The organism is Microbacterium sp. USTB-Y (genome assembly GCF_023703415.1).
Lineage (GTDB): Bacteria > Actinomycetota > Actinomycetes > Actinomycetales > Microbacteriaceae > Microbacterium.
Genome location: NZ_JAGMTU010000001.1, coordinates 112,594 through 225,243, shown reverse-complemented (window position 1 = coordinate 225,243; position 112,650 = coordinate 112,594). Strand labels below are relative to the sequence as shown.

Sequence of the window (112,650 nt, the reverse complement as noted above, 5' to 3'; positions counted from 1 at the left end):
ACGCGCGGGCGCCGGACGAGCCGATTCTATCGCGCCATGCCGCCCCGGCGGATCCGCGCCTCACTCGCGCAGCAGTCCGCGCAGGGTCTGGATCGTGTCGGCCTCGGCGGCCGGCTTGTCGGGGCGGTAGTGCTTCACCCGGGCGAACCGCAGCGCGACGCCGCCGGGGTAGCGGGGCGAGCGCTGCACCCCGTCGATCGCGATCTCGACGACGATCTCGGGGCGCATGAACACGGCGGACGCGGTGCGCCGCGTCTCGTAGCCGGGGAAGGTCTCGGTCTGCCAGCGCAGCAGCTCGTCGGTGAGCCCCTTGAAGGTCTTGCCGACCATGACGAAGCCGCCGGGCTCGCCGAACTCGCCCTCGGGATCCCGGGCGCCCAGGTGCAGGTTCGAGAGCAGGCCGCGCCGCCGGCCGGATCCCCACTCGGCGCCGAGCACGACGAGGTCGTAGGTCAGCACGGGCTTGACCTTCACCCAGCTCTTGCCGCGCCGGCCCGCCGCATAGGCGGATCCGATGGCCTTGACGACGACGCCCTCGTGCCCCGCGGCCAGCGCCTCCCTGGACACGCGCTCCGCCGCCTCGGGATCGGCGGTCACGACCCCGGGCATGCGCCACCCGCCGACCACGCGCTCGAGCTCGACGAGACGCGCGGCGAGCGGCTCATCGATGAGATCGCGACCGTCGACGTGCAGGAGGTCGAAGAACCACGGCCGCAGGGCGAGTTCGCGGGAGGCGTCCGCGCCGAAACGGGACATGGTCTCCTGGAACGGCCGCGGGCCGCCGTCCTCGTCGAGCGCGAGCGTCTCCCCGTCCAGGATGAGGTCGTGCGCGGGCAGGGCGCGCACGATGTCGACGATCTCGGGGAGCCGGTGCGTCACATCGGCGAGGCTGCGCGTGAAGACGCGGACCTCATCGCCGTGCCGGTGCACCTGGATGCGCGCTCCGTCGAGCTTGTACTCGACCGACGCCTCGCCGGTGATCTCCAGTGCCGCGCCCGGAGTCGTGGCGCTCGCCGCGAGCATCGGGAGCACCGGCCGGCCCACCGCGAGCCCCACCGCCTCCAGGTCCTCCGCGGTGCCGGTGAGGGCGATGAGCGCGGTCGCGCCGAGGTCGCCCGAGAGCATCGCGGCCCGTCGGACCGCCGCGGGCGCGCGGTCCGACGCGCGGGCGACCGCATCGAGCAGCACGCCTGCGAGCGCGCCGGTACGGAGCTCGCCGAGCATCGCGCGCGCCAGGAAGTCCCATTCCGTGGCGGTGGCACGGGCGGCGAGCCCTTCGAGCGCGGCGGAGCGCGCGGACGAGGACCCCGAACCGGAGACCGCGGCGAGCTCATCCAGGGCGCGGTCGACGTCGGCGATCGTCAGGGATGCCGCTTCGGCGGGCGCCACCTCGACGGCGGCGATGCCCCGCCAGCCGACGCCGAGCCTGCCCTGCCTCGGCGAGGCGAGCAGCAGGCCGACGAGGGGCGCGAGCTCGTCGGGCTCGGCGCCGCGCAGCAGTCCCGCCAAGACGTCGATCTTGGCCAGGCGCGACGAGGTGGCGGCGGCCCGGCCGACCGCGGCGACGACCTCGCTGAGCTTCATGACGGCATTGTCGCACCGGGGTCGGACATCGTGAGCGCGCTCGTCCGCTCCGCACCGCTCTCAGCGCGAGCGGTCGATGAGCGCGAGCAGGGCACGCCCGTACGCCTCGGACGGATCCGGATGCTCGAAGCGCAGCTGCTCCGGGCCGATCTCGATCTCGACGCGGAACGCGTCGTCGAGTCGCGTGAGCCGTCGGAACGTGCCACGCAGCAGGTCGCGCAGCTGGTCCTCGCGGGGCAGCCAGACCGCCTCCGTGAGCGTCACCGCGTCGAGCGCCCACTCGGTCGTGCCGTTGAACGCGAGGATCATGCCGGTCGGCGTGCGCCGGGCCTCGATCGTCATCGTGCTGACGGTGAAGACGTCGGCCTCGACCTCCAGCTCCACCTCGTCGGGCAGGACGAGCTGGAAGCGGTCGCCCTCGGCCGGGTGCCACACCAGGCCGGCGTCGCGCAGCGCGATCGCGAGTTCACGCGTGATCACGAGACGGGCCTCGGCGCGATTGCGGCGCGGAGACCGGTCGTCCGTCGCGCCGATGTGCTCATCGTCCGAGCGTAGCCGGATGCCCGGGAAGGACGGCCGCGCGCATGTCGGAGGAGTGCGGCAGGCTGGGAGCATGACGCAGCACGGCTCCTCGCCCGAGACGCACGCCGCCGCCCTCGCGGCGCTGCGGTCCCTCGTCGGCCGCCCCGACGCCGAGTTCCACGACGGGCAGTACGCGGCGATCGAGGCGCTGGTCGCCGAGCGGCGGCGGGCGCTGGTGGTGCAGCGCACCGGCTGGGGCAAGTCGGCGGTCTACTTCGTCGCGACGCTGCTGCTGCGGCAGCAGGGCGCTGGGCCCACCGTGCTCGTCTCCCCGCTCCTCGCGCTCATGCGCGACCAGATCGCCGCGGCCGAGCGTGCGGGCGTGCGCGCGGTGGCGATCAACTCCACGAACGCGCACGAGTGGGCCGACGTGCTCGCGCAGCTGGACCGCGACGAGGTCGACGTGCTCCTGGTGTCTCCCGAGCGGCTCAACAACCCGTCGTTCCGCGAAGAGCAGCTGCCCGCGCTCGTGCGCCGCATCGGCATGCTCGTCGTCGACGAGGCGCACTGCATCAGCGACTGGGGGCACGACTTCCGCCCCGACTACCGGCGGTTGCGCGAGCTCATCGCGCGGATGCCCGCCGACGTGCCGGTGCTCGCCACCACCGCGACCGCGAACAGCCGGGTCGTTGCCGACGTCGCCGAGCAGCTCGGCGCCGCGGAGGCGGGAGGCGGATCCGAGGTGCTCACGATCCGGGGCCCGCTCGCCCGCGCCTCCCTCCGGCTCGGGGTGCTGCGCCTGCCCGATGCGCCCAGCCGGCTGGCCTGGCTGCTCAGCCATCTGGACGAGCTGCCCGGATCCGGCATCATCTACGCGCTGACGGTCGCGGCGGCCGTGGACACGGCGCGCCTGCTGCGCGAGCGCGGGCACGAGGTCCGCGCCTACACGGGCCAGACGGATCCGGAGGAGCGCGCCGAGTCGGAGTCGATGCTCAAGCGCAACGAGGTGAAGGCGCTGGTCGCGACGAGTGCGCTGGGGATGGGGTTCGACAAGCCCGATCTCGGGTTCGTGCTGCATCTGGGGGCTCCGTCCTCTCCGGTCGCGTACTACCAGCAGGTGGGCCGCGCCGGGCGCGCGAGCGAGAGCGCGGACGTGCTGCTGCTGCCGGGGGCCGAGGACCGCGACATCTGGCACTACTTCGCGACCGCGTCGATGCCGGATCGGGAGCGGGCGGAGCGGGTCATCGCGGCTCTGGGGGACGCGCCGGTGTCGACCCCCGTCCTCGAGGCGATGGTCGACATCCGCCGCACGCCGCTGGAGCTGCTGCTCAAGGTGCTCGACGTCGACGGTGCGGTGCGCCGGGTGCAGGGCGGCTGGGTCGCGACGGGCGAGCCCTGGGTCTACGACGCCGAGCGGTACGAGCGGATCGCGGCGGAGCGCCGGGCGGAGCAGCAGCACATGGTGGAGTACGAGCAGGGCTCGGGATGCCGCATGGAATTCCTGCAGCGCACGCTCGACGATGACACCGCCGCACCCTGCGGGCGGTGCGACAACTGCGCCGGGGCCTGGTATCCGACCGGCGTCGGCGCCGATGCGAGTGCCGCGGCCTCGGCGTCGCTCGATCGCGTCGGAGTGCCGGTCGAGCCCCGGCGGGCGTGGCCGACCGGCGCCGACCGGCTCGGCGTCCCGGTGAAGGGACGCATCGCCGTGGACGAGCAGGCGGGGGAGGGGCGCGCGCTCGCCCGTCTCACCGACCTCGGCTGGGGCGGTGCGCTGCGCGAGCTCTTCACCGCCGGAGCGCCGGATGCCCCGGTTCCCGATCGGCTGCGCGACGCCTGCGTGCGCGTACTCGCCGGCTGGGGCTGGGCCGAGCGTCCGGTCGCGGTCGTCTCGGTGCCCTCGCACACCCGACCGCTTCTCGTCGGGTCGCTCGCGCGGAGCCTCGCCGAGATCGGCCGGCTGCCGTACCTGGGCGAGCTGGCCACGACCGGAGGAGGGCCGAGCGGCGGGCCCGGCGGCAACAGCGCGTTCCGCCTCGCCGGCGTCTGGGACCGGTTCTCCGCCGATGCCCTCGCCGTCCCGGCCGGGCCGGTGCTGCTCGTGGACGATCAGGCCGACAGCCGCTGGACGCTCACCGTCGCCGCCCGATCCCTCCGTCGTGCCGGAGCGACCGACGTGCTCCCGTTCGTGCTCGCGCTACGGGGCTAAGCCGAGACATCGCCGATCGGGGGCCGCGACGCGCCTCGGGGCGTCGCCCGGGTCTCAGCGTCCGTCGGCGAGCGGGCGCCGCTCCAGGCACAGGATCATCACCGCGGCGGCGAACGCCAGCGGGGCGATCGCCAGGAACAGCGGGGGAAGCGCCTGAGCGTAGGCGTCCGACACCGCGGCGCGCACCGGCGCGGACAGGGAGGCGAGTTCGCCCGGCGACACGGCGGTGAGGGAGACCCCGGATGGGATCGTCGTGCCGTGCGCGCGGATCGACGCGTCCAGCGCGTCCTGGATCCGGGCCGCGAAGGCCAGGCCGATGAGCGAGATCCCGAGGGTCGCGCCGGCCTGGCGGAAGAAGTTGTTGGCCGCGGTGCCCACGCCGATGCTCGCGGCGGGGATCGCGTTCTGCGCGAGCAGGGTCAACAGCAGCACGTTCGTGCCCACTCCGGCGCCGAGGAGCGCGGCCGACAGGGCGAGCACGTGGGGGCCGCCGTGCGGGCCGACCAGCCCGAGCAGGAGCAGGCCCGTCCCCACCGCGCAGGCGCCGCTCGCCGGGATGAGGACGTACCGGCCGGTGCGGGTCACGGCGAATCCGGTCAGCGTGGAGGCGAGCACCGTGCTGACGATCATCGGCAGCAGGAGCAGGCCCGCCTGGAAGGCGGTCAGCCCGAACACCATCTGGAGGAACGACGGCAGATAGGAGAGCACGACGAAGGAGGAGACGCCGCTGGAGAGGGTCCCGGCCAGCGTCGCGAGCACGAAGGTGCGGCTGCGGAACAGCACCGCGGGAAGGACGGGCTGCGCGGCCCGGCGCTCCACGAGCACGAGTCCGAGCACCGCGGCGATCCCCGTGCCCGCCGCACCCCAGACCCCTCCCGGCGCCAGGGACGGCGAGGTCGCGGCGACCAGGGCCGTCGTGGCGACGCAGAGCAGGAGCATCCCCGGGACATCGGGGGTCGCTCTCGCGGACGTGGGCGCGGATGCGGGGATCGCCCGCAGCGACAGCAGGGTCGCGGCCACGGCGAGGGGGATCGTGCCCCCGAACACCCAGCGCCATCCCGGGCCGTCGGTGAGCCAGCCGCCGATGAGCACGCCTCCGGTCGTCGCCACGGCCCACACGGACCCGAAGGCACCGGCGTACTTCGCGCGCTCCCGCGACGGCACCGCGGCGGCCATGATCGTCTGGGTGAGGACCATCACCGCCCCGCCGCCGACGCCCTGGACGAGGCGGGCGGCGATGAGCAGGTCGAGACTCCCCGCGACGGCCCCGCCCAGGGTCCCCAGAGTGAACAGGGCGCTCGCGCCGATCAGGAGGCGCTTGCGGTCCAGGACATCGGAGACGGCGCCGGTGAGCGGCATCGCCAGCGTCGCGGTGAGCACGAAGGCGGCGACGATCCAGCCGATCCTGTCCAGTCCGCCGAGTTCGGCGACGATCGTGGGCAGGGCGGTGTTCAGCACCGTCTGATTGAACGAGACGACCAGCATCGAGGCCATCAGGCTCAGGACGAGCATCCGCACCGAGCGCGTCCCGGAGCGGCCGGGCATGCCGGCCCTCAGCAGGCGGGCCGGCTGAGCACGTCGGAGGACACGCGCTGCTGCTGAAGCTCGCCGAGCGGGCCGGTCATCATCGTACGGTCCTCGACGATCACGTTCCCGCGCAGCAGCGTCATCGTGTTCCAGGCGCGCGTGCGGTAGCCCTCCCAGGCCGTGTAGTCGGCCTCGTGCAGGTCGGCGGCGGCGACGCGCCTGTCGACGTCGACGTCGAGCACGGCGAGGTCGGCGTCGCTGCCCACCGCGATCGCTCCCTTGCGGGGATAGAGTCCGAGGATCTTGGCCGCGTTGGCGGAGGTCAGATCGACGAAGCGGACGAGGTCGAGACCGCGGTCCACGACGCCCTCGGTGTACGCCACGGCCATCCGCATCTCGACGCCGGCGAAACCGCCCGTCGCGTCGAAGATGGTCTTGCCGCGGGTCTTCACGTCGAAGTCGGTGCAGACGCCGTCGGTCGCCAGAGTGCTCAGGGTGCCGTCGATCAGGGCGGGCCACATGCCGTCTCGGTCGTGCTCGTCCTTGAGCGAGGGGTAGGTGTGGTAGATCGCGCCATGCGGTTGGCGGTAGTCCTCCGCCGAGAAGTAGGCGTAGTGCGGAAGGATCTCGCCGTAGATGGGCGCGCCCTCGCCGCGGGCCTGGCGGATCGCCTCGATCCCGGCGTTCGCGCTCACGTGCATGAGGTAGATGGCGGCGCCGACGTGCCGGGCGAGCGTGATCGCGCGCTGGAACGACAGGCGCTCGGAGAGCACGTTGTGCGCGTGGTGCATGTTCTCCAGGCCGATGGCGCCCTGGCGCTGCAGGCGGCGGTACGCGTACATGACGATGTCGTCGTCCTCGGCGTGCACGGCGAGCATAGCCCCGGCCGCCGCGGTCTGCTCCATGATCCCCCACATGGTGCCGAGGTCGGTCTTCTGATGCGGCCGGGTGGGGGTGGTGTTCGTCATCCACACCTTCCAGCTGCCGTGGCCGTTCCGCACCGCATCGGGGATCTGCTCCAGCACGGAGAAGGGCACCTCCGGCTCCTTGAACGTGCCGTGGAACGCGAAGTCGGTGAAGCTGAGCCCGTTCCATTCCGTGGCCTTGCGCCGGAACGAGTCCTCCAGGTCGTCGCCGGGCTGCCAGTGCGCGAAGTCGACGAGGGTGGTCGTGCCGCCGTAGACGGCGCCCTCGCTCACCCGGTCGGAGCCGAAGCACTTGATGCCGCTCTCGGCGGCCGTGGGCAGCACCGAGTTCGTGTGCACGTGCGGGTCGATGCCGCCCGGGACGACGAGCTTGCCGGCGACGTCGATGACGCGGTGCGCGTCGTCGTGCGGCGTGCTCCCGGCGAGCGCGAGTGCGGCGATCCTGCCGTCTGCGATGGCGACGTCCAGGCGCGCGGGGCCGGACGGGGTGACGACGATACCGCCGGTGATGAGGAGGTCGTACATGTCAATCCTCTTTCCGTTCGAAGGGGCAGGTGAGCAGATAGCGCTCGTCGAGGGAGACCTTGACGCCCTTGCGGGCGTTGACGAGCTGGGTGACGGAGACGTCGGCGGCCGCCGAGAGCAGCATCGCCGTGCGCTCCCTGGTCCAGCCGCGGTCGGCGCGGAGGATCGCCATCGTCTCGTCGAGCGCGAGGGTCGCCGCCTCGTCGAGGGTCTCGCCGTCGCCGATGACGACCATCCGCCCCTCCGCGAACACCACGGGGCCGCGGACGGGGCCGGGGCGCACGATGCGCACGGACAGCTCGACCGCGCCCTCCATCTCGACGGCCGTCAGGGAGCACTCGCCGTCGCCCTGGACGGCATGCAGATCGCCGGCGTACAGGAGCCCGCCGTCGACCTGGGCGGTCACGAACAGCGAGGCGCCGGCGATGACGTCGCGGCAGTCCATGTTGCCGCCGTAGCGGCCGACCGTCGAGGAGTTCGGGCTCTCGCCGGCCGGAGCGACGCCGATCTTGCCGATCATGGGGCGGACCGGCACCAGGACGTCGTCGGGGAAACACGCGTGGCCGTCGCGCACCGGAACGACGAGGCCGGCCATCTCCAGCGGCTCGCCGAACCCGCCGCGACCGGGGAGCGTCACCATGCCGCCGCGGTCGGCGAGGCGGATCTCGTGCACGTCGATGCGCAGCAGGTCGCCGGGTCGCACATCGGCGATCGCGACGGGGCCGGTGACCGGGATCGCAGCGCCGCGGAAGTCGGTGGCGGTCTCGAAGGTGCCGTCGGTGAGCAGGCTGCGCGCCTCGAGCAGGAAGCGCTCGCCCTGGCGCACCCGCAGCACGGGCCGCGCCGCGGGGTCGAACTCGGTCCTCGCATGCAGGAAGCCGGCGTGCGGCGCCGTCGCCGTCACCGGTCGCCCGAGGTCGCGTAGACCGGCGTCACCCAGTGCTCCAGGCCCGGCACGCGGCCGCGCACGGCGCGCTGGTACAGCTCCTGCAGCTGCTGCGTGATCGGGCCGGCGCTCGCCCCGTCGCCGATCGGGGTGCGATCGACCGAGGTGACGTGGTTGACCTCTGCCGCACTGCCGCAGACGAAGATCTCGTCGGCGGAGTAGAGCTCGGTGCGGTCGATGGGGCGCAGGTCGACGTCGAGCCCGAGCTGCGTCGCCGCCAGCTGCAGCACGCTGTCGCGGGTGATGCCCTCGAGGATGCTCTCGGTCGACGGGGGAGTGCACAACCGCCCCTGGCGCACGACGAACACGTTGTACCCGGCGCCCTCGGCGACGTGTCCGCTCTCGGTGAGCAGGAGCGCGGCGCCGTAGCCGTTGCGTCGCGCCTCGAGCAGCGCGAGGCGCCCGTTCTGATAGTTCGCGATCGACTTCACACGAGGCGGCATCGCCCGATCGGAGAGGCGCGCCCAGCTGGAGATCTGCACGTCGAGACCGGTCGCCCCGAAATAGTTGCCCATCGGGATCGCGGCCATGTAGACCGTGGACGGACCCGTGTCGTCGGGCTTGCCGTCGGGGGAGTCGACGAACACCTGGGTGCGCATGTGCAGGTTCGCGCGCAGCTCGTTGGCGCGGATGAGTCCGAGCAGCTGCTGCGAGAGCAGGGCGATGTCGGTCGGGCCGTCGATCTCGACGACGCGCATCGAGTCGACGAGCCGGCGCATGTGGTCGGCGACACGGAAGGCGTACAGCTCGCCGTCCTCCTCGCTCCAGTACGCGCGGAAGCCCTCGAACACGCCGACGCCGTACTTGGCCGTGGTGGAGAGCACGTGCAGGCGGGCGTCGGCGTATTCGACGAGCTCGCCGTCGTGCAGCAGGTAGCGGACCGGAGCGGAAGAGGTCGACATCGTCGGGAACCATCCTGTCTGTCTTCATTGAAAGAAGGTTGTCATCACCATAATGAAGATGATGCCGGTGGATGTCAACGTTCGATGAAGACGCGATGGCGCGTCTGAGGCCTGCCGCGGGCGATTCATCGCCTTGTTCTTCTGGAATAGAGAGCCAAGGGGCTTGACGCGGCGGGGGGATCATGTCTTCAATAAAGTGATGATCCGATCGGGTCATCGCGACGATGAGGTCACCACGGGAGTTCTGATGCCGGAACCATCGCAGTCCCCCGCGCTCCGCCGGAGCGCCCGAGACGCCGGGCGGGGCGCATGAGCGCGCCGGGGTTCCCGCAGACGTCCCCGAGCATCCGGGCGGTCCGCTGGAGCAGGCGGGGCAGGCTGCGCCTGAGCGGCCACGCCGGCGTCGTCGCCGTCGCGCTCGCGCTGCTCGTGCTCATCGGCCTGCCCCTGCTCGCGATCCTCGGCGCCTATCCGGCGGACCCGCTGCACCCGGATCCGAACGCCATCGGCATCGGTCCGGGCGCGCAGCACTGGTTCGGCACCGACGGCAACGGCATGGACGTCTTCTCGCGCACGATCGAGGCGGCCAAGCTCGACGTGCCCATCTCGATCGCCGCGACGGTGCTGGCGCTGGTGGTCGGGGTCCCGATCGGGCTGTTCGCGACCTCGGGCCGCGTCGGCGACGCCGTCATGCGCGTCGTGGACGCCTTCGCCGCGCTGCCGATCATCGTGCTCGCGATCGTCGCCATCCAGCTCATGGGCGGCGGGCCCGCGAACGTCATCCTGGCGATCGCGATCGTCGGCGCACCGCGATTCGTCCGGCTGTCGCGGGCCGCGGCGCTCTCGCTGCGCTCCTCGCGCTACGTCGAGGCCGCGGTCGCGATCGGGTGCTCGCCCCTGCGCGTCGCCTTCAACCACGTGTTCCGCAACGCCTACGGCGTCGTGCTCGTGCAGGCCACGCTGACCGCGGCGAACGCGCTCGGCACGATCGCCGCACTGAACTTCCTCGGCGTCGGGGTGAAGCCTCCGACGCCGTCCTGGGGCGCGATGATCAGCGACGGCGCGAGCATGCTGATCCGCGGGCAGTGGTGGGCGGCGGCGTTCCCCACGCTGGCCATGCTGCTCGTGATCGCCTCCTTCAACGTGATCGCCGGTGCGATCGAGAACAGGATCGAGCGAGTGGAGCGGGCGCGATGAGCGAGGGGCTCGAGGTGACCGGCCTGGTCACCGACTTCGAGACGAGGCGCAGCTCGATCCGGGCGCTGCACGGCGTCTCGTTCGAGGTGGGCGAGAGCGAGATCGTCGGGATCGTCGGCGAGTCGGGCTCCGGCAAGTCGACCGTCGTGCGCTCGATCATCAAGCTGCTGATGCCGCCCGGACGAGTGACGGAGGGACACGTCGACTTCTTCGGCCGCTCGCTGCTGGACATGCGCGAGCGCGACCTCAGGGCGATCCGGGGCAAGGAGATCGGCTTCGTCGCACAGAACCCGTTCAGCGCGCTCAACCCCGTGCTCCGCATCGAGCGGCAGTTCCGCAACATCGCGAAGGCGCACGGCGTCGACCGCGGGAATCAGACGCGCGTGCACGCGATCGAGCTGCTCGACGCGACGGGCGTGAAGGATCCGGACCGCGTGATCGACGGCTATGCGCACGAGCTCTCCGGAGGCATGGCGCAGCGCGTCGTCATCGCGATGGCGTTGTTCCTGAACCCGCGTCTCGTGATCGCCGACGAACCGACCACCGCACTCGACCTGACCGTGCAGCGGCAGGTGCTGGACACCCTGACCCGGCTGACCAGCGGCAGCGGCCGGTCGATGCTGATCGTGACGCACGATCTCGGCGTCGTCGCGAACTACTGCGACCGGGTGCTCGTGATGTATCAGGGGCGGCTCGTCGAGCAGGGCCCCGTGTCGCGCGTCTTCGTGACGCCGGAGCACGAGTACACCGCATCGCTGCTGGAATCGGTGGTCCGGCCCGACGCCGCGCCCCCCGGGGGGACGGCGACGATCGCGACCGCGGGCGCGGGAAGGGCGGGGCGCTGACATGGCCCTCATCGAACTGGACGACGTCACGAAGGCGTTCGCGCTTCCGCACGGCGGGACCAAGGTCGCCGTCGATGGGATCACGCTCGCCGTCGAGCGCGGGGAGTGCCTCGGCATCATCGGAGAGTCGGGGTCGGGCAAATCGACCCTCGGCCGGCTGATCCTGCGTCTGCTGGAGGCGGACAGCGGCACCATCCGGCTGGAGGGGCAGGACATCCGGGCGCTCGGAGCGCGAGAGCTGCGCCGCAACCGGCATCGCTGGCAGATCGTGTTCCAAGAGCCGTTCGCCTCGCTGAACCCGCGGCTCACGATCGGCCAGATCGTCGAGGAGCCGCTCATCGTCGCCGGAGGCTACGGATCGCGCGCCGAGCGGCGCCAGCGCGTGATCGACACGCTGGAGGAGGTCGGTCTCTCCGAGGACTTCCTCGACCGGCGCCCGGCGAACCTCTCCGGCGGGCAGCAGCAGCGGGTGGGCATCGCCCGCGCCCTCGTGACGGATCCCTCCCTCGTCGTGCTGGACGAGCCCACGGCCTCGCTCGACCTGACGATCCGGGCCTCGATCCTCCGGATGCTGAACCGACTCCGCGAGGCACGCGGGCTCACCTACGTGTTCATCTCCCACGACATCGAGACGGTGCGTCATTTCTGCTCGCACGTGGTCGTGATGCATCACGGCCGCTTCGTGGAGAGCGGCTCGGCGCAGCAGGTCCTGGACGAGCCGCGCGAGGAGTACACCCGCAACCTCATGGCGGCCGCGATGCCGCCGATCCCGTATCGCGGTCGCGCGGAGGCCGCAGGCGCCACGTCAGGAGCATCATGATCCGCTACATCGTCTCCCGGGTCCTCATCGCCGTCGTGCTGCTGTGGGGCCTGATCACGCTGAGCTTCGGCCTCGTCTCGCTGCTGCCCGGCAACCCCGCGGTCGCGCTCCTCGGCGAATACGCGACGCCGACCGATGTCGCCCGGATCAACGCGCAGCTGGGCCTGGACAAGCCGTTCCTCGAGCGGTACCTCGACTACCTGGTGCGCGTGCTGCACGGCGATCTCGGCACCTCGTTCTTCACCGGGTCCTCGGTCTCGCAGGAGCTGTGGACGCGTCTGCCCAACACCCTGGTCTACCTCGTTCCCGGGCTGCTGCTCGCCCTGACGATCGGGCTCGGACTCGGCGCCCTGGCCGCCTATCGTGCGGGCCGGGCGGCGGACAAGGTCTTCGGCGTCTCGGTCTCCCTCCTCATGGCGATGCCGGAGTTCGTGCTCGCCCTGCTCCTGCTGTTCGTGTTCTACCAGCAGTTGCACATCGCGCCGGCTCCGCTCGGAATGCTCTCGCCGGCCGACCCCACGCCGCCGAAGATCACCGGCCTCGTCCCGATCGACGTCGTGCTCGCCGGTCAGTGGCAGACGGTCGGCTCGATCCTGAGCCGCGCGGCCTTGCCGATCCTCACCCTGGGCCTGTTCTTCGCGGCGCCGTTCGGCAAGACCGTGCGCTCCGGCCTCCTCCAGATCCTGAACTCGCCGCAGATCGAGTTCGCCAAGGCCTGCGGGCTGCGACCGGGGCAGGTCTTCCGGTACGCCCTGACCGATGTGCGCGGAGCCCTGATGACCTACATGGTGCTGCTGTTCGCCGCCTCCCTGAGCGGCGCGGCCATCATCGAGAGCGTCTTCTCCTGGCCGGGCGTCGGCGGATGGTCGCTCGACGGCGTGCTCAAGGGCGACGTGCCCGTGATCCAGGGCTTCGTGCTCATCATGGGCGCCACGAGCCTGCTCGGCTACGTGATCCTCGACACCCTCATCACCCTGATGGATCCGCGCACGCGGCAGCTCTCCGGGGTCTCCCGCCGGACGCGCGACGGTGCGTCCCGCTCCGCGCTCGCTAAGGCCGCCTGAGCAGGGAATTCCCGCGTGGAATCCCTTGACAACGGCCTCTGACTTCAATAAGTTGAAGACATGTTCACTAAAGTGCATGACGGCGGGCTGACCGTTCTCGGCGGGGCCTACCCGCTCGACGACCGGGTCAGCTGGGTGCCTCGTGGATCCACCGGTTTCCAGAGCTCGAACTGCTACCTGCTGTCCGAGGGCGATGAGCATCTGCTCATCGACTCCGGGATGGCCGTGCACAGCGAGGCCGTGCTGGACGACCTGGCCGAACTGCTCGGCGAGGGCGGGGGAGTGTCGATCTTCTTCACCCGGCCCGAGATGGACTGCGTCTCCAACCTCGAGCCGATCTCGCGGCGCTTCGACATCCTGCGCCTCTTCACCGGCGGAGTGATCAACCCCTTCGACGCCTTCGACGACGTGAGCCGCTTCGCGCTGCGCGGACGGCGCCAGCAGATCGACGGCACCCGCACCACCGAGGGTGACGCGCTCGAGCGCTCCATGAGCATCGAGGTCGCCCCGGGGCGCGTGCTCGACGTGCAGTCCCCGCTGCTGCGGCTCCTGCCGACGTTCTGGGGATGGGACGCGAAGACCGGCGCACTGTTCACGTCGGACACCTTCACGCACGGTGTGCTGGACCGTGCGGACGGATACCGCTTCATCGACGACACGGTGCAGGACGACACGACGAGCGACCAGGTCGCCGCTCATCTGTTCGCCAAGTACGAATGGCTGCCGCGGGCCACGAAGCACCCGCTGCGGGACTGGCTCGTCGCGACCTTCGACGACCTGGATCCGGAGATCATCGCACCCTCGCGCGGATCCGTGATCCGCGGCAGGAGCTCGGTCCGCCGCCACCTCGACCTCATGCTGGCCGCGCTGGCCGACGCCGCCTAGGAGAACGCCATGGATCAGACCGAAGAGATCGTCACCGAGACGATGAGCGCGGACTTCCCGCGCGAGATCAAGCCCGGAGTGTTCTGGATGGGCGCCTGCCTGCCGTTCCACCTGGCCGACCGGGTCATCCACGGCCACAACTCCGCGTACGTCGTGCGCGGCGCCGACGCGTCGATCATCATCGACACCGGCAACCCGTCGAGCTGGCCGACCATCTCCGCCAAGCTCGACGAGCTCCTCGGCGACGAGCCGCTCACCTACGTCTTCCCGACCCATCCCGAGCTGCCGCACACCGGGAACCTGCCCCGGCTGGTCGAGAAGTACCCCGACATCACGATCGTCGGAGATCTGCACGACTACCACCTCTTCTACCCGCAGATCGTCGGCAATCTGCACCCGCGCGTCCCCGGGGATGTGATCGACCTCGGCGGAGGGCAGCGGATCCGCATCGTCGAGGCGCTCATCCGCGACCTCCCCAACACCCAGTGGGCGTTCGCCGAGGAGGGCAGGGTGCTCTTCACCGCCGACGGCTTCTGCTACATGCACCGCCCGGACCTCGACGACGAGGATCCGCTGCACCTCCCGGGCGAATGCGCGCTGACGACGGACGAGCTCTCGCAGCCGATCGCTGTCGAGAACGCGGCCTTCTTCACGGGCAGCGCTCTGTACTGGGCACGCTTCAACGACGACGCCGACCGCGTCTACGACCGCGTGCTCCAGTTGGTGGACGACCTCGGCGTCGAGGCCGTCGCACCGACCCACGGCAACGTCATCACCAACGTGCGCGACGTCGAGCCGATCATCCGCGCGGGCCACAAGCAGGCGTACCGGTACTGACCGGTCCGCCCCGCGTCCACCGCCCCTCCACCGGCAGTTCCCTCTACACCCGAAAACCAGAACGGAACGATGCAATGAAGCATTCACGTCTGGCCGCGGTCGGCGCTCTCGCCGCAGCGGCACTCGCCCTCGCCGGCTGCTCCGGCGGCGCCTCCGGTTCCCCGACGCAGTCCAAGGCGGCTCAGCCCGCCAGCGTCGTCGTCGCCGTCGGCGCCCTGCCCGACAGCCTCACCCCGGCGCCCTGGGGCGGGAGCGCGTCGCACGTCGTGCTGAGCGGGCTCGGCTCGCAACTGCTCGCGTACGACAGCGGATCCTCCGACAAGGCCGCCTGCGCGGCATCTCCCACCGAGGTGACCGGCCGCCTGGCCGAGAGCGCCGAGATCAACCCCGACAAGACCGGCGTCATCGTCAAGCTCAAGAAGGTGACCAGCCAGTTCGGGAACACCCTCTCCGCCGAGGACGTCGCGTGGAGCCTGCAGATCGGCATGGTCCGTCAGCCCGTGATGAAGGGCACTCTCAAGAGCAGCGGGTTCAACGTCGACAACCTCACCACGGTCATCGACGACCACACGATCCAGCTGAACACCACTTCGATCACCTCGTACACGCTGGCCTCGCTGCAGAACAACCTCTTCTACATCCATGACAGCGTGGAGGCGAAGAAGCACGTCACACCGGACGACCCGACCGCGAACAACTGGCTGTCCAAGAACCTGGCCGACTACTCGGGCTGGGACCTCGAGGAGTTCACGCCCGGCACCTCGCTCACGCTCAAGGCGGACCCGAAGTGGGAGGGGACACGCGGATCCGTGAAGCGGATCGTCGTCAAGGCGGTCCCCAGCACCGCGACCCGCAGCCAGCTCGTCGAATCGGGTGAGGCTCAGGTCGCCGGATCCTTCGAGTACAGCCAGTACGCGTCGCTCGCCAAGGCCACCGGGGTCGAGGTCTCCGACTGCACCAGCCAGACCCGCGACACCATGATGATGAACACCAAGACGGGCCCGCTGGCGAACGCCGAGGTGCGCCGCGCCATCTCCATGGCGATCGATCGCAAGGCCCTCGTCAAGGGCGCCTATGCGGGCTACGGCGATCCGGCCACCGCGATCTTCCCCGGTGCGGACCCGACCGCGAGCTACACCTTCGACCCGGACGCTGCGAAGAAGGCCCTCGCCGCCGCGGGGTACGCGAACGGATTCGACCTGACGCTGAGCTACAGCGTGACCCGCCCCGGTCCCGTGGCCGAGCGCTCGGCCGTGCTGATCCAGTCGATGCTGGGCAAGGTCGGCGTCAAGGTCGAGCTGCAGAACATCGCGAGCTCGACGGACTTCTCGACGGCGCTCATCGAGGGCCGCTTCCAGGCGGTGCTCTACTCCGAGCCGATCGTGATCGCCGACCCCGCGTTCTACAGCTACGCGTTCTACGCCGGCGACGCGCCGAGCAACAGCACCGGCTGGAAGGACCCGCGATTCGACGAGGCGCGGCTCGCTCTCGCCGGCACGCCGACCACGGACACGGCGGCGCGCACCAAGCTGCTCAACCAGATGGCGGGCTACGTCGACGAGGGCGCTCCGATCCTCTCCCTGGTGCAGACGAAGAACATGCTCGCGCACTCCGCGGGGCTGACCGGGGCGGTCCCGCTCACCAACGGTCAGATCTACTTCAACGCCCTCGGTCGCTGACCGGGAAGACCCCACCAGACCTCGGGGGCCGGCCGGCCCGATCCGGCCGGCTCCCGGGCAGAAAGGACAAGGACATGATCGAGATCTGCGGAAAGCCCGTGCGCGACACGTTCGCCGAGCTGCTGGATCCGACCACGACGGCCCTCGTCGTCATCGACATGCAGAAGGGCGCCGTCTCGAAAGGCGGTGCGATCGCCGACTCGGGGCACGACATGAGCATGATGCCGCGGATCGTGGACCAGTGCGCCAGAGCGATCCGCGCCGCGCGGGCCGCAGGGGTGCCGGTCTTCCACATCTGCGTGGAGAACCTGCCCGACGGTCGCAGTTCGACGCCCGCATGGCTGCGGGCGCTCTACACCGTCGGCCACGGTCGCTCGACCGACCTCGGCCGGCTCAGCGCGAAGGGCGACCCGCTCACCGAGTTCACCGAGTCCTGCGCGCCGGAGGGCGACGAGATCGTCATCCGCAAGCGCCGGCAGAGCGCCTTCGTCGGCACCGAGCTCGCACTGCTGCTGCGCAGCCAGGGCATCGAGTCGGTCGCGATCGTCGGCGTCTCCACGGGGGGCTGCGTCGAGGCGACGCTGCGCGACGCGGGCTCCCATGACTTCTACGCCGTGCTCCTGGACGACGCCGTCGGCGCCTACGACGAGGTCGTGCACGAGGCGGCGCTCACCGTGATGCGCGCTCGGCACGACACCTGCTCGCTGGACGAGGCCATCGCGGTCTGGGAAGGCGCCACCCGCTGACGCGGGGCGAGCGGTCACCGGGATGTCCCTCACGACCATCCACCGTCTCGGCGGGACGATCGAGCTCGACGAGCGGGTCAGCTGGTGCCCTCCCGGCACCCGTTCGACCCAGCCGGTGAACTGCTACCTCATCCGCGGCGAGCACGGCGCGCTGCTCGTCGACACCGGATTGCGCGTGCACGAAGCGGAGATCCTCGAGGGTCTCGGCGCCCTGCTCGCCGATGGCACGCGGCTCTCCGTGCTGCTCACCCGCACCGAGATGGAGTGCTGCCTGAACCTGCCCGCGATCGAGGAGCGGTTCGGCCTCGACGCCGTCTGGTACACGGGCGGGATCACGGTCCCGCGCAGCCGCGCCGAGGCCCGCCGCGTGAGCGTCGAGCCCGGCACCGCGCAGTGGGTGGAGCCCTATCCGGGCCTGCGGATCGAGCTGATCTCGCCGCTGCTGCGGCTGCTGCCCACGCTGTGGGTGCACGAGCCCGCGAGCGGCTGGCTGCTCACCTCGGACGCCTTCACCCACGGGGACGCGGCGGCCGCGGACGGCCTCAGCAAGTTCCGCTGGTTCTCCCTGGCGGACACGCGGCCGATCGCGGAGCACGTGCGGGCCGTCGTCGACGGACGCGCGGTGCGCGCGGTCGGTCCGGGCTACGGACGTCTGTTCGCCGCGGATGAAGTCGCCGCCGCAACCGGGGCCGTGGCCGCGGAGATCGAGAGGAGGGGGATCGCATGAGTGTCGTCTTCGAAAGCGCACGGCCGATCGCCGACGGCGTGCACTGGCTCGGCGGATGCCTGTCGGCCTTCGGGCACGGCGAGGAGGTGCACTATCACGTCAACGCCTACCTCGTGATCGGCCGGCGGCGCACCGCCCTCATCGACACCGGGGATCCCGCGCACCGGGATCTCGTGCTCGCGCAGCTCGACGAGGCGCTCGCGGGGCGCACGCTGGACTACCTCGTGCCGACGCACCCCGAGATCCCGCACGCCGGCAATCTGCCTGCGCTGCTGGAGCGCTATCCGGATGCGCTCGTCGTGGGCGAGACCCGCGACTACCACCTGCACTTCCCGGAGCATGCGCACCGGCTGCGGCCGCGCGCGGCGGGGGAGTCGATCGACCTCGGGGGGCGCGAGCTGGTGCTCCTGCCCGCGCACATCCGGGACCTGGAGAACACGACCTGGGCCTGGGACTCGGGAGCCGGCGTGCTCTTCGTCTCGGACGGGTTCTCGTTCATCCACGACGTCCCCGGTCCCGACGACGAGGACGAGCCGGTGCACCGTCCCGGCCAGTGCCGGCTTCTGTCCGGCGAGATGCCCGAGCCGCCGAGTGTCGCCCAGGCGGCGTACGGCACCGGCCGCGCGCTGTACTGGACCAGGTTCGTCGACGTGAGCGAAGCGTTCGGCGCGATCGAGCGGGTGCTCGACGCCCACCCCACGACGCTCATCGGGCCGGCGCACGGCAACGTCATCGACGACGTGGACGGGATGCTGCGCACGTCGCTCGCTGCGCACCGTGCGGTCTACGCGGGAGGCGGGCTGGGGCAGTGATTCAGAATAGTGAAGATGTGTTTGATTTGATGAAAATCCACACGGATCCGGGCGCGACGAGGCGTCCGGGTCCCGGCGAGGAAGCAGGCGGACGCAATGCGTGATCTCATCGGCTATGGAGAGCACCCGCCGGTCGTCGGCTGGCCCGGCGGAGCGAGGGTCGCGGTCTCCCTGGTCCTCAACTTCGAAGAGGGCGCCGAGAGCTCGATCGAGGCGGGGGACGCACGGGACGAGGACATCTCGATCTTCGGCGGCTGGTCCGCGGATCCGACACGGCGCAGTCTCATGAAGGAGTCCTTCTTCGAATACGGCAGCCGGGTGGGCATCTGGCGTTATCTCGGCCTGTTCCGCGAGTTCGGCGTCCGCTCCACCGTCATGGCCTGCGGGATCGCGCTCGAGCGCAACCCCGAGGCGGCCAGGGCGATCGCCCGCGACGGACACGAGATCTGCGGGCACGGGTACAAGTGGCAGGGCCTGGTGGGGATGAACGCCGAGGAGCAGCGGGCGGAGATCCGCCGCTGCGTCGCGGCGATCGAGCGGACCGCGGGGGTGCGCCCCTCGGGGTGGTACGTGCGCGAGGGCATCACCGAGGAGACCAGGGCCGTGCTCGTGCAGGAGGGATTCCTGTACGACTCGAACTCCTACTCCGACGACCTTCCGTACTACGTCGGCACCGCGGAGGGTCCGCACCTGGTCGTTCCGTACTCCGGGGACACCAATGACGCCCGGTTCTGGGGCACGGGGAGCCTCGGCAGCCCCGACGACTTCTTCTCCGTGCTCCGGGACTCGCTGGACTGCCTGCTGCTCGAGGCCGACGAGGTGCCGCGGATGATGTCGGTCGGCATCCATCTGCGCATCGGGGGGCGCCCGAGCGTCGCGATGGCGGTGCGCCGCTTCCTCGAGTACGCGCAGGCGCGGGAGGGCGTATGGTTCGCCACCCGCGAGGAGATCGCCCGCTGGTGGGCGCAGCACGCCCCCGCCGATGCGGCGGCCGCGCTGGAGGAGGCGAAGCGATGACCCGAGCCCCCGCCGACCTCGGCCGGCTCGTGCACAACGCGCACGAGATCGGCTTCACCGACCTCGCCAAGACCGGGCTGAAGGGGCAGCAGGACCAGGGTCAGGTGTGCACCCTGATCTCCCGCGACCTCAGCGGATCCGACGACCTCAACGTGAGCCTCGGCCGGATCCTGCCCGGCCAGCATCACCTGTGTCACCATCACCCCGACGCATCCGAGTTCTACGTCGTGGTCTCGGGCACGCCCCTTGTGCACCTCGACGGCAGCGAGCACCGCGCGCGGCCCGGCGACGGGATCTACATCCCCCGCGGCACCGTGCACGGGATCACGAACGACACGGGCGAGATCGTCGAGCTCGTGGTCGGGATGAGCAAGCCCGCCGACTGGGAGTTCGTGTCCGACGAATGAACGCGCAGACCCCACGCCGTCCCGAGGTCGGCCTCATCACCGCGGATCCGACCCCGACCCTGCTCGGCCTGCTCGAGGTCGTCGGGATCGGATCCGTCGTCATCGACGCGGAGCAGACCGGCCTCGGGCCCGCGCAGTGCGCCGACGCGGTGCAGCGCCTGCGCGGCAGCGGGGTCGCCGTGGGCGTACGGGTGCCTTCCCTCGACCCCGACAGCCTGCTCTCGTTCGCCAACACCGGCGTCGACGAGCTGGTGCTGCCGCGCGTCCGCTCGACCGCAGAGCTGGAGCGGGCGAACCGGGCGACCCGGTTCCCACCCGAGGGCGACCGGCCGCGACAGGTCTCCCCGGCCTCGGGGTACGGCACCCGGTACACGCACGCGCCCGTGCTCTCGGTGCTGTTCGAGACCGTGGACGCGCTCGACGGCGTGGCCGAGTTCGCCCGGCATCCGCTGTTCCAGGGCGGCTGGATCGGTCCGACCGACCTCCTGGACGACCTGGCCCGATCCGGCCGGGGCGAGGCGGTCGACGCGGCCGTGCAGCGGATCATCGACGTCGTCGCCGGGGCGGGGCATCGCATCGGCATGCCGGCGCCGAGCGCCGCGAGGGCGGGCGAGGTGCACGCCAGAGGAGCGGACCGCGCCGCCGTGTACTGGGAGCGCGAGGTCGCGCTGACGCTGCGCAGCCTCGCCGCGGCAGTGGTGGACGGGTAGACCATGCGGACCGATAGAATGACGCACCTCCGAGCGAACGAAGGACGGCCTGTGGACGGGACGGCAGCAGCGGCGAAGCCGACGACGGACGAAGGACCGGATCGCGACTTCTGGATCTCGCATCTCGGGGCGCAGCTGCGCGAGCAGCGCACAGGCCGCTACACGGTCGAGGAGCTCGCGGAGCGCGCGGGCGTCAGCGCCGGGCTGATCAGCCAGATCGAGCGCGGCATCGGCAATCCGTCGTTCGCGACGCTGCTGCGGCTCGCGAACTCGCTCGATCTTCCGCTTGCGAGCATGTTCGCGGATCCCGATGCCGGCAACGACCACATGGTGGTGCGCCGTGCGGACCGCCGGCGCATCGAGATCCCGTCGCAGGGCATCATCATGGAACTCATCGTGCCCGACTCGGAGCGCAAGCTCGGGGTCGTCAACATGACGATCCCCGCGCACTTCGACGGCGCCAGCGTGCCCCATTCGCACGAGGGCGAGGAATGCGTCATGGTGACGGCCGGGAGTCTCGTGGCGTCCGTCGCCGGACGCGAGGTCGAGCTCGAGGCAGGAGACAGCCTCACCTACGACGCCTCGCTGCCGCACTGGTGGAGCAACCGCACGGACTCCGCGGCCGTGATGCTCGCGATCTCCACGCCGCCGTCGCTCGGCCGGGCGCACTGAGACCGTGAGCGCGCAGAGCCCGCACGACGCGGGCGCCGTTCCCGTGGGCGTCGCACCCGGGCCGTCCCGCCGCCTGGGCGTGCTGGTGCCCTCCTCGAACTCGAATGCCGAGTCGTCGATCCTGCGCATGCTCGCCGCCGAGGACGACGTCTCCGCGCACTTCAGCCGGTTCCGGCTGCCGGCCGACCTCGGCGACCGGATCGACGCGGGCGTCCTCGGCGACGCCCCGGCCCTCCTGGCCGACGCGGAGCCGGATGCCGTGGCCTTCCACGGCACCTCCGGATCCTGGACCGGGTTCGCCGGGGAGCGCTCGCTCTGCGCCCAGCTCGAGACGGTGGTCGGGGCGCCGGCCACGACGGCGACGCTCGCGGTGCGCGCCGCGCTCGCCGAGCTGGGCCTGGAGCGGGTGGGGCTCGTCTTCCCCGGTCCTCGGGCGATCGCCGAGGACATCGTCGTGCAGTATGCGGCCGACGGCATCGGGATGCCGGTGATCTCGGTGCCGGACGTCCAGCTGGCCAATGCCGAGATCGCCCGGGTGGGCGGCGATCGGATCGATGCCCTGATGCGGCCGGCGTTCCGCGACGGCGTCGACGGAGTGGTCTGCATCGGCACCAATCTGCGCTCCGCCTATCGGGTCGCCGCGTTCGAGGCCGAATACGGGATCCCCGTGGTCGACAGTGCGACGGCCACGCTCTGGCACCTGCTCCGCCGAGCCGGTGCGCGCCGCGCGATCGCGGGCTGGGGCGCGCTCCTCGCGTCCTGAGGGCAGCCGCGCTCGCCCGCGGCTCGTCGTAGCTCGGCCCTTCAGGCGGAGGTCGCGGAGGCCCAGGCCGCGGCGATGTCCCGGCGGGTGGCGATCCACGCACCGGCGTCGGCGGCGCGCGAGAGGAAGGCGTCGAGGGCGCCGATGTACGCCGGCCGCCCGATGATGCGCGGGTGCAGTCCCACGCTGAGCACCGAGGGGCCCCGCCGCGGCTCGGTCCCGAGCAGGTCGAGCGCGCCGCACAGGAACGACGAGAAGGCGGCGCCGGTCGGGTACTGCGAGAGCAGCGCCGAGTCGTTGGTGTCTCCGGCGTACGGGATCACCGGAAGCGGGAGGCCGTCCGCGCCCGGATGCGGCAGGTCGTCGTCGAAGCTGTTCGAGTCGTAGTCGAACCCCTCGCCGAGCATCGCGCTGCGTGAGTGCAGCGTCAGGCCGTCGCGCGAGTACCAGGTCGTGGGCCGCACGCCGGTGAGGTCTTCGATGATCCGGCGCGAGCGGTGCATGAGGCCGGCCTCGACCTCGGGGGCGAGCGCCGAGTGCGCGTCCCAGCCGAGGCCGTGGTCCGCGATCTCGTGCCCGTCGCGCACGAGGGCGCGGGCGACGGTCGGGTTCGCCTGCAGAGCGGTGGCGCAGCAGAACGCGGTCGCCCTGGCCTCGTGCCGGCGCAGTGTGCGCAGCACCCGCCAGATCCCGCTGCGGGCGCCGTACTCGAACGCGGACTCCAGATCGAGGTCGCGGCTGCCCGGCAGGGGTCGGTGGCGCAGCCAGTGCGCTCCGAGATCGTCGGCGACGCCGCCCCGGGCGATGCTGCGCTCGGCGCCGTCCTCGATGTTCACCACGAGGGAGACGGCGACGCGGGCGCCCCCGGGCCAGCGCACGTCCGGCGGGTGCTCGCCGTAGCCGCGCAGGTCGCGGGGGAGCGGGAAGGCCGTCATCGATCCTCCTGGTTATAGTGAAGATACTTCGATATGATGAATCTATCCGGCGAGGAGGCCGGCGTCGAGAGGAAGCGGCGATGCGGACGCTGATCCGAGCAGGGGTCGTGGTCCCCGCGACCGGGGGCAGGACCATCGAGGGCGGCGGCGTCGTCATCGAGAACGGCCGGATCCTCGACGTCCTCGGCGCGCGCAGCGCCGCGGAGCCGTTCGCAGGCCGGATCGTCGACGTGCCGGACTGCGCCGTGCTCCCCGGCCTGGTGAACCTGCACGCCCACGGGGTGAGTCCGTCGCCCCTGTTCCCGAGCGGCGCCGCGCCGCTGCCGGAGGAGCGCTGGCGCGGGCATCTCGATCGCCACCTCGCCGCCGGAACGACGACCGTGCTCAGCACGTGCGGGCTCGGGACGATGGACGAGATCCGCGAGGCCGACCGCCGGCACGCCGTCCACGTGCGCGGGGCCACGGCGCACACGCCCGGTGCGCTCGCCGCCGCGCTCGCCGCGGACGGCGCCGGACTCGGATCCGAGCACCGCGCGATGACCGTCGAGCGGATGCTCGAGGACGGAGCGGTCGCGATCGGCGAGCTCGGCGGCGGGCAGACGCTCGGCGGCGGCGGGCAGGACCTCGTGTACCTCCCTGCCGCGATCCGGCGGCGCACCGGTCGCACCGTCACGCAGGAGCAGGCCCGTGCTCTCAAAGAGGCGCTGCTGGGGCGGTTCCTGGAGGAGGGGGCCGGTGACCCCGAGCTGTTCGCGGAGCGCGCCGCCGAGGCCGGACTCGACGACGTCCCGGTGGCGGAGCTGCGCGCCCTGGTGTCCGGCACGGTGATGCCCTCGATCGCGCAGGCCAGGGCCGGGATCCGTGAGGGGGTCGCAGCAGCCGGGCGGCTCGGCGTGCCCGCGCTCGTGCACTCCGCGGCCGCCACGGCGGACCTGCTGCGCGCGCTGCTGGCCGAACCGGGCCGCCACGCGACCGTGATCGCCGGGCACGTCAACCACACCTCCCACACGGTGGAGGAGGCGGTGCGACTCGCCGAGGCCGGCCGCGACGCCGGCTGGTACGGGGAGGCGAGCGTCTTCGATCTGCTCGAGGCGCGGGAGACGGTGCGCACCAGAGAGCACTGGGACGCGCTCCTGGCGGGCAGCGGGCTCGTCGACGTGATCGCCACCGACTACGGGCACGACGGACGGCACGATCCGCTCATCGCCGCGGTGCAGGACGTCATCGACGCCGGGCATCGCACGCTCGCCGAGGCCGTCGAGATGGTCACCTCGGTGCCTGCCGCCCTCGTACCCGGCCTCGTCGAGGGCGGCGCGATGCTGCGCCGCGGAGCGCCGGCCGACGTCGTGATCGCGCGGCGCGCCGATCTGCGCGACGTGGTCGCCGTCCTCGTCGGCGGGGAGGACGTCGTGCGGCACGGACGTCTCCTGCAGGGCACCGCGGCATGACCGGACTCGACCTGCGAGACCTCGCCGTGGTGCGGGATCTGCTGGGCGCAGAGCTCGCGGCGCAGGATGCGGCGGCCGTGGCCGCGGCGATCGATGACCTGCGCGCGGGACTGCCGGCGTTCCGTCGCGATGCGGCACGGCTCCTCACCGAGGAGACGGACCGGTGAGCGAGCCCTGGCGCGACGGCGTCCCGGAGGCGGCGACCGCGCTCGCCGAGGGACGCACCACCAGCGCGCGGCTCGTGGCGGCGGCGATCGAGCGCATCGGCGCGACCGAGGAGCGGGTGCACGCCTGGGCGCACGTCGACGAGAAGGGCGCGCTCGCCGCGGCCAGGGCGAGTGACGAGCGCCGCGAAGCGGGCCGGGCTCGCGGGCCGCTGGACGGGATCCCGATCGGCGTCAAGGACGTGATCGACGTGGCGGGGATGCCGACCCGCGGCGGATCCGCCGTGTTCCGGGATGCGACGCCCGCGGTGCACGACGCCGTCGCCGTCGCGCGCCTGCGCGCAGCGGGCGGCGTGCTGCTCGGCAAGACCGTCACCTATGAGTTCGCCTTCGGGCAGGGCAGCCCGCCCACCCGCAACCCCCGCGACCCGGAGCGCTACGCGGGCGGATCCAGCATCGGCTCCGGCGTCGCCGTCGCGGTCGGTGCGGTGCCCGCGGCGCTCGGCACGGACACCGGCGGGTCGGTGCGCAACCCGGCGTCGATCAACGGCCTGGTCGGTCTCAAGCCGAGTGCCGGACTGGTGTCGCGCATCGGCTCGATGACGGTGAGCGGCACGATGGACGCGATCGGCCCGATCGCCGCGTCGGTGCGCGGCGCGGCGCTCGTGCTCGACGCGATCTCGGAGCCCGCCGTGCTGCGTGAGCGCTTCGGCGGCTCGGTCGCCGGCGCCGCCGGGCGCGTGGTCGCCGGGCGCGTCGGCGTCGATCGCGCGCAGTGGGAGCGCTGGGGCGTGACCGCCGCGGTGCGCGCCCTCGTCGACGAGGCGCTCGCCGTACTGGAGCACGAGGGGATCGAGGTCGTGGAGGTGGACGCCTCCGATCTCGATCTCGCGCTCACCGCCGGCCTGGTCGTATCGCTGTCCGAGGCTGCGGCCCTGCACCGGCTGCGGCTGCGCGCCGCCGCGGGCGACTACCTGCCGGAGACCCGGGTCATGATCGCGTCGGGCGCGCTCCTGCGCACCGACGACGTCGAGCTCGCGCTGCGCCTGCGCCCCGCGCTGCGCGCCCGCATCGAGAAGCTGCTCGCGGCGCGCGGTCTCGACGCGCTGGTCGGTCCGACGCTGCCGGCGGGCGCTCCCCGGCTCGCCTCCATGGCCGCCGAGCTGACCAGCGCAGACGACGCCGAAGGGCTCGGCAGCGCACTGCGGATGCTCTGCGCGGCGAACCTCACCGGCCTGCCCGGGCTCAGCGTCGCCTGCGGGGAGGTCGAAGCCGGCCCGGTCGGCATGCACCTGCTCGGACGCGCTCACGGCGACGCCGTGATCCTCGCCCTCGCCGAGCGCTACGAGCAGGCGGCGCCGTGGCGGGCGAGGGTGCCGCTCGATCCGCGCTGAGGCTCCGCGCCGCACGCGGAGCGGCCGGGACGCGCCTCGAAGCGGGCCGAGTCCCGGCCGCAGGTCAGCGCACCCGGCCGAAGGCGCGGGCCGGGTGCTCCAGGAGCTGCATCACACGGCGCAGGAACGACGCCGCGTAGCCGCCGTCGCACACCCGGTGGTCGAAGACGAGCGAGAGCTGGGCGATCCGGCGGGCCACGACGGCGCCGTCGACGACCCAGGGGCGCTCGATCATCCGGCCGATGCCGAGGATCGCGACGTCGGGGTGGTTGATGATCGCCGCGGACCCGTCGACGCCGAGCCCGCCGTAGTTGTTGAGCGTGAAGGTGGATCCCCGCAGCCGCTCCGGGGGCATGGCGCCGGCGCGCGCGGTCGCGGCGAGCTCGCGCAGCGCGAGGTCGAGCTCGTCGACGCTGAGCTCGTGCGCCCGGGGGATCACCGGAACCATGAGCCCGCGGTCGGTGTCGGCGGCGACGCCGAGGTTCACCCCGGCGAAGGAGATGATCTCGGATGCGTCGTCGCTGAGCCGGGAGCCGAGCAGCGGGTGCTCGGCCAGCGCGATGAGCACGAAACGGGCGACGAGCGCGGTGAGCGACGGCGCGCGGCCGCCCTCGGGGGCCATCGCGGCGCGCAGCGCCCACAGCTCGGTGACGTCGACGTCGACCCAGACGGTCGCCTCGGGGATCTCGGAGCGGCTGCGGGCGAGCTTGGCGCTCACCGCCTTGCGCAGCGGCGACATGCGCTCCCGGGACGCGACCACGAGGCCGTCCAGGCTCTCGCCCGCCGACGGCGCCGCGGATGTCGCCGCGCCCGGGACGGCCCGGGGCGCTGCGGCGCCGCCGGCGTGGAGCGCCTGCAGCGAGACGCCGTCGACGGCCTGATCCACCGCCGCGCGGAGCACGTCGGCCCGGGTCACGGCGCCGTCGGATCCGGTCGCGGCGATGCGGCGCACGTCGACGCCGAGGTCGCGGGCGAGCCGGCGCACGAGGGGGGAGCGCACGGCGACCGGGCCCCGGGGCGGGCGCTCCCCGTCCGTCGGCTCCGCCGGCGCGGGGGTGCGGTCCGCGAGCGGCCGCGGGGCGTCGTCGGCCGCCGGCGCGGGGGGCGTGACGCTCGGGCGGCCCGCGGGGGAGCCGTCGCCGCGCACCGGGCCCGCGGTGCGGCGCGCTCTGCGGCGGCCGGATCCCGCCCGCTCGCTGGTGCCGTAGCCGATGAGCACGTTGCCGGAACCGGATCCGGCCCGCTCCTCGGCGCGATAGGCCTCCTTCTCGACCGAGACCGCTTCGACCGCGACCGCCGCGGACAGGTCGGAGGGGAGGGCGGCGTCGGGGTCGGCGACCTCGAGCACGGGGGCGCCCACGTCGATGGTGCCGCCCGGTTCGCCGTGCAGCGCCGTGACGACGCCGGCGAACGGCGACGGCAGCTCGACGACGCTCTTGGCCGTCTCGACCTCGGCGATCGGCTGGTCGGTGCGGATCGTGTCGCCGACCTGGACCAGCCACTGCACCAGGCCCGCTTCGGTGAGGCCCTCGCCGAGATCCGGGAGGCGGAACACACGCGGCGCGATCGTGGTCATCGTGCACCTCCCGTGGTCTCGTCGTGCGCGTCCTCGTCGAAGTGCAGCGTGTCCAGCGCGTCCAGCACCCGGTCGGCGTCGGGGAGGTACCAGTGCTCGAACTTCGGCGGGGCGAAGGGGGTGTCGAAGCCGGTGACCTTGCGCACGGGCGCCTCGAGGAACTCGAAGCAGCGCTCGAACACCCGGGACTGGATCTCGCTGGCCACGCTCGCGAAGCCCGGTGCCTCGGCGACCACCACGGCGCGGCCCGTCGAGCGCACGGCGGCGGTGATCGTCGCGTCGTCGATCGGGGTGAGGGTGCGCACGTCGACCACCTGCACGCTGCGTCCCTCCGCGGCGGCGATCTCGGCGGCCTCGAGGCAGGTGGCGACCGAGGAGCCGTAGGAGATGAGGGTGACGTCGGCGCCCTCGCGGGCGATGCGGGCGGATCCGATCGCCGTGACGATCGAGGTGTCGACCTCCCCCTTGGTCCAGTAGAGCTTCTTCGGCTCGAGGAAGATCACCGGATCCGGCGAGGCGATCGCCGCGCGCAGCAGCGAGTACGCGTCCTGCGGGGTGGACGGGCAGACGACGGTGAGTCCCGGTGTGTGCGCGTAGTACGCCTCGGAGGAGTCGCAGTGGTGCTCCACGCCGCCGATGCCGCCGCCCGTGGGGATGCGGATGACCATCGGCATCCGCAGTGCGCCGCGGGTGCGGTTGCCGAGCTTGGCGACGTGGCTGACGACCTGCTCGAAGGCGGGCAGCGCGAAGGCGTCGAACTGCATCTCGATCACGGGGCGCATGCCATTCATCGCCATGCCGACGGCGGTGCCGACGATGCCCGACTCCGCGAGCGGGGTGTCGAAGCAGCGGTCCTCGCCGTAGCGCGCGGTCAGGCCGTCGGTGATGCGGAACACGCCGCCGAGGGCGCCGACGTCCTCGCCGAACACGACGACGTCGGGATCGGCCTCGATGGCATCGGCGAGGGCGCGGTTGAGCGCCGCCGCCATCGTCATCGTCTGCACGGTCGGAGCCGCCGGGGTCTGGGGGTGTGCGGCATCCACGCGGACGTCCTCGTGCGCGATGGTCATCGGGTGCCTCCTTCGGAGATGGATCCGGATCGCTCCAGTTCGTCGCGCAGCTGCTGCCACTGCTCCTGCAGCTGCGCAGACCGGGTGCTCCGCACGAAGCGGAACAGGTCCTCGGGGTCGAGGTCGGCGTCGGTGTTGAGCGCCTCGCGGAGCGCCGCGGCGATCGTCTCCGCCCCCTCGGCGAGCTGCTGCTCCCGCGCCTCGTCGAGGAGGCCGCGTGAGGTCAGATGCGTGCGGAGGCGGGTCAGCGGATCCTTCTGCGCCCAGGCCTGCACCTCGGCGCGCTCGCGGTAGCGGGTGTCGTCGTCGGCGTTCGTGTGCGCCTGCATGCGATAGGTGTGCGCCTCGACGAGCGTGGGCCCGCCGCCCGCGCGGGCCTGCTCGACCGCGACGCCCAGGACCGCGAGCAGGGCCGCCACGTCGTTGCCGTCCACGCGCCGGCCCGGCATGCCGTACCCGATCGCCTTGTGCGCGAGCGACGGCGCGGCGGTCTGGCGGGAGAGCGGCACCGAGATCGCGAACTCGTTGTTCTGCACGAAGAACACGACGGGCAGGTGGAAGACCGCGGCGAAGTTCAGCGCCTCGTGGAAGTCGCCCTCGCTCGTGGATCCGTCGCCGCACATCGCCAGCACCACGGTGTCCTCGCCGCGGTGCTTCGCGGCCTGGGCGAAGCCCGCCGCGTGCAGCAGCTGGGTCGCGAGCGGCGTGGTCTGCGGGGCGACCCGGTGGACGCGCGGGTCGTAGCCGGAGTGCCAGTCGCCCTTCAGCAGCACCATGGCGTCGGCGGGGGAGACACCGCGCGCGATCACCGACACGGAGTCGCGGTAGGTCGGGAACAGCCAGTCCTCGTCGCCGAGGATGAGGGAGGCGGCGATCTGGCAGGCCTCCTGGCCGTGCGAAGAGGGGTAGACCGCGAGCCGTCCCTGGCGCACCAGCGCATTGGCCTGGTCGTTGATGCGGCGTCCCTCGACGAGTCCGCGGTAGGCCCGGTCGAGCACGTCGTCCGGGGGCATCGGGTAGTCGTCGTCGACGCGGGCGGCGCCCGTCTCGTCGATGAGCTGCACGGGCTCGTCGCGGGGGAGCAGCTCGCGCGGATCCGCGTCGCGGGTGTGGCTCTGGGCAGGCATGGTGTGCTGCATCGGGTCCGCCTTCCTTGCCGAACGTGATGCCTCCAGTGTGCTTCCGGATGTGCATTCGTCCAATCGATTCCGGCAGAATCTGGACGATTGCATTCTCTTGCCCTGAGAATGAGTCAGAGTGTCACTGATACATCGACCGAGAGGCGTGCGCATGGCGGAGCTGGACGACATCGACCGGGCGATCCTCGACGAGCTGCGCCGAGACGCGCGCGTCTCGATGACGGCGATCGCCGAGACCGTGCACATCTCCCGCGCCGGGGCGCACGCGCGCATCAAGCGCCTCACCGACCTCGGCGTCATCACCGGCTACACGGTGCGCACGGATCCGGTGCTGCTCGGCCACCACGCCTCGGCGTACGTGATGCTGTCGCTCGAGCAGCCGGCGTGGCAGGAGGTGCAGGAGCAGCTGCAGCGGATCCCGGAGGTCGAGCACATGGCGCTCGTGGGAGGGGACTTCGATGTGATCCTGCTCGTGCGCGCGAGCGACGCCCGCGACCTCCGCCGGATCGTGCTCGAGGACATCCAGGCGATCTCCGCGGTGCGCTCCACGCGCACCACCCTGATCTTCGAGGACTTCGGCCGGAGCTGAGGCCCGCGGATCACCGGCCGCGGGTCAGGCGACGAGCCCGCGGGCGCTGCGGTAGGCGGAGGGCGTGGATCCGGTCTCCCGGCGGAAGAACCGGGAGAAGTACGACGGGTCCCCGAAGTCCAGCTCGGCGGCGATCTGCGCGCAGGTGAGCGCGGTGCGGCACAGCAGCCGCTCGGCCTCCAGCAGCACGGCGGCGCGGATGACGGCGCTCGGTGTGCGGCCGAGGTCGGCGGCCACGACCTCGGCGAGGTGGTTGCCGGTGACGTTCAGCCGCCGCGCGCAGTCGGCCACGGTGAGGGTGGCGCGGGGTTCGGCGCGCACGATCCGCAGGAACGCCCGGGCCAGGGTGTGGCGGGGGCGGGCCGGCTCGATGCGCGTGCGCGCGCACATCGTCACGAGCGCCGACAGCAGGTACCGCACGACCTCGTCCCGGTCCTCGGCGTCGCCGTCGAGCTCGTCGCGCAGATCCTCCAGCATCCGGTCGATGCGCCGGGCGGTGGCGGCGTCGGGCACCGTCATCCCGCCGCGGATCGTGCGGGCCGGAAGATCCGCCGCGCTCACCAGGAACTCCTCGCGGAACAGCACGAGCGTGCCGTCCAGCGCCTGTCCGTCCGGGCTCCAGCAGTGCACCTGACCGGGCGCGATGATGTGCAGGGTGCGCGGGGCGACGCGGAACTCCGACGTGTCGATGAGGTGGGCGCCGGATCCCTGCGAGATCCAGATCAGCTCGACGAAGTCGTGCCGGTGCGGCTGCGTCATGTGCGGACCGGGTCCGTCCTCGCGGAATGAGCCCACCAGGGCCGATCCGTGCAGCGTGGTGGCGCGCTCCTCGATGTTGTACTCCGCGAAGGCGCGCGCGGAGGGGGCAGTCGGCGTTGACCTCACGCACCCAGTGGAGGCGGTGCGGGGCGGCCGCGCAAGACGCGCAGCGAGGCGGCGCGCCCGGGGGACAGGATCGTGCGCGCGCGGGCAAGCGGGGTGCCGGAGCGCCGGCGGCGGCGCGGGGGAGCGCCCGTGCAGGAGTGCCAGAGCACCCGTGCTGAGTGCCTGGAGCAGCCCGGATCCGCCGCCCTAGCGTGAGAGCACATTCCGAAGGAGGACAGATGACCGGCACTTACGAGCACCTCATCGTGCGGCACATGGGGGACGTCAGCGACGACCTCGTCAACGAGGGGGCGATCGCCACGGGCGAGCCCCGGCCGGCGCACATCGGCGACGCGTTCGCGCTCATGCGGGCCGAGGACGTGCCCGGGGCGAGGATCCACATGACGTACTCGTGGATCCACCCCACTGACGAGGGCAGCCACTGGGTCAACGAGCACGAGCACGACTACGACGAGGTGCTGGTGTTCCTCGGCAGCGACCCGGAGAACCCGCACGACCTGGGCGGCGAGGCCTACCTGTGGATCGGCGGCGAGAAGTACACGATCGACACCTCCGGCGCGGTCTACATCCCCGCAGGGGTGCGGCACTGCCCGCTCGACTGGGGAACGGTGACCCGGCCGATCCGCTTCAACGCGATCTCGCTGTCCAGCGACGGCAGCTACTCGTCCGACGAGAACGTCCCGCAGGCCTGAGCATCATGGGCGCTTATGACGACCTGTTCATCGTCGACATGAACGTCGTTGCCGACGACATGGTGAACGAGGGGGAGGCGGGCGGCGAGACGCTGCCGCCGAACCTCAGCGTGCCGTACGGCATCATGCGTCAGCTCGACGTGCCGGCCTCGACCGTCTTCGGGGCCTACAGCTGGGTGATGCCGATCGGCGAGGAGACCTTCTGGGTGCACGAGCACGTGCACGACGACTTCGACGAGATCCTCGTGTGGATGGGCAACGACCCGGAGAATCCCGGCGAGCTCGGCGGCGACCTGTACATGACGATCGAGGGGGAGCGCCACCTGGTGTCCACCACCGGCGCCGTCTACATCCCGAAGGGCACCTACCACTGCCCGCTCGGCTTCGAGAGGGTCGACCGGCCGTTCACGTTCATCGCGATCACGCTGAGCCCGGACTACGCCTCGCATCGCCGCGCGGACGAGGACGCGAGGGCCGGCGCCTGACCGCGGGCCGTGCGGCGGATCCAGCTCCGTCGCACGGTGCGCGTCCCCCGGTCGCCGCGTCGCCCGGAAACATCGGCGCCCGCGGCGCCGCACCGCATCAGGCCCGCGATCCGGCCCGAAGGATCGCTTCCGCGCGCTCACCGCCGAGCGCGTCAAGCACCGTTCGAAGGAGACACCGTGTCCGCATCCCCATCCCGCTCCCGTCGCCTCGCCCGCCGTCTCGGGGCCGGCCTCACCGCCGCGGTCGTCGTCGCCGCGCTCGCCGCCTGCTCCTCCCCGGGATCCGGCGCTGGACCCTCCGGCGCCGCCGGATCCGGGACCGGCACGCTGAACCTCGGCCTGGTCGGCAGCGTCAACGACACGCTGTTCCCGTACGTCGCGCAGAGCACCGCGGGCGAGGGCGCGATCTGGCTGAACACCCTCGACACGCTGACCCGCCTCGACGACAAGGGCGTGCTGCAGATGGGGCTCGCGGAGTCGTTCACCCCGAACGCCGACAACACCGTGTGGACCGTCAAGCTGCGCCCGGACGTCGCGCTGCACAGCGGCGCGACCTTCGGCGCAGACGACGTGATCTTCAGCATCAGGAAGATGTTCGAGCTCAAGGACTCGTTCGGCGCGATCACGCAGATCTCGTCCTTCGTGTCGCCGGACGAGGTCAAGAAGATCGACGACCTCACGGTGGAGTTCACGCTCAGCAAGCCGTACGGGATCTTCCCGAGCGCCTGGGCGTACGAGCAGCTCGCCATGATCGGCAAGACCTCGACCGAGAAGAAGGTCGACGGCACCGGGCCGTTCACCGTCGGATCCTTCGAGCCGAACCAGCAGGCGAGCCTGACCCGCTTCGACGACTACTGGGGCGAGAAGCCCGGCTTCGACAAGCTCGAGGTGTACTTCTTCGCCGATCAGCAGGCGATCGTGAACGCGCTGCAGGGCGGCCAGATCGACCTGACCTCGGCGGTGCCGCTGTCGAACGTCGACGCGCTCAAGGCGGCGGGCATCCAGTTCCTGGAGAGCGACAGCGCCACCCATCTCACGCTGGACATGCGCACCGACGTGGCGCCGTTCGACGACCCGCGCGTGCGCCAGGCGCTGCAGCTGATCGTGGACCGCGACGCGGTCGTCGAGACCGCCTACAACGGCTATGCGAAGGTCGGCAACGACGTCGATCTCGCGAGCGGATGCCCGGCCCCCGACCTCCCGCAGCGGAAGCAGGACCTGCAGAAGGCCAAGCAGCTGCTCGCCGAGGCCGGCAAGCCGGACCTGACCGTCGACCTCGTCACGGACGGGGCGTTCCAGGGCATGACCGAGGTCGCCCAGCTCATCAACCAGGACGCGGCGCAGATCGGCGTGACCGTGAACGTCAAGACGATGGACACCGGATCCCTGCTGGACAAGTGGCTGCAGTGGCCGTTCGTCGTCAACCTGGTCGGATCGTCCTACCTGACGAGCATGCCGGGGCACCTGCTCCCGGACGGGCAGGACAACGCCTCGCACTGGAACAACGCCGACTTCGCGAACCTCGCCACCGAGCTGTTCAACACCACCGACGCGAGCGCGCAGTGCGCCGTGATCGCGAAGCTGCAGGCCGTGCAGTACGCGGACTCGCCGTCGATCATCCCCGCCCTGCCGAAGGACCTGACCCCGCACTCCGCCCGGGTCAAGGGCCTGCACACCGACCCCTACGGGCACACGTCGGAGTCTTTCGCCGGCGTCACGGTCACGGACTGAGCAGGACGGGCCGGTGACGACGACCATGAGCACGACCGAGCTGCTGGCGACGCTGCCGGCCCGTCCCCGCCGCCCGCTGGCGTGGGTCGGGCCGGCGGCCGGCAAGCTGGTCCAGGCGGTGGTGACGCTGCTGCTGGTGGCGGTGTGCGTCTTCTTCGCGACGCAGATCATGCCCGGCAACGCCGCCACGGTGCTGCTCGGCACGCACGCCACCCCCGAGCGGGTGCACGCGCTGTCGCAGCAGCTGGGCCTGAACGACCCGGTGCTCGTGCAGTTCAGCCGCTGGTTCGGCGGCGTGCTGCACGGCGACTTCGGCATGTCGCTGGCCGGCGACCGGCCGGTCGTGCAGATCCTCGCCGCGCCGCTCGGCAACAGCCTGTTCCTCGCCGCCGTCGCGGTGGCGATCATCCTGCCGCTGTCGCTGCTGGTCGGCGTGCTCGCCGCCCGGTACCGCGACGGGTGGTTCGACCGCGTCTTCCTCGGCGGATCCATGGTCGCCAACGCGCTGCCCGACTTCATCATCGGCACGCTTCTGGTCTTCCTGTTCGGCACGACCGTGTTCCGGATCCTCCCCGCCGTCTCGATCATCCCGATCGGCTCGCACCCGTGGGATCAGCCCGCCAAGCTCGTGCTCCCGGTGCTCACGCTCGTGATCGGCGGGGTGATGTACCTCGGCCGGCTCGTGCGCGCGGCGGTGATCGACGTGCTCGGCAGCGAGTACGTCGAGATGGCCGAGCTCAAGGGCGTGGGACGCTGGCGGATCCTGCTGGTGCACGCCCTGCCCAATGCGCTCGCGCCCGCGATCCCGGCCGCGAGCCTGGTCGCCGCGTTCACGGTCGGCGGCGTCGTGGTCACCGAGTACGTCTTCAACTACCCGGGGATGGGCGTGCTGCTGCTGCGCTCGATCGGGGCGCGCGACATCCCCATGATCCAGGCGATCGTGCTGATCATCGCCGCGATCTACTTCGTGTTCAACTTCGTCGCGGATCTGGTCCGCGTGGGCGGGAGGGGCTGACATGGCCATCGAGATCCCGATCGCGGCCGCCGCGGCGGAGGCGGCCGCGGCCGTCGTGCCGCAGCGCCGGGCGCGCCGTGGGCCGCGCCTGCTGCGCTCCGGCCAGGTGCGGGCCGGCCTCGTGCTCATCGTGGCCATGCTGCTCGTGGCGCTGCTCGGCCCGCTCGTGGCGCCGAACGATCCGGCGCGCACGATCGCGCGTCCGTTCGCACCGTCCGGCGCCGGCCTCCCGTTCGGCGCGGACTACCTCGGCCGCGACGTGCTCTCGCGGGTGCTCGCCGGCGGTGTGAACCTGGCCTGGATGGCGCCGAGCGCCGCCCTGCTCGCGGTGCTCCTCGGCGCGCTCGTCGGGGTCGGCGCCGCCTACGCGGGCGGCGCGGTCGACGTGGTGCTGATGCGCTTCATGGACGTGCTGCTGGCCTTCCCCGCGCTGCTGTTCACCCTGCTGTTCGTCTCGGTGATCGGGCCGGAGCCGTGGCTGCTGGTCGCGCTCGTCGCGATCGGGCTCACCCCGGGCGTCTCCCGCGTGCTGCGGGGAGCCGCGATCCCGCTCGTCGATCGCGAGTTCGTGCGCTGGTCGCGGGCGACGGGAGTGCCGACCCGGCACATCCTGGCGCGCGAGATCGTGCCCAACCTCGTCTCGCCGCTCATGGTCGAGCTCGGCATGCGCCTGATGTGGGCGGTCGGGATCCTCGCCTCGATGAGCTTCATCGGCTACGGGATCCAGCCGCCGACCCCCGACTGGGGTCTCATGATCAGCGAGAACCGCAACGGGCTCGCAGGCCAGCCGTGGGCGGTCGTCGCGCCCGTGCTCTGCGTGGTGCTGTTCACGGTCGGCGGCAACCTCATCGCCGAAGGCGCCGCCCGCGTCGTGGCGCGCACGGAAGGAGCCGCGCGATGAGCGCACTCGTGGTGCAGGACCTCCGGGTCGAGCTCTCCGACGGCAGTCGTCTCGTCGACGACGCCTCGCTGCGGGTCGAGCCGGGCCGGGTGCTCGGCGTCGTCGGCGAGTCCGGCTCGGGCAAGAGCACGCTCTCGCTTGCCCTGCTCGGGCATGCGCGTCCCGGCGCCCGGATCACGGGCGGCTCGGTGCGGATCGGCGACGTGGACATGCTCGCGCTCGGCGACCGCGAGCGCCGCCGTGCCCGCGGCGGTCTCATCGCCTACGTGCCGCAGGATCCGGCCGCGGCCCTCAACCCGGCGCTGTCACTGCGCACCCAGCTCGAGGAGGCGATCACCGCCGGTGCCGAGGAGCGTCGGGAGCGCATCGCGGAGGTGCTCCGGGCCGTGGACCTGCCCGCCGACGCGGCGTTCCTGAAGCGCCGGCCGGGGCAGCTGTCCGGCGGGCAGAAGCAGCGGGTCGGCATCGCGATGGCGATCGTGGGCCGGCCCGACGTGCTCGTGCTCGACGAGCCGACCACCGGCCTCGACGTCACGACCCAGGCGAAGGTGCTCGCCCTCGTCGCCGAGCTGTGCCGCAGCCGGGACATGGCCGCGGTGTACATCTCGCACGACCTGGCGGTGATCGCCGACGTGGCGGACGAGGTCGCGGTGATGTACGCCGGGCAGGTCGTCGAGACCGGACCCGCGGCGCGGCTCGTGCTCGCGCCGCGGCACCCCTACACCCGCGCCCTGCTCGGGTCGGTGCCGGACAGCCGGGTGCGCCTGCGGCTGCAGGCGATCCCGGGCCGCGCGCCGGCCCCCGCCCCTCCCCGGCAGAGCTGCCGGTTCGCGGATCGCTGCGGCTTCGCGACCGACGCCTGCCGCAGCGCGGCGCCGCGGCTCGTCGCCCTCGACGCCCCCGGCGGGCGCACGGCCGTGCGCTGCCTGCGCGCCGAGGAGCTCGGCGCCGCCGGGACCGTGCGCGTCGCGGCGCCGCGTGCCGAGGCTGCGCCCGGGGATGCCGCGCTGCTGGCCGTACGCGGCCTCACCGCCGCGTACGGGCGCCGCGCCGTGCTCTTCGAGGTGGACCTGCGGGTGCGCCCCGGCGAGTGCGTCGCCGTCGTGGGGGAGTCCGGATCGGGCAAGAGCACGCTGTCGCAGTGCATCGCCGGCCTCCAGGAGCGCACCGGCGGAGAGGTGCTGCTGGACGGCGCCGCCCTCGCTCCCGCGGCGCGACGGCGCGACGCCCTGCAGCGGCGCGAGGTGCAGTACGTGTTCCAGAACCCGTACGCCTCGCTCAACCCGAGGGCCACGGTGGGCCGGAGCATCGGCGTGCCGTTGCGGTACTTTGCCGGGCTCGGCGCCCGAGCCCGGCGCGGCAGGGTCGCCGAGCTGCTGGAGCGGGTCGAGCTGCCGGCGGCGGTCGCCGACCGCTACCCCGGGGAGCTCTCCGGCGGGCAGCGCCAGCGCGTGGCCATCGCCCGCGCCCTCGCGAGCGATCCGAGGCTGCTGATCTGCGACGAGGTGACCTCCGCGCTCGATGTCAGCGTGCAGGCCGCGATCGTCGAGCTGCTGCGCGGCCTGCAGGCCGACGGGCTCAGCATGCTCTTCGTCACGCACAACTTCGCCGTGGTGCGCAGCCTCGCCGACTCGGTGACCGTGCTGCGCGGCGGCACGGTCGTGGAACAGGGAGCGACGGATCGCGTGCTCGACCACCCGGAGCACGAGTACACCGCGGCGCTGCTCGCCGACGTGCTCGATGTGCCGCTCGCCGCTGCGGGCTGAGACGCAGGACTTCCGGATCCGATCGGCGCCAGCGGATCGGATCCGGAGGAGGAAGACCCGACCAGGAGAAGGAGAACAGCATGGGTGCGCACGACAGGCTCTTCGTGAAGGAGCTGTGGGACAGCAGCGAGTCGTTCACGTACGAGGGCGACGCGGTACGGGACAAGGCCGACGTGCCCCCGAACCTCGGGCATCCGTACGGCCTGATGCGACCGGCGGAGGTACCGGAGTCGCAGGTGCACATGGGCTACTGCTGGATCACCCCCAGCGACGAGGCCGCGACCTGGGTGCATCCGCACGTGCACCGCGACCACGACGAGGTGCTCATCTGGATGGGGAACGACCCCGAGAACCCCAAGGATCTCGGCGCACGGCTCGTGATGGAGATCGACGGCGAGCGGCACGTGCTCACCACGACGGGGTCCGTTTTCATCCCGCGCGGCACCGTGCACTGCCCGCTGGGCTGGGAGAGCGTCGAGCGCCCGTTCCGGTTCATCTCGCTGTTCCTCGGGCCCGAGTACGAGGCCGACGACGAGTGAGCCGCGCGGGCCGATCGTGACCGAGGCGGCTCAGACCGCGAGCACCGCGGGACGGCGCTGCCACTCGGTCACGATCGGCCGGTAGCCCATGCGCGACCAGAACGGCCCAGAGCGGGGGTTGGCGACCGCGTAGCTGAGCAGCGTGTACGGGGACCCGGATGCGTCGAGCAGCGCATGCGCGATCTCGCAGAACGCCGCACCGGTGCCGGAGCCGCGCTCGGACTCGTCGAGGTACATCACCACGAGGTACTGGCCGCCCGAGGCGGCGAGGGCCAGGGTGCCCGGCTCGGGCGATGCCGCGTCGGGCATGACGTGCACGAAGCCGGTGATCCCGCCCGGGCGCTCCAGCACCCAGGTGGTGTCGGGAGCCGCGCGCAGCCGGCTGCGGTAGGCCTCGGCGAACATGCCGGCCGCACCCGGGCGCTCCGTCACGCTCGCGAAGTGCGCGTCGAGGGCGAGCAGCCGCGCATCGAGGGCGCCCAGCGCCGGCGCGTCGTCGACGGTCGCGATGCGCACCCGGCCGCCGTCGAGCGCGATCGGCAGGACGGGAGCTGCGGCCGCGGTCCCGCGGGGCCGCGGCCGCACGGCCCTGATGCCGTTGGGCGAGAAGCCGCGCTCGGTCAGCGCCCGTACCAGCGCGATGTCCCGCGAGGGCACGTTCACCCGGGCCGAGCTGTCCGCGTCTCCCGGGCGCTCCCGCTCGGCGAGGTCCTGCAGCCACCGATCCAGGATCCGGCCGAGTGCGGGGGCCGGATCCTGGCCCGCGACCCGCAGATCGAGCTCGTGACGGCGCAGGGCGCCCCAGACCGCGTCGGGGGACGCGGCGTCGAACGCGGCGAAGCGGGCCACGCCGGCGGCTGCGCCCCGCTCGTCGACGGCCTCGAGGTAGGCGGGATCGGCGGCGTCCAGGGCCGGGGCATCGGCGAGCAGCGGATCGAAGCGGCGCTGCCGGGCGTTGTGTCCGGTCGTGATGTCCATGCGCGGATCCTCTCGGCGTCGAGTCGCTCCCAGCCTAGGAACGCCGCTGCCGGAGCAGTTGACCCACCGTGCGGCGCCGTTGCGCACCGCCGCACGCCTGCGGGACGGGGCGGCGGTGCGGCCGGGGCGCGGATCCGGGCCGGGGCACGGCAGAATGGATCCATGACGGATGCGGCGATCGAGCGCGAAGTGCTCACGTGGGACGGTTTCGGCGAGGCGATGCGGGATCTGGCCCGCAACATCCTCGACTCGGGGTTCGAGACCGAGGTGGTCGTCGCGATCGCCCGCGGCGGGCTGCTGCCGGCCGGCGCCATCGCGTACGGCCTCGGCGCGAAGAACTGCGGCGCGATCAACGTCGAGTTCTACACGGGCATCGGCACGGTGCTCGACGCCCCCGAGGTGCTGCCTCCGGCCCTCGACATGGACTACCTGAACGGCCGCCGCGTGCTCCTCGTCGACGACGTCGCCGACTCGGGCCGCACGCTCGCCCTCGCGGTCCAGCTGCTCAAGGACAAGGGCGCCGACGTGCGCTCGGTCACGATCTACACCAAGCCCACCACGATCATCCAGCCCGACTACGCCTGGAAGGACACCGATCGCTGGATCGACTTCCCGTGGTCGGCGAAGGGCACGGTACGCGAAGAGGACCTGGGCCTGCCGCCCACGGCCTGATCCCTCGAGTCGTCCCCCTGAGCACGAGCCAGAGGCCGTGCTCAGGGGGACGACTCGGTTGTGGGGTCGTCTGGGGGTGCGATCGGGGGCGGCCAGGTGGTGGCGCCGAGCTCGCGGGAGATGTTGCGCGCCGTGTCGCGCAGGGCGTGCAGCGCGGCGTCGGGGGCGGGCCCCTCGGCCGTGGGGAACACGATCGCCACGGCGGCGACGATGTCGCCGCGCGCGTCCGCGACCGGCGATGCCAGCGAGGACTCGCCCAGCACGGCCTCATCCGTCTCGGTCGCGAAGCCGTGCTCCGCGATCCCGGGAAGGGTCGCGGCCAGCACCGCCGGGTCGGTGACGGTGTCGCCGGTGAGGCTCGCGAGCGGCTCGGCGAACACCGCGCTCTGCAGGCCCAGATCGTGCGCGAGCAGCACCTTGCCCATCGCCGAGGCGTGCGCGGGCAGGGCGACACCGGTCTCCAGCATCTGCGGGCTGTCGTCGGGGCGCAGCGTGTGGTGGACCACGAGCACCTCGGTGAAGTGCGGGACGCCCAGGCGCACGGCCATGCCGGTGCGGCGCGCGAGCTCCTGTGTCCAGCGCAGCGACCGCGCCCGTACGTCGAGCGAGTCGAGGTAGACGCTCGAGAGCTTGAGCAGCGTCGGGCCCAGCATGTACCGCTGGCCGCCGCGCTCCTTCGCGACGAGGCCGTGCTCGCGCAACGACGACACGATCCCGTGCACCGTCGAGGGCGGCAGCTGCAGCGCGGTCGCGAGGTCGGTGATGCCGAGGTGGCGCGAGCCCTGCAGCAGCTCGAGCACCTTCGCGGCGCGATCGATCGCCTGGATCATCGGTGCGGCTCCTCCTCGACGGCTGTGGCGACGGCGGCGCGATTCGGCCGGCGGATCCTTGACAATCCGACATCCTCATCGCATATTCGACATTAACGAAAAGTATTCCGATTCTGGAGTGCGGTCGTGCGGCACGCAAGGGGTTTCCCGACCCGGCCGCCGCCGCAGGAGGACGGAGTGCGGATCGGACACGGATCCACCCGTCCGGTGCCACCGGGCGGTGACGGCGCCGATTGCACGGCAACGGTGCTGCGTGAACTGCAACGAGGAGGTCGCAGGATGAAGAAGCTCATCAACGCCCCGGAGGACGTGCTCGCAGAGTCGCTGCGAGGGCTCGCGCTCTCGCATCCGGAGCTCGAGGTCGATCTGGCGAACCGCGTGATCCTGCGCGCGACGCCGAAGGCGCAGGGCAAGGTCGGTCTGCTCAGCGGAGGCGGATCGGGCCATGAACCGCTGCACGGCGGCTTCGTCGGCACCGGCATGCTCGACGCCGCCTGCGCGGGAGAGGTGTTCACCTCGCCCACCCCCGACCAGATGCAGGTGGCGACGAAGGCGATCGACCGCGGCGCCGGCGTGCTGCACATCGTGAAGAACTACACGGGCGACGTCATGAACTTCGAGATGGGCGCCGAGCTGGCGGCGATGGACGGCATCGAGGTGCGCTCGGTCGTGGTGGACGACGACGTCGCGGTGCAGGACTCGCTCTACACGGCGGGCCGTCGCGGTGTGGGGCTCACCGTGCTGCTCGAGAAGATCGTCGGGGCCGCCGCCGAGGAGGGGCAGGACCTCGCCGCCGTCGCCGATCTCGCCGCGCGCGTGAACGGGCAGGGGCGGTCGATGGGCATGGCCCTGACGAGCTGCACGGTGCCCTCAGCGGGCAAGCCGACGTTCGACCTTCCCGACGACCAGATGGAGATCGGGATCGGCATCCACGGCGAGCCGGGCCGGCACCGCGTGCCGCTCGCCCCCGCGAAGGACATCGCCGCCCAGCTCGTCGAGCCGATCCTCGCCGACCGGGACTTCACCGGATCCCCGGCGATCGTGATGCTCAACGGCATGGGCGGCTCGCCGCTCATCGAGCTCTACCTCATGTACGGCGAGGTGGCCGCCCTGCTGGAGAAGGCCGGCGTGACCGTCGCCCGCAATCTGGTCGGCAACTACATCACCTCCCTCGACATGGCCGGCTGCTCCGTGACCGTGCTCGGCGCCGACGACGAGCTCATCCGGCTGTGGGACGCGCCGGTCGTGACCCCCGGCCTGCGCTGGGGCGCCTGACCCTCATCCGCTGACGCGCTCCCGAACGAAGGAGATCACCTGCATGTCGAACACCATCCCGCTCACCGTCCTCGTCGACTGGCTCGACCGCTTCCGCGACGCGGTCGTGGCCCAGCGCGACTGGCTCACCGAGCTCGACTCCGCGATCGGCGACGCCGACCACGGCGCCAACATGGCGCGCGGCATGACCGCGGCGGCGGAGAAGGCGGCGCAGACGGCGCCCACGACCGCGGACGAGCTCTTCAAGACCGTGGGGATGACCCTCGTTTCGACCGTCGGCGGCGCCAGCGGTCCGCTCTACGGCACGTTCTTCCTGCGTCTGGGGGCGACGCTCGGCGCCGTGTCGGAGGTGGAGCCGGCGTCGCTCGCGGCGGGACTCCGCGCGGGCCTGGAGGGCATCGTGGCACGCGGCAAGGCGGAGGCGGGGGACAAGACGCTGTTCGACGCGGCGGCCCCGGCGATCGACGCGATGGATCGGGCGCTGGCCGCAGGAGACTCGGCCGCGGCGGCTGCCGCGGCTGCGGCGACGGCGGCCGCCGCGGGCCGCGACGCGACGATCGACCTCGTCGCCCGCAAGGGCAGGGCCAGCTATCTCGGGGAGCGCAGCGCCGGGCACATGGATCCGGGGTCGGCGTCGATGACCCTGCTGTTCGAGACGCTGGCCGCGGCCCTCGCCGGGTGATCGAGGCCGGCGGGGGAGGGATGCGCTGATGGGGATCGGGATCGTCGCCGTATCGCACAGCCTGCGCCTGGCTGAGGCGGCGAGAGAGCTGGCCGTGCAGATGGTGCCCGGTGGTGCGGTGGCCGTCGAGCTGGCCGCGGGAGCGGGCGAGGACGCCGATGGCTCGCCCATCCTGGGCACCGACGCGACGCGCGTGGCCGGTGCGATCGATCGGCTGGCCGCGTCCTGCGACGGCGTGCTGGTGCTGATGGATCTGGGATCCGCCGTGATGAGCGCCGAGTTCGCGCTCGAGCTGCGGTCCAGTGATGTACCCGTGCGGCTCGCCTCCGCCCCGTTCGTGGAGGGGCTGCTCGCGGCGGTCGTGACCGCGGCGCAGGGGGCGTCGCTGGACGAGGTCGCCGGGGAGGCGGACGACGCGCTGGTCGCCAAGGCGGCGCAGCTGCAGGACGAGCCGCAGGCTCCGGCCGGGTCGGGGGGCCCCGAGCGCGAGGGGAGCACGCCCGAGGCGGGCGGGCTCGACGCGAGCGCGCCGGCGTCTGCGGTCTCGCGGCCCGAGGGGGCCGTGGTGCGCGTCGTCCCGGTGCGCAACCCCGCCGGGATGCACGCGCGTCCGGCCGCCATGATCGCCCAGGCGGCGGGGAACTCCGGGCTGCTGCTGCGGCTGCTGCCCGACGGAGATCCCGTCCCGGCATCGAGCATGATGCGCCTGCTGGCCTTCGGGGCGCGGCGCGGGGACGAAGTCGAGCTCGTCGGATCCCCGGGTGCGGTCGAGCGCGTCGCCGCGCTGTTCGACGACGGCTTCGGCGAGATGGACGGCGCGCCGGAGCCGGCCGTGTCCGTTCTTCCCCTTCCGCGGCCGTCGAGCGAGGACGCGCGGAGCGCGACCGAGACGAGATCTTCTCCGGGGCCGTCGAGCGAGGACGCGCGGAGCGGGACGGAGACGAGATCTTCTCCGGGGCCGTCGAGCGAGGACGCGCGGAGCGCGACCGAGACGAAACGCGGTGATCTCGCGGGGGACGGCGTTTCGTCTCGCTCCGGCTCCGCCGGCGCTCGCTCAACGACCCCGGAGGGGAGCGCTCGGGTGGTCCCGGAGGAGGGTGCGCCGGGGATCCTCCGCGGGCTCGGCGTGAGTCCGGGGCGCGCGATCGGCCCGGTCGCGCAGCTCGGCGCGGCGATCGCGGAACCGGGTGCGGCAGAAAGACTGCCCGACGATGAGCGGGAGGCGCAGGCGGCGCGGATCCCTTCCGCGGCCGCGGACGTCGCCGCCGCTCTGCGGGCTGCCGCCGCCCATGCCGACGGCGAGGCGGCGCAGATCCTCGAGGCGACCGCGCTGCTGGCGGCGGATCCCGAGCTCGCGAGCGCGTCCGCGGCGCGCGTCAGGACCGACGGGGTGCCCCCGGCCCGTGCGGTGTGGGACGAGGCCGAGGCGCAGTCGGCCGTGCTGCGCGGGCTCGGCGGACGCATGGCCGAGCGCGTCGCGGACCTGCACAGCGTGCGCGATCGCATCGTCGCGCGGCTCACGGGTCACGAGATCCCGGGGATCCCTGACCGCGCCGACCCGTTCGTCCTCGTCGCCCGGGATCTCGCCCCCGCCGAGACCGCCGCGCTCGGGCGCAGCGCGTGCGTCGCGCTCGTCACGGAGGAGGGCGGCCCCACCTCGCACACGGCGATCCTGGCGCGGGCGCTGGGTATCCCCGCCGTGGTCGCCGCCGCGGGCGCGACGCGGATCGCCGCGGGGACCATCGTGCTCGTCGACGGCGAGGCGGGAACGGTGCTGCCGGACCCGTCCCCGGCGCAGCGCGGGGCCGTCGTGGACGAGGAGGCGCCGACGTTCGACGGCGCCGGCGCGCTCGCCGACGGGACGCGCCTTCCCCTGCTGGCCAACGTCGGCGGCGCCGCCGACGCCCGCGCCGCGGCCGAGGCGCATGCGGAGGGGATCGGGTTGTTCCGCACCGAGTTCTGCTTCCTGGATCGTGCCGCAGAGCCGACCGTCGCCGAGCAGGTCGACGCGTACCGCGGGGTGCTGGCGCCGTTCGCCGGACGGAAGGTCGTGGTGCGCACGCTCGATGCCGGGTCCGACAAGCCGCTCCCGTTCGCGACCGCCGCGGACGAGGAGAACCCGGCCCTCGGCGTGCGCGGGCTGAGGACGGCGTGGGCGCACCCCGCCCTGCTGGCTCATCAGCTCACGGCCATCGCGGAGGCCGCGGCCGCGGAACGCGCCGAGGTCGAGGTGATGGCGCCGATGGTCGCCACGGTCGATGAGGCCCGCGATTTCGTCGCGGCCTGCCGGGCGGCCGGGATCGCACGGGCGGGCATCATGATCGAGACCCCCTCCGCGGCGCTGCTCGCGGCCGAGCTGCTCGCCGTGGTCGACTTCGTGAGTCTCGGCACCAACGACCTCACGCAGTACACGATGGCCGCCGACCGGCTGTCGGCGGCGCTCGGTGCGCTCAACGATCCCTGGCAGCCGGCGGTGCTGCGCCTCATCGGCACGGTGGGAGCCGCGGGTCGCGCCCTGGGCAAGCCGGTCGGGGTGTGCGGCGAGGCCGGGGGCGATCCGGCGATCGCCCCCGTGCTCGTCGGCCTCGGCGTCACGAGCCTGTCGATGACCGCGCGCTCGCTCGCGCGCGTGGCGGCGCGGCTGCGGACGGTGACGGCCGAGGACTGCGCGCGCGCCGCGACGGCGGCGCTCGGGGCGGGCACCGCCGCCGAGTCGCGCGCCGCCGCGGCTGCGGCGCTCACGCCGCGCTGAGCACGGCCCCCTCGCCCGACGCGGTGGAGCGCGCGACGGGGGCGCCCAGCTCGGCGGTCGGCGTGCGGAACGTCTCCCGCAGCCCCAGGGCGCACAGCGCGAGGATCAGGCACGCCGCCGCCGAGTACAGGCCCACGCCGATCGGATTGCCGCCGAAGGCGATGAACATCGCCGTGGCGACGGTCGCGGCCGTGCCGCCGCCGATCGCGGCGCCCGTCTGGTAGGTCACCGAGATCGCCGAGTAGCGCGACTCCTTCGAGAACTGCTCGCCGAGGAAGGCGGGGATCGTGCTCTGCGGCATCGCCATGAAGACGTTCACGCCGATGTAGCCGAGCACCACGAGGAACATGACGTGCCCCTCCGCCATCGGGAAGAACGCGAAGAAGAACGCGCCGTAGACGAGCGCGCCCCAGCCGACGAGCTTCTTGCGGCCGATCCGGTCGGACAGCAGGCCCAGGAAGGGGACCGCGATCATGAAGGCGGCGGATCCGACCAGCTGCAGCACGAGCGACTCGGTCGAGGTGTAGCCGATCTGCTCGGCGTAAGTGATGGTGAAGATAGATCCGATGTACGCGATCGTGTTGTAGCCGAACGAGACGCCGATGGCGAGCAGGATCGCACGCGGGTGCTGACGGATCGCGGCGAAGAGCGGCACCTTCGGCGCCTTCTCGACGGCGATGGTCTCCTGAGGCATGCGCAGGCGGGCGATCAGGCCGATGATCACGAGCGCCCCGCCGAGCCAGAACGGGATCCGCCAGCCCCAGGCCAGCAGCTGCGGTTCGGGGAAGATCGAGATCGCGAGGAACACCAGGGTGCCCAGCAGCGAGCCGATGCCGATGCCGGTGCTCGTGAAGCTGCCCCAGAGGCCGCGGCGGTTCTCGGGAGCGTTCTCGATGCCGAACAGCGATGCGCCGCCCCACTCGCCGCCCGCGGCGAAGCCCTGGATGAGGCGCAGCGCGACGAGGAGGATCGGCGCCAGCGCGCCGACGGCGGCGTAGGTCGGCAGGCAGCCGATGAGGAAGGTGCTCGAGCCCATCACGAGCAGGGTGAGCACCAGCATGGACTTGCGGCCGACGCGGTCGCCGAAATGGCCGATCACGATGCCGCCGAGCGGGCGGGCGACGAAGCCCACGCCGAAGGCCGCGAAGGCGATCAGGGTGCCGGTGAGGTGGTCGACCGAGGGGAAGAACAGCGTCGGGAAGACCAGCGCCGCGGCGAAGCCGTAGATGATGAAGTCGTAGAACTCCAGCGCGGTGCCGAAGCCGGAGATGAAGAAGGTGCGCATCGCCGTCGCGGCGTGCTGCGCGAGGGCTCGGGTGTCGAGGGAAGCCATGATCGTCCTTGAGGATGGGGTCTAGAAGCGGGTCATGCCGTGACGGGCGGCGTCGGCGGGGGTGCCGGGGTGGACGTCGAGGTGGAGGGAATCGGCATCGATGCCGATCGTGAGGAGCGTCTCCCACTGCTCATGGGAGGGCTTGTCGAGCTCGGGACGCATGCACACGGCCGCGTCGTGTCCGTCGCCGCCGCACATCGCGGCGGCGCGCTCGAGGGGGTCGAGGCCGGTCATGCCGGAGCGCACGGCGGCGAGGTGCGCGTAGCGCTCGGCCGTGGTCGAGTCGGCGGGCATGGTGTCGCCCGCCGCGAGGCCCTCATCGAGGAAGTGGTTGGTGTGCAGCAGCCAGCCGTCGCCGGCGGGGGCCACGACCGCGACGCCCGCGGGGGAGACCTCGATGGAGGCCGCCCGCGGCGCGCGGCGGTCGTCGCCGCGCTCGGTCACCGTGAACACCGTGGAGGCGCTCACGGCCGCCGAGGAGGCGAGGGCGATCGCGTCGTCGACGGAATCGGCCTCGTCGATGATGCGACGGGCGATCGCGTGCACGGGCACGCCCCCCGCCGCGGAGTCCTGCCGGTGGCTGAGGATGTTGAAGTGCAGGCCGAGACCCGCGCTGTTTGCGCCGATCTTCGCCGCCGTGCCGAACTCGGTGAACAGCTTGGCGCGCCGTCCCGCTGCCGGGGCGTAGTCCAGGAGCAGACCGAACGGCACCAGCGCCGCATGCCAGTCCCAGGTCTGGATGGTCTCGGCCGCGCCCGTCGCGGGGACGTGCACCGCGGTGGAGCACTCGCCCTCGCGCTGCGGCTCGGCGGCGGCGAGGATCTCGGTGCGTGCGCCGACCGCCGCGACGAGGAGGCGGTCGACGCCTGCGGCATCGGCCATCGCGTCGGACTCCTCGGCGAGCGGGGCGTGCCAGCCGCGCAGCAGGTCGTGGCTGCGGCGCGCGATCTCATCGGCGCGGTCGAGGTCGATGCCCAGCGCGGCGAAGTGCGCACGGTACAGCTCGGCGCTGCGCCGGACGGCGTCGGGGTGCGCGCCGCCGATCTGCCGCCCGCGCTCGCGGGGGTCGGTGGTGCTGCTGGTGAGCGTGAGAAGCCGCATCGGTCTCCAATGTCCATGCTGTGCGGTGCGCGGGGCCGTCTTCGGCCGCCGGCGGGTGCTACCGCAGCACGTTAGGTACGTAAAACGTTTTATGCAAGGCCATTGCGCCTTGCGAGGCGGTTCCGCATCGCGGGTCGGGTTCGCGTAGCATCCGAGCATGGTCCACGGGCACGGCATCACGATCCGCGACGTCGCCCGTCGCGCCGGCGTCTCGATCACCGCCGTCTCGCACGCGCTCAACGGCAAGGGCACCCTCTCCGAGGCCACGCGCGCGCGGATCGTCGGGGTGGCGGAGGAGCTCGGCTACCAGGCCGACGCGATGGCGCGGGGGCTGCGCAGCTCGTCGATCGGGGCGATCGGCCTGGTCTTCCGCTCGCTCGACGCGCTCGCCGACTACCGGCCCAGCGGAGTGGACGTGTTCATGCGCTTCGCCGGAGAGCTCTCCGCCCAGGCGCTCGCCCGAGGGCTCAGCGTGGTGCTCGTGCCGGATCTCACCCGTACGCCGATCCCGCCGCTGGCGTTCTCCCTGGACGGCTACATCGTGTCCAACCCGCATCGCGACGACGCCGTGGTGGCGCTGCTCGAACGACGGGGCATCCCCTGCGTCGCCCAGGGCAGCGTGCCGGGGCGTCCCGACTTCGTCGACTGGGTGTCGGAGGACGACGCCGGGGCGATGCGGCGCCTGCTGGATCACCTCGGGAGGGCGGGGGCCCGCACGGTCGTGCTCGCGCACGGCACGGATCCGAACTCGTGGAATCTCGACAGCATCGACGAGTACACGGCGTGGTGCGCGGAGCGCGGCGCGGCGCCGCGGCTCATCGCCCAGCCGGAGCGGACCGGGCTCGACGGCGGCGCCGAGATCGCCGCGCGGCTGCTGACCGAAGGCCTGCCCGATGCGCTCGTGTGCATGACGGGGCGGCACGCGGCCGGGGCCGAGCAGGCGCTGCTGGATGCGGGCGTGGCCGTGCCCGGGCAGGTGATGGTCGCGACCGGATCCGACTCCGCACAGGCCCGCAGCGCGCGGCCGGCGATCACGGCGATCGAGATGACGCCGCGGGAGACGGGGATCGCGCTGCTGGACGCCCTGGAGGCGCTGATGGCGGGCCGCCCCGCGGAGACGCCGCGGCGCACCGCGAGCGTGCTGCGCACGCGCGGGTCGACCGCGCGTTCTGTCAGTCGACCGTGACCGCGAAGCCGTCGCCGTCCGCGGTGACCGTCACGTGCGTGAGGTCGGCGACGACGGCGTCGGGGGAGTGCGCGGCAGAGCCGGCCCCCACGCCGATGACCCGCATCCCCGCGGCGCGGGCGGCCTCGATCCCGGCCCCGGAGTCCTCGAAGACGAGGCAGTCGGCCGGGTCGACGCCGAGCCGCCTGGCACCCAGGAGGAAGCCCTCCGGGTCGGGCTTGGAGGCGGAGACGTGCTCCGCGGTGACGGGCCCGGCCGGCACGTCGAGCTCGGCGGCGCCCATGCGCACGCGCATCAGCCGGTCGTCCGCCGACGTGACGATCGCGTGCGGGTACGCGGTCAGGGCCGCCAGCAGACCGGCGGCGCCCGGCACCTCCACGACGCCGTCGACGTCGCCGCTCTCGCGGGCCAGCATCTCGCGGTTCTCCGCGAGGTTCTCCTCGTGCGGGCGATCGGGCAGCATGATCGCCATGCTCTGGTGCCCCTGGCGCCCGTGCACCACGCTGAGGACGAACTCGGGGTCGAGGCCGTGGGGCTGCGCCCAGGCCAGCCACAGGCGCTCGACGACGGCGGTCGAGTCGACGAGGGTGCCGTCCATGTCGAGCAGGGCGGCGCGGGCGCGGAAGGTCTGAGGCATGCTCCCAGGGTATCGGCGGGCAGACGCGGCCGGCTCCGGTCGGCCCTTAGGGTGGACACGACACGGGAGGTGCTCGGATGCGGACCGAGTGGGATCGACTGATCAGGCGGATGCGCGACGCGCGCGCCACGGCGACGCTGCGTCAGATGCGCGAGACGGACGCCCTGCTGACCGGCGCGGTCGCGCTCGTCCTCGGCTTCCTCGTGGCCTTCGTGATCTTCTGGCACCGCACGCTGTCGATCACCGGGCCGTGGTCGGTCGGGATGGTCGCCGCGATCGGCGGCGCCGCCGTCGCAGTGCTGGCCTTCACCGCGGGGCGCATCGGGCTGCGGATGGAGGCGGCCGAGGCGCCGGAGAAGCAGGATCCGGATGCGGCGAACGACGGGTTCGCGACGCCGGGCCAGCGACTGCGCTGGTACGAGCTGACGGCGATCGCGCTCGCACACGGCGCCGTCGCGCTGCTGGCGCTGTTCGGGCTTGCCGCCCTCCTCGAGGCGGGCTTCCGGGATGCGCCCGTGTTCCCGTTCCCGGGGGCCGTGCTGGTCGGGGTCGCGCTCGCCCTCACCGCCTATGTCTGCTACCTCAGCGCGGCCGCGCTGAGCCCCACCTCGATCTCGCTGATCCTGGCGATCTTCCTCGTGATCGGCGCGCTCACGGCGATGCTCGAGGCGACGGACCCGCACTGGTGGCGCGACAACCTCTCCGCCCTGGGCATGGCGAGCAACGCCTCGTCCCCGGCGTTCAACACGACCCTCATCGTCGCGGGGGTGATGGTGACCACGATCGCCCGCTACGCGACGGCGGCGCTGCCGGTGCCCGAACCCCGGGATGAGCGCGGGCGCACGATCGTCCGGGTGGGGCTCATCCTGATCGGGATCCTGCTCGCGTGCGTCGGGATCTTCCCCGTTGACCGCTTCTTCCTCCTGCACAACACGGTCGCGACCGGCATGGCCGTGTGCTTCGCCGTGGTCGTGGTCGGGTTGCCGTGGTTCCTGCGCCGGATCTCGCGCGTGTTCGTCGCACTGGGCTGGATCTACGTGCTCGTGATCGCCCTGCTCGGCGTGTTCTTCGCGACCGGGTACTACAACCTGACGGCGGTCGAGCTGATCGCCGCCGTGCTGATCTTCAGCTGGATCATCGTGTTCCTGCGCACGGCGGGCGCCGACCACGGAGCGTGGGATCAGCAGCGCGCCGGCCGTGCCGAGGCGGCCGCGCGGAGCTGAGCAATGCCGCTCAGGCGGGCGGCGTCTGCGCCGCTTTCGGGCGTCAGCCTGTGGCTTCCGGGGGTCAGGCGCCTGGCGTCCACTCGACGTTCATGTCGGGGCGGATCACCACGGTCTCGCCGGGCTGGAGGGTGTGCTCCCCAGGGTCCGAGCCGACGTGGTTGTACCGGCCGATCATGAGCGGGTTCGTGCAGAGCCGGTCGCCGATGGACCAGATGTCGTCACCGGGAGCGGCCGTGTAACTGAGGATGTCTCCGCCGGCGTCGCGGTTCACGGTGCCGGTCGCGCCCGCCGAGGGGCCGCGGTCGTCGGGGTCTCCGACGAGCCGGCCGTAGCTGTGCGCGCCCACGTCGAAGATCTGGATCTTCGAGTAGGTCGTGCATCCGTTCGGGAGGTCCCCGGCCTTCACGCTGATCCCGTCGCCGAGCCAGATGACGCGATCCGGGTCGGGCGTCGGCGTGGACGTGCCGCCCGGCATCGGGCCGGCCGTGCTCGCCGCCGATGATCTGACAGAGTGTGCCGCCGTCGCGGGGGAGACCCGCGGCGAGGCGATGAGCGCCACGATGCCGACCGCGGCGACCCCCGCGGTCGCCCAGGCGATCGTCGCGGCGCGTTTCATGATTCAGAACCTAACCCGGCCGGAGGACGGGCGCCAGCGCTCGCCGTAGGGCGCCGTTGATCCGGAGGAGACCGGCGTTTCGTCTCGGTCGCCTTCGGCGTCCTCGCTCGACGAGCCCGGGAGGGCGGTGGTGTTCGGTGTCTTCGCTCGACGACCCCAGGAGGGCGGTGGTGTTCGGCGTCTTCGCTCGACGACCCCACAGGGACGCCACCCCGGGCTCGTGTTTCAGGCGAGGATTTCGGTGCGTGCTCTGCCGCCGGGGCGGGGTGGGCCACCGGTTCCGGGTGGGGGCAGGAACCAGACCTTCGCACGGATGCCGGTGCCGTCGACGCGGATGGTCCAGTCGTTGTCGTGGATGAGGTGGTGGCAGGTCTCGCACAGCAGAACCCCGTTGGTGAGGTCGGTTTCGCCGTGGTCGCGGGCCCACCAGTCGATGTGGTGGGCTTTCGTCATTGTGGGTGGGAGTCCGCAGAACGCGCATCCGCCGTCGCGTTCGACCAGGGCGAGGCGCTGGGCGCGACTGAACAACCGCCGATCCCGCCCCCAGTGCAGGATCTCCCCGTCTTGCCCGCATACCCACCGGCTCACCCCGCCCCCGCCCGCCATGCGGCGGACCGTGTCGATGCTGACGGGCTGGTCGAGCCCGTCGATGAGCCCGAACCCGGTCCCGGCCTCCAGGTCGGTCGCGTTCACGCGGACGATCACCGTCGCCCCGTTCAAGGTCCCCTTGCCCTCACAGGTCAGGGCGTGCTCGGCGAGGTGCACGAGCGCGTCGGCCTGGACCTGCGGGACGGTGCGCCGGTCCGCGTCCGGCGCGTTCGGGTCTCGCCCGTCCCGCTTCGCGGCGAACTCCGCCGACACGAACCCTCCGATCGCGGTCTTCACCGCCGCACCCCGCACAGGATCCAGGACCGCGGTCACATGCAGCATCCCCTCCCGCTCGAACAGGGTCACCGACGCCCGGGCCCGCAGCTCCTCCTCCCGGGGTGCGACCCCGTCCGGATCCAGATGCGCCTCCAACCGGGTGAGCATCCGCCGCACCTCATCGTGCGACAGCCCCGGCGCCTTCCCGACCAGGAACTCCTCCGCCTCCGCGGTCTTCTCCCGCCCCACCCTCACGATCATCCGATCCAGAAACCCCACGATCACCCCCGCCGCCGCCGCCCCGATCCGTCCCGCGACCAGCGCCTCCCGCACGGCCGGGAACTTCGCCGGCAACACCTCCCCGACCAGGTTCGCCCGCGGCGCCGTCGCCTCCCCGACCTTGACGAGCCGGGCCGCGTCCCCGGTCGACGCCCCGGTCGTCGTCGCGATCAACTGGGCCGTGTTCCGAAACCCCTGCTGCCTCGCCAACGACTGCGGCCCCAGCTCCGGCCGCGACTCCTCCGCCAACCGGGCAGCCACTTCCGCATGCACCCCATCCGCGGTGCGCTTCACCCGCCCGATCGCCTCATTCACCGCCACCAGCCGCTCCCGCGACAGACCCGCACCAGAGGAGGCATCACCCCACGCCTCCACCAGAAGCCGAGTGGCCTCCAGAAGCGGATCAAGGGTGCTGGACATACCCCGAGCCTACCGAGAATCGCTGATCCGTTCGAAAGTTGTCCACAGCCAAGAAGATCACCTGACCTGGGAATTTCCTTGTGATGATGGCGAGGGGTGGATCAGCAGGAGCCGGATCTCCGATCGGCCCGGCTGGGTAGGGCTCGGCTGCCCAGGTACCCGGCGGCCGGCTCGGCGCTCGCTCTCGCGGTCGCCGCTCCTCTCGAGGAAGCCTCCCCTCGAGCTCATCGTGCAGCTTCCGGGCGGCGTTCCGTCTCCGGTGCACCGCGAACAGCTCTCCCCGCTGCATCTCGCACGGGTGGCTCCGGGAGCTCGGCTGCGGGTCAGCCTGATCCCCGGAATGTCTGCGGGCGTCCTCAGCCGGCCGCGCCGGACTGCTGCTCCGCCAGCACGGCCGCGAGCGCCTCGACCTGCGCCTTGCCCGCCTCGTCGACGGTCAGCGACATGATCGACGACATCGCCAGGAGCACCTCGAACTCGCGGGGATCGCGCGGCTTGCCGAAGAGCGAGGTGCGCTCCTTGATGCGCACCTCCCGGTACGTCGAGACCGGATTGCGGGCCGTCTCGAGCTTGCCGTGGTGCTTGAACTTCGTGACCGTCGCGCCGTCGTACACGATCGACTCGCCGTCGGTCCCCGTCACTTCGATGCTGCTCGTCATGCGCAGATTCTAGGGCCGGGGATCCGGGGCGGAAACGGGCGGATCGGATCCGGATCCCTTCGCGGCTGGACGAGCGCCGTGCACTGGATGACAAGCCCCGGCACCCCGCACGCGCCCACAATGGGAGGACGCATCGTCGTCCGCATACTCGAAGGAGAGACCGATGACCGACATGTCCGCCGCGTCCGCGCTGCTCGACCGCATCCAGGCCCCGGAAGGCAGCGGGCGGGACATCCCCGACGCCGCCACGCGCGAGGTCATCGGCCGCGCCCCCGTGCAGACCGTCGCCGATCTGGACGACGCCATCGCCCGCGCCAAGGCCGCGCAGCCGGGCTGGGAGGCGCTCGGCCACGCGAAGCGCAGCGAGCTGCTGCTCGCCGCCGCCGACGCGATCGACGCGAACGCGGAGGCGCTCGCGCTCCTGCTCTCGCGGGAGCAGGGCAAGCCCCTGAACGGTCCGAACGCGCGGTTCGAGCTGGGCGCGTGCTCTGCCTGGCTGCGCACGAACGCGACTACGGTGCTCGAGCCCGAGGTGCTCGTGGACGACGAGAACCTGCACGCGGAGCTCGTCTACAAGCCGGCCGGCGTGGTCGGTGCGATCGGCCCATGGAACTGGCCGCTGATGATCACGATCTGGCAGATCGGCCCCTCCCTGCGGATGGGCAACACGGTGGTCGTCAAGCCCAGCGAGTACACCCCGCTCAGCGTGCTGGCGATGCTCGCCGTGATGAACGACGTGCTGCCCGCCGACGTGCTGATCGGGATCTCCGGCGATCGCGAGGTCGGCGCGCGGATCGCCGCGCACCCCGACATCGACAAGATCATGTTCACCGGGTCCACGGCCACCGGCCGCAAGATCATCGAGAGCTCGGCCGGCAACCTCGCCCGCCTGACGCTCGAGCTCGGCGGCAACGACGCGGGCATCGTGCTGCCGGGCACCGACCCGGCCGCGATCGCCGAGGACCTGTTCTGGGGCGCGTTCATCAACACGGGGCAGACCTGCGCGGCGATGAAGCGGCTCTACGTGCACGACTCGCTCTACGACCAGGTCGTGGATGCGCTCGCCGGCATCGCCGCGAACGTGCCGATCGGCAACGGGCTGGATGAGAACAACGTCCTCGGCCCGCTGCAGAACAAGCAGCAGTTCGACATCGTCTCGCGCCTCGTCGAGGACGCGAAGGCCCGGGGCGCCCGCGTCGTGACCGGCGGCGAGGCCGCCCCCGAGCTCGGCGAGCTGTTCTACCGGCCGACGATCGTGGCCGACATCGACAACGACGCCGCGCTCGTTCAGGAGGAGCAGTTCGGGCCGGCGCTGCCGATCATCCGCTACTCCGACGTGGACGAGGCGTTCGCGCTCGCCAACGCGGTCGACGTGGGCCTCGGCGCCTCGGTGTGGTCGAGCGACCCCGAGGCGGCACGCGAGGCCGCGACCCGCATGCAGTCCGGCACCGTATGGATCAACTCGCACGGCGGGCTGCACCCGATGGTGCCGTTCGGAGGCGTGAAGAGCTCGGGCTACGGGCTCGAGTTCGGCGTGGCGGGCCTCAAGTCCGTCGCCGTGCCCCAGGTCGTCTCCGGACCCGGCCGGAAGGCCTGAGCCATGGCCCGCTCCGCGATCGTCGTCGGAGCCGGCACCTCGGGGAGCATCGTCACCCGGCGTCTCGTCGACGCCGGGTACGACGTGACGCTCATCGAGGCCGGCGGCTACGACACCAACCCCGCGATCCACGACCCCTCCCGTGCGGGCGAGCTCTGGCACGCCGCCGAGGACTGGGACTACTTCACGGTGCCGCAGGAGCACGCGGCCGGCCGCCGGCTGCACCTGCCGCGCGGGAAGGTGACCGGCGGATCCCACGCGCTGAATGCGATGATCTGGGTGCGCTGCGCCGGCTCCGACTTCGACGGCTGGGAGCGCTCCGGCGCCACCGGCTGGGGCTGGGCCGAGGTCGAACCGGTCTACGACGCGATCGAGAACGACCTGCTCCCGGTGACCGACGACTACGCGCTCGTCCCGATCCAGCAGTCGATCATCGACGCGGCCGTCGAGGAGGGGCTGGAGCACAACCCCGACTACAACGGCGGCACGCTCGACGGCGTCTCCCAGGAGCAGGTCACGATGCGCGACGGACGTCGTGTCAACACGTGGATGGCGTATGTGCGCCCGGTCGAGGATGCGGCGAACCTGCGGATCGTCACGGATGCCGAGGTGCAGTCCGTGATCGTCGAGGACGGCGCGGCCGTGGGCGTGCGGCTGAGCGATGGATCCGAGCTCCGTGCGGACGAGGTGATCCTCGCCGCCGGTGCGCTGGGCAGCCCCGCGATCCTGCTGCGCAGCGGCATCGGCCCGCGCGAGGACCTCGAGGCGCTGGGGATCGAGGTGCTCCGGGACGTCCCCGCGGTCGGCGCGAACCTGCACGACCATCTGCTGTCCCCGGTGATCTTCACGACCGCGCAGCCCGTCGGTGCACCGCAGCCGGGGGTGTCCGTCACGCAGACGCACCTGTTCTGGCGCTCGCGCGACGGCCTCGCCGAGCCCGACACCCAGCCGATCCACTTCTCGGTGCCGATGTGGGGCGAGCTCGAGCCGCGTCCCGGCGCGCACGGGCCGGGCGACGGCTTCACGCTCATGGCGGGCCTCGTGACGCCGCACAGTCGAGGCGCGCTGCGCCTGTCCGGCCCCGGCGCCGAGGATCCGCTCCTCATCGACCTCGCGGCCCTGGAAGACGACCGCGACGTGGCGGCACTCGCCGCCTCCGTGCGCCAGGCGCGCCGGATCGGCGCCCGGCCCGCGCTCGCGGGGGAGTGGGGCGCGACCGAGGCCTACCCCGGCGCGGAGGTGACGGATGCCGATGTCGAGGACTGGGTGCGCCGCACCGCGATCACGTACCACCACCAGGTCGGCACCTGCCGGATGGGCACGGATCCGGACGCCGTCGTGGATCCGCGCCTGCGGGTGAACGGCGTCGCCGGGCTCCGCGTGATCGACGCCTCGGTCATGCCGACGATCACCACGGGCAACACGAACGCCCCCGCCGCCGTGATCGGCGAGCGCGGTGCGCGGTTCCTGCTCGAGGACGCGGACTAGGAGTCGGCGGGGCCGGGCCCGTCCGGGGTCCGGCCCCGCAGCTCCGCGAGCAGGGCCTGCAGCCCCGCCTCGATGCGCTCGTCGCCTGCGACCTCGGGCAGCAGCACCGACACCATCTGCCAGCCGGCGTTGCGCGAGGCGACCTCGCCGACCGCCGTGTCGATGTCGATGTGCGCGGCGAGCTCGCCGTCCTCCCGCGCCTCGACGAGGAAGCGGCGGAACTGGTCCCGCCAGCGCTGGTTGTTCTCGCGGTGGATCTGGGTGACCCGGGTGTCCTGCGAGGCGTGGTCCCAGAAGGCGATCACGACGCGGGCGTATTTGGGGCCGAGGTCTCCGAACGGGAGGATCTCGCGGCACATCTGCTCGAGGGCGTCGAGGCCGCGCTTGCCCGCGACCTCGGTGAGGATCCGTCCGTTGGCCTGCACGTGGAGGCGGACGAAGGACGCGGTGAGCAGGCTCTCCTTGGTCGGGAAGTAGCGCGCGATCGCTCCGTGCGTGTAGCCGGCTTCGGCGGCGATCTGGCGCATCGTGACGCGCTCGAAGCCCTCTCGGGCGATCACCTTCGTGGCCGCATCCGCGATGTGGTCCCGCCGTTCGTCGTGGTCAACGATCTTGGGCACGTCAGTCCTCCTCCGATCCTGATGATCCTAGGGGCGCGGCGCCGGGGCGCCGGGCGATCTTTCGTGTCCACGTGGACACGTAAGATTCCGAAACATCTTGACAACTCTAACGCCTTGCTGGATATTTAAGTGACCAAGTGGTGATTAAAGACGATGAAGTCGCACCGCAGCGACGCCTCCGCTCCGAGATCCCATCCCTCGTTCTGACAGGAAGCACACATGCACATCACGCGCGCACTCCGTGTCGCCGCCGCGGTCGTCGCCGTCGGCGCGGCCGCCGCCCTCGCCGGCTGCTCGTCCTCTTCCGGCAGCGCCGAACCGGGGAAGAAGGGCGATCTCACCACGGTCAAGGTCGCCACGATCGGGCTCACCTCCGACGGCAGCCTGCTGACCGGGATGGCGAAGGGGTTCTTCGCCGATGAAGGGCTCAAGATCGAGACCTCGATCGTCGCGAACCCGCCCGCCGGCCTCGCCGCCGCCCAGAGCGGCCAGGTCGACATCGCGTACTCGCCCAGCATCCCGCTGCTCAACGCTCTCAGCCAGGGGGTGAAGATGAAGGTCGTCGCCCCCGCCGACGGCTACCCGGATGCGGCGACGAGCGCCTCCGACCCCGCGGCGTTCGACGACACCGGCCTGTTCGCGAGCGCGTCCAGCGGCATCACCTCGGTGAAGGAACTGGCGGGCAAGACGATCGCGATCCCGGCCCGCAAGGCCCAGCTCGAGGTGGTCATCGCGGAGCAGCTCAAGAAGAACGGCATCGACCCGGCGACGGGCGTCAAATGGGTCGTGCTCGACTTCACCTCGGCCGTCGCCGCCCTGAAGAGCGGCAACGTCGACGCGGCGGGGCTGGTCAGCCCCTTCACCGCGCAGGCGCTCTCGGCGGGCAACCCCCAGCTCGCCGCGCCGTCGATCGGCTTCTTCGAGACCGGTGCGACTGGGCTGTGGACGGCGGGCGACGCGACCGTGACCTCGAAGAAGGACGTCGTCAGCGCCTTCCAGCGCGCGATCGCGAAGTCCAACGAGTACGCGACCGCGCATCCCGAGGAGGCCATCAAGGCCGGCCTCGCCTACACGAAGTCGACGCTCTCGGTCGACGAGGTCAAGGTTCCGGTCTGGCCCGCCACGGTGACCGAGCAGGATCTGCAGCGCCCGAACGACAAGATGGTGGATCTCGGGTTCCTGAAGAAGCCGGTCGACCTCACGGGCGTCATCCTCACGAAGTGACGACCGTGACCCGCTCCCGCATCCTCCCTGCGCTGCTCGGCGCGGCCGGCGCCCTGACCGCACTCGTGGTGTGGCAGCTGGCCGCGACGGTCGGCCCGCTCGCCGGTGCGCCGCTGCCCTCCGCCCTCGAGGCGCTGGGCGCGGCGGGCCGGCTGCTGGGCACGCCGCAGCTCTGGCAGGCGACGGCGGACACCCTGGTCATGGCCCTCACCGGGCTCATCGCCGCCGCGATCGTCGGCGTGCTGCTGGGCATCGCGATCGGATCCTCTCCGCTCGCGATGCACGCGACCAGGGTGCCGCTGGAGTTCCTCAAGCCGATCCCCCCCATCGTGATCCTCCCGGTCGTGGTGCTCGTGCTCGGCCCCACGTCGGGGATGGGGACCTTCCTCGTCTTCTTCGGCTCCTTCATCGCCATCGCCGTGCAGTCCTCCGCGGGCGTCTTCGACACCGACCCGGTGGCCCGCGCGACGGGGGCGTCCTACGGGATGAGCCGGGGCGAGATCCTCACCCGGATCGTGATCCCGAGCGCGCTGCCGTACATCGGCACCGCGCTCCGGGTCGCGGCGCCCACCTCGCTCGTCATCGCCGTCGTCGCGGGCCTCCTCGGAGGAGGACCGGGGCTCGGCCAGAGCCTGCTCATGTCGCAGATCTCCGGCAACCAGCCCGAGCTGTTCGGCTACGTGCTGATCCTCGGCGTGCTCGGCCTGCTCATCCAGGGGCTCAGCCAGTGGGGCGAGCGCCGGCTCCTGCACTGGCACCCGCAGTACCGGAAGGCGGAACACGCATGACCCTCACCACGTCCGTGCAGACCAGCGCGCGGCTCCGGCGCGGGCGCCGGCTGAGTTCCGCTCCGCGCTGGCTGCTGATCCTCGTCGAGATCGCGGTCCCCGTGGTCCTCATCGCGCTGTGGTGGATCGCCTCGGCGGGATCCACGAACACGTTCTTCCCGCCGCTGTCCGCGATCCTCACCCGGCTCGGCGAACTCATCGGAACGCCCGCGTTCCTCGGCGACATCGGCATCTCGGTGCTGAACCTCGTCGTGTCGTTCCTCATCGCGACGGTCGTCGGCGTGCTGCTGGGGTGCGCGCTCGGGCTCATCGCCCCGCTCAGCTGGTTCGTCGAGCCGACGATCCACTTCTTCCGGGCGATCCCGCCGGTCGCGCTCGTGCCGATCTTCGTCTCGCTCATCGGCTTCGGCAACGGCACGCGCATCCTCTCGATCTCGCTCGCGGCGCTCTTCCCGATCCTCATCTCGACGATCGACGGGGTGCGCGCAGGTGAGCCCACGCTGCAGATGGTGGGGCGCGTCTACCGACTCACCCGTGCGGAGCGGCTGTTCCAGGTGACTCTGCCGGCCGCGAGCCCGCGGATCCTCTCCGGCATGCAGGTGAGCCTCATCACCGCGTTCGTCGTGATGATCGCGAGCGAGATGCTCGGATCCTCCGCGGGCCTGGGGGCCGCGACCCTGCTCGCGCAGCAGTCCTTCGCGATCGCCGACATGTGGGCGGGCATCATCGTGCTCGGCGTGCTCGGCTACCTGTCCACCGCCCTGTTCGTCCTGTTCCGCCGCGCCGTCCTGCGCTGGTACATCGCCTCACAACAACTGGAGAAGAGCGAATGAGCCTCACCACCAGCCCCCGGCTCAGCGTCCAGGGCCTCGCCAAGACCTATCGCACCAAGAGCGGTGACGTGCCGGTCATCGCCGACCTCACCTTCGACGTGCAGGCCGGCGAGGTGGCCTGCATCGTCGGGCCGTCCGGCATCGGCAAGACCACGCTGCTGAAGTGCCTCACCGGCCTGCAGCCGATCACGGCCGGATCCGCCCGCATCGACGGGAAGGAGATCGACGGGCCGCCCGAGGAGATGGCCCTCGTCTTCCAGGAGTACACGCGCTCGCTCATGCCGTGGCTCACGGTCGAGAAGAACGTGCGACTGCCCCTCCGCCACCTCCGGCTGAGCGCCGCGGAACGGGAGGAGCGCATCACGTCGGCGCTCGCCGCGGTCGGGCTCGCCGGCGCGGGCGCGAAGTACCCGTGGCAGCTCTCCGGCGGCATGCAGCAGCGCGTCGCGATCGCCCGCGCGATCGCCTACCGTCCCGAGGTGCTCGTGATGGACGAGCCCTTCGCCTCCGTCGACGCGCAGACCCGGTTCGAGCTCGAGGATCTGTGTCTGCGGATCCGCGAGCAGTTCGGCATGACGATCCTCGTCGTGACCCACGACATCGACGAGGCCGTGTACCTCTCGGATCGGGTCATCGTGCTCGGCGAGCGGCCCGCCCGGGTGACCGAGATCATCGAGATCGACTTCGGCGGTCCTCGCGACCAGCTGGAGACGCGGGCGACGGCGGAGTTCGCCGAGCTCCGCACCCGCATCTTCGGCCTCATCCGGAAGGCGGGCTGAATGGACCGCGCTGCTCGCGGCTACGAGGGCTTCCCCGGGCGGATCGGCGAGTTCACCTCCGAATCGGATCCCGCCTGGCGGGCGCGGCCGACCGCGCCCGAGGGGGCGCCGAACATCGTCGTCATGCTCGTCGACGACCTCGGCTTCAGCGACCTCGGGCCGTTCGGCGGCGAGATCCGGACGCCCGTCATCGACGGCCTGGCCGCCGACGGCTGGTTGTTCACGAACTACCGCACGGCGCCCATGTGCTCCCCGGCCCGGGCTGCGCTGCTCACCGGACTGAACCCGCACCGGGCCGGGTTCGGCTTCGTCGCACACATCGATCCCGGCTACCCCGGGTTCGCCTGCGAGCTGCCGGCGGATGCGCCGACGCTCGCGGAGTCGCTGCGCGCCGGCGGCTACGCGACCTTCATGGTCGGCAAGTGGCACCTGACGGTCGAGTCGCGGCTGCACGACGGCGCGGACCGGTCGTCGTGGCCGCTGCAGCGCGGCTTCGACCGCTACTTCGGGTCGATGGACGGCTTCACCTCGCTGCATCACCCGCACCGGCTCGTCCAGGACAACTCGGTGGTCGACGTCGCCGAGTTCCCGGAGGGCTTCTTCCTCACCGACGAGCTGACCGATCGCGCGATCGGGATGATCGACGAGCTCCGCGTGAACGAGCGCCGCAAGCCCTTCTTCCTCTACTACGCGCACACCTCGGTGCACGGGCCGATCCAGGCCAAGGAGGAGGACATCGAGCGCTATCGCGGCCACTACGAGCGCGGCTGGAATGCCGTGCGGGAGGAGCGCTTCGCGCGTCAGCGCGCCCGCGGCATCGTGCCCGCGCATGCCGAGCTGCCCGGGGATCCGCTCGCGGACGGCGACCGGATCCCGCACTGGGACGACCTCGGCCCCGACGAGCGGGCGCTCTTCGCCCGCCACATGGAGGTCTACGCCGCCGCCGTCGACGAGATCGATCAGAGCGTCGGGCGCCTGCTCGCCCGGCTCGACGAGCTGGGCGAGCGCGAGAACACGATCATCGTGATCGCGAGCGACAACGGGGGGACGGCCGAGGGCGGCCCGACCGGCACGCGCAGCTACTTCTCCCAGTTCGGGCTGCACGGGGCGGTGCCCGAGGGGTGGGTGAACGACGTGCCCCGCGAGCTCTCCGAGATCGGCGGGCCCCGGCTCTACGGGCAGTACCCGACGGGCTGGGCCCGGGTGTCGAACACCCCGTTCCGGTCGTTCAAGTCGAGCACCTACGAGGGCGGCGTGCATGCCCCGCTCGTGATCTCCTGGCCCGCCGGCGCGGCCTCGCCCGGACTCAGGGACCAGTTCGTCTTCGTCTCCGATCTCGCCCCGACGCTGCTCGAGCTCGCGGGCGTCGCGCGTCCGGAGCGATGGAACGGCGCGGAGGCCCCCGAGGTCGACGGCGACAGCATCGCCGGAATACTCGCGGATCCGGCCGCGCCGGGGCGCGAGCAGCAGTACTTCGAGTGCGTCGGCCGGCGGGCGCTGGTCGAGGGGGAGTGGAAGGCGGTCTCGCCGATCCCGCCGACGCGCGCCCAGGGCGCCGCCGGGGGCACGTGGGAGCTCTACCACCTGCCGAGCGACCCGACCGAGACGCGCGATCGTGCGGCGACGGAGCCCTCGAAGGTGCGGGCGCTCGCGGAGCGCTGGCGCGAGGAGGCCTGGCGCAACACCGTGTTCCCGCTGGACGACGACGGCACCCTGCACGCGGTGCGCCCCGGGACCGAGGCCCCGCTCTCGGAGCCGGTCGAGCTCGTGCCGTTCCGTCCGCCGCTCGAGCGGTTCCGCTCGGCGCGGCTCACGGTGCTCCGCTCCTTCGAGGTGCACGCCGAGCTCGACCTCGGCCCCGGCGCCGAGGGCGTCCTGCTCGCGCACGGCGATCAGGGCGGCGGGTACCTCCTCGCCCTGGACGGCGACGAGCTGCTGCTCTCCTACAACGCTTACGGCGCGATGCGCCGCGTGCGCACGACCGCCCCGGGTCCCGGCCGTCACCGCATCGTCCTGCGGGTGCGGGCCGACCTCGGTCTGCGCTGGAGCCTCGCGCTCGATGTGGACGGCGTGGAGCGCATCAGCCTCGACGACGTGCCGATGCTCGTCGGCATGGCCCCGTTCACCGGCATCAGCGTGGGCTACGACTACGGCGGCCCGGTGGACTGGGAGATCTACGAGCGGCACCGCTCCTTCCGCTTCAGTGGCGGCCGGATCCTCTCCCTGCGCTACGTGCCGGGGGAGTCGTCGCCCGAGGACGCGACGGTGCTCCGCGCGATCGAGCAGGAGATGCGCGACCTCGTGGACTGAGGTGCGCGGGGTCTTCGTCGGCAGGCAAGGCCGCATCCGCGCCCGGAGTCAGGACGGTGCGAGGAGGTTCGCGCTGTAGGGGACGCGCAGGGTCTCGGCGAAACGCTCGAAGAGCGCGGGGTCGCCTGCGAGCTCGACCGCGCCGGTGGCGACCGCGTCTTGTGCGCTCAGTGTCCCGGCGAGCACATCGCGGATCCCCGGCCCTGCGGTGATTTCGAGGTCGGCGTGCTCGACGAACCCGGGGTCGGCGGTAATGGCGCCGCCGCGCATCACGACGTGCGACTCCACCTCGCCGACCCGCACGTTGTACGTCGTGTCCCAGTCCGCGGGCACGACCGTGTCACCCGCCGCCACCCGGAGCGCCGCGGTGATCGACGCCGTCGTCACGATCTCCCCCTCACGGGGCAGGCGCATCCCGCCCGCGCCCCAGCGCGACAGCGCCTCCAGGGCCGGTCCGAGCTCCTGGCCGCGCGGCGTGAGGCCGTAGACGACGGAGCGCTCCGAGCCGACCGGGGCCGCCCGCTCGACGATGCCCTCGTCCTCGAGCTCTTTGAGCCGGGTCGCCAGGGTGTTGGTGGGGATGCCCGGGAGGCCGGCGGCGAGATCCGAGTAGCGTCGCGGCCCCACGCTGAGGTCGCGCAGGATCAGCAGCGTCCAGCGCTGCCCCACGATCTCCGCCGCGCGGGCCAGGCCGCAGAACTGGCCGTAGTGCTGATTCGTCATGGATCTCAGATTACCACTTGACTTCATTATTTGTAGTGTGCTTTATTTTTTGCAGTAACCCGGATTCGGGCTCCCCAGGAGAAGGAGAAGGACATGACCGCCACCATCGCCCCGCCCGAGGTCGACGCCTCGTCGGATGCCGGCTCCGCCCGGGAGGCGCGCAACCGCACCGCGCTGCGGCTGCTCCTCGCCGCCGTGTTCGTCGTGTTCCTGAACGAGACGATGATGGCCGTCGCGCTGCCTCGCATCCAGGAGTCCCTGCACATCGATGCGACGCGCGGGCAGTGGCTCACCACGGCGTTCGCCTTGACCATGGCCGTCGTCATCCCGACCACCGGATGGCTGATGCAGCGCCTGCGCACCCGTACCGTGTTCGCTCTCGCGATGTCGAGCTTCGTCGTCGGCACGGTGATCGCCGCCCTGTCGCCGGTCTTCGAGATGCTCGTCGTCGGACGGGTCGTCCAGGCCACGGGCACGGCGGTGATGATGCCCCTCATGATGGCGACCGTGATGACGATCGTTCCCGCCCACGAGCGCGGCCGGGTGATGGGGCGCGTCTCGATCGTCATGTCGGTGGCTCCGGCCGTCGGCCCCATCGTCTCCGGCGCCCTCATCCAGGTGCTGCCGTGGCAGGGGCTGTTCTGGGTGATGCTGCCGATCGCGCTCGCGATGCTCGCCATCGGGATCCGTCGGATCCCGAACGTGTCGGAGACCCGCGCCGTCCCGCTGGACGTGCTCTCGGTGGTGCTCGCTGCGCTCGCCTTCTCGGCCCTGGTGTTCGGTCTCAGCCAGATCGGCGCGGCGGCGGTCGGCCAGGCGGCGCTGCAGCCGTGGATCCCGATCGTGGTCGGGCTCCTGACGCTCGGCCTCTTCGGCTGGCGGCAGGCCGTCCTGCAGCGCACCGATGCGGCCCTCCTGGATCTGCGGACCTTCCGCTCGCGGGACTTCGCCGTCGCGGTGGCGATGATGACGGTCGGCATGGTCTCGCTGTTCGGCGCCTTCATCGTGCTGCCCCAGTTCGCGCGCTACACGCTCGGTCTCGATCCGCTGTGGGTGGGCGCGATCCTGCTCCCCGGAGGACTGCTGATGGGGCTCGCGGGGCCCTCCGTCGGGCGGCTCTACGACCGGTTCGGGCCGCGTCCGCTCGTGATCCCGGGGTCGCTCGGGCTGGCCGCGTCGCTGTGGACCCTCGCGCTGGGTCTCGGCGAGCACTCGTCCTGGGTGATTCTGCTCGGCGCGCACATCGTCCTGATGCTCTCGCTCGCCTTCCTGTTCACCCCGGCGTTCAGCTCCTCGCTCGGCTCTCTCGCTCCGCACCTGTACTCCCACGGCAGCGCCACGATCGCGACGCTGCAGCAGGTCGCCGGCGCGGCCGGCACCGCGATCTTCGTGGCCCTCTACGCCACCGGCGTCGCTACCACGGGGGCGGCGAACCCCGAGCTGCCCTCGCCGGCCGCCGCCGCGCACGGCTCGCACCTCGCGTTCCTCGCCGGAGCGATCCTCTCGTTCGTCGTCATCGCACTCGCCCTGTGCGTGCGCCGGCCCGCGGCCGCCGAAGCGCCGGATGCGCCGGAGGCGGTTGCCTGAACCGTCGACGCCCCCTCGGAGAACCCGGGCCCCCTCGCACAGACGTCTCTGCGAGGGGGCCCGGATGCTGCGAGGGGGCCTCGACGGAGGAGGGCGCGCAAGCGCGCGCGGGGGTCAGTCGTCCAGCAGGGCGGCGGCGTACATCGGGCGGGCGGCGTCGGCGCTCGGCGGATGGAACAGCCCCGCCGTCGCGTCGCGGTACAGCCGGCTCAGCTCGTGGCCGTTGTCGAAGCCGGCCCCGCCCGTGCACATCAGGGCGGCCTCCGCCGTGCGACGGGCGGCGGTCGAGGCGTTCAGGCGTGCGCTCACGAGCAGCAGCGGCCAGCGCGCGCCGTGATCGACGCGCTCGTCGAAGTCGCGGCAGTACGCCTCCAGCTGCGCGGGGACCGCCAGGTACTCGAGGTGGGCGTCGGCGAGCCGGGTGCGCGACTCGGGCACCTCGGCGTGGGTCGCGCCCGCCTTGGCCGACCGGCGCTTCTTCAGGCCCGCCGCTCCCAGATCGAGCGCGCGGCGCGCGACGCCCGCATAGACGGATCCGATCAGCAGCTGGAAGTTGCTCGTGATCGCGAACGTGAGCAGATCCGGCACACGGCCGACGGCGATGCGGCGGTTCACCCGCTCCGGTTCCATGCGCACGTCGGTGAGGATCGTGGCCCGGCTCTGCGAGGCGCGCATGCCCATCACATCCCACTGGTCCGACACGGCGATCCCGTCGGCGTCGCGCTCGAGGAAGCCGTAGACGAGCATCGGCTCCTCCGGATCCGTGTCGTCCCTGCCGTGCGTGATCAGGCGCGTCCAGACGGGGGAGAGCGAGGTGAAGATCTTGACGCCGGTGAGTGTGTAGCCGCCGTCGGGCTGCGGGACCGCGACGGTCTTCGAGTCCTGCATGACCCAGTCGTTGGACGGCTCGCTGATCCCGAACGCGAAGACCTCGCCCGCCATCGCCTCGGTGAACACGACGTCGAGGGAGTGGTCGCCGCGGTCGGCCAGGGCCTTCGCGACGCCGGTGCACATGAGATGCATGTTCACCGCGAGCGCGGTCGCGGGGGCCGCGGTCGCAAGGCGCTGCTGCAGGTGGGAGACCTCGTCGAGGCTCAGTCCGGGCCCTCCGTGCTCCTCGGGCACGAACAGCAGCAGATAGCCGCGATCGGCGAGCTCGGCGAAGTCCTCGTCGAAGAACCGGTTCTCGCGGTCGTACACCGCCGCGCGCTCGCGGAACCGCTCCAGGAGATCGTCCGGGAGATACCGCTCGGCGAGCTCGGCGTGGCGGGTGAGACGGTCAGTCATCGTGCCTCCAGGTGTTCGAAGATGAGGGCGCCGTTGTGGCCGCCGAAGCCGAACGACGGCGACAGCACCCGGCGCAGCGCGACGGAACGGGCCTCGCGGACGATGTCCCAGTCCGCGAACTCGGGGTCGTCGAGGTTGATCGTGGGCGGGATCAGGCCGGTCCGCAGCGACTGGATCGCGAGGACCGCCTCGACGGCCCCGGACGCGCCGAGCAGGTGCCCCGTGCTCGACTTCGTCGCCGTGATCGGGATCCGCCGCGCGCGGTCGCCGAAGACGGCGTGGAGCCCCGCGAGCTCGGCCGCGTCGCCGACCGGAGTGCCGGTGCCGTGCGCGTTGACGTGGTCTATGCCGTCCGCGGCATGCGGATCCAGTCCGGCGTCGGCGAGAGCCGCGGCGACGGCCGCCGCGGCTCCGCGGCCCTGCGGATGCGGGGCCGTGGGGTGGTGCGCGTCGCTCGACTCGCCGAACCCGGAGAGAACGGCGAGGGGCTCGGCGCGCCGGGCGAGGGCCGAGTCCTCGGCCTCGAGCAGCAGCGCGGCGGCGCCCTGGGCCATCACGAAGCCGCGGCGCCCGCGGTCGAACGGACGGCTGGCCGCGGCCGGATCCGCCTCATAGCCGCTCGCGAGCGCGCGCAGGTTCGCGTTCGCGGCGAGGTTGACCGGGTTCAGGCAGTCCTCCATGCCGACCACGAGCACGGCGTCGGCATAGCCGTGGCGGATGCGGCGCAGCGCGTCGCCGAGGGCGATCGCGCTGGACGCGCAGGTCGCCGTCACCCCGTGCGCCGTGCCGCGCGCGCCGTAGCGCTCGCTGAGCAGGGCGGCCGCTGCGTCGGGAGCGCCGTGAACGACCAGGCTCAGGGGCACGCCGCGCGGGCCGCGCGCGTCGATCGCGCGGGTGGCGGCCTGCATCTGGTCGATGGGACCGGATCCCGTCGCGGCGAGGACGGCGGTGCGGGTCGCGTCCCAGGGGAGCGGAGCACCGGCGCGCAGGGCGGCGGTGTCGACACCGGCCTGGGCGAGGGCCTGATCCGCGGCGGCGATCGCCCAGAGCTGGGCGGGGCTGAGGCGGCGGCTCAGCGGCGGCTCCACGAGGCCGGTCGCATCGAAGCCGCGCACGGCGCCCCCGATCCGCACGGCCAGGCCCTCGAACTCCGGGGCGTCGAGCGCCGTGATCGCACTGCGGCCCGCGACGACCGCCTCCCAGAGCGAGGGCACGTCGAGCCCGCTCGGCGTGAGGGCGCCGAGGCCGGTGACGACGACGCGCCGGCCGGCCGTCACAGCCGGACCCCTTCGCCGCGCTCGATGAGCGCGGTGGTCTCGGGGCGGCGGATCTTGCCGCCCGCGGTGCGGGGGATCCGATCGAGCCGGTACCAGCGACGCGGCACGAACTGCGGGGCCAGGCGGTCGCGCGCCCAGGCCTGCAGGTCTGCCTTCGACGGGGTAGACGCGCCCTCGACCACGAGCGCCACGACGGCGCCGAGGCGCGGATCGGGAAGCGCGATCGCGCACACCGCGCCGAGCCCCGGCATGCCGTCGAAGGCGCGCTCGATCTCGGGCAGCGAGACCTTGTGACCGCCGGTGGCGACGATGTCGCCCGCGCGTCCGGCCAGTTGCAGCCGCCCCTCCGTCATCCGGCCCATGTCGTGCACCGTCGCCCAGCCGTCGGGGCCGCGCAGCACGGCGTCCGTCGTGGCGGCGAGGTAGCCGTCCGAGCAGGCGGCGGCGCGGATCCACAGCGTGCCGAGCTCACCGTCGGGCACGGGCTGTCCGGAATCGTCGCGGATCTCGGCCGCCACCTCCTCGTACACGTCCAGCAGCGTGCCGTCGCCTCCCCGGCTGTCGCCGATGAAGCCGATCTCGGCGGCGCCGTAGTAGCTGATCAGGCGCACGTGCGGCAGCGCGGCGGCGAGGCCGTCGCGCAGCGCCGCGGGGAGGTTCGCCCCGCCGGTCACGACGAGGTCCAGCCCGGCGAACGCGTGCGGGTCGCGGCGGGCCGCATCGATGAGCACCTGCACCACGGCCGGCACGGCGACGATCCGGGTGATCCCCTCGGTCGCGACGCGGTGCGCCAGGCGTGCGGCGTCGAACGCGTCGGCGAGGTGGGCGCCGCCGCCGGTCGCGAGGCATTCGATGAGCGCGTACAGCGTGAGACTGTACGACAGGGGTCCAGGTGCGAGCGTCTCGACGCCGGGGCGCGGCTCGAGGTGCGCGCTCGAGACGGCGACGTTCTCGCGGTACTGGCGCCGGGTCTTCAGGAACGCCTTCGGGTCGCTCGTGGTGCCCGAGGAGAACAGCAGCAGGAACGCCTCGTCGCCGTCGCGGGCCGTCGGGGGATCCGCAGGGATCGCCGCCTGCTCGCGGTCAAGGAACTCGGCGAGCGTGAGCACCGTGCCGCTCCATCCGGCGTCGCCGAGGGCCGACGCGAAGGCGGCGTCGTCGCTGATCACGAGCCCGATCCCCGCGGCGGTCACGACGTGCACGCGGTGCGCAAGCGGCCATTGCGGGTCGATCGTCGCGGACACCGCGCGGTATCCGGCGAGCCCCGCGACGATCCGGGCGGCGTGGAACGCGCTCGCGACGCTGACCGCCGTGATCGGGATGCCCGCGGTCTCCGGGGCGGGCGCCGGAGGGGCGGCCTGGGCGCGATGCGCCGCGTCCACGACGGCGAACACGCGACGCGAGTCCTCGACGAGGCCGGCGTAGTCGAGGACGCCGTCGGCGCCCACGATGGCGGGCTGCGCAGGATGCCGCGCGGCGGTGGAGAGCACGGTCGTGGTGATCGGCATGCCCCACCCTTCCCGTGACGCGGGCGCGGCCGGCCCGGGTCCGGCTTCCCGATCCAGTGTAGGACCGGGCGGCGGGCGCAGGACCGCCGCGAGTCAGTCCGCGCCGGCCCCGTCGTGCAGGAGGGCGACCGCCGACGCGAGCGTGTCGCCGTCCGGGATCCGTCCCTCGGGGCTCAGCAGCCAGAGGATCCCGAGGCCCTGGGAGAGCACGAACTCCAGCTGCCCGAGCGCCAGTGCCTGCTCGGGCGTGAGGTCGGGGTAGGCCGCGACGAGGCCTTCGGCGACGCCCCGGTACCCCTCCTCGACGGCGGCCTGCATGCGGGTCAGCGCGGCCGGGTCCCGCATCATGCGCACGGCGTTCTCCATGCTGGCCAGCAGGGTCTCGCGGTTGGCCGCGAACACGTCGGGCATGCGGTTCCACAGGGCGGCGAAACCGGCGAGGCGGGGGAGGTCCTTCGCCTCGACGATGGCGGCCTCCATGCCGTCCCCGATCCCGGTGCCCAGCGTGTCCAGGAGCGCCTCGGTGACGAGCTGATCCTTCGAGCCGAAGTGATACCCGATCGCCGCGAGGCTCACCCCCGCGGCCTGGGCGATGTCGCGGGCGGTGGCGTTCGCGACGCCCCGCTCGACGATGACGCGGCGGGCTCCGGCGAGCAGATCCTCACGATTTCCCATGCCGCCATCCTAGGCAGGATTTAGACGCTGGTACTAGACACGCGTCTCAGACCCGTGTAGACATACGTCTTAGACAAACGTCTAAATCACTCGCACCGAGGAGAACGCCATGTCCGCACCCCACGTCCTCATCTCCGGCGCCGGTATCGCCGGGATCGCCACGGCCCTGCAGCTCGTCCGCAGCGGGATCAGCACGACGGTCGTCGAGCGCGCGCCCGGGCCGCGCCCGGGTGGCCAGGCCGTCGATCTGCGCGGCGCGAGCCGCGAGGCTGCGGAGCGCATGGGGCTCATGCCCGGCATCAGCGCCCGCCGGCTGCACGAAAAGGGGATGGTCTACGTCGACGGACGCGGGCGCTCGTACGGACGCATGCCGGTCGAGCTCTTCGACGGGCGCGGCGCGGTCGCCGACGTCGAGATCGCCCGCGGAGATCTGAACCAGGTGCTCCTGGATGCGCTCGCCGAGGCCGCCGCAGCGTCTCCGGGGCTCCTCTCGCTGCGCTACGGCGACCGGATCGAGGCGCTCGCGCAGGACGATGCCGGTGTCGAGGTGCGTTTCGGGTCGGGAGGGCCGGAGCGCTTCGATGCGGTGCTCGGCGCCGACGGGGTGCACTCGGCGACGCGGCGGCTGGCCTTCGGGCCGGAGGAGGGGTTCGCCACGCGGCTCGGCGGCTACGCGGCGTTCTTCACGATGCCCACTCCGGCCGGCATCGAGGACGGCTGGTTCTCGATGCGGATCGTGCCGGGCGCGATGCTCGGGATCCGCCCCGACCGGGATCCGGCGACGTCGAAGGCGATGCTCACGCTGCGCGTCGGTCACGATGCGGCGCTGCGCGGCGATCGCGCCGCGCAGGAGGCCCTGATCCGCCGGCTCATCGAGGGCGCCGGGTGGCAGGCGCCCGCCGTGCTCGCGGCGATGGGGGGCGCGGAGGACTTCTACTTCGACGAGCTCGCGCGGGTCGACGTGCCGGACGTCGCGAACGGCCGCGTCGCGCTCGTGGGCGACGCCGGATACTGCGGAACCCCGCTCAGCGGCATGGGTACCGCGATGGCGCTCGTGGGGGCGTACGTGCTCGCCGGTGAGCTCGCGGATGCGTGCACGGAGGACGTGCCCGCGGCGCTCGCCCGCTACGCGCGGCGGATCGAGCCCTTCATCGCCGACGGCAAGAAGATCCCGTTCGGCAGTCTCGAGCGCGCGGTCCCGGCGTCGCGCGCGGGAGCGGTGCTGGGCCGGCTCACGACCCGCGTGATGCTCTCCCGGCCGTTGCGCCCGCTGATGAAGCGCGCCTTCGCCGAGAACGCGACCGATGCTCTCCCGCTGCCGGTGGCCGGAGCGGACGCCGCCCGCGCCGCCGGGTGAGACGGCCCGCGGCCGCGCCGCGAGGTGAGACGGCCCGCATTCGGCCCGCACTCGGGGCGCACTCGGCCTGCGACCGGCGCTCCGTGAGTCTTGCATCATCTTGCGATGCAAGATAGCTTGTCAGGCATGACAGCGGACGTCGGGGCGCAGATGCGCAAGGGCGTGGTGGAGTACTGCGTGCTCGGCCTGCTCGCGCGCGGCCCGATGTACGGCTGGGAGCTCTCGGAGCGGCTGATCGCCGAGGGCCTCATCGCCAGCATCGGCACGCTCTATCCCCTGCTGTCGCGGCTGCGGCAGAGCGGATGGGTGCGCACGTTCGAGCGCCCCTCGGAGTCGGGTCCCGTGCGGCGCTACTACGAGCTCACCGAGGACGGCGTGCGGCAGCTGGCGCAGTTCCGGACATCCTGGACGCCGTTCGCGCGCAGCGTGGCGGGTCTGATCGCAGAGAGCCCGCCGGCGGCGCGGGCGACCGCAGAGGGGGAAGCATGACCGAGGCCGAGGCGCAGAGCCTGCGCGAGGACTACCTGGGACGACTCGACACCGCGATCGCGGATCTGCCGTGGCGGGTCGCGAACGAGCTGCGCAGCGGCGTCGCGGAGGAGCTCGACGGGCTCGACGCCGCGGAGACGCGGCGGCGGATCGCGCAGCTCGGGGATCCGGCGCGGATCGCCGCAGCCGCGAAGGAGGAGACGGGATCCGCCCCGCCCGCACCGGTCGTCGTCGTGTCCCCGGCACCCGCCCCGCCGGTGAAGCCGGCCATGGTCGACACCAAGTGGTTCGCGATCGTCGGCGCCCTCGTGCTCGGCATCGGCACCTTCCTGTTCCCGGTCGGCGGATGGGTGATCGGGGTGGCGCTGGTCACGTCGAGCCGGTTCTGGTGGCGGTGGGAGAAGGCGGTGGCGATCCTGCTGCCGCTCGCGGTCGGCGTCGTCATCGGGCTGGTCTCGCTCCTCGGCGCGCTCTGGCAGGTCGGCGGGTCGGCCTCGGGTCCCGGCGCCGTGAATCCGCTGCTGCCCTCGGGGCTCGCGATGTGGCACAGCGGGATCCTGCTCGGGTTCTTCACGATCCCGGTCGGCGCCGCCTGGCTGCTCTGGCGCCTGCGCGGGCGGGACATCCCGCGCCGCTGACGGCGCGCCGCTCCCTGCCGGAACCCGGGCGCCAGGCTCGGAGTCGTACGCCTGCGTCGGAGGGATCCGCGAAAAGGATCCGAAGATCGCGTACATCTCCGAGTCAGGCGTGCACCGCTACGCTCGCGAGGTGAGCGCCGAGACCGTCATCCATGTCACGGCGAACGCACCCTGGCTGCCGCCCGGCGGCCGCGCCGAGGTGATCCGATGCGCCGCGCCGCCGCGGCCCCTGTGCGTCGTGCGGCTGCTGCTGCGTCGGGCCGATCTGGTCTTCTGCACTCCCCGGGCGGACGGAGGCCGGCTCGATCTGCCGATGCGGATCGTGCCCGACGAGGATCAGGACGGGACCGGCACCATCCGCGCACTCGCGGAGGAGATCGTCGGCGCGGATGCCGGCATCCGGTTCGTCGGCGCGGTGCGCAACGTCGTGGGTCGGCCGGTCTCCGGCTATGCCTGGCCTGCGCCGCTTGCGCACTTCGGCGTGTGGGAGTCGGCCGCTGCGCCGCGCGGAGACGGCTCCTGGATCGACGTCGCCGACCTGCAGGACCGCCACTGGCACCCCCTCGCCGCGGACTGAGAGACCACTGTCCTCAGGAGGGGCCGCGTGTGCACGCGGGTCTCCTGCGGACGGTGGTCTCTCGTCGGGCGGCCGGGCTCAGTCCGCCGCGTACACCTCGCGTCCGGCGAACCAGGTCGCGAGCACCTGGGCGTCGATGATGGCGTCGGCGGGGCCCGCGATCGCATCGCGGTCCAGCACGACGAAGTCCGCCGACTTCCCGACCTCGAGGGATCCGGTCTCCGCGCCGAGGCCCATCGCGACTGCGGCGTTGCGGGTGAACACCTGCAGCGCCTCCTCGGCGGTGATCGCCTGCTCGGGCCAGAGCGTGCCGGGCGCGCGGCGCAGCGGATCCGCCCGGGTGACGAGTCCCTGTATGCCCTCGAGCGGGTTCGGCGACTCGCTCACGGGCCAGTCGGATCCGCCGGCCACGAGGGCTCCGGCGTCGATGAGGGCGCGGTTCGGCTGGGAATGCTCCGCGCGCTCGCCGAGCACCTCGGTGAGCATCTGCGGGATGATGCCGGGGAACCAGATGAACGGCGAGATGTCGGCAACCACGTCGAGCGCGGCGAGGCGCGGGATGTCGCTGTCCGCGAGGAACTGCCCGTGCGCGATCTGGATCGGCGTGGTGAAGCCGTCGGCGCGCAGCCGCTCGGCGACGTCGAGCACGAGCCGGGCGGAGCCGTCGCCCGTGCAGTGCACCTTGGCGCCGAGGCCACGCTCGGCGACCTGGCGCAGCCAGCCGTGCAGCTCGTCGAAGGTCATCGTGGTCTCGCCGTGGAAGTGCGCGCCGTGCACCGCGTCCGCGACGTAGGGCTCCAGGAACGAGGCGGTGCGCGCCGGCGGCACCCCGTCCAGGAAGATCTTCACGAAGTCGGGGCGGTGGTGCGCGGTGCGGAACTCCTCGCCGCGCGCGATGAGCGGGGATCCGACCGGGTCGAATCCGAAGATCTCGTCGTTGACGAGCAGCGACGACACCACCCACGCGTCGAGCTCGCCGTCTGCGTCGAGGTCGCGGAGGGCGCCGAGGATGTCGGTGGAGACGCCCGCGTCCTGGAACGCGGTGATCCCGTAGCGGTTCGCGAGGTGCACGCCGTGCGCCGACGCCGCCCGGTGCTGCGCGGTGGTGAGTCCGCCGGAACGGTCGTAGGCCTCCTGCACGGGGATCCCGGCCGCTTCGAGCAGCACACCCGTCGGGGTGCCGTCGGCGGGGTCGAGGATCGTGACGCCGCCGGCCGGGATCGTGTCGGGGGTGATGCCGGCGAGCTCGAGCGCGCGCGAGCTCGCCCACCGGTTGTGCCGGGAGTCCTCCGCGATGACGACGGGGCGGCCGCCCGCCGCCTCGTCCAGCCGGAGCCGCACGGCCGTGCTCTGCAGCGACGGCAGCAAGGTCGAGGCGACCACGCCGCCGATGATCCAGGCGTCCTCGGGCAGAGTGGCCGCCTTCTCGCGCACCCGGTCGAGGATCTCGTCCAGAGTGAGCGCGGGCGGCAGGGTGAGTTCGAACAGCTCCGTGCGCCCGGCGAGCGCGTGGTGGTTGTGCACGTCGACGAAGCCGGGGTAGACCGCCGCCCCGCCGAGCTCGAGCACCCGGGTGCCGTCGCCGCGCAGGGCGTCGACCTCGGCGCGGGAGCCGATCGCGGCGATGCGCCCGTCGCGTACGGCGAAGGCCTCGGCGGTCGGGTGAGTCGCGTCCAGGGTGCGGATGACGTCGGCTGCGACGATGAGCTCGGCGGGGGCGGTCGTCATGTCAGGCCCCGGCCGCCGCGGCGTCCTGCGCGCCGAAGTTCGCCGGCTCGAGCTCGGGCGAGTGGTGGGTCACCGAGATCAGGCGGCCCCACGCGCCGAAGGTGAAGTGCGTGGGCACCTCGCCGGTCTCATCGAGGCCGAACAGCACGCCGTGCGAGCGGATCTTCGTGACGTCGCGATGGTCGGCGATCGTGACCGAGGCGCACGGGATGACCTTCTCGCGCCACGCGAACACGTAGATGCCGGGACGGATCTCCCACACGCTGTTCTCGTCGGTGTCGGCGAGCCCGCGCTCGGGACCGGCGAGGCACTGCCAGCTGTACCAGCGCTCCGAGAGGTAGACGTGCTCGTAGGCGTGCTCGGTGCTGTACACCCACTCGACGCGGCGGCCGATCAGCGCGGTCGTGGGGTGCGGCTCGTCGCCGGCGACCTCGGCGCCGTCGATGGTCGCGGTGCCGAAGTGGTGCACCACGCGGGTGCGTCCGGGCTCGAGCGTCGGCAGGATCTCGCTGATGATCGACAGCACGCGCCCCGCGCGCAGGTCGATCACGAGGGAGACGGCCTCGTTCGGCAGGTAGCGGTGGTGGAACTGCACGTAGAACAGATCCTCGTCGACCTCGATCGCCTCGTACGCGTCGGTGTCGGTGGCGGGCGCCGTCGGGTCGCCCTCGCCGGGGGTGTAGGTCCAGGTGACCTCGTCATCGGCGAACCGGTGCGCGATGCGGGTGCCGTTGGGGGCGGTCACGTCGATCTCGCGGCCGGACAGGGCCGTGGTGTGCGGCGCCTTGTTCGCGTCGAAGCCGGGGGCGAGGCCGTCCAGCGGCAGCCAGGTCGAGGTGTCTGCGGGGTTCATGGTGGTCATGATGCTCCTTGGTGGTGGGTGCGGGGGCTGGTCGGGGGGAGATCAGCGCGTGCTGAACTGCTCCAGGTCGGCGGCGAGGCCGTCGTAGACGACGGGCTTCGCGCGCTTCAGATACTGCGCGTACACGATGCCGCCGATCACGGCGAGCACGAGCAGCAGCGGCAGCAGGTTGATCCAGAGCTCCTCGGATCCGGCGACGATGTTGAAGTTGAACATCGCGAGGATCGCGATCGCGGCGATGCCGAGGAAGCCGATGCCGGGGGCGATGAACGTGCTCCACCAGCGGCCGTCGCCCTTGCGGCGGAAGTAGACCACGATCGACAGCGCGGCGAGGCCCTGCAGGATCAGCACGCTGAGCGTGCCGAAGCCGAGCATCGCCGGCACGATCTGGGTGATCGGGTTGGCTCCGGCGAGGAAGAAGACCACGGCCACGATCGCGGCGAACCCGGCCTGGACGATGCCGGCGATCTGCGGAGTACCCGTCGAGCGGGTGCGGGCGAAGGCGTGCGGGAGGATCCGGGCGCGGCCGAGCGCGTAGAGGTAGCGGGTGGCCGAGTTGTGGAACGCGAGCATCGCCGCGAACAGGCTCACCAGCAGCAGGATCTCCATGACGGTGGTCAGCGGGCCGCCGAGGTAGGTCTGCGCGATGGAGAAGATGAGGTCGCCGTCCGCGAGGTGGTCGACCGCGGTCTTCTGGGCCTTCGCGACGCCGATCGCGCTGACGACCGCCCAGGTGGTGACGCCGAGGATGATGCCGATCGCGGTGATCGCCGTGTAGGTGGCGCGCGGGATGGTGCGCAGCGGCTTCTTGGCCTCCTCGCTGAACAGCGCGGTCGCCTCGAAGCCGAGGAAGCCGGTCGCCGCGAGCAGCAGGCCGATGGGCAGGGATCCGGAGAACACGGCGGCGGGGCTGAACGCCTCGAAGCTGTAGCCGGTGCGGACGAGCACGGAGATGTCGAAGACGACGAGCATGCTCACCTCGAGCACCAGGCAGACGCCGAGCACCTTCGAGGAGAAGTCCACGCCGATCCGGGCGAGCACGAAGCACACGGCGATCGAGAGCAGGCCCCACACCAGCCAGTGGATGTCGAGGCCGGTGAGCTGGGCGATGATCGTCTGCATGAAGAAGCCGCTGGTGCCGATCGTGCCGACGACGAAGAAGTTGTAGCCGAGGGTCGCGATGAGACCCGCGATCATGCCGCCGGTGCGTCCGAGACCCTTGACCACGAACGCGTAGAACCCGCCGGCGTTGACGAGCTGCTTCGACATCTGCGCGTAGCCGACGGCGAAGAGCAGCAGGATCACGGCCACGAGGAAGAACGACACGGGGGCGCCGCCGCCGTTGCCGAACGCGATGACCAGCGAGGCGACGACGACGATCCCGGTCAGCGGCGCGACGGCCGCGAGCACCAGGAAGACGATGCCGGCGACGCCGAGGGCGCCCTGTCTCAGGGCGGTATGGGTCTGCGGGGTGGTTTCAGCGGTCACGTCGGCTCCTTCGCTCGGTGACGGCGCGATCTTCCGGCCAGGGTGGGCTTCGCAGCGCGGACGGTGTGCTGCGGGGAAGACGGCAGTATCGGACTCTGCCGAGTCTGCCGCGGTCGGGCGCGGCGGGCTTGCCCATGAGCGAAGGACGATGGTGTCAGCGCGCACAGCCGCCTCCGCGCCCCTCGCTCGTGCCCCGCACCGCGGAGCAGGATGGCGGAGCGGAGGCGATCTTCTCGCCCGTCTCCGGCACCGAAGGGAGCGGCGATGGAGCTGCAGCTGCAGGGCAGGACCGCCCTGGTCACCGGCGCCGCCGGAGGGATCGGCCGCGCCGTCGCGCAGGCGCTCACCGCGGAGGGCGTGCGGGTCGCGCTGCTGGACCGCTCCGCGGAGGGGCTCGCCGAGACGGCGGCGCTGTGCGCGGGATCCGTTCCGGTGGTCGCGGACGTGACCGACGAGCTCGCGGTCGACGCGGCGGTGCGTGAGGCCGTGGCCGCCCTCGGCGGGCTGCACACCGTCGTGTGCTGCGCCGGGATCTCCGGCCCCGTCGGATCCGGGATCGAGGCGACGTCGCTCGCCGAATGGCAGGCGGTGTTCGCCGTGAACGTGACCGGCGCCTTCCTCGTGCTGCGGTCCGCGCTGCCGGCGCTGCGCGCGGCGCCCGCGGCCTCGGTCGTGCTCGTGGCGAGCGACTCCGCGTTCGTGGCCTCGCCCGGGATGGCGCCGTACTGCGCCTCGAAGGCGGCCCTCGTGCAGTTCGGCCGCGCGCTCAGCGTCGACCTCGCCGACGACGACGTGCGCGTCACCACGGTGTCGCCGTCGATCGTCGACACCCCGATGAGCCGCGGCGACCTCGGCGACGCCGCGTTCTCGACACCGGCCTTCCCCGTGCAGGGGGCGGACGAGATCGCCGCCCACGTCGTCTATCTCGCCTCGCCGATCGCCCGTGCCGTGAACGGATCCGGGATCCTCAGCGATTTCGGCTACTCCGCCCGCTCCGGCTTCCCCGCCTGACCTCCCCCCGCATCCCCTTTCCACGACAGGAGAACCCATGAGCACCAACGGATCCACCGGACGCGTCGTCGTCATCACCGGCGGCGGCACCGGCATCGGGGCGGCGATCGCCGCCCGCTACGCCGCGGAGGGCGCGCACGTCGTCGTCGTCGGCCGGCGCGAGGAGCCGTTGCGCGAGGTCGAGCGCGCGGTCGGCGCGCACCCGGTGATCGCCGACGCCGCGTCGACCGAGGACGCGAAGCGCGCCGTCGCCGAGGTGCTGTCGACGTTCGGTCGCATCGACGTCCTCGTCGCGAACGCGGGCGGGCACGGCTTCGCCCCGGTGGGGGAGACCGACGACGCCGGGTGGGAGGCCGCGATCCGCGCGAACCTCACCACGGCGTTCGTGATGGCGCGCGAGGCCCTGCCCGCGCTCATCGAGGCCAAGGGGCAGATCGTGGTGATCTCCTCGCTCGCCGGGCTCTTCGCCGGGCCCTCGGTCGCCGGGTACACCGTCGGCAAGCACGCCCTGATCGGCCTCACCCGCACGCTCGCGCGCGACTACGGCAAGCACGGCGTGCGCGTGAACGCCGTCTGCCCGGGCTGGGTGCAGACGCCGATGGCCGACGAGGAGATGGACGAGTTCGCCGCCCACGCGGGCCTGGACTCCCGGGAGGAGGCGTATGCCACGGTCACCGCGGACGTGCCGCTGCACCGTGCCGCCCAGCCCGCCGAGATCGCGGCCGTGGTGCGCTTCCTCGGATCCAGCGAGTCGTCGTACATGACCGGATCCGTCCTCGTCGTCGACGGCGGCGCGCACATCGTCGACCTGCCCACGACCGCGTTCGAGCACGCGGGGATGTAGGCATCCGGGGATCCGGTCCCCGAGACCCCGCGAAGCCGGTCCTGAGCCTCCGAGCGGCCGGATCCGCCCTCAGCGCGTCGAGGGGAGCGGATCCGGGCCGTCCGACGAGGTCGCGGTCTGCGCCGTCTCGGTGCTCGGGATCCGCGGCTCGATCGTCGCGAGCACGGCGCGCAGCTCGGCGATCTCGGACCGCAGCGCGTCGACATGCGCGACGGTGGCCGCCTGGCGGCTGGTGTTCTCCGCCGACACCTGCTCGACGATCCACGAGGCGAACGTCGCGCTGATGACACCGAGCAGGGCGATGCCGCTGAGCATGAGGCCGACGGCGATGACCCGTCCCTCGAGCGTGACCGGGGCCAGATCGCCGTAGCCGACCGTCGTGATGGTCGCGAACGCCCACCAGATCGCGTCGCCGAAGGTCGTGATGCTCCCGCCGCCGGCGCGCTCGGCATCGAGCACCGCGAGGGAGGCGACGTAGACGAGGAGCAGGGTCGCGCTGGTCACGTAGATGACGATCTGCCCGCGGACGGCGCGTCCCGCCGTGCGCTGCAGCACCGCCAGCAGCGTGATCACGCGCAGCACCCGCAGCGGGCGGAGCATCGGCAGCACGACGGTGGCGAGGTTGAACAGGTGCGTGAGGAACCAGTGCCAGCGCCGCGGGGCGAGCACGAGGCTCACGATGTAGTCGAGGAGGAACGTGCCCCAGGAGACCCAGAGCAGGTCTTCCAGGAATGCGCCGATCGCCCCTCGCGGATCCACGATCACCTGGATCGAGTAGGCGACGAGGAACAGCACCGACGCGACGATGAGCGGCCACTCGGTGATCCGCCGCCAGCGCTCCAACGTCATGCGCGCATCGTACGCCCGGCGGGCCGGATCGGGGGTCCTCCGCCGATCCCCGAGGGCCGCCCCGCCCGGCGGGCCGGATCGGGTCCTCCGCCGATTCCCGGGAGCAGCCGCGCCCCGGGGCCGGAGCCGGAGCCCGCGCTAGGCTGGGCGCCGTGACGCGGAGGGCTCGATGGACGACGGTCGTCGTCGTGGTCGTCGTGGCCGCGCTCGGACTGCTCACGGTCGGACAGGGGTGGATCCCCGACGCGCGGACCGGCGTGGCCGCGTCCGCGCCCGCGACGGCGGAAGCCCCGGCGGGCGGATCCGCGTCCGCACCGGCCGACGACCCCGTGCGCGCGCTGTTCGACGAGCACCGCAGCGGGGTCGAGGTGCAGGGCACCGGCACCGTCTCCCGGATCCTGCCGGACGACCTGGACGGCTCGCGGCATCAGAAGTTCCTGCTCACGACGCCGAGCGGCGTCTCGATCCTCATCGCGCACAACATCGACCTCGCCCCGCGCCTCGACGGCCTGGCAAAGGGCGACCGCGTCGACTTCCTCGGCGACTACGAGTGGAGCGACAAGGGCGGCACGGTGCACTGGACGCATCGGGATCCGTCCGGGCAGCACCAGGCGGGCTGGCTCCGCTGGAACGGACGCACGTTCTCCTGAGGCGGGCTGTTCGCACTCCGGCCGCGTCAGCGTTGCGCACCGAGCGCACGGCATCTTGTCGGGCGCACGGCATCGTCGCGCCAACCCGCCGTGCGCTCGGCAATACCCCGTGCACTCGGCCCTGTCCCCGGGCGCTCGGATCCCGGGCCCGCGGCAGGGTCAGCCGCCCAGGTAGGCCCGGTGCAGCAGCTGCGGATCCGCCTGGAGGTCTTCGGCGGTGCCCTGGAACGACACATGCCCGCCGGCGACGACCACGGCTTCGCGGGCGATGCCGAGCGCGAGCTGCGTGAACTGCTCCACGAGCAGCACGCCGACGCCGGACTCGGCGATCGACTGCACGATCGGCACCAGCCGCATGAACACGACGGGGGCCAGGCCGAGCGACATCTCGTCGATGAGGAGGATCTTCGGCTTCGCGGCGAAGGCGCGCGCGAGCACCACCATCTGCTGCTCGCCGCCGGAGAGCAGGGCCGTCGCGGAGTCGATGCGCTTCTCGAGCTCGGGGAAGGGGGCGAGCGCCGCCTCGAGCTCGGCGGGCGTGCGCGCGGTGAGCGACAGGTTCTCCCGCACCGTCAGCGACGGGAAAACCGCCCTGCCCTGCTCGATGTGCACGATGCCCTTGCGCGCCCGCGACACCCGGGAGAGCTTGTCGATGCGCTCGCCGTCGAGGCTGAGCTCTCCGGCGGAGTGGCCGACGACCCCCGAGATCGATTCGATGAGGCTCGTCTTGCCCGCGCCGTTGGGGCCGACCAGGGCGAGCACCTCGCCGCCGCGCACCGTGAGCGAGACGTCGGAGATCACCGGTCCCGCGCCGCGGCTGACGGTGACGCCGTCCAGCACCAGTTCGCTCATGACAGCAGCTCCGTCTCTCCCATGTAGGCCTTGACGACGTCGGGGTTCGCGAGCACCTCGTCCTGCGGACCGGTGGCGAGCACCTTCCCGAAGTTCAGCACGGTGAGCACCGGGCACACCGAGCGGACGAGGTCGAGGTCGTGCTCGATGATGATGAGCGCCACGCCGAACCGCTGCGGCAGCTCCCGCAGCCGTGCCGCGAGCGCGAGGTGCTCGTCGTGCGAGAGGCCCGCGGCGGGCTCGTCGAGGATCAGCAGCCGGGGGCTGGAGAGCAGGGCCGCGGCCACCTCGACGAGGCGCCGGGTGCCGACGTCCACGCTCGACAGCCGCGCCCGTGCGGGCGGGCAGCCGAAGAACGCGAGCGTCTCCTCGATGTCCGCCGCGGACAGCCGCCGCCGGGCGACGAAGCGCACGTACCCGCCCACCGTGAGCAGCGGGGGGACGCGGTCCTGCTGGAACGTGCGGCGCAGGCCCAGCCGCGCGCGACGCGTGGGGGAGAGGCCGGCGAGGTCGCGCCCGCCCAGCAGCACCCGTCCGCCGTGCTTCGGCAGGAACCCGCTGATCGCGTCGACGAAGGTCGACTTGCCGGCGCCGTTCGGCCCGATGAGGCCCATGATCGAGGCCTCCGGCACGGAGAACGACACGTCGTCGAGCGCCTTCAGCGCGCCGAACTCCACCGTCAGGTGCTCCACGGTCAGCACGGGCTCGCCGCTCAGCAGAGCGGGATCCACCGTGGCGGTGGTCGTGGTGCGGATCTGCTCGGCGTCGTCCGCCGCATCCGGCGGCAGCGCGGTGAGCGCGGCGTTGGCCGTGCGGCGATCCTGCCGCTTCCAGAGCAGGTTGCGGATGCCCTGGCCCAGGCTCGTGCCGCTCGTGAGGGCCTGCACGCCCAGCACGCCGAAGATCACGAAGCCCCAGTCCTGCGGGATGTGCCAGCGCTTGAGCAGCTCCGGCACGAGCACCCAGAGGATGCCGCCGAACACCGCCATGTCGATGAGGTGCGCGCCGCTCATGATCGCCAGCACGTACAGCGCGAGCGACTGCAGCGGCGTGAAGCTCGCCGCGAAGGGCAGCTGCACCTGACCGGCCAGCAGGCCTCCGGCGACCCCGCCGAGAGCGGCGGACACGGCGAACGCGGTGAGCTTGGCGGCCTGCACGCTCTGCCCGGCGGCGGCGGTGCCGCGCTCGGAGAAGGCGACGGCCTTCCAGCTCGCGCCCCACCGGCTGCGCTGCAGGAAGAACACGATCAGCGCGCACACGACGAGCACGATGATCGACAGGAAGAAGAACTTCTTGTCGTTCGAGAACATCGCGGGGCGGTCGATCGAGATGGCCTGGGCGGATCCCGGGAACTGGATCTGCACGAGCGTGACGTCCGCCGCGGCGGCGAAGCCCAGGGTGACGACGGCGAGGTTGACGCCCCGCAGACGCAGGGCGGGCAAGCCGACCAGGATCCCGGCGACGCCGGCGACGAGGGCCCCGAGCACGAGCCACACGATGAAGCCGCCGGGGGCGTGCCAGATGTTCATGAGCGCCACGATCCAGGCGCCGATCGCGGCGAAGGTGAGCTGGCACAGCGCGATCATCCCCGCGGATCCGGTGACGACCCCGAGGCCCATGATCGCGATGGCGGCGATGACCGCGCTGATCGCGAGGTAGACGAAGTAGCCCGGGAGGGCGTTGGAGAGCAGGAGCCCGACGAGGATCGCGAGCGCACCCACGACAAACGGCCAGACGATGCGGACGACCGGCTTCTGCAGCAGCGGAACGGACGGACGGGCGGGCGAGAGCGGCTCAGCGTGCGGCATCCCACACCTCCTTGCGCTGGGTCCACAGCAGCAGGACCACGATGAACAGGAACGGGAGGAAGTTGCGCACGAGCGAGATCTCGTTGATCTGCGCGACGAGTCCCCCCAGCACGCCGAGCACCAGGCCGCCGACGACGGTGAGGTCGAGGCGCTTGAAGCCCCCGAGCAGGGCGGCGGCCGCGGCCGGGATGATGAGCAGCGACAGGCTCGTCGCGTCGTTGGACTGCGAGGGGGCGACGATCACGATCGCGATCGCGCTGATCACGCCGGTCACGAACCACACCGCGATCGACAGCGGACGGGAGCGGATCCCCAGCAGCTCGGCGGTGGTGGGACGCTCGGAGAGCGCGCGCAGCTGGGTGCCGATCCGGGTGCGGGTGAGCAGGAAGTGCACCCCGACGGCGACGACGACGGCCATGCCGACCGTCCACACGGTCACCTGGCTGATCACGACCCCGCCGATCGAGAACGCGGGGCCCGCGATGATCGGCGTGAAGGGCTGCGGCTTGTTGCCGAACAGGATGAAGGACAGCGAGATCAGCAGCAGCAGCGGCCCCACCGTCATGGCGGAACGGGTGGTGGTGGACGCCTCGGACAGCCAGGTCGCGGCGATCCAGCCGATCGCGGCGGCGAGCACGCCGCCGATCAGCACCCCCAGCACGGATCCGATCCACACGGGCATGCCCGCCTTGGTGACCAGCCACACGGCGCAGAAGCCGCCGAACATGCCGGTCGCCGCCTGGGCGAAGTTGACGACCCGGACCAGCCGGGTCATGAGGGTCAGGCAGACCCCGAGCACGGCGTACAGGCCGCCGGCCGCGAGCCCTGACAGGGCGCCTTCGATCATCGTGGTTCCTTCGTTCTGAGCCGGGGTCGTCGAGCGGGGTTCTCCCGGGGCGTTGAGCGGGTTCTCCCCGGCGTTGAGCGGGTTCTCCCCGGGGGCGTTGAGCGAGGACGCCGAAGGCGACCGAGACGAAACGCGGTTCCGTGCCGGTGACCGCGTCTCGTCTCGCGCCGGCTCCGCCGGTGCTCGACGCCCCCGGGGAAGTCCGCTCAACGCCCCCGGGACTGGATCACTTCTTGGGGATCCGGTACCAGTCGTCGGCGACCTTCTCCCAGGCGTGGGTGCCGCTCTTGAGCTCGATCGGCCAGCCCGCGGTGGGGATCGTGCCGAACTTGTACGGGTCGCCGATCATCTTGTTGTCGACGGCCGGCATGCTCTTGATCGCCTCGGAGACGGATTCGCGGGTGATGTCGCCCTTGACCGACTTCAGTGCCTCGATGAAGTAGGTCGCCGCCAGGTAGCCTCCCTGGCTGAACGAGGTGAGCGGGATCTTGTTCTTCGTCATCAGGTCGCGCCAGTCCTTGTTCACGGCGTTCTCATCCGTGAACGGGTAGAACTCGGCCGGGACGTAGATGCCCGCGCCGGCGTCGTCGATCGCCTTGGCGAAGTTCTCGCTGTAGACGCTGGTCAGGTAGAGCCAGGTGACGTCGTTCCAGCCCTGGGCGTTGGCGGCCTTGACCTGGCCGATCGCGTCCGGCTCGACCGGGTTGATCGCGAGGGCCTTGCAGCCGGCCTGCTTGGCCTTGACGATGTAGGGCGTGTAGTCGCTCGCGCCATAGGGCACGGTGTCGTCGACGTAGAGCGGCTTCTTGCCGGTGATCTGGGTCCACTTGTCGATCGCGGCCTGATAGGTCGGACGCGTGGAGCCGGCGATCTCGAGCAGCACGCAGATGTTGTCGAGCTTGAGCTGCTCGGATCCGTAGAGCAGGGTGAGCGTCATGTCGTTGTACGGTCCGACGTTGGCCGGGGAGATGTTCTTGCTGTCGAAGCAGCCGGTGTCGACGCCGATGCCGGGGATCGAGAGGATCCCCTCCTGCTCGTAGTACTTCTTGTTCAGGTCGCACTCGATGAGGCTCGCGGAGCCGATCATCGCGACGGCGTTGTCGGATCCGACGATCTCGCGGGCGTTCGCGGTCGCGGTGGCCGGGTCGCCCTTGTCGTCCAGCGCCTTGTAATCGATCTTGCGGCCGTTGAGGCCGCCGTCGGCGTTGAACTTGTCGAACACGGCCTTCGCGGCCTGGGACGCCTCCGGGAAGGTCGCGGGGCCGGAGATGGTGTTGACGGACCCGACGACGATCGGGTCGGACGAGCCGGATCCGGATCCGGATCCGCCGTCGCCGGAGCAGCCGGCCAGGGCCAGCATGCCCGCGGCGAGCAGCGCTGCTGCGGCGGTGATGCGCTTGTTCATGTGATTCCTGTCTTCTCGGGTGCGGGACGGATCCCGCGGTGTGGTGCAGGTCTGGGCGGACGGAGGTCAGTCGCGCAGCGCGCGGGCCACCATCTCGGTGTCGGTGAACTGCTCGAAGGCGACGACCTCGCCGTTCTCGAGCCGCCACACGTGCGCGACGCGGGCCGCGAAGAACCGGCCGGTGCGCTTGTACGTGCCGGAGTAGGTGCCGATGCCGATCACGGTGTCGCCGCCATCGACGACCTCGTCCACGGCGAGGGTGTAGTCGTCCCAGTCGTCCTGGATGCGGGCGAACACGTTCGCGGCCACGGCGTCGGGGCCGACGTAGGTGCCGGCGTAGGGGAATCCCGCCGCCTCGGTCCAGCGCACATCGGCGGCGAGCGGCGCGAGCATGCCGTCGAGGTCGCCGCGATCGCTCGCGTCGTAGTGGGTGCGGATGATGTCGGCGTTGCTCATGGCGGGGCTCCTCGAGGTCGGGGGTCGACGGACGCCGCTCGACCGTCGTGCGGCGGTCTCCCGGTGCCGGGCGGTTCAGACGGGCTGCGCGTCGGGGTAGGACACCGAGCCGAGCGGGTAGATGTGGCCTCCGGCGCGGGAGTGCTCCGCCGCCCCCTCGCCGTTGAGGCCGAGGAAGATCCCGGTGGTCATCAGCTGATAGCCGAGATCGTGCAGCCAGACGCTCGCGACCGCGATCCTGAACTCGCGGAAGCAGAACAGGTAGAGCCCGTCGGCGAACTTCCAGACCGTGGAGAGGTCCATGTCGCCGTGCCCGCGCTGCACGCCCTCGAGACACTGCCAGGCGTAGCGCTGGCTGGAGACATAGACGTGCTCGTACAGGTGGTATGGGCTGTAGCGATAGACGTTGCGCTTGCCGATGAGGTCGCGGCTCGGCCCCGGCTGCTCCCCGGTCGGCGCGCCGCCGTCGGTCGTCGCGGCCCAGAACTCCTGCGCGACCTGCGGGGTGCCCTCCACGGCCTCCGCCGCGATGCGGGAGCGGATCACGGTCGCGCGGTGCGAGGTGGTGGAGTAGACGACGGTGAGCGCCTCGCGCTCGCGCGAGACGAGCGGGAGGTTCACGAAGACGACGTCGTCGCGCACGGCGACCGCGTCATAGGGATCCGTGCCGGACGCGCCGAGCCCGGACCAGTCGACCGTGCCGGCGCCGAAGTCGAGGCTCAGCGACGATCCGTCGTCCAGCGTGAGCACGAGCGCCGTGCCGGCCAGGTCGGTGTTCGGCAGGCGGAAGGTGTCGATCCCCGCGGCGAACTCGTCATAGGTGCGCCACTCGTCGAGCGCGGGATCGGCAACGGTCACTTCATCGGACACTCGGGGACTCCTTCGACCCTGACCCCGCCGGACTACGGGGCGTGGAACCATGCTGTTCCGGGCCAGGATCCCGCTCAACGCTCTGCGTCCGATCGCGCGCCGAGAGTCAACCGGCGTGCCCCCACGGGCAAGTGCCGGGGAGGTGCCGTCGCGGGGCGTGCGGATCCGCCGGGGGAACCGCCGGGGGAACCGCGAGGGGAACCGCCGGGGGAACCGCGAGGGGAACCCCCGGGGGAACCGCCGGGGGAACCGCGAGACCGAACCTGTCACCCGAAACCGCGGGAACAGAGCGCGGTCTCGTGACGCAGGTTCGGTCTCGCGGTGGGGCGGCAGGCGGACGGGGCGGTCTCGCGGACGGACGGTCCCGCGGACGGACGAGCAGACGGACGGGCAGGCGGACGGGCAGTCAGACGGGCCGCGCGCCCCGCGGCGTCAGTGCGTGGAGCGGTACTCGCTGGGGGAGACGCCGTAGGCGGTCTTGAAGGCGCGGCTGAAGTGCGCGGCGTCGACGAAGCCCCAGCGGGCGGCGATCGCGGCGACGGGACGGTCGGCGAGCACCGGATCCAGCAGGTCCCTGCGGCACTGCTCGAGCCGGCGGGTGCGGATCCACGTCGACACGGTCGTGCCCTGCTCCTGGAACAGGCCGTGCAGGTGCCGGGTCGAGATGAAGTGCGCGCTCGCGATCGACGCGGGGCCGAGATCGGTCGACGCGAGGTTGCGGTCGATGTGCCCGCGGATGCGCTGCATGAGCGCGCGATGCGGGTCGGCGGCGGACTCGTCGAGCCCGAGCTCCCGGGTGAACACGGTCGAGACGAGGTCGAGGGCGCTGTGCGCGAGGCGGGCGCCGGTCGCGCCCGCGAGCTGGTCGAGGTTCGTGGCGAGCTGGCGCAGGTACGGCACCACCATGCCGCCGAGCCCCTCCTGGCCGGAGATCCGCACGGCGGTGAGCTGGCCCACCATCTCCGGCGGCAGGCTCAGCAGGTGCTTCGGGAACATGACCACCATGGTGCGGAAGTCCTCGTCGAACACCAGGGAATAGGGGCGGTCGGTGTCGTAGACGGCGAGGTCGCCGGGGGTCAGCACGGCCTCGCGGTCGTCTTGGATGAGGAGCCCGGTCCCGGCGAGCATCAGGCTCACCTTGAAGTACGAGCGGTCGCCCCGCGCGATGAGCTCGGGAGTGCGCTCGACGACGTGGCGGGAGGCGCGGAGGTCGGTGACGTGCACCTCGTCGACGGCGGCCCCGCGGATCAGGCCGCGGAAGGGCGCGGGCCCCTCGCCGCTGACCTGCAGCGGCACGAACGAGTCGGAGACGGCCGAGCGGAACTCGCTGATGTTGCGCGCGACGAGCGTCGAGACGGACTCTGCGGGAGCGACGGGAGCTGCGGCCACGACTGATCACCTCGGGAAGATGCAGGGGTGGATCGACGACTTTGTATACGATCCGTTGAGGCACTCTACCACCGCGGACGGGGCGACGGGGAGGATCCGGCGATCGCCCGCAGGAGCCGGCTCACCGCGAGACCGCATCCGCATCCGCATCGCGAGACAGCGCGATCGTGCTGCCGTCTCGCGACGCGGATGCGGTCTCGCAACCGAGATGCCTTCTCGCGGTGAGGCCCGAAGGGCGGTGACCGCGCTACTCGACGAGCTTGCCGGCCGTGTCCACGTCGCGGATCAGGGCATCGATCTCCGCCGGGATCGGCGGGATCTCCTCGCGCACGACGCCGGTGGACGGCGACCAGACGAGATTGACCTGCAGCGCCGGATCCATCCCGGGGTAGTCGCTGCGGTTGTGGCAGCCGCGGGTCTCGCGCCGCTCCAGGGCGGCCGCCAGCGTCGCCCGGGCGGCCAGCGCCGAGGAGCGCAGATCGAAGGCGTGCGCCAGATCCTGGAACCCGGCGATGTCGGGGTGGATCCCGATCCGGGTCATCCTCTCCTCGATCGCGTCGAGCTCGGCGAGGCCGGTGCGCAGGCCCTCCTCGTCGCGGACGACGCCCGCGTGCGCGGTCATGGTGTCGCGGATCGCGCGCTGCAGGGCGCGCACGTTCTCCGGGCCGTCGGCCGCCAGCAGGTCGTCGAGCTCGGCCCTGGCCCGCCGCACCGCCTCCGTCGAGCGGCGCTGCGCGTCGAGCCCGTAGGCGTGCGCGACGGCGGCGCGGCCCGTGATCCGCCCGAACACGAGCAGCTCGATGAGGGAGTTGCCGCCGAGCCGGTTCGCACCGTGCAGACCGGAGGAGGCCTCGCCGATCGCATAGAGCCCGTCCACATCGGTGCGGTGGTCCTCCGGGCGCACCCAGACTCCGCCCATCGAGTAGTGTGCGGTCGGCGCGATCTCGATCGGGTCCTTCGTGATGTCGAGCATCTGCAGTTCGAGGAGCGTCTGGTACACGCGGGGCAGGCGGGTCATGATCGTCTCGCGGGGCAGGTGCGAGACGTCCAGCCAGACGCCGCCGTTCGGGGTGCCGCGGCCCTCCGCGATCTCGGTGTACGCCGCCAGCGCCACACGGTCGCGGGTGGACAGTTCCATCCGCTCCGGGTCGTAGCGCTGCATGAACCGCTCGCCGAGCGCGTTGCGCAGGATGCCGCCCTCGCCGCGTGCGGCCTCGGAGACGAGCGTGCCGGCCTCGCTCTCCGGCTCGATGATGCCGGAGGGGTGGAACTGCACGAGCTCGGGGTCGCGGATCCGCCCGCCCGCCTCGACCGCGAGGCGGAAGGAGTCGCCGGTGTTCTCGTCGCGGCGGGACGAGGTGCGCCGCCAGATGCGGTTGTGCCCGCCCGCGGCGAGGATCACGGCGTCGGCGTGGATGAGGTACCGGGTTCCGTCGATGAGGTCGAAGCCGTACGCGCCGAAGATCCGCGGGACCGTGCCGCCGTCCGGGCCCTCGACCTCGTCGACCAGCAGGCGCGTGATGTAGACGGTGTCGAGGATCGGGATCTCGAGCTGCTCGGCGCGGCCGGTGAGGGCTCGCTGGATCTCCAGGCCCGTGTAGTCGCCGGCGAACGCGGTGCGACGGAAGGTGTGCGCGCCGAAGAAGCGCTGCGAGATGCGGCCGTCGTCCTCGCGGGCGAAGCCCATGCCGTAGCGCTCGAGGTCGCGGATGCCCTCCTCGGCTCCCCGGGTGACGATCTCGACCGTGCGCGGGTCGGCGAGGAAGTAGCTCTCCTTGAGGGTGTCCGCCGCATGCTGCTGCCAGCTGTCCTGCGGATCCATGGTGCCGAGGGCGGCGTTGATGCCGCCCGCGGCGAGCGAGGTGTGCGCGTCGTGGCGCGGGCGCTTGCCGACGGCCAGCACGTCGACGCCCTGCTCGGCGATCTCGATGGCCGCGCGCAGGCCGGATCCGCCGGTGCCGATCACGAGCACGGTGGTGGCGACGAGGCGTTCGCGAGGGGGGTTCTCAGTCATGGGTTCCACGCTAGGAATCCGCCGACGATTACTCCAATGCATAATTCCGCTGGACTGAATGCCTCTAGGCTATGGCCATGAACCTCGAGCAGCTCCGCGGATTCGTCGAGATCGCCCGGCTCGGCAACTTCACCCGTGCCGCCGAGGAGCTGCATCTCGCGCAGCCCTCCCTGAGCCGGCAGATCTCCACCCTGGAGCGCGAGCTCGGATCCGAGCTGTTCCATCGCGCGCGCGGGCACATCTCGCTCACGGCCGCGGGAGAGGTGCTGCTGCCCTACGCGCGGCGCATGCTCGCGGATGCCGCGTCGGTGCGGCGGGAGATGGCCGAGATCGCGGGCCTGCGCCGGGGGCGGGTGCGCCTGGGCGCGCCGCCGTCGCTGTGCGCGAGCATCGTGCCCGAGGTCGTCGGCGCCTTCCGCGCCGCGCACCCCGGGATCGAGCTGGAGCTCACGGAGCGCGGCTCGCGCGGGCTCGTCGCGGCGCTCGCCGAGGGGGCGCTGGATCTCGCGCTGCTCGCATCCTCCGACGCGGCGGCGGCCTCGCCGGTGAGTCTCAGCCGTACGCCGCTGCTCGAGGAGGATCTCGTGGTGATCTCATCCGCCGCGCAGTCGCCGGTGAGCCACGGTCAGGCGATCGCGCTCGCCGCCGTGGCGGATCTGCCGCTCATCGCGTTCCCGCGCAGCTACGAGCTGCGCGCCGCGACCGATGCGGCCTTCGCCGCCGCCGCGCTCGCGCCCGAGGTCGTCGTGGAAGGCCCCGAGATGGACACCGTACTGCGCTTCGTCGAGCGCGGAGTGGGCGTCGCCGTGGTGCCCGCCATGGTCGCACTCGACCGGCCGGGACTCCGCGCGGTGCCCCTCGCCTCGCCGAAGCTGACGCGCACCGTGAGCCTGGCGCACCGGGCCGACATGGCGCCGACGCGCGCCGCCGCGGCCCTCCGCGACACGATCATCGCCACCGCCGACGCGCTCGTGGGATCCGGCGGCTTCGTCGCGAAGGCGGTCTGAGCCCCGGGGGAGCCCGCATCGCTCTCCCTGGGGTCGTTGAGCGAGGACGCTCCCTGGGGTCGTTGAGCGAAGACGCCACAGGCGACTGAGACGAAACGGGGCGATCTTGCGAGTGGGCGGGGTTTCGTCTCGTTTCGGCTTCGCCGGTGCTCGCTCAACGACCCCAGGGTGAGACCCCGGGCTCAGTGCCCGCAGGCGCAGTCCTCGCCGCCGCCGCAGCAGGCGGATCCGGATCCGGCCGCGGCGTGGGCCTGCGACGACTCGGGCACGTCCATGCCGGGGTTCTGGTCGAGGAACCCGTAGGGGCGGAACGCGAAGCCGGCGGTGTCGACCGGCATGATCGGCCAGTCCTCCGGGCGGGGGAAGTGCGTGAGCCCGAAGGTGTGCCAGAGCACGAGGTCGGCGCCGTCCGGGCCGTCCAGCGGGGCGTCGTCCGCGGAGTACGCGGGCAGGCCCGCACCGCCCTGGTGCGCGTTCGGGTAGCGGCCGGCCGGCCAGATCTCCCCCTCGCGGTAGGCGGTGGCCCAGAGGTGCCTGGTCGCGAACGCGGCGCGCGCGGCGACGGAGGAGGCCGGATCCGCCATGAGCAGCGCGGTGGGCTGCGGCACGAGCTGGTAGGCGGTCGCGCGCCCCACGGCGTTGGTGTGCGAGGCGCTCTGGACCTCCCAGACCCGGGCCACGGAGGTGTCGGCGTCGCGCTGCGCGGCGGACTCGGATCCGAGGACCGTCTCGGTCCAGCTGAAGGCGTTGCCGAACGGGTTCTCCGGCCCCATCGGCACGCGCTGCGCGTCGACCTCGAGGAGGCGGTTGTCGTTGCCGTCGATCGCGACGTCCAGTCGCGCGGAGAAGAGGTGCTGGTGCACGGGCGCGAACACGCCGGGGGCGAGCTCGGTGGCATGACGCTGCGGGACGCCCGGCTCGCCGGCGCCCACGAACACGATGCCCGTGGCCTTCGCCACGACCTCGATCGTGCCGTCCAGGCCGAAGTTCCAGTAGAACCCGTAGTCGTAGTTGCCGATCGTGGAGAAGTAGGAAACGACGAAGCGGCGCGCGCGGCGCACGTCCGAGCGGCCCTCGAGGTTCGTGTGCTTCCAGAGGATCCCGGTGTCCTCCTCGTGCATGCAGACGACGTTGGGGATCCGGACCGGGTGGCCCCGGTCGTCGGCGACGTAGCCGTCCAGGTAGCGGATGACGCCCAGGCAGTCGCAGCCGAGCTCGAGGTGGTTCGCGTTCTTGCCGAGCAGGTACTCGCCGGCGTCGAAGTAGCTGATCCAGAAGCGCCCCGGTGCGGTGTCGCCGTAGGGGACGACCATCTCGGGCACGCTCGCGCGGTTCAGCACCGGGCGCCCGTCGAAGGTCACGTCGTGCAGCACGAGGCCCTCGCGGGCGTTGAAGCTCACCCGCATCGACCAGTTCTCCCATTCCACGAGGGATCCGGTCACGGAGAAGCTCGGCCCCTCCGGCTGGACGATCTCGATCGGCTTGAGCGAGCTGCGGGCCTCGCCCTGCACCTCGGGGTAGTAGTTGCCGTGGCCGGCGGGCACGGGGACGTCGCCGACGTCCTCGACGCGGATCACGCTGTTCGCCGTGAGGTCGATGTGCACGATGAGCCCCTCGACCGGATGCGCCCAGGGGGAGTCGAGCTCGTCGTAGCGCAGGAACGTGAGCGAGCGGATCACGCGCCGCCCGACCTCGTCGGCGCGGCCGGTGTAGCCCGGGGCGAGGGGGCCGCAGAAGGCGAGGTCGATGTGCTCGGCGAGCCCGCGGCGCTCCATCGCGGCGCGCCACTCGGGGGAGGCCTTGGCGGTGGCCTCGGCGCGCTCGTACTCCTCGAACAGGTACTGGGGCTGGCCGTACGGCGGGGCGTCGTTGGGCACGCGGTCGGCGCGCAGCACCTCGCCGCGCGTGATCGAGACCACGACCTCGGTCGCGACCCCGGTCGCCGTGTCGAGCAGGGTGGCGTCGACGCGGCGGTCGATCGGGGCGCCGGGACCCCAGGCGGCGAGCTCGGCCCGCGTCGGCTCGTCCGGCAGCAGCATGGGCACGCGCACCGTGTCGCCGAGCAGGCCCGCGGACACGAGGATCGCGCGGGCGGCGGCGATCTCGGGCCCGGTGAGGGGATCCAGCGGGTGCGGCGTCGGGATGGCGTCGAGCGTGATCGGCTGCGGGGCGTGGTGGGACATCGTCGACCTCTGCGGTTTAGTTGAGCGACTGCTCAAGAAACGGGTTGGGTCGATGATAGGCCGCGCGAGGGTGCGGGCGCAATGGCCGGATCCGCGGGGCGGCGCTCCCTGTGCTCGGGCGTGGGCTGTCGGCTGTGCTCGATGGCGCGGCTCGCACAACTCAGGCTGGAGTCTGCCGAGGCTGCGGCGCAGTGCCGAGATGTCGCGGGAGGGGCGCGTACGGGCGGACGCCTGGCCTGAATTGTGCGAGCGCCACGTCTGGCTCGGGGCGGAGGGAGTGCCGGCTTGAGTCGCGGTCACCGGTCGCGTCGCCGTCACCGGCCGGGGGCGCCGGTCGCCGGTCGCCGGCCGGGGCGCCGGGGTCAGGCGCGCCAGGGGGACAGGATCGCCGCGAGCACGCGCAGGTGCGCGGCGGGGTCGGCCGGCTCGGCGACCTCGACGATCTGCTGCCCGTAGGTGATCGCACGGAGGAGCGCGAGCACGTCGTCGAGCGGGGTGTCCCTGCGCAGCTCGCCGTCGGCGACCGCCTCCTCGAGCGCCTCGGCGGTCTCGGTGCGCCAGAGCGGGATGGTCGCCATCGAGGCGTCCGCGGCGGGGGCGAGCGAGGCGAGGCGTCCCCAGAACCCCACGACGACGTGCGCCTCGGTGCGGGTCACCGCGTCGACCGGCAGCACCTCGCGCATGATCGCGTCCAGTCGCGCGAGCCCGCGCAGGCCCTCGGTCGCGGCGCGGATCCGGTCCTCGGTGCGGCGGGTGACCTCGGCGGCCGCGGCGCGGATCACCTCGTCGAAGCCGTCGAAGTAGTGCCACAGGGATCCGACGGCGACGCCCAGCTCGCGCGCCACGGCGCGGGAGCTCACCCCGTCGTGGCCGTCCCGCGCGGCGACGGCGAGGAGCGCAGCGGCGATGTCGCGCCGGCGCGCGTCGTGGTCGACGACTCTGGGCATGCGTCCATCCTGGCCCAGTCCGGGGCGGGGTGCGGCGGATCCGCTCCCGCGCGGGGCCGGGTCGTGCGCGACGATACGGTTCCTCCCCGGGGTATTGTTTTTGAGCGAGTGATCAAGAACACTGTGGGCATGCTCCATGCGGCGGTGTTGCTGCTGATGATCGGATCCGCGATCACGGCCGCCGCCTGCTGTCTCGCGGCGGGCGGGGTGATGCCCCGCGCGGTGCCCTGGCAGGCGCGGCAGAGCGCGGTGGTGATGGCGCTCGGGATGATCGCCCTCTGCGCCGGCGAGGGCGACGCCCGTGTTCTCCTGCTGATCGCGGTCGCGGGGATCGCATCGGCCATGCTCGGCGTCGTCGGCACGCGCGGACGCCCGCACGCCGACGCCTGCTTCCACCGCGCGCTCGGCTGCGTCGTGATGGCGGTGTGCGCGCTCGCGATGCTCGGTGCGCGATCCGGGGCGCCGGATCCCGCACCCGCCGGCTTCGGCCATGCGGGGCACGGCGCGGTCGTGCCGATGTCCGTGGCGGCGGCGATCGGCGTCGCGGCGCTGCTGGGGCTGATGGTCCTCGCCCGGGTGCGCCACCGTGGCGACGTCGGGAGCCCCCTCGCGGGGAGCCCCGTCTCGGGAAGCGCCGCCTCGGAGGGCGTCGCGGTGGGGAGCGCCCTGGTGCGGCTCCGCGGAGTGCCGCGTGGGCGGATCCTGCTCGAGGCGGAGGGTGCGGCGATGGCGGTCTCGCTCGTCGTGATGGCGGTGATGGTCCTGGCGCCCTGATCGGCGGGGCGCGCCGGTCGGGCTTTCCGGGTATCGTTCGGATCCCGTACATTCTGGTGCATGACCTTTTCCGGCACCGCCGCGATCGACCTCGGCAAATCGAAGTGCCGGGCCCGGCTCTCGATCGACGGCACCCGGACGCACCGCGAAGGCGGGGGAGCCCCCGGACTCGCCGCGCGCGACGGCGTCGCCCTCGCCTTGGCATCGATCCTGCCGCTGCTGGCCGATGCGCGTCCGGAGCGGATCGGCGTCGGCGCGGCCGGCGCGATGTACGCGATCGCGGAGGCCGAGGCCCTCGCCGGCGCGCTCGCGGATGACCGCGGCGCCCCGTGCGCCGTCACCTCCGACGTGGTCACCGCGCACGCCGGCGCGCTCGACGGCGAGGCGGGCGTGCTGCTCATCGCCGGCACGGGCGCCGTCGCCCTGGGCATCACCGCGGACGCGCACCGCATGGTGGACGGCTGGGGTCCCGACCTGGGCGACCTCGGCAGCGGATCCTGGCTCGGCCGCGAGGGCGTACGTGCCGTGCTCCGCGCCCGCGACGGGCTGGGGCCGGCGACCGTGCTGACCGATGTGCTGACCCTGCTCATCGGAGACGGCGCCTCCCCGATCGCCTGGGTGGGCGGGGCCGCCGCACCGGCCCGGCTGCTGGCCACCTTCGCCCCGGCGGTGCTCGACGCCGCCGATCAGGGCGACGCCGCCGCGCAGGCGATCCGCGACGAGGCAGCCCGCCTGCTGACCGAGACCGCGCTCGCCGCGTCCGGGGGATCCTCCGTGGTCGCCCTGCACGGCGGGCTGACCTCGCACGACGGCTTCCGTGCCGCGGTGACGTCGGCCCTCGGCGCGCGCGGACTCGAGACCCTTCCCGCCCGAGGCGATGCTCTGGACGGCGCCGCCATGATCGCCGAGGGGCGCGCCCCTCTTCACGAAAGGTTCGTGCACCGTGTCGGATGAGAGCAAGCCGGGAGAGAACCCGAACGACGACGCGCGTCTCGCCGCGCTGATCGGCGAACTGTCCCATCTGTCGACCGAGCAGGCCGACACCGCGCGGGGCGACCTCGACCTGCTGTCGACGCCCGAGCTCGTGCGCGCGATGAACGCCGAGGACCGGCGCGTTCCGGAGGCGGTCGCCGCGCAGGCGGACCGCATCGCCGAGGCCGTCGACGGCATCACCGAGCGCTTCCGCCGCGGGGGTCGCCTGGTGTACATCGGCGCGGGCACCGCAGGGCGGGTCGGGGTCCTCGACGCCTCGGAGTGCCCGCCCACCTTCGGCACGGATCCGGGCATGGTCGTCGGCCTCATCGCCGGCGGGGAGGGCGCGATCCGCAGCGCCGTGGAGGACGCGGAGGACGACGACCGCGCCGCCGCCGAGTCGCTGCGCGCGCTCGGACTGGGCGAGAACGACACGGTCGTCGGGATCTCCGCCTCGGGGCGCACCCCCTATGTGCTCGGCGGACTCGCCTATGCGCGCGAGGTCGGCGCGCTGACCGTCGCGATCGCCGCCAACGCCGGATCCGCCATCGGCGCCGCCGCCGATGTGCCGATCGAGGTCGTCGTCGGGCCGGAGTTCGTGACCGGATCCACCCGGCTCAAGGCCGGCACGGCGCAGAAGCTCGTCGTGAACATGCTCTCGACCCTGTCGATGATCCGCCTCGGCAAGACCTATCGCGGCGTCATGGTCGATCTGCAGGCGACGAACGAGAAGCTCCGCGCGCGGTCGGTGCGCACGCTCATCCAGCTCACCGGCGCCGCCCAGGGCGACGCCGTGCGTGCGCTCGCCGAGGCGGGCGGATCGGTCAAGCTCGCCCTGCTCATGCTCTTCACCGGCGCCTCCGCCGAGGCCGCGGCCCCGGCGCTCGCCGGCGCCGACGGAGTGCTCCGCGACGCGATCGCCGCGCTGTCCTGAGGTCGCCCCGCGACGGGTGCGTGGCGCGGCCGGATCCGCTCCCGTCGCAGAAGATGTCGTTCCGGATGACGGAGAGCGACGACTTCTGCGACGGGAGCAGTGCGGAGCAGCGCCGGTGCGCGCGGCTCAGCCGGCGGCCGGGCGTACGGCGAACCAGGCGATGGCAGCTGCGACGAGGGCGGCCGAGGCCATCGTCACGCCCATCGTGACCGCGTTCGCCCCGCCGACCATCACGGCGAGCGGCGACAGCAGCGGGCCGACGAGGAACGTCGACATCCCGAGCAGGGCGGACGCGGTGCCGGCCCGGGCGCCGTGGTGCGCGAGCGCCAGCGTCGACGAGTTCGGCCCGCCGAGCCCGACGCACAGCATGAACCCCACGAGCGCTGCGGCGAAGCCCCACACCCCGATGCCGAGCAGGGCGACGACGGCGAGCACGACGGTCGCGATCGCCGTCGTCGTGGTCCCGGCCAGGTAGACGCGCAGCGGGCTCGAGCGCCGCACGATCAGCCGGCTGAGCTGGGTGCCGGCGATGTTCGCGAGCGCCCCCAGCGCGAAGGCGAGGCTGAAGCCCTGCGGATCCAGGCCGAACTCGTCCTGGAGCACGAACGACGACAGCGACAGGTAGGTGAAGAAGGCGACGCCGCCGCCTGCCCCGGCGCACAGCACGGCGACGAACAGCCGGTCCCTGAGCACGGCGCCCGTGTGCGACCGCAGCGTGCGGAGCCCTCCCGGATGGCGGTCGGCGCGGTCCAGGGTCTCCGGCAGGGCGAACACGACCACGAGCAGCAGGGCCACCCCGATGGCCGCGAGCACGCCGAAGATGCCCCGCCAGTCCATGATCCTGGCCAGCTGGCCGCCGACCACGGGGGCGATCACCGGAGCGGATCCGGAGACGAGGAACAGCAGGGACAGCATGCGGCTGAGCTCGGCGCCGTCGAACTGGTCGCGGGCGATCGCGAGGCAGATGACGATGCCCGCGGATCCGGCCAGCCCCTGGAGGAACCGCGCGACGAGCAGCACCTCGATGTTCGGGGCGAGCGCGCACATCAGCGACAGCACGGCGAAGGCCGCGACGCCCACGAGGAGCGGACGACGGCGCCCGAACCGGTCGCTGAGCGGCCCGGCGGCGAGCTGGCCGAGCCCGAGCCCGATCATGCATGCCGACATCGTGGCCTGGGCGAGGGCGTCGCTCGTGCCGAGCGCGGCGGAGAGCTGGGGCAGCTGCGGCAGGTACAGATCCATCGACAGCGGGCCGAACGCCTCCAGCATGCCGAGCACGAGCATCGCCCGCAGCGTGCCCATGCGCGGGCGCGCCTGCACACCGCTCATCCGTCGAGCCGCAGCACGCGGCGCAGCCAGCTCTCCCGCGCGGCGTTCGCGGCGACCGAGACCACGGCATCGGGGGAGAAGCCGTGGAAGCCGTGGTATCCGCCGGCCCAGACGTGCAGTTCGGCCTGTCCGCCGGTGGCCCAGATCCGGGACGCGTAGTCGACGGCCTCGTCGCGGAACGTCTCCGCGGCCCCTACCTCGATGTACGCCGGGGGGAGGTCCGCGAGGTCGGTCGCGCGGGCCGGCGCCGTGTACGGCGACACCCGGTCGGTGAAACGGTCGTCGCCCGCGATCGCGGTCCAGGCGGTGTCGTTGTTGTTGCGGTCCCAGGCGCCGATGCCGTCGTACTGCCGCGCGGAGACGGTCTCGTTGCGGTCGTCGAGCATCGGGCAGCCGAGCAGCTGGCCGGCGAGCCGCGGGCCCTGGCGGTCGCGCGCGAGCAGGGCCACCGCGGCGGAGAGGCCGCCGCCCGCGCTCTGCCCCGAGGCGATGATGCGCTCGGGGTCGATCCCGAGCTCGTCGGCGTGCGCGGCCATCCACAGGAGCGCCGCGTAGCAGTCCTCCGCCTGGGCGGGACCCGGATGCTCCGGGGCGAGGCGGTACTCCACCGCCACGCCCACCACGCCGTGCCGCTCGGCGAGGTCGATGAGCTCGGGCGTGCCGAAGAAGCGGGTGCCGAGCACCATGCCGCCGCCGTGGATCGACAGCACCGCGGGGGCCGGATCCGCAGCGGGGGCCGCGGGGCGCACGATCGTGATCTCGACGGCGGGGGCGCCGGCGGGACCGGGGATCGTGCGGTCCTCGAAGGTCACGGCCCTGCCCTCGGCCTGCGCCGCCATCGGGGGGATGATCGTCGCGAAGTGCGCGCGGTTGGCGAGGATCGTGTCGGCGCGCAGCGGGATGATCTCGACGAGGTCGAGGAACGCCGCGAGCCCGTCGACGAGCTCGGGGTCGTAGGGCACGGGCGCGACGGATCCGATCGCGGTCTCGTTCGCGGCCATCAGGCGCCCCAGATCCGGCGCAGCCAGCTGGCCCGCGCGGCCAGCGCCGCCCGGGAGATCTCGGCATCGGGCATGTACATGTCGAAGCCGTGCGCGCCGCCGCCCCAGACGTGCAGCTCGGCCTGTCCGCCCGTGGCCCAGATCCGCAGAGCGTACTGGGTGTCCTCGTCGCGGAACATCTCGGCCTCGCCGACCTCGATGAACGCCGGGGCGAGGCGCGAGAGGTCGGCGGCATGGGCCGGCGCGGCGTAGCCGGAGGCATCGGGGCTGAACGCCAGGTCGTCGCCGAGCAGGCACGACCAGGCGAGCAGGTTCGCCTCCCGCTGCCACGTGCCGATGCCGTCATACTGCAGGCTCGACACCGTGGTGTTCGTGTTGTCGAGCATGGGGCAGAGCAGCAGCTGGCCGGCCAGCGCGGGTCCCTGCCGGTCCCGGGCGAGCAGCGCCACCCCGGCGGCGAGGCAGCCGCCCGCGCTGCCGCCGCCGACGATGATCCGGTCGGCGTCGACGCCGAGCTCGGCGGCGTGGGCGTGCAGCCAGAGCAGCGCCGCGTAACAGTCCTCGAGCCCGGCCGGGGAGGGGTGCTCCGGCGCGAGCCGGTACTCGACGTTGACCGCGACCACGCCGTGCTCCTCGACGATGTCGACCACGCGGCCGGTCTCCCAGCTGCGGTGCCCGACGATCTGTCCGCCGCCGTGGATGTTGACGAACCCGGGACGGGCGGATCCGGCCGTGCCGCGCGGACGGAAGATCGTGACCTCGATGCCGGGCGCTCCCGCCGGACCGGGGATCACGCGGTCCTCCCAGTCGATCGCGCGCCCGGCGATCACCGTGTCGTTGTCGGGGAACATCGCGTCCGTGCCCTCGCGGGGGAGCGTGTCCCGGGTGAGCGCGGGCTGCGGGTTCTGCGCGATCGCGTCGAGCACGATCTGCACCTCGGGGTCGAACGGGACGGGGGTCACGGTCGGGTAGCCGGCGGCGGTGACGGTCATGCGGGGATGCCTTTCAGGTTGTGCGGAAGGTTCTGGCCGAGCGAGGGCGACGTCAGGGGCCTTCGGGGTCGACGATGTCGCGATCGGCCCAGAACGGCTCGACGAGGCGGCGCAGCTCGGCGGCGCCGACGCGATCGACGAGGGCGGCGGCATCGAGGTTCGCGCGCAGCTGCGCGATGCTCGACGCGCCGAAGAGGGTCGTGACGAGGGCGGGGTGCGTGAGGGTGAACGCGATGCCCAGCTGCGCCGGGGTCGCGTCGAGCGACTCCGCGAGCGCCGTGAAGGCGGGCACGTCGTCGATGATGCGCTGCCGGATGTCGCCCGGATCCCGCCCGATCTGCCGGTCGCCGTTCACCTTGCCGGCGAGCACGCCGCCCTCCAGGCAGTCCGAGGCCTGCAGGGTCAGTCCCTGCTCCCAGAGGCGGGCGAACGGCGCCCCGTCGGGGATGGAGCGGCGCGAGACGCTGTACTTCAGCTGGGCGATCTGCGGGCCGGGGACGCCCTCGGCGGTCGCGATGTCGATGAGCCGCTGGATGGATCCGGCGGACCAGTTGTTCACGCCCCAGGCGCGGATCAGTCCCTCGTCGGTGAGCCGGGCGAGATCGAGCACGAGGTCGCCCAGCTCCAGGTCGTCCCGGCGCAGGTCGCCGAGGATCACCAGATCCGCGTGCTCGGCCCCGACGCGGAACAGGGCGTTCTCGAGCTGGGGGCGGAAGCCGTCCGCGCCGAACGCCTCCAGCCACAGCTTCGACGAGAGCAGCCATTCGTCGCGACGCAGGCCCGCCGCCCGCACCATCGCGCTGAAGATGACGTCGGTGAAGGCGGGCGGCATGCCGGGCCCCGTGTACACGCCGACGTCGAAGAGGTTCACGCCGCGGTCGACGGCCTCGCGGAGCATGGCGGTGGCGTCGCCGAAGTCCATGCGGTCGTAGGTGTGCCAGGAGCCGAGCGAGAACAGCGACGCGCGGATGCCGCTCGTGCCGATCTCGCGCCGCGCCATCTCGGGTCGATGCGGTGTCGTGGTCTCTGCGTTCATGGTCGCGGTCTCCTTCACAGCCGGGGGTCGATGACGGCCTTGACCTCATCGAGGTGGTGCATGTTCGCGATCTTCTCGGAGGCCTGGGCGAGCCCCACGGGGGCGCTGAACAGCGCGTCCCACGGGTACCGGTCGGCGAAGGCCTGGAAGAAGTCGATCGAGCGGGCGTAGTCGGCGATGTCGCCGTTGAGCGAGCCGACCATGGTCAGCTCCTTGCCCATGAGGGCGCTCACGGGGAAGGCGTCCCCCACGGGGCCGGTGGATCCGACGATCACGACGGTGCCGCGCGCGGCGGCCATGCCGACGGCGTCCGGTCCCACGCTCGGTGCTCCGGCGAAGTCGAACACGTGGTCGGCGCCGTGGCCGTCCGTGAGCTCCATCACCTGGGTGACGACGGGGCCCTCGCGGAAGTCGACGACCGCGTCCGCGCCGAAGCGCGCGGCGAGCTCCAGCCGTGCGGCCGGGGCGCCGACCGTGATCACGCGTCCGGCGCCGGCGATCTTCGCCACCGCGGTGGCGAAGATGCCGAGGGCTCCGGAGCCCTGCACGACGACCGTGGATCCGGGGCGGATCCGCCCGCCGCGCTCGAAGGCGCGCAGCACGGTCTTCGCCGCGCAGCCGGCCATCGACGCCCACGTGTCCTTCACCGCATCGGGCAGCAGCAGCTTCGCCGCCCCCGGGGTGACGTAGGCGTACTCGCTGAGTCCGGCGGTCGCGAACGGCGGCACGTCCGAGCGCTGCAGGAAGCCGTAGCCGCGGCGGGAGCAGTGCACGGGCTCGCGCAGCACGACGCATCCGTAGCACTCGCCGCAGGTCGACTCCGACCAGCCGATCCGGTCGCCGACGTGCAGCGGCCGGCCGAGCGCATCCACGGTGCCCTCGCCGAGGGCGACGATCTCGCCGACCATCTCGTGGCCGAGGACCATCGGCAGCATGCCGGGGAAGGTCATCCTGCCTTCCCAGATCTCGATGTCGGTGCCGCACAGGGTCGACACCGCGATCCGCACGAGGGCGGCGCCGGGCGCGACCTCGGCGGGGAGGGGCAGATCCTGCAGGGTGAGCGGCTGACCGTGCTCGGTGAGCACGGCTGCGCGGGTCGTGGTGGGGATGGTCATGCGGATCCTTCCGGGATCAGGGCGTTCGCCGGGGGCGGGGCGGTCAGACGAGCAGCTGGCCGCCGTCGACGGGGACGGAGACGCCGGTGATGTGGCTCGCGGCGGGGCCGGCGAGGAAGACGACGAGCGGGGCGACCTGCTCGACCTCCGCGATCGTGCCGAGCGGGATCCGCGCCTCCCAGGCGGCGCGCGCCTCGGGGTCGGTCGCGAAGCCGGCGGTGAGCGGGGTGAGGATCGGTCCGGGCGCGACGGCGTTCACGCGGATCCGGCGTCCTGCGAGCTCGATCGCGGCGGTGCGGGTCATCGCGTCGACGGCGGCCTTGGTCATCTCGTAGTGGCCCATGCCCGGCGTGGGCTGGCGCCCGCCGATCGACGAGGTGTTCACGATCGCGCCGCCGTCGGGCAGGCGCGGGGCGAACTCGCGGAGCATGAGGAACGTGCCGCGGATGTTCACGGCCACGGCGGCGTCGAAGACCTCGAGCGGGACCTGCTGCTGGGTGCCGCCGCCGAGCACGACGCCGGCGTTGTTGACGAGCACGTCGATGCCACCGAGCGCGGCGCCGGCCGCGGCGACGGAGGCGGGGTCGGCGATGTCGAGCGCGATCGCCGTGGCGCCGAGCTCTGCGGCCACGGCGGCTGCGGCCTCGGCGTTCACGTCGCCGATGATCACCTCGTCTCCGGCCTCTCGGAAGGCGGCGGCGATGCCGCGGCCGAGCCCGGAGGCTCCTCCGGTGACGAGAATGCGGCGGGGGGAGATGGTCATCTCACGTCCTCTCTGACGGGGCATCTCCGTTATATTCTACAAGCATAGAAAAACGCAACCCGGGGTTCCTCCCCGGTCGTTGAGCGAGGACGGCGCAGCCGCCCGAGACGAAACGCCCTCACAGCAAGGAGCACACATGTCAGCGTCGACACTTCCTCACCGCGCCCTCGGCGGGCTCGTCGTCCCCCCGCTCGCGCTGGGATCCTGGAACACCTGGGACCGGATGGATCCCGACGACGCCGCGGCCATGATCCGCCGCGCCGTCGAGCTCGAGGCCGGGTTCTTCGACGTCGCGTACTACAACATGGGTCCGCACGCCGAGAACTCCCGCACCGACATCCTCTTCGGCCAGGCCCTGCGCGAGAGCGGGATCGATCGGAGCACGATCGTGCTGTGCGGCAAGCTCTGGCTGTGGGACTGGCCGAACCAGTCGTTCCGCGCCCAGCTCGTCGAGAGCCTGGAGCGCGCGGGGCTCGACCGCTTCGACACGCTCGTGGTCGGCGACTACCTGGACGAGCCCGACGTCGCGCGGATCGTGGCCGACGTCAACGCGCTCATCGCCGAGGGTCTCGTGGGCGGGTGGGGCATCAACAACTGGCGGATCGGGCACACGCGGGCCGCCCTGGCCGTGGCGGCCGACACGGGTCTCGTCGGACCCTCGTTCGCCCAGCTCAAGTACGGCATCGCCCGGCGCGCCATGGCGGAGGGGGCCGCCTACGGCCCGCTCTTCGCGGACGGGACGCTCGCGCTGCAGGCCTCGGACGTGTTCGAGGGCGGGATCCTCGCCACCGGCCTCGTGCCGCAGCGCAAGATCGGCGCCGACGTGGGCGGCATTCGCGAGCGCATCCTCGCGCTGTACCCTGAGGTCGCCCGCATCGCCGACGGCTTCGGGGTCACCCCCGCGGCCCTCGGCATCGCGTTCTGCCTCACCCATCCGGCGGCGGCGAACGTGCTGTTCGGCGCCTCCCGGATCGCGCAGCTCGAGCAGAACCACGCGGCCCTCGCGCTCGTCGCCGAGCGCGGAGGCGAGGTGCGCGAGGCGCTGGCCGGTCTGCAGGCGGACGTCGTCGTCCGCGACGACGGGGCCTGGTGAGCGACGTGGCGGAGGCCGCGCGGCGTCGGGACGAGAACGGGACAGAGGGACGAGGAGCACGCAGTATGGATCTTCAGGACGAGACGACGCCGTCCGCCGCCTACCGCGGCTTCGGCGGCCGGGTGGGGGAGTTCACCTCGGAGTCGGAGCCGTGGTGGCCGCCGCAGCCGAGCGCGGCGCCGGGGGCCCCGAACGTGATCGTGGTCCTCGTCGACGATCTCGGCTTCAGCGACCTGGGACCGTTCGGCGGGGAGATCGACACCCCGCACATCGATCGGCTGGCCGAGGAGGGGTGGACCTTCACGAACTACCGCACGGCGCCGCTGTGCTCGCCCGCCCGCGCGGCCCTGCTGACCGGGCTGAACCCGCACCGGGCGGGGTTCGGCCTCGTCGCCCACACGGATCCGGGCTATCCGGGGTTCTCGTGCACGCTGCCCGAGGACGCGCCGACGCTCGCGGAATCGCTGCGCGCCGGCGGCTACGCGACCTTCATGGTCGGCAAGTGGCACCTCACCGTCGACTCCCGCCTGCACGACGGCGCGGACCGGTCGTCGTGGCCGCTGCAGCGCGGCTTCGACCGCTACTTCGGGTCGATGGACGGCTTCACCTCGCTGCACCACCCGCACCGCCTCGTCCAGGACAACTCGGTCGTCGACGTCGCCGAGTTCCCGGACGGGTACTTCCTCACGGACGACCTCACCGACCGCGCCATCGGCATGATCGACGACCTGCGCGCGAACGACGCGGCCAAGCCGTTCTTCCTCTACTTCGCGCACACGGCCGTGCACGGGCCGATCCAGGCGAAGGAGGCCGACATCGCGAAGTACCGCGGCCGCTACGAGGCCGGGTGGAACGCGCTGCGCGAGGAGCGGTTCGCCCGCCAGCGCGAGCGCGGCATCGTCGGAGGCGACGCGGCGCTGCCGCAGGGCGCGCTCGCGGACGAGGGGCGCATCCCGTCCTGGGACGACCTCGACGACGCGGAGCGGGAGCTGTTCGCACGCTACATGGAGGTCTACGCCGCGGCCGTGGACGAGGTCGATCAGAGCGTGGGCCGGCTGATCGCCCACCTCGAGGAGCGGGGGGAGCGCGACAACACCATCATCGTGGTCGCGAGCGACAACGGCGGCACCGCCGAGGGCGGTCCGCGCGGAACCCGCAGCTACTTCGCCCAGTTCGGCAGGATGGGACCGGATCCGGAGGGCTGGGTGCCCGACGAGCCGCGCGAGGTCGACCTGATCGGCGGCCCGCGTCTGTTCGCGCATTACCCCGCCGGCTGGGCGCGCGTGTCGAACACGCCGTTCCGCTCGTTCAAGGGCTCGCTGTACGAGGGAGGGGTGCACGCTCCGCTCATCGTCTCCTGGCCTGCCGCGCCCGAGGAGATGCCGGCGGGGCTGCGCGACCAGTTCGTCTTCGTCTCGGACCTCGCCCCGACGATCCTCGAGCTGACCGGGACGCCGCGGCTGGACCGGCGGCACGGGAAGGAGGCCGTGCCGAGCGACGGCCGCAGCGTCGTCGACGTGCTGGGCGCCCCGCAGGCGCCGGGACGGCAGGACCAGTACTTCGAGTGCTTCGGCAGTCGCGCGCTGATCGAGGACGGCTGGAAGGCGGTCTCCACGACGCCGCCGACCCGGGAGCAGGGGGCGGCGGGCGGCGTCTGGGAGCTCTACCGCCTCGCGGAGGATCCGACCGAGACGCGCGACGTCGCGGCGGAGCAGGAGGAGCGCACCGCGCGGCTCGCCGGGCGCTGGCGTGAGGAGGCCTGGGCGAACGCGGTCTTCCCGCTCGACGACGACGGATCCCTGCACCGGATCCGGCCCGCGACCGAGCGTCCGCTGGGCGATCCCGTCGCCCTCGTGCCCTACCGGCCTCCGCTGGAGCGCTACCGTTCGGCGGCCCTCACCGTGCTGAGGTCCTTCGAGGTGTGGATCGACGTCGTCACCACGGCGGACTCCGCCGGTGTGCTCGTGGCGCACGGCGATCAGGGCGGCGGCTACCTCGTCGCGATCGACGGGGGCGCCCCCCTTGTGTCCTACAACGCGTACGGGCGCATGCATCGCGCCCGGGGCGCGGCGCTCGCCCCCGGTGCGCATCGCCTGGTGCTGAGGATGGCGGAGCAGGACGACCTGCGCTGGAGTGCCGAGCTCGAGGTCGACGGCGCCGCAGGCGTGCGGATCCCCTCCGTGCCGATGCTGCTGGGAATGGCGCCGTTCACGGGGATCAGCGTGGGATACGACTACGGCGGACCCGTCGACTGGGAGCTCTACGAGAGGCATCGCAGTTATCGGTTCGACGGACCGGCGCTGGTCGTCCGGTACCTGCCGGGCGCGAGATCGGCCCACGACGTCACGGAACTGCGCGAGATCGACCGCGAGGTCGCGCGGGTCGCGGACTGAGCGTGCGCCGCCCTCGTCCGAGCCGCGGGCGACAGCTCTGCGCGCTCGGACAAGGGCGATTCGCGCAGGGTCATGGATCCGGTCCGTCCCGGGGGAAGAACTGCTTGCGTTCTTTTTCCACACATGTAGACTAAACGCAACGACACATCGGAGTGACGTCGGCAAGGCTCCCTGGAGCGCGGCCGAAGGTGCTTCGAACCCTTCTTCACCTCAACCCGCACCGAGAGAAGGAACCATGAAACGAGTGCCCCTCGCGATCGCCGCGGCCGTGGCCGCGGTCCTCGCCCTCACCAGCTGCTCCGGCGGCGGAGGCGCCACGACGCAGGCGAGCGACGCAGCCGCCGCGGCGAACGCCCCCGACGACCTCAACATCGGCAACTTCCTGGACGTCACGTCCTGGGATCCGGCCCTGGCCGACATCGGCTTCGACGGGCCGTACCTGTCCGCGGTCTACGACGCCCTGATCGCCCTCGACAAGGACGGCAAGCCGGTTCCCGCCCTCGCGGAGAAGTGGGAGGTCGCCTCCGACGACCTCAGCATCACCCTCACCCTGCACCAGGGCGGGAAGTTCAGCGACGGCACCCCGGTCGACGCCGACGCCGTCGTCAAGAGCCTCGACTACCTCAAGGCGGGCGCGCGCTCCGGCGAGGCCTACACGAACGTGTCGTCCTTCGAGGCGGTGGACGACCACACGGTCAAGATCAACCTCACGCAGCGCGACGACACCATCCTGTACTTCATGGGGCTCGGCCGCAGCTACGTGATGTCGCCGAAGGCGATCGCTGCGGGCACGCTCGGCAAGCAGCCGGTCGGCTCCGGCCCCTACACGCTGGACAGCGCGACGAGCGTCGCCGGATCCGAGTACCACTTCACGAAGGTCCCGGGCTACTGGGACGCGAAGGCGTACACGTTCAAGAACCTCGCGATCTTCCCGATCATGGACGCCACCGCCCGCCAGAACGCCATGCTCAGCGGTCAGATCAACGTGCAGTACGGCGACATCACGAACAAGGACGCGGCCCAGCAGCAGGGCTGGAACACGGTCTCCCGGGTCTCCGGCTGGGCAGGGCTCGTCATCACCGATCACACGGGCGCGAAGAACAAGGCGCTCGGTGAGCTCAAGGTCCGCCAGGCGCTGAACTACGCCTTCGACGGCGCGGCGATCCTCAAGGCCGTCGGCAGCGGCGCCGGCGTCGCGACGAACCAGGTCTTCCCCGACGGCGGCTCGGTCAACGACCCGTCGCTCAACAAGCAGTACGCGTACAACGTGGACAAGGCGAAGCAGCTCCTCACCGAGGCCGGCTACCCGAACGGTTTCGACATCTCCATGCCGATGTCGCCGGTGTTCGAGCAGTGGAAGCCCGCCGCGGACCAGGCGCTGACCGCGATCGGCGTCAAGGTCACCTGGGACAACATGCAGATGCCCGACTACCAGCTGAACGCGCCGAACTACCCGATGTTCATCTCCTTCCTCGCGATGGACGGCAACGAGGTGGCGACGGTCGCCCGGCAGGTCACGTCCAAGCAGTGGTTCAACCCGGCACCCGACTACGCGAGCAACGCGGTCCTCGCACCGCTCGTGCAGAAGGTCCAGGACACCAAGGGGAGCGACCAGACGAAGGCGATCAAGGACCTGAACAAGGCCCTGGTCGACCAGGCCTGGTGGTCGGTCTGGTACCAGGCGGACAACACCTACTACTCGGTGTCCGGCATCAAGGTGCAGCCCGTCATCGGCATGATGTTCCCGACGCTGCGCTACATCACCAAGGGCTGACGCCCCGGGGGCCGGGCCCGTCGCCGGGTCCGGCCCCCGTCTCCTCCTCACCCCCGAGAGGTCCTCATGCTCCTGTTCACCGCGAAGCGGCTGCTGTCCGGCATCGTGCTGCTCGTGGTCGTCTCCGTCGCGACGTTCTTCCTCGCGCACCTGGCGATCAAGGATCCGACCGCCGCGCTCCTCGGCACCACCGCGAGCCCCGCGCAGCAGGCCGCGCTGGCGACGAAGATCGGCATCGACCGTCCGCTGCTCGTGCAGTTCTGGGACTGGTTCTCGCACCTGCTCACCGGCGACTTCGGATCCTCCTGGCGCAACTTCCAGCCCGTGGGAGCGCAGCTCGCCATCAAGGTCCCGGTGACCCTCTCGGTGGTCACCTTCGCGACGCTCATCACCGCGGTCCTCGGGATCGCCTTCGGCATGGTCACGGGCCTGCGCCCGGGGACCTGGTTCGACCGGATCCTCAAGGGCGTGTCCGTGGTCCTGTTCGCCCTGCCCGGCTTCTGGGTGAGCCTCGTGCTCGTGATGTGGTTCGCGGTGCAGCTGAAGTGGTTCCCCGCGGTCGGCTACGTCCAGCCCTCGCAGTCCTTCGACGGCTGGATCCGCTCGCTCACCCTGCCCGCGATCTCGCTCGCGCTGGGCGGCGTGGTCGCCGTCTCGGAGCAGCTGCGCAACGCCGTGATCGCGCAGAGCCGTCAGGACTGGGTGCGCACGCTGCGCAGCCGCGGGCTGTCCCCGGCCCGGGTCAACCTGCACATCCTGCGCAACGCGTCTCCCGCGGCGCTCACCGTCATCGCCCTCATGTTCGTCGGCCTGCTCAGCGGCGCGATCGTGGTGGAGCAGATCTTCAGCCTCCCCGGCATCGGCATGCTGACCAACCAGTCCTCCCAGAACGGCGACATCCCGATGCTCCTCGGCATCACGGTGGTGTCGATCGTCTTCGTCGTGATCATCAACCTCCTGCTCGACCTCGTGCTCGGCTGGATCAACCCGAAGGTGCGCGTCGCATGACCACCACCGACATCCGCGTCGCGTTCGACCGCGCCAGGCAGCGCCGCCGCTCCGGCCTGTTCCGCCGGTTCCTCCGTCACCCCGGCGGATACATCCCGCTCGGGATCTTCGTCCTCATCGTGCTCGTGGGCGTCGCAGCCCCGCTGCTCGCGCCGATGGATCCGAACTTCGTCGACCTCGCGGCCGCCAAGGCGCCGCCGTCCGCCGCGCACCTGCTCGGCGCCGACTCGACCGGGCGCGACATCCTCAGCCGGCTCATCTACGGGACGCGCGTGACGATCTGGGGCGCGCTCATCACGATCGTGACCGCGGTCGTGATCGGCGTCCCCACGGGCGTCGCCGCGGGCTACTTCCGCGGCCCGTTCGACCGGATCGCGATGTGGGTCAGCGACGCGCTGCAGTCGATCCCGGGCATGATCATCCTGCTCGTGGTCGCCGCGGGCAGCCGCAACAACTTCGAGCTGCTCATGGTCACGGTCGGCGTGTTCATGGTGCCGGGCTACTTCCGCATCGCGCGGTCGCAGACGATGTCCGTGCGCGAGGAGCCCTACATCGATGCGGCCCGGGTGTCCGGCCTCTCCGATGCGCGGATCATCTCCCGGCACGTCGTCACGGCGGTCTACCCGCCCGTCATCATCCAGACCGCGCTCACCGCGGGCATGGCGATGGGCATGCAGGCGGGGCTCCAGTTCCTCGGCATCGGAGACTCCAACGTGCCCAGCTGGGGCGCGATGATGCTCGAGGGCTTCCGCCTCATGCTCACCTATCCGCTCATGCTGCTGTGGCCCTCGGTCGCGCTCGGACTGACGATCGCGGTGCTCGCGATCATGGGATCCACCCTCGCCGAGCTGGCGCAGGTGCGCACGCCGCGGCTGCGCCAGCGCGGCGCGAAGGGCGCCGACGCGGCCGTCGAGGCCGTGCCCGCGACCGGAACCGTGCGGCACGCGGCCGAGGCATCCGCGCTGCGCGTGGAGAACCTGCGCGTGAGCCACGCGACCCCGAACGGCGTCGTCGAGGTCGTGCACGGCGTGACCCTCGACGTGGCCCCCGGCGAGGTCGTCGGGATCGTCGGCGAATCCGGATCCGGCAAGTCGCAGACGGTCTTCTCCGTGCTCGACCTGCTGCCCGCGAGCGGTGCGAGCACCGCCGACGCCATCCGCATCGCCGGTCAGGACGTCACGACGGCGACGCCGAAGCAGCGCCAGGCGCTCCTCGGCCGCGAGCTCGGCTATGTGCCGCAGGAGCCGATGAGCAACCTCGACCCGTCGTACACGATCGGGCACCAGCTCATCGAGCCGCTGCGCCGCGTGCACGGCATGAGCGCCGCCGACGCGAAAGCCAGGGCGCGCGAGGTGCTGCTGCGGGTGGGACTGGCGGATCCGGACCGGGTCCTGCGCAGCTATCCGCACCAGGTCTCGGGCGGCATGGCGCAGCGCGTGCTCATCGCCGGCGCGATCTCGGGCCGCCCGTCGATCCTCATCGCCGACGAGCCCACCACGGCCCTCGACGTCACCGTGCAGGCCGAGGTGCTCGAGCTGCTGCGGGAGCTGCAGCAGGAGTACGGCATGGCGCTGCTCATCGTCACGCACAACTTCGGCGTCGTCGCCGACATCTGCGACCGCGTGATCGTGATGCGCGGCGGCGAGATCGTGGAGCAGGGCGACGTGGATCCGCTGTTCGCGCATCCGCAGCAGCCGTACACGCGGGAGCTCATCGCGGCGTCCCTCGACGACGCGGCAGGGCGGGCGGAGCTCGACGCCGAGGGGCGCGCGGGACTCGGCACCGCCGGCCGCGTCACCGCCGGCACGACCAACACGACGGAGGTGCGCGCATGACCGCGCTGCTGGAGGTGCAGGACCTGGTCGTCGAGTACGGCCACGGCCGGTCGGCGTTCCGTGCCCTGCACGGCGTCTCGATCGACGTCGCGCCGGGGGAGTGCATGGGCCTCGTCGGCGAATCCGGATCCGGCAAGTCCACGCTCGGCAAGGCGATCCTCGGCCTCGCGCCCGTGACCGGCGGCAGCATCCGCTTCGACGGCAGGGACATCACCTCCCTCGGCCGCGCGGAGCGCCGCGCGCTCGCGGCCGACGTGCAGGTCGTGTTCCAGGATCCGTACGGATCCCTGAACCCGGCGATGACCATCGGCGACATCCTGTCCGAGCCGCTGCTGACGAGCGGCCTGGGCGGATCCGCGGCGCAGGCGCGGGTGCGCGAGATGCTCGACCGGGTGCGCCTGCCCGAGACCGCGATGGACCGCTATCCGAGCGAGTTCTCCGGCGGGCAGCGCCAGCGCGTCGCGATCGCCCGCGCGCTCGTGCGCCGGCCGCGCCTGATCGTG

The 112,650-nt window shown here is 72.2% G+C and carries 103 protein-coding genes (1 of these 103 only partly in view); 58 read left to right on the top strand and 45 right to left on the bottom strand.

Features of this window, described 5'->3' with window-relative positions:
• Positions 1-60 precede the first annotated feature (60 nt).
• Positions 61-1,584, bottom strand: coding sequence for an ATP-dependent DNA ligase (locus tag J8G10_RS01015; RefSeq protein WP_251438621.1), 1,524 nt, complete (start codon positions 1,582-1,584; stop codon positions 61-63).
• Positions 1,585-1,644: 60 nt separating this feature from the next.
• Positions 1,645-2,064 (bottom strand): pilus assembly protein CpaE, encoded by a 420-nt coding sequence (locus J8G10_RS01010; protein WP_251438620.1) that lies wholly within the window; start codon positions 2,062-2,064, stop codon positions 1,645-1,647.
• Positions 2,065-2,197: 133 nt separating this feature from the next.
• Here J8G10_RS01010 and J8G10_RS01005 point away from each other — a divergent pair, with 133 nt between their 5' ends.
• Positions 2,198-4,315 carry a DEAD/DEAH box helicase gene (locus tag J8G10_RS01005; RefSeq protein WP_251438619.1) on the top strand — a complete coding sequence of 706 codons (2,118 nt, stop codon included), beginning with the start codon at positions 2,198-2,200 and terminating at the stop codon, positions 4,313-4,315.
• Positions 4,316-4,369: 54 nt separating this feature from the next.
• Here J8G10_RS01005 and J8G10_RS01000 read toward each other — a convergent pair whose 3' ends face one another.
• Genes J8G10_RS01000 through J8G10_RS00985 form a run of 4 tightly spaced genes read right to left on the bottom strand, consistent with a single transcriptional unit; the run spans position 4,370 to position 9,141 of the window.
• Positions 4,370-5,860: an MFS transporter gene (locus tag J8G10_RS01000; protein ID WP_251438618.1), complete on the bottom strand. Its 1,491-nt coding sequence runs from the start codon at positions 5,858-5,860 to the stop codon at positions 4,370-4,372.
• Positions 5,861-5,868: 8 nt separating this feature from the next.
• A complete protein-coding gene (locus J8G10_RS00995; protein ID WP_251438617.1) occupies positions 5,869-7,293 on the bottom strand; it encodes a dihydroorotase family protein in 1,425 nt (474 codons plus the stop codon).
• Between the two features lies 1 nt (position 7,294).
• A complete protein-coding gene (locus J8G10_RS19515) occupies positions 7,295-8,197 on the bottom strand; it encodes an acetamidase/formamidase family protein (RefSeq protein WP_251438616.1) in 903 nt (300 codons plus the stop codon).
• Entirely contained in the window at positions 8,194-9,141 is a 948-nt protein-coding gene (locus J8G10_RS00985) for a branched-chain amino acid transaminase (protein ID WP_251438615.1), read from the bottom strand. The genes J8G10_RS19515 and J8G10_RS00985 overlap by 4 nt, the downstream gene beginning before the upstream one ends.
• A gap of 309 nt (positions 9,142-9,450) precedes the next feature.
• Between J8G10_RS00985 and J8G10_RS00980 the strand changes: the two genes are divergently transcribed.
• From J8G10_RS00980 to J8G10_RS00910, 15 genes are all read left to right on the top strand, one after another.
• Positions 9,451-10,338, top strand: a complete 888-nt coding sequence (locus J8G10_RS00980; protein ID WP_251438614.1) for an ABC transporter permease — start codon at positions 9,451-9,453, stop codon at positions 10,336-10,338.
• Complete coding sequence (locus J8G10_RS00975; RefSeq protein ID WP_251438613.1) at positions 10,335-11,183, top strand: ABC transporter ATP-binding protein; 849 nt, start codon at positions 10,335-10,337, stop codon at positions 11,181-11,183. The genes J8G10_RS00980 and J8G10_RS00975 overlap by 4 nt, the downstream gene beginning before the upstream one ends.
• 1 nt (position 11,184) lies before the next feature.
• Positions 11,185-12,003, top strand: coding sequence for an ABC transporter ATP-binding protein (locus J8G10_RS00970; RefSeq protein ID WP_251438612.1), 819 nt, complete (start codon positions 11,185-11,187; stop codon positions 12,001-12,003).
• Positions 12,000-13,067 carry an ABC transporter permease gene (locus J8G10_RS00965; RefSeq protein ID WP_251438611.1) on the top strand — a complete coding sequence of 356 codons (1,068 nt, stop codon included), beginning with the start codon at positions 12,000-12,002 and terminating at the stop codon, positions 13,065-13,067. The genes J8G10_RS00970 and J8G10_RS00965 overlap by 4 nt, the downstream gene beginning before the upstream one ends.
• 60 nt (positions 13,068-13,127) lie before the next feature.
• Positions 13,128-13,952 (top strand): hypothetical protein, encoded by an 825-nt coding sequence (locus J8G10_RS00960; protein ID WP_251438610.1) that lies wholly within the window; start codon positions 13,128-13,130, stop codon positions 13,950-13,952.
• Positions 13,953-13,961: 9 nt separating this feature from the next.
• Complete coding sequence (locus tag J8G10_RS00955) at positions 13,962-14,789, top strand: MBL fold metallo-hydrolase (protein ID WP_251438609.1); 828 nt, start codon at positions 13,962-13,964, stop codon at positions 14,787-14,789.
• A gap of 74 nt (positions 14,790-14,863) precedes the next feature.
• The gene (locus tag J8G10_RS00950; protein WP_251438608.1) at positions 14,864-16,468 is read left to right on the top strand and encodes an ABC transporter substrate-binding protein; all 1,605 of its coding nucleotides are present in this window, start codon (positions 14,864-14,866) and stop codon (positions 16,466-16,468) included.
• 74 nt (positions 16,469-16,542) lie between these two features.
• Positions 16,543-17,214 carry a cysteine hydrolase family protein gene (locus J8G10_RS00945; RefSeq protein WP_251438607.1) on the top strand — a complete coding sequence of 224 codons (672 nt, stop codon included), beginning with the start codon at positions 16,543-16,545 and terminating at the stop codon, positions 17,212-17,214.
• Between the two features lie 22 nt (positions 17,215-17,236).
• Positions 17,237-17,941 (top strand): MBL fold metallo-hydrolase, encoded by a 705-nt coding sequence (locus J8G10_RS00940; protein ID WP_251438606.1) that lies wholly within the window; start codon positions 17,237-17,239, stop codon positions 17,939-17,941.
• Complete coding sequence (locus J8G10_RS00935; protein WP_251438605.1) at positions 17,938-18,753, top strand: MBL fold metallo-hydrolase; 816 nt, start codon at positions 17,938-17,940, stop codon at positions 18,751-18,753. The genes J8G10_RS00940 and J8G10_RS00935 overlap by 4 nt, the downstream gene beginning before the upstream one ends.
• A 96-nt stretch (positions 18,754-18,849) precedes the next feature.
• The gene (locus tag J8G10_RS00930; protein ID WP_251438604.1) at positions 18,850-19,770 is read left to right on the top strand and encodes a polysaccharide deacetylase family protein; all 921 of its coding nucleotides are present in this window, start codon (positions 18,850-18,852) and stop codon (positions 19,768-19,770) included.
• The gene (locus J8G10_RS00925; protein WP_251438603.1) at positions 19,767-20,177 is read left to right on the top strand and encodes a cupin domain-containing protein; all 411 of its coding nucleotides are present in this window, start codon (positions 19,767-19,769) and stop codon (positions 20,175-20,177) included. The genes J8G10_RS00930 and J8G10_RS00925 overlap by 4 nt, the downstream gene beginning before the upstream one ends.
• Complete coding sequence (locus tag J8G10_RS00920) at positions 20,174-20,887, top strand: aldolase/citrate lyase family protein (RefSeq protein WP_251438602.1); 714 nt, start codon at positions 20,174-20,176, stop codon at positions 20,885-20,887. The genes J8G10_RS00925 and J8G10_RS00920 overlap by 4 nt, the downstream gene beginning before the upstream one ends.
• A gap of 51 nt (positions 20,888-20,938) precedes the next feature.
• Entirely contained in the window at positions 20,939-21,559 is a 621-nt protein-coding gene (locus J8G10_RS00915; RefSeq protein WP_251438601.1) for a cupin domain-containing protein, read from the top strand.
• 4 nt (positions 21,560-21,563) lie between these two features.
• Positions 21,564-22,322 (top strand): hypothetical protein, encoded by a 759-nt coding sequence (locus J8G10_RS00910; RefSeq protein ID WP_251438600.1) that lies wholly within the window; start codon positions 21,564-21,566, stop codon positions 22,320-22,322.
• A 41-nt stretch (positions 22,323-22,363) separates the two neighbouring features.
• Here J8G10_RS00910 and J8G10_RS00905 read toward each other — a convergent pair whose 3' ends face one another.
• Positions 22,364-23,257, bottom strand: coding sequence for a polysaccharide deacetylase family protein (locus tag J8G10_RS00905; protein ID WP_251438599.1), 894 nt, complete (start codon positions 23,255-23,257; stop codon positions 22,364-22,366).
• An 80-nt stretch (positions 23,258-23,337) separates the two neighbouring features.
• Here J8G10_RS00905 and J8G10_RS00900 point away from each other — a divergent pair, with 80 nt between their 5' ends.
• The 3 genes from J8G10_RS00900 to J8G10_RS00890 are packed head-to-tail and all read left to right on the top strand — an operon-like array spanning position 23,338 to position 26,263.
• The gene (locus J8G10_RS00900; RefSeq protein ID WP_251438598.1) at positions 23,338-24,705 is read left to right on the top strand and encodes a hypothetical protein; all 1,368 of its coding nucleotides are present in this window, start codon (positions 23,338-23,340) and stop codon (positions 24,703-24,705) included.
• On the top strand, positions 24,702-24,872 hold the full coding sequence (locus J8G10_RS00895; protein ID WP_251438597.1) for a hypothetical protein: 171 nt from the start codon (positions 24,702-24,704) through the stop codon (positions 24,870-24,872). Before J8G10_RS00900 ends, J8G10_RS00895 begins: the two co-directional genes overlap by 4 nt.
• Entirely contained in the window at positions 24,869-26,263 is a 1,395-nt protein-coding gene (locus tag J8G10_RS00890) for an amidase (protein ID WP_251438596.1), read from the top strand. The genes J8G10_RS00895 and J8G10_RS00890 overlap by 4 nt, the downstream gene beginning before the upstream one ends.
• A 64-nt stretch (positions 26,264-26,327) precedes the next feature.
• On the opposite strand, the gene J8G10_RS00885 is transcribed toward J8G10_RS00890, so the two are convergent.
• Genes J8G10_RS00885 through J8G10_RS00875 form a run of 3 tightly spaced genes read right to left on the bottom strand, consistent with a single transcriptional unit; the run spans position 26,328 to position 30,048 of the window.
• Complete coding sequence (locus tag J8G10_RS00885; protein ID WP_251438595.1) at positions 26,328-27,839, bottom strand: dihydrolipoamide acetyltransferase family protein; 1,512 nt, start codon at positions 27,837-27,839, stop codon at positions 26,328-26,330.
• Positions 27,836-28,909 carry an alpha-ketoacid dehydrogenase subunit beta gene (locus tag J8G10_RS00880; RefSeq protein WP_251438594.1) on the bottom strand — a complete coding sequence of 358 codons (1,074 nt, stop codon included), beginning with the start codon at positions 28,907-28,909 and terminating at the stop codon, positions 27,836-27,838. Before J8G10_RS00880 ends, J8G10_RS00885 begins: the two co-directional genes overlap by 4 nt.
• The gene (locus tag J8G10_RS00875; protein WP_251438593.1) at positions 28,906-30,048 is read right to left on the bottom strand and encodes a thiamine pyrophosphate-dependent dehydrogenase E1 component subunit alpha; all 1,143 of its coding nucleotides are present in this window, start codon (positions 30,046-30,048) and stop codon (positions 28,906-28,908) included. The genes J8G10_RS00880 and J8G10_RS00875 overlap by 4 nt, the downstream gene beginning before the upstream one ends.
• A 151-nt stretch (positions 30,049-30,199) precedes the next feature.
• Between J8G10_RS00875 and J8G10_RS00870 the strand changes: the two genes are divergently transcribed.
• Positions 30,200-30,637 (top strand): Lrp/AsnC family transcriptional regulator, encoded by a 438-nt coding sequence (locus tag J8G10_RS00870; protein WP_251438592.1) that lies wholly within the window; start codon positions 30,200-30,202, stop codon positions 30,635-30,637.
• Between the two features lie 24 nt (positions 30,638-30,661).
• On the opposite strand, the gene J8G10_RS00865 is transcribed toward J8G10_RS00870, so the two are convergent.
• Positions 30,662-31,522, bottom strand: coding sequence for an AraC family transcriptional regulator (locus J8G10_RS00865; protein WP_251438591.1), 861 nt, complete (start codon positions 31,520-31,522; stop codon positions 30,662-30,664).
• 218 nt (positions 31,523-31,740) lie between these two features.
• Here J8G10_RS00865 and J8G10_RS00860 point away from each other — a divergent pair, with 218 nt between their 5' ends.
• The 7 genes from J8G10_RS00860 (at position 31,741) to J8G10_RS00830 (ending at position 38,651) form a co-directional block, all read left to right on the top strand.
• Positions 31,741-32,214, top strand: coding sequence for a hypothetical protein (locus J8G10_RS00860; RefSeq protein WP_251438590.1), 474 nt, complete (start codon positions 31,741-31,743; stop codon positions 32,212-32,214).
• Positions 32,215-32,219: 5 nt separating this feature from the next.
• The gene (locus J8G10_RS00855) at positions 32,220-32,699 is read left to right on the top strand and encodes a hypothetical protein (RefSeq protein ID WP_251438589.1); all 480 of its coding nucleotides are present in this window, start codon (positions 32,220-32,222) and stop codon (positions 32,697-32,699) included.
• A gap of 177 nt (positions 32,700-32,876) precedes the next feature.
• Positions 32,877-34,430, top strand: coding sequence for an ABC transporter substrate-binding protein (locus J8G10_RS00850; protein WP_251438588.1), 1,554 nt, complete (start codon positions 32,877-32,879; stop codon positions 34,428-34,430).
• Between the two features lie 13 nt (positions 34,431-34,443).
• The gene (locus J8G10_RS00845) at positions 34,444-35,445 is read left to right on the top strand and encodes an ABC transporter permease (RefSeq protein ID WP_251438587.1); all 1,002 of its coding nucleotides are present in this window, start codon (positions 34,444-34,446) and stop codon (positions 35,443-35,445) included.
• Position 35,446: 1 nt separating this feature from the next.
• Entirely contained in the window at positions 35,447-36,346 is a 900-nt protein-coding gene (locus J8G10_RS00840) for an ABC transporter permease (protein ID WP_251438586.1), read from the top strand.
• Entirely contained in the window at positions 36,343-38,112 is a 1,770-nt protein-coding gene (locus J8G10_RS00835) for an ABC transporter ATP-binding protein (protein ID WP_251438585.1), read from the top strand. The genes J8G10_RS00840 and J8G10_RS00835 overlap by 4 nt, the downstream gene beginning before the upstream one ends.
• An 80-nt stretch (positions 38,113-38,192) precedes the next feature.
• The gene (locus J8G10_RS00830) at positions 38,193-38,651 is read left to right on the top strand and encodes a hypothetical protein (RefSeq protein ID WP_251438584.1); all 459 of its coding nucleotides are present in this window, start codon (positions 38,193-38,195) and stop codon (positions 38,649-38,651) included.
• A 30-nt stretch (positions 38,652-38,681) separates the two neighbouring features.
• Here the strand turns inward: J8G10_RS00830 and J8G10_RS00825 are convergent, their stop codons facing one another.
• Complete coding sequence (locus J8G10_RS00825) at positions 38,682-39,629, bottom strand: GNAT family N-acetyltransferase (protein WP_251438583.1); 948 nt, start codon at positions 39,627-39,629, stop codon at positions 38,682-38,684.
• A gap of 162 nt (positions 39,630-39,791) precedes the next feature.
• Here J8G10_RS00825 and J8G10_RS00820 point away from each other — a divergent pair, with 162 nt between their 5' ends.
• On the top strand, positions 39,792-40,301 hold the full coding sequence (locus tag J8G10_RS00820) for a phosphoribosyltransferase (RefSeq protein WP_251438582.1): 510 nt from the start codon (positions 39,792-39,794) through the stop codon (positions 40,299-40,301).
• A 41-nt stretch (positions 40,302-40,342) separates the two neighbouring features.
• Here the strand turns inward: J8G10_RS00820 and J8G10_RS00815 are convergent, their stop codons facing one another.
• Complete coding sequence (locus tag J8G10_RS00815; protein WP_251438581.1) at positions 40,343-41,131, bottom strand: IclR family transcriptional regulator; 789 nt, start codon at positions 41,129-41,131, stop codon at positions 40,343-40,345.
• 279 nt (positions 41,132-41,410) lie between these two features.
• On the opposite strand from J8G10_RS00815, the gene dhaK reads away from it, so the two are divergent.
• From dhaK to ptsP, 3 genes are read left to right on the top strand one after another with little or no spacing between them, the layout of a single operon-like run.
• Positions 41,411-42,406 carry a dihydroxyacetone kinase subunit DhaK gene (dhaK, locus tag J8G10_RS00810; protein WP_251438580.1) on the top strand — a complete coding sequence of 332 codons (996 nt, stop codon included), beginning with the start codon at positions 41,411-41,413 and terminating at the stop codon, positions 42,404-42,406.
• Positions 42,407-42,449: 43 nt separating this feature from the next.
• Complete coding sequence (gene dhaL, locus J8G10_RS00805; RefSeq protein WP_251438579.1) at positions 42,450-43,088, top strand: dihydroxyacetone kinase subunit DhaL; 639 nt, start codon at positions 42,450-42,452, stop codon at positions 43,086-43,088.
• 28 nt (positions 43,089-43,116) lie between these two features.
• Positions 43,117-45,840: a phosphoenolpyruvate--protein phosphotransferase gene (ptsP, locus tag J8G10_RS00800; protein WP_251438578.1), complete on the top strand. Its 2,724-nt coding sequence runs from the start codon at positions 43,117-43,119 to the stop codon at positions 45,838-45,840.
• On the opposite strand, the gene J8G10_RS00795 is transcribed toward ptsP, so the two are convergent.
• Positions 45,827-47,173 (bottom strand): MFS transporter, encoded by a 1,347-nt coding sequence (locus tag J8G10_RS00795; protein ID WP_251438577.1) that lies wholly within the window; start codon positions 47,171-47,173, stop codon positions 45,827-45,829. The genes ptsP and J8G10_RS00795 overlap by 14 nt on opposite strands.
• Before the next feature lie 21 nt (positions 47,174-47,194).
• Complete coding sequence (locus J8G10_RS00790; RefSeq protein ID WP_251438576.1) at positions 47,195-48,274, bottom strand: C45 family peptidase; 1,080 nt, start codon at positions 48,272-48,274, stop codon at positions 47,195-47,197.
• Positions 48,275-48,431: 157 nt separating this feature from the next.
• Between J8G10_RS00790 and J8G10_RS00785 the strand changes: the two genes are divergently transcribed.
• The gene (locus tag J8G10_RS00785) at positions 48,432-49,460 is read left to right on the top strand and encodes a LacI family DNA-binding transcriptional regulator (RefSeq protein ID WP_251438575.1); all 1,029 of its coding nucleotides are present in this window, start codon (positions 48,432-48,434) and stop codon (positions 49,458-49,460) included.
• Here the strand turns inward: J8G10_RS00785 and J8G10_RS00780 are convergent.
• Complete coding sequence (locus J8G10_RS00780; protein WP_251438574.1) at positions 49,447-50,097, bottom strand: HAD-IA family hydrolase; 651 nt, start codon at positions 50,095-50,097, stop codon at positions 49,447-49,449. The genes J8G10_RS00785 and J8G10_RS00780 overlap by 14 nt on opposite strands.
• A 110-nt stretch (positions 50,098-50,207) precedes the next feature.
• Between J8G10_RS00780 and J8G10_RS00775 the strand changes: the two genes are divergently transcribed.
• Entirely contained in the window at positions 50,208-51,320 is a 1,113-nt protein-coding gene (locus J8G10_RS00775) for a DUF998 domain-containing protein (protein ID WP_251438573.1), read from the top strand.
• Between the two features lie 64 nt (positions 51,321-51,384).
• Here the strand turns inward: J8G10_RS00775 and J8G10_RS00770 are convergent, their stop codons facing one another.
• The 3 genes from J8G10_RS00770 to J8G10_RS00760 all read right to left on the bottom strand — a co-directional run bounded on the left by J8G10_RS00770 (position 51,385) and on the right by J8G10_RS00760 (position 54,161).
• The gene (locus tag J8G10_RS00770; protein WP_251438572.1) at positions 51,385-51,939 is read right to left on the bottom strand and encodes a hypothetical protein; all 555 of its coding nucleotides are present in this window, start codon (positions 51,937-51,939) and stop codon (positions 51,385-51,387) included.
• 225 nt (positions 51,940-52,164) lie between these two features.
• Positions 52,165-53,502, bottom strand: coding sequence for an HNH endonuclease signature motif containing protein (locus tag J8G10_RS00765; protein WP_251438571.1), 1,338 nt, complete (start codon positions 53,500-53,502; stop codon positions 52,165-52,167).
• A gap of 356 nt (positions 53,503-53,858) precedes the next feature.
• Positions 53,859-54,161 (bottom strand): hypothetical protein, encoded by a 303-nt coding sequence (locus tag J8G10_RS00760; protein WP_251438570.1) that lies wholly within the window; start codon positions 54,159-54,161, stop codon positions 53,859-53,861.
• 172 nt (positions 54,162-54,333) lie between these two features.
• On the opposite strand from J8G10_RS00760, the gene J8G10_RS00755 reads away from it, so the two are divergent.
• Together J8G10_RS00755 and J8G10_RS00750 are read left to right on the top strand one after the other, a co-directional pair.
• On the top strand, positions 54,334-55,758 hold the full coding sequence (locus J8G10_RS00755; RefSeq protein WP_251439358.1) for an aldehyde dehydrogenase family protein: 1,425 nt from the start codon (positions 54,334-54,336) through the stop codon (positions 55,756-55,758).
• A 3-nt stretch (positions 55,759-55,761) separates the two neighbouring features.
• Positions 55,762-57,246 carry a GMC family oxidoreductase gene (locus tag J8G10_RS00750; protein WP_251438569.1) on the top strand — a complete coding sequence of 495 codons (1,485 nt, stop codon included), beginning with the start codon at positions 55,762-55,764 and terminating at the stop codon, positions 57,244-57,246.
• Here the strand turns inward: J8G10_RS00750 and J8G10_RS00745 are convergent.
• Complete coding sequence (locus J8G10_RS00745) at positions 57,243-57,866, bottom strand: TetR/AcrR family transcriptional regulator (protein ID WP_251438568.1); 624 nt, start codon at positions 57,864-57,866, stop codon at positions 57,243-57,245. The two genes, J8G10_RS00750 and J8G10_RS00745, sit on opposite strands and share 4 nt — an antisense overlap.
• Positions 57,867-58,085: 219 nt before the next feature.
• On the opposite strand from J8G10_RS00745, the gene J8G10_RS00740 reads away from it, so the two are divergent.
• The 5 genes from J8G10_RS00740 to J8G10_RS00720 are packed head-to-tail and all read left to right on the top strand — an operon-like array spanning position 58,086 to position 63,800.
• A complete protein-coding gene (locus tag J8G10_RS00740; RefSeq protein ID WP_251438567.1) occupies positions 58,086-59,090 on the top strand; it encodes an ABC transporter substrate-binding protein in 1,005 nt (334 codons plus the stop codon).
• Positions 59,087-59,878 carry an ABC transporter permease subunit gene (locus J8G10_RS00735; protein ID WP_251438566.1) on the top strand — a complete coding sequence of 264 codons (792 nt, stop codon included), beginning with the start codon at positions 59,087-59,089 and terminating at the stop codon, positions 59,876-59,878. Before J8G10_RS00740 ends, J8G10_RS00735 begins: the two co-directional genes overlap by 4 nt.
• Positions 59,875-60,711: an ABC transporter permease gene (locus J8G10_RS00730; RefSeq protein ID WP_251438565.1), complete on the top strand. Its 837-nt coding sequence runs from the start codon at positions 59,875-59,877 to the stop codon at positions 60,709-60,711. The genes J8G10_RS00735 and J8G10_RS00730 overlap by 4 nt, the downstream gene beginning before the upstream one ends.
• Positions 60,708-61,490, top strand: a complete 783-nt coding sequence (locus J8G10_RS00725; RefSeq protein WP_251438564.1) for an ABC transporter ATP-binding protein — start codon at positions 60,708-60,710, stop codon at positions 61,488-61,490. The genes J8G10_RS00730 and J8G10_RS00725 overlap by 4 nt, the downstream gene beginning before the upstream one ends.
• Entirely contained in the window at positions 61,491-63,800 is a 2,310-nt protein-coding gene (locus tag J8G10_RS00720; protein ID WP_251438563.1) for an arylsulfatase, read from the top strand.
• 48 nt (positions 63,801-63,848) lie between these two features.
• Here J8G10_RS00720 and J8G10_RS00715 read toward each other — a convergent pair whose 3' ends face one another.
• Positions 63,849-64,523 (bottom strand): helix-turn-helix domain-containing protein, encoded by a 675-nt coding sequence (locus J8G10_RS00715; RefSeq protein ID WP_251438562.1) that lies wholly within the window; start codon positions 64,521-64,523, stop codon positions 63,849-63,851.
• 93 nt (positions 64,524-64,616) lie between these two features.
• Between J8G10_RS00715 and J8G10_RS00710 the strand changes: the two genes are divergently transcribed.
• Positions 64,617-66,110, top strand: coding sequence for a DHA2 family efflux MFS transporter permease subunit (locus tag J8G10_RS00710; protein ID WP_251438561.1), 1,494 nt, complete (start codon positions 64,617-64,619; stop codon positions 66,108-66,110).
• Positions 66,111-66,224: 114 nt separating this feature from the next.
• On the opposite strand, the gene J8G10_RS00705 is transcribed toward J8G10_RS00710, so the two are convergent.
• The 4 genes from J8G10_RS00705 to J8G10_RS00690 form a co-directional block, all read right to left on the bottom strand.
• Positions 66,225-67,397: an acyl-CoA dehydrogenase family protein gene (locus J8G10_RS00705; RefSeq protein ID WP_251438560.1), complete on the bottom strand. Its 1,173-nt coding sequence runs from the start codon at positions 67,395-67,397 to the stop codon at positions 66,225-66,227.
• Positions 67,394-68,674, bottom strand: coding sequence for a beta-ketoacyl-[acyl-carrier-protein] synthase family protein (locus tag J8G10_RS00700; RefSeq protein WP_251438559.1), 1,281 nt, complete (start codon positions 68,672-68,674; stop codon positions 67,394-67,396). Before J8G10_RS00700 ends, J8G10_RS00705 begins: the two co-directional genes overlap by 4 nt.
• The gene (locus J8G10_RS00695) at positions 68,671-70,182 is read right to left on the bottom strand and encodes a class I adenylate-forming enzyme family protein (RefSeq protein ID WP_251438558.1); all 1,512 of its coding nucleotides are present in this window, start codon (positions 70,180-70,182) and stop codon (positions 68,671-68,673) included. The genes J8G10_RS00700 and J8G10_RS00695 overlap by 4 nt, the downstream gene beginning before the upstream one ends.
• Positions 70,183-70,275: 93 nt before the next feature.
• Positions 70,276-70,857 (bottom strand): TetR/AcrR family transcriptional regulator, encoded by a 582-nt coding sequence (locus tag J8G10_RS00690; RefSeq protein WP_251438557.1) that lies wholly within the window; start codon positions 70,855-70,857, stop codon positions 70,276-70,278.
• 109 nt (positions 70,858-70,966) lie between these two features.
• On the opposite strand from J8G10_RS00690, the gene J8G10_RS00685 reads away from it, so the two are divergent.
• From J8G10_RS00685 to J8G10_RS00670, 4 genes are all read left to right on the top strand, one after another.
• Entirely contained in the window at positions 70,967-72,214 is a 1,248-nt protein-coding gene (locus tag J8G10_RS00685; protein ID WP_251438556.1) for an FAD-dependent monooxygenase, read from the top strand.
• 126 nt (positions 72,215-72,340) lie between these two features.
• Positions 72,341-72,703 (top strand): PadR family transcriptional regulator, encoded by a 363-nt coding sequence (locus J8G10_RS00680; RefSeq protein WP_251438555.1) that lies wholly within the window; start codon positions 72,341-72,343, stop codon positions 72,701-72,703.
• A complete protein-coding gene (locus J8G10_RS00675) occupies positions 72,700-73,341 on the top strand; it encodes a hypothetical protein (protein WP_251438554.1) in 642 nt (213 codons plus the stop codon). Before J8G10_RS00680 ends, J8G10_RS00675 begins: the two co-directional genes overlap by 4 nt.
• A 130-nt stretch (positions 73,342-73,471) precedes the next feature.
• Entirely contained in the window at positions 73,472-73,918 is a 447-nt protein-coding gene (locus tag J8G10_RS00670; protein ID WP_251438553.1) for an NUDIX hydrolase, read from the top strand.
• 78 nt (positions 73,919-73,996) lie between these two features.
• Here J8G10_RS00670 and J8G10_RS00665 read toward each other — a convergent pair whose 3' ends face one another.
• From J8G10_RS00665 to J8G10_RS00655, 3 genes are read right to left on the bottom strand one after another with little or no spacing between them, the layout of a single operon-like run.
• The gene (locus J8G10_RS00665; protein WP_251438552.1) at positions 73,997-75,646 is read right to left on the bottom strand and encodes an amidohydrolase; all 1,650 of its coding nucleotides are present in this window, start codon (positions 75,644-75,646) and stop codon (positions 73,997-73,999) included.
• Position 75,647: 1 nt separating this feature from the next.
• Positions 75,648-76,508 (bottom strand): MoaF C-terminal domain-containing protein, encoded by an 861-nt coding sequence (locus J8G10_RS00660; RefSeq protein ID WP_251438551.1) that lies wholly within the window; start codon positions 76,506-76,508, stop codon positions 75,648-75,650.
• Between the two features lie 42 nt (positions 76,509-76,550).
• Complete coding sequence (locus tag J8G10_RS00655) at positions 76,551-77,996, bottom strand: APC family permease (protein WP_251438550.1); 1,446 nt, start codon at positions 77,994-77,996, stop codon at positions 76,551-76,553.
• A gap of 264 nt (positions 77,997-78,260) precedes the next feature.
• On the opposite strand from J8G10_RS00655, the gene J8G10_RS00650 reads away from it, so the two are divergent.
• Both J8G10_RS00650 and J8G10_RS00645 read left to right on the top strand, forming a co-directional pair.
• Positions 78,261-79,007 (top strand): SDR family NAD(P)-dependent oxidoreductase, encoded by a 747-nt coding sequence (locus J8G10_RS00650; RefSeq protein WP_251438549.1) that lies wholly within the window; start codon positions 78,261-78,263, stop codon positions 79,005-79,007.
• A gap of 37 nt (positions 79,008-79,044) precedes the next feature.
• On the top strand, positions 79,045-79,851 hold the full coding sequence (locus J8G10_RS00645; protein WP_251438548.1) for an SDR family NAD(P)-dependent oxidoreductase: 807 nt from the start codon (positions 79,045-79,047) through the stop codon (positions 79,849-79,851).
• Between the two features lie 69 nt (positions 79,852-79,920).
• Here the strand turns inward: J8G10_RS00645 and J8G10_RS00640 are convergent, their stop codons facing one another.
• Positions 79,921-80,700 carry a potassium channel family protein gene (locus J8G10_RS00640; RefSeq protein WP_251438547.1) on the bottom strand — a complete coding sequence of 260 codons (780 nt, stop codon included), beginning with the start codon at positions 80,698-80,700 and terminating at the stop codon, positions 79,921-79,923.
• A gap of 152 nt (positions 80,701-80,852) precedes the next feature.
• Between J8G10_RS00640 and J8G10_RS00635 the strand changes: the two genes are divergently transcribed.
• The gene (locus tag J8G10_RS00635) at positions 80,853-81,350 is read left to right on the top strand and encodes a DUF3465 domain-containing protein (RefSeq protein WP_251438546.1); all 498 of its coding nucleotides are present in this window, start codon (positions 80,853-80,855) and stop codon (positions 81,348-81,350) included.
• A 159-nt stretch (positions 81,351-81,509) separates the two neighbouring features.
• On the opposite strand, the gene J8G10_RS00630 is transcribed toward J8G10_RS00635, so the two are convergent.
• The 8 genes from J8G10_RS00630 to J8G10_RS00595 form a co-directional block, all read right to left on the bottom strand.
• Positions 81,510-82,202, bottom strand: coding sequence for an ABC transporter ATP-binding protein (locus J8G10_RS00630; protein WP_251438545.1), 693 nt, complete (start codon positions 82,200-82,202; stop codon positions 81,510-81,512).
• Positions 82,199-84,010: an ATP-binding cassette domain-containing protein gene (locus tag J8G10_RS00625; protein WP_251438544.1), complete on the bottom strand. Its 1,812-nt coding sequence runs from the start codon at positions 84,008-84,010 to the stop codon at positions 82,199-82,201. Before J8G10_RS00625 ends, J8G10_RS00630 begins: the two co-directional genes overlap by 4 nt.
• A complete protein-coding gene (locus J8G10_RS00620) occupies positions 83,997-84,857 on the bottom strand; it encodes a branched-chain amino acid ABC transporter permease (RefSeq protein WP_251438543.1) in 861 nt (286 codons plus the stop codon). Before J8G10_RS00620 ends, J8G10_RS00625 begins: the two co-directional genes overlap by 14 nt.
• Positions 84,858-85,083: 226 nt before the next feature.
• Positions 85,084-86,262, bottom strand: a complete 1,179-nt coding sequence (locus tag J8G10_RS00615; protein ID WP_251438542.1) for an ABC transporter substrate-binding protein — start codon at positions 86,260-86,262, stop codon at positions 85,084-85,086.
• A 66-nt stretch (positions 86,263-86,328) separates the two neighbouring features.
• Positions 86,329-86,718: a nuclear transport factor 2 family protein gene (locus J8G10_RS00610; protein WP_251438541.1), complete on the bottom strand. Its 390-nt coding sequence runs from the start codon at positions 86,716-86,718 to the stop codon at positions 86,329-86,331.
• 75 nt (positions 86,719-86,793) lie between these two features.
• Positions 86,794-87,588, bottom strand: a complete 795-nt coding sequence (locus tag J8G10_RS00605; RefSeq protein ID WP_251438540.1) for a MoaF C-terminal domain-containing protein — start codon at positions 87,586-87,588, stop codon at positions 86,794-86,796.
• Positions 87,589-88,020: 432 nt separating this feature from the next.
• Positions 88,021-88,977, bottom strand: a complete 957-nt coding sequence (locus tag J8G10_RS00600) for a helix-turn-helix domain-containing protein (RefSeq protein ID WP_251438539.1) — start codon at positions 88,975-88,977, stop codon at positions 88,021-88,023.
• A 247-nt stretch (positions 88,978-89,224) separates the two neighbouring features.
• Positions 89,225-90,991, bottom strand: coding sequence for an FAD-binding protein (locus tag J8G10_RS00595; protein WP_251438538.1), 1,767 nt, complete (start codon positions 90,989-90,991; stop codon positions 89,225-89,227).
• Positions 90,992-91,068: 77 nt separating this feature from the next.
• Between J8G10_RS00595 and J8G10_RS00590 the strand changes: the two genes are divergently transcribed.
• Positions 91,069-91,998, top strand: a complete 930-nt coding sequence (locus tag J8G10_RS00590) for a LysR family transcriptional regulator (RefSeq protein ID WP_251438537.1) — start codon at positions 91,069-91,071, stop codon at positions 91,996-91,998.
• Positions 91,999-92,180: 182 nt separating this feature from the next.
• On the opposite strand, the gene J8G10_RS00585 is transcribed toward J8G10_RS00590, so the two are convergent.
• Positions 92,181-94,181 (bottom strand): primary-amine oxidase, encoded by a 2,001-nt coding sequence (locus J8G10_RS00585; protein WP_251438536.1) that lies wholly within the window; start codon positions 94,179-94,181, stop codon positions 92,181-92,183.
• A 362-nt stretch (positions 94,182-94,543) separates the two neighbouring features.
• Positions 94,544-95,128 carry a TetR/AcrR family transcriptional regulator gene (locus J8G10_RS00580; protein WP_251438535.1) on the bottom strand — a complete coding sequence of 195 codons (585 nt, stop codon included), beginning with the start codon at positions 95,126-95,128 and terminating at the stop codon, positions 94,544-94,546.
• A gap of 129 nt (positions 95,129-95,257) precedes the next feature.
• Between J8G10_RS00580 and J8G10_RS00575 the strand changes: the two genes are divergently transcribed.
• The 3 genes from J8G10_RS00575 to murQ are packed head-to-tail and all read left to right on the top strand — an operon-like array spanning position 95,258 to position 97,808.
• The gene (locus tag J8G10_RS00575) at positions 95,258-95,902 is read left to right on the top strand and encodes a hypothetical protein (protein WP_251438534.1); all 645 of its coding nucleotides are present in this window, start codon (positions 95,258-95,260) and stop codon (positions 95,900-95,902) included.
• Between the two features lie 60 nt (positions 95,903-95,962).
• Entirely contained in the window at positions 95,963-96,856 is an 894-nt protein-coding gene (locus J8G10_RS00570; RefSeq protein WP_251438533.1) for an N-acetylglucosamine kinase, read from the top strand.
• The gene (murQ, locus tag J8G10_RS00565; RefSeq protein ID WP_251438532.1) at positions 96,846-97,808 is read left to right on the top strand and encodes an N-acetylmuramic acid 6-phosphate etherase; all 963 of its coding nucleotides are present in this window, start codon (positions 96,846-96,848) and stop codon (positions 97,806-97,808) included. The genes J8G10_RS00570 and murQ overlap by 11 nt, the downstream gene beginning before the upstream one ends.
• A 126-nt stretch (positions 97,809-97,934) precedes the next feature.
• On the opposite strand, the gene J8G10_RS00560 is transcribed toward murQ, so the two are convergent.
• The 6 genes from J8G10_RS00560 to J8G10_RS00535 are packed head-to-tail and all read right to left on the bottom strand — an operon-like array spanning position 97,935 to position 104,044.
• Positions 97,935-99,137 carry a multidrug effflux MFS transporter gene (locus J8G10_RS00560; protein WP_251438531.1) on the bottom strand — a complete coding sequence of 401 codons (1,203 nt, stop codon included), beginning with the start codon at positions 99,135-99,137 and terminating at the stop codon, positions 97,935-97,937.
• Positions 99,134-100,138 (bottom strand): alpha/beta hydrolase, encoded by a 1,005-nt coding sequence (locus J8G10_RS00555; RefSeq protein ID WP_251438530.1) that lies wholly within the window; start codon positions 100,136-100,138, stop codon positions 99,134-99,136. Before J8G10_RS00555 ends, J8G10_RS00560 begins: the two co-directional genes overlap by 4 nt.
• Positions 100,138-101,130, bottom strand: coding sequence for an alpha/beta hydrolase (locus tag J8G10_RS00550; RefSeq protein WP_251438529.1), 993 nt, complete (start codon positions 101,128-101,130; stop codon positions 100,138-100,140). The genes J8G10_RS00555 and J8G10_RS00550 overlap by 1 nt, the downstream gene beginning before the upstream one ends.
• A gap of 52 nt (positions 101,131-101,182) precedes the next feature.
• Positions 101,183-102,166, bottom strand: a complete 984-nt coding sequence (locus tag J8G10_RS00545; RefSeq protein ID WP_251438528.1) for an aldo/keto reductase — start codon at positions 102,164-102,166, stop codon at positions 101,183-101,185.
• Between the two features lie 14 nt (positions 102,167-102,180).
• Complete coding sequence (locus tag J8G10_RS00540; protein ID WP_251438527.1) at positions 102,181-103,281, bottom strand: zinc-binding dehydrogenase; 1,101 nt, start codon at positions 103,279-103,281, stop codon at positions 102,181-102,183.
• Positions 103,282-103,324: 43 nt separating this feature from the next.
• Positions 103,325-104,044, bottom strand: coding sequence for an SDR family NAD(P)-dependent oxidoreductase (locus J8G10_RS00535; RefSeq protein WP_251438526.1), 720 nt, complete (start codon positions 104,042-104,044; stop codon positions 103,325-103,327).
• A 136-nt stretch (positions 104,045-104,180) separates the two neighbouring features.
• On the opposite strand from J8G10_RS00535, the gene J8G10_RS00530 reads away from it, so the two are divergent.
• The 6 genes from J8G10_RS00530 to J8G10_RS00505 form a co-directional block, all read left to right on the top strand.
• Positions 104,181-105,137 (top strand): aldo/keto reductase, encoded by a 957-nt coding sequence (locus J8G10_RS00530; protein ID WP_251438525.1) that lies wholly within the window; start codon positions 104,181-104,183, stop codon positions 105,135-105,137.
• A 65-nt stretch (positions 105,138-105,202) separates the two neighbouring features.
• On the top strand, positions 105,203-107,530 hold the full coding sequence (locus J8G10_RS00525; protein ID WP_251438524.1) for an arylsulfatase: 2,328 nt from the start codon (positions 105,203-105,205) through the stop codon (positions 107,528-107,530).
• Positions 107,531-107,765: 235 nt separating this feature from the next.
• Positions 107,766-109,304, top strand: coding sequence for an ABC transporter substrate-binding protein (locus J8G10_RS00520; RefSeq protein ID WP_251438523.1), 1,539 nt, complete (start codon positions 107,766-107,768; stop codon positions 109,302-109,304).
• A 66-nt stretch (positions 109,305-109,370) separates the two neighbouring features.
• Complete coding sequence (locus J8G10_RS00515; RefSeq protein WP_251438522.1) at positions 109,371-110,312, top strand: ABC transporter permease; 942 nt, start codon at positions 109,371-109,373, stop codon at positions 110,310-110,312.
• The gene (locus J8G10_RS00510; RefSeq protein WP_251438521.1) at positions 110,309-112,147 is read left to right on the top strand and encodes a dipeptide/oligopeptide/nickel ABC transporter permease/ATP-binding protein; all 1,839 of its coding nucleotides are present in this window, start codon (positions 110,309-110,311) and stop codon (positions 112,145-112,147) included. Before J8G10_RS00515 ends, J8G10_RS00510 begins: the two co-directional genes overlap by 4 nt.
• A protein-coding gene (locus J8G10_RS00505; RefSeq protein ID WP_251438520.1) for an ATP-binding cassette domain-containing protein crosses the window boundary here: on the top strand, positions 112,144-112,650 show its 5' portion. 327 nt of this gene lie beyond the right edge of the window; 507 of the gene's 834 nt are visible here — the first part of the coding sequence; the start codon lies at positions 112,144-112,146; the stop codon falls past the right edge of the window. The genes J8G10_RS00510 and J8G10_RS00505 overlap by 4 nt, the downstream gene beginning before the upstream one ends.

Excerpts from the sequence above, each read along its gene's own strand:
- J8G10_RS01015 (WP_251438621.1), bottom strand. The coding sequence starts at position 1,584 with ATGAAGCTCAGCGAGGTCGTCGCCGCGGTCGGCCGGGCCGCCGCCACC.
- J8G10_RS01005 (WP_251438619.1), top strand. The coding sequence starts at position 2,198 with ATGACGCAGCACGGCTCCTCGCCCGAGACGCACGCCGCCGCCCTCGCG.
- J8G10_RS01000 (WP_251438618.1), bottom strand. The coding sequence starts at position 5,860 with ATGCCCGGCCGCTCCGGGACGCGCTCGGTGCGGATGCTCGTCCTGAGC.
- J8G10_RS00995 (WP_251438617.1), bottom strand. The coding sequence starts at position 7,293 with ATGTACGACCTCCTCATCACCGGCGGTATCGTCGTCACCCCGTCCGGC.
- J8G10_RS00985 (WP_251438615.1), bottom strand. The coding sequence starts at position 9,141 with ATGTCGACCTCTTCCGCTCCGGTCCGCTACCTGCTGCACGACGGCGAG.
- J8G10_RS00980 (WP_251438614.1), top strand. The coding sequence starts at position 9,451 with ATGAGCGCGCCGGGGTTCCCGCAGACGTCCCCGAGCATCCGGGCGGTC.
- J8G10_RS00975 (WP_251438613.1), top strand. The coding sequence starts at position 10,335 with ATGAGCGAGGGGCTCGAGGTGACCGGCCTGGTCACCGACTTCGAGACG.
- J8G10_RS00970 (WP_251438612.1), top strand. The coding sequence starts at position 11,185 with ATGGCCCTCATCGAACTGGACGACGTCACGAAGGCGTTCGCGCTTCCG.
- J8G10_RS00965 (WP_251438611.1), top strand. The coding sequence starts at position 12,000 with ATGATCCGCTACATCGTCTCCCGGGTCCTCATCGCCGTCGTGCTGCTG.
- J8G10_RS00960 (WP_251438610.1), top strand. The coding sequence starts at position 13,128 with ATGTTCACTAAAGTGCATGACGGCGGGCTGACCGTTCTCGGCGGGGCC.
- J8G10_RS00955 (WP_251438609.1), top strand. The coding sequence starts at position 13,962 with ATGGATCAGACCGAAGAGATCGTCACCGAGACGATGAGCGCGGACTTC.
- J8G10_RS00950 (WP_251438608.1), top strand. The coding sequence starts at position 14,864 with ATGAAGCATTCACGTCTGGCCGCGGTCGGCGCTCTCGCCGCAGCGGCA.
- J8G10_RS00945 (WP_251438607.1), top strand. The coding sequence starts at position 16,543 with ATGATCGAGATCTGCGGAAAGCCCGTGCGCGACACGTTCGCCGAGCTG.
- J8G10_RS00940 (WP_251438606.1), top strand. The coding sequence starts at position 17,237 with ATGTCCCTCACGACCATCCACCGTCTCGGCGGGACGATCGAGCTCGAC.
- J8G10_RS00935 (WP_251438605.1), top strand. The coding sequence starts at position 17,938 with ATGAGTGTCGTCTTCGAAAGCGCACGGCCGATCGCCGACGGCGTGCAC.
- J8G10_RS00930 (WP_251438604.1), top strand. The coding sequence starts at position 18,850 with ATGCGTGATCTCATCGGCTATGGAGAGCACCCGCCGGTCGTCGGCTGG.
- J8G10_RS00925 (WP_251438603.1), top strand. The coding sequence starts at position 19,767 with ATGACCCGAGCCCCCGCCGACCTCGGCCGGCTCGTGCACAACGCGCAC.
- J8G10_RS00920 (WP_251438602.1), top strand. The coding sequence starts at position 20,174 with ATGAACGCGCAGACCCCACGCCGTCCCGAGGTCGGCCTCATCACCGCG.
- J8G10_RS00905 (WP_251438599.1), bottom strand. The coding sequence starts at position 23,257 with ATGACGGCCTTCCCGCTCCCCCGCGACCTGCGCGGCTACGGCGAGCAC.
- J8G10_RS00900 (WP_251438598.1), top strand. The coding sequence starts at position 23,338 with ATGCGGACGCTGATCCGAGCAGGGGTCGTGGTCCCCGCGACCGGGGGC.
- J8G10_RS00895 (WP_251438597.1), top strand. The coding sequence starts at position 24,702 with ATGACCGGACTCGACCTGCGAGACCTCGCCGTGGTGCGGGATCTGCTG.
- J8G10_RS00885 (WP_251438595.1), bottom strand. The coding sequence starts at position 27,839 with ATGACCACGATCGCGCCGCGTGTGTTCCGCCTCCCGGATCTCGGCGAG.
- J8G10_RS00880 (WP_251438594.1), bottom strand. The coding sequence starts at position 28,909 with ATGACCATCGCGCACGAGGACGTCCGCGTGGATGCCGCACACCCCCAG.
- J8G10_RS00875 (WP_251438593.1), bottom strand. The coding sequence starts at position 30,048 with ATGCAGCACACCATGCCTGCCCAGAGCCACACCCGCGACGCGGATCCG.
- J8G10_RS00870 (WP_251438592.1), top strand. The coding sequence starts at position 30,200 with ATGGCGGAGCTGGACGACATCGACCGGGCGATCCTCGACGAGCTGCGC.
- J8G10_RS00860 (WP_251438590.1), top strand. The coding sequence starts at position 31,741 with ATGACCGGCACTTACGAGCACCTCATCGTGCGGCACATGGGGGACGTC.
- J8G10_RS00855 (WP_251438589.1), top strand. The coding sequence starts at position 32,220 with ATGGGCGCTTATGACGACCTGTTCATCGTCGACATGAACGTCGTTGCC.
- J8G10_RS00840 (WP_251438586.1), top strand. The coding sequence starts at position 35,447 with ATGGCCATCGAGATCCCGATCGCGGCCGCCGCGGCGGAGGCGGCCGCG.
- J8G10_RS00835 (WP_251438585.1), top strand. The coding sequence starts at position 36,343 with ATGAGCGCACTCGTGGTGCAGGACCTCCGGGTCGAGCTCTCCGACGGC.
- J8G10_RS00830 (WP_251438584.1), top strand. The coding sequence starts at position 38,193 with ATGGGTGCGCACGACAGGCTCTTCGTGAAGGAGCTGTGGGACAGCAGC.
- J8G10_RS00825 (WP_251438583.1), bottom strand. The coding sequence starts at position 39,629 with ATGGACATCACGACCGGACACAACGCCCGGCAGCGCCGCTTCGATCCG.
- J8G10_RS00820 (WP_251438582.1), top strand. The coding sequence starts at position 39,792 with ATGACGGATGCGGCGATCGAGCGCGAAGTGCTCACGTGGGACGGTTTC.
- J8G10_RS00815 (WP_251438581.1), bottom strand. The coding sequence starts at position 41,131 with ATGATCCAGGCGATCGATCGCGCCGCGAAGGTGCTCGAGCTGCTGCAG.
- dhaK (WP_251438580.1), top strand. The coding sequence starts at position 41,411 with ATGAAGAAGCTCATCAACGCCCCGGAGGACGTGCTCGCAGAGTCGCTG.
- dhaL (WP_251438579.1), top strand. The coding sequence starts at position 42,450 with ATGTCGAACACCATCCCGCTCACCGTCCTCGTCGACTGGCTCGACCGC.
- ptsP (WP_251438578.1), top strand. The coding sequence starts at position 43,117 with ATGGGGATCGGGATCGTCGCCGTATCGCACAGCCTGCGCCTGGCTGAG.
- J8G10_RS00795 (WP_251438577.1), bottom strand. The coding sequence starts at position 47,173 with ATGGCTTCCCTCGACACCCGAGCCCTCGCGCAGCACGCCGCGACGGCG.
- J8G10_RS00790 (WP_251438576.1), bottom strand. The coding sequence starts at position 48,274 with ATGCGGCTTCTCACGCTCACCAGCAGCACCACCGACCCCCGCGAGCGC.
- J8G10_RS00785 (WP_251438575.1), top strand. The coding sequence starts at position 48,432 with ATGGTCCACGGGCACGGCATCACGATCCGCGACGTCGCCCGTCGCGCC.
- J8G10_RS00780 (WP_251438574.1), bottom strand. The coding sequence starts at position 50,097 with ATGCCTCAGACCTTCCGCGCCCGCGCCGCCCTGCTCGACATGGACGGC.
- J8G10_RS00775 (WP_251438573.1), top strand. The coding sequence starts at position 50,208 with ATGCGCGACGCGCGCGCCACGGCGACGCTGCGTCAGATGCGCGAGACG.
- J8G10_RS00770 (WP_251438572.1), bottom strand. The coding sequence starts at position 51,939 with ATGAAACGCGCCGCGACGATCGCCTGGGCGACCGCGGGGGTCGCCGCG.
- J8G10_RS00765 (WP_251438571.1), bottom strand. The coding sequence starts at position 53,502 with ATGTCCAGCACCCTTGATCCGCTTCTGGAGGCCACTCGGCTTCTGGTG.
- J8G10_RS00760 (WP_251438570.1), bottom strand. The coding sequence starts at position 54,161 with ATGACGAGCAGCATCGAAGTGACGGGGACCGACGGCGAGTCGATCGTG.
- J8G10_RS00755 (WP_251439358.1), top strand. The coding sequence starts at position 54,334 with ATGTCCGCCGCGTCCGCGCTGCTCGACCGCATCCAGGCCCCGGAAGGC.
- J8G10_RS00750 (WP_251438569.1), top strand. The coding sequence starts at position 55,762 with ATGGCCCGCTCCGCGATCGTCGTCGGAGCCGGCACCTCGGGGAGCATC.
- J8G10_RS00740 (WP_251438567.1), top strand. The coding sequence starts at position 58,086 with ATGCACATCACGCGCGCACTCCGTGTCGCCGCCGCGGTCGTCGCCGTC.
- J8G10_RS00730 (WP_251438565.1), top strand. The coding sequence starts at position 59,875 with ATGACCCTCACCACGTCCGTGCAGACCAGCGCGCGGCTCCGGCGCGGG.
- J8G10_RS00725 (WP_251438564.1), top strand. The coding sequence starts at position 60,708 with ATGAGCCTCACCACCAGCCCCCGGCTCAGCGTCCAGGGCCTCGCCAAG.
- J8G10_RS00720 (WP_251438563.1), top strand. The coding sequence starts at position 61,491 with ATGGACCGCGCTGCTCGCGGCTACGAGGGCTTCCCCGGGCGGATCGGC.
- J8G10_RS00715 (WP_251438562.1), bottom strand. The coding sequence starts at position 64,523 with ATGACGAATCAGCACTACGGCCAGTTCTGCGGCCTGGCCCGCGCGGCG.
- J8G10_RS00710 (WP_251438561.1), top strand. The coding sequence starts at position 64,617 with ATGACCGCCACCATCGCCCCGCCCGAGGTCGACGCCTCGTCGGATGCC.
- J8G10_RS00705 (WP_251438560.1), bottom strand. The coding sequence starts at position 67,397 with ATGACTGACCGTCTCACCCGCCACGCCGAGCTCGCCGAGCGGTATCTC.
- J8G10_RS00695 (WP_251438558.1), bottom strand. The coding sequence starts at position 70,182 with ATGCCGATCACCACGACCGTGCTCTCCACCGCCGCGCGGCATCCTGCG.
- J8G10_RS00690 (WP_251438557.1), bottom strand. The coding sequence starts at position 70,857 with ATGGGAAATCGTGAGGATCTGCTCGCCGGAGCCCGCCGCGTCATCGTC.
- J8G10_RS00685 (WP_251438556.1), top strand. The coding sequence starts at position 70,967 with ATGTCCGCACCCCACGTCCTCATCTCCGGCGCCGGTATCGCCGGGATC.
- J8G10_RS00680 (WP_251438555.1), top strand. The coding sequence starts at position 72,341 with ATGACAGCGGACGTCGGGGCGCAGATGCGCAAGGGCGTGGTGGAGTAC.
- J8G10_RS00675 (WP_251438554.1), top strand. The coding sequence starts at position 72,700 with ATGACCGAGGCCGAGGCGCAGAGCCTGCGCGAGGACTACCTGGGACGA.
- J8G10_RS00665 (WP_251438552.1), bottom strand. The coding sequence starts at position 75,646 with ATGACGACCGCCCCCGCCGAGCTCATCGTCGCAGCCGACGTCATCCGC.
- J8G10_RS00660 (WP_251438551.1), bottom strand. The coding sequence starts at position 76,508 with ATGACCACCATGAACCCCGCAGACACCTCGACCTGGCTGCCGCTGGAC.
- J8G10_RS00650 (WP_251438549.1), top strand. The coding sequence starts at position 78,261 with ATGGAGCTGCAGCTGCAGGGCAGGACCGCCCTGGTCACCGGCGCCGCC.
- J8G10_RS00645 (WP_251438548.1), top strand. The coding sequence starts at position 79,045 with ATGAGCACCAACGGATCCACCGGACGCGTCGTCGTCATCACCGGCGGC.
- J8G10_RS00640 (WP_251438547.1), bottom strand. The coding sequence starts at position 80,700 with ATGACGTTGGAGCGCTGGCGGCGGATCACCGAGTGGCCGCTCATCGTC.
- J8G10_RS00630 (WP_251438545.1), bottom strand. The coding sequence starts at position 82,202 with ATGAGCGAACTGGTGCTGGACGGCGTCACCGTCAGCCGCGGCGCGGGA.
- J8G10_RS00625 (WP_251438544.1), bottom strand. The coding sequence starts at position 84,010 with ATGCCGCACGCTGAGCCGCTCTCGCCCGCCCGTCCGTCCGTTCCGCTG.
- J8G10_RS00620 (WP_251438543.1), bottom strand. The coding sequence starts at position 84,857 with ATGATCGAAGGCGCCCTGTCAGGGCTCGCGGCCGGCGGCCTGTACGCC.
- J8G10_RS00615 (WP_251438542.1), bottom strand. The coding sequence starts at position 86,262 with ATGAACAAGCGCATCACCGCCGCAGCAGCGCTGCTCGCCGCGGGCATG.
- J8G10_RS00610 (WP_251438541.1), bottom strand. The coding sequence starts at position 86,718 with ATGAGCAACGCCGACATCATCCGCACCCACTACGACGCGAGCGATCGC.
- J8G10_RS00595 (WP_251438538.1), bottom strand. The coding sequence starts at position 90,991 with ATGACTGAGAACCCCCCTCGCGAACGCCTCGTCGCCACCACCGTGCTC.
- J8G10_RS00590 (WP_251438537.1), top strand. The coding sequence starts at position 91,069 with ATGAACCTCGAGCAGCTCCGCGGATTCGTCGAGATCGCCCGGCTCGGC.
- J8G10_RS00585 (WP_251438536.1), bottom strand. The coding sequence starts at position 94,181 with ATGTCCCACCACGCCCCGCAGCCGATCACGCTCGACGCCATCCCGACG.
- J8G10_RS00580 (WP_251438535.1), bottom strand. The coding sequence starts at position 95,128 with ATGCCCAGAGTCGTCGACCACGACGCGCGCCGGCGCGACATCGCCGCT.
- J8G10_RS00575 (WP_251438534.1), top strand. The coding sequence starts at position 95,258 with ATGCTCCATGCGGCGGTGTTGCTGCTGATGATCGGATCCGCGATCACG.
- J8G10_RS00570 (WP_251438533.1), top strand. The coding sequence starts at position 95,963 with ATGACCTTTTCCGGCACCGCCGCGATCGACCTCGGCAAATCGAAGTGC.
- J8G10_RS00560 (WP_251438531.1), bottom strand. The coding sequence starts at position 99,137 with ATGAGCGGTGTGCAGGCGCGCCCGCGCATGGGCACGCTGCGGGCGATG.
- J8G10_RS00555 (WP_251438530.1), bottom strand. The coding sequence starts at position 100,138 with ATGGCCGCGAACGAGACCGCGATCGGATCCGTCGCGCCCGTGCCCTAC.
- J8G10_RS00550 (WP_251438529.1), bottom strand. The coding sequence starts at position 101,130 with ATGACCGTCACCGCCGCCGGCTACCCGACCGTGACCCCCGTCCCGTTC.
- J8G10_RS00545 (WP_251438528.1), bottom strand. The coding sequence starts at position 102,166 with ATGAACGCAGAGACCACGACACCGCATCGACCCGAGATGGCGCGGCGC.
- J8G10_RS00540 (WP_251438527.1), bottom strand. The coding sequence starts at position 103,281 with ATGACCATCCCCACCACGACCCGCGCAGCCGTGCTCACCGAGCACGGT.
- J8G10_RS00535 (WP_251438526.1), bottom strand. The coding sequence starts at position 104,044 with ATGACCATCTCCCCCCGCCGCATTCTCGTCACCGGAGGAGCCTCCGGG.
- J8G10_RS00530 (WP_251438525.1), top strand. The coding sequence starts at position 104,181 with ATGTCAGCGTCGACACTTCCTCACCGCGCCCTCGGCGGGCTCGTCGTC.
- J8G10_RS00525 (WP_251438524.1), top strand. The coding sequence starts at position 105,203 with ATGGATCTTCAGGACGAGACGACGCCGTCCGCCGCCTACCGCGGCTTC.
- J8G10_RS00520 (WP_251438523.1), top strand. The coding sequence starts at position 107,766 with ATGAAACGAGTGCCCCTCGCGATCGCCGCGGCCGTGGCCGCGGTCCTC.
- J8G10_RS00515 (WP_251438522.1), top strand. The coding sequence starts at position 109,371 with ATGCTCCTGTTCACCGCGAAGCGGCTGCTGTCCGGCATCGTGCTGCTC.
- J8G10_RS00510 (WP_251438521.1), top strand. The coding sequence starts at position 110,309 with ATGACCACCACCGACATCCGCGTCGCGTTCGACCGCGCCAGGCAGCGC.